At 65.8% G+C, this 115343-nt stretch carries 109 protein-coding genes, 2 tRNA genes and 1 pseudogene (2 of these 112 only partly in view); 60 read left to right on the forward strand and 52 right to left on the reverse strand.

The window, feature by feature from the left end; translation table 11 throughout:
- On the forward strand, positions 1 to 926 hold the 3' portion of the coding sequence (locus QME71_02490) for a malic enzyme-like NAD(P)-binding protein (protein MDI6857166.1). The gene continues 544 nt to the left of window position 1, outside the view; 926 of the gene's 1470 nt are visible here — the last part of the coding sequence; its start codon lies off the left edge, out of view; the stop codon is at positions 924 to 926.
- A 120-nt stretch (positions 927 to 1046) separates the two neighbouring features.
- On the opposite strand, the gene QME71_02495 is transcribed toward QME71_02490, so the two are convergent.
- Positions 1047 to 3881: a glycoside hydrolase family 38 C-terminal domain-containing protein gene (locus tag QME71_02495; GenBank protein ID MDI6857167.1), complete on the reverse strand. Its 2835-nt coding sequence runs from the start codon at positions 3879 to 3881 to the stop codon at positions 1047 to 1049.
- A 290-nt stretch (positions 3882 to 4171) separates the two neighbouring features.
- On the opposite strand from QME71_02495, the gene QME71_02500 reads away from it, so the two are divergent.
- The 18 genes from QME71_02500 to arsB all read left to right on the forward strand — a co-directional run bounded on the left by QME71_02500 (position 4172) and on the right by arsB (position 22733).
- Positions 4172 to 4247 (forward strand) — tRNA-His (locus tag QME71_02500).
- A gap of 72 nt (positions 4248 to 4319) precedes the next feature.
- Positions 4320 to 5252, forward strand: coding sequence for a hypothetical protein (locus tag QME71_02505; GenBank protein MDI6857168.1), 933 nt, complete (start codon positions 4320 to 4322; stop codon positions 5250 to 5252).
- Between the two features lie 58 nt (positions 5253 to 5310).
- Positions 5311 to 5386, forward strand: a tRNA-Arg gene (locus QME71_02510).
- A gap of 78 nt (positions 5387 to 5464) precedes the next feature.
- Positions 5465 to 6238 carry an ABC transporter ATP-binding protein gene (locus tag QME71_02515; protein ID MDI6857169.1) on the forward strand — a complete coding sequence of 258 codons (774 nt, stop codon included), beginning with the start codon at positions 5465 to 5467 and terminating at the stop codon, positions 6236 to 6238.
- Entirely contained in the window at positions 6231 to 6938 is a 708-nt protein-coding gene (locus tag QME71_02520; protein MDI6857170.1) for an ABC transporter ATP-binding protein, read from the forward strand. Before QME71_02515 ends, QME71_02520 begins: the two co-directional genes overlap by 8 nt.
- A 76-nt stretch (positions 6939 to 7014) precedes the next feature.
- Positions 7015 to 7599 (forward strand): biotin transporter BioY, encoded by a 585-nt coding sequence (locus QME71_02525; GenBank protein ID MDI6857171.1) that lies wholly within the window; start codon positions 7015 to 7017, stop codon positions 7597 to 7599.
- A gap of 220 nt (positions 7600 to 7819) precedes the next feature.
- Complete coding sequence (locus QME71_02530; GenBank protein ID MDI6857172.1) at positions 7820 to 9619, forward strand: ABC transporter substrate-binding protein; 1800 nt, start codon at positions 7820 to 7822, stop codon at positions 9617 to 9619.
- A 270-nt stretch (positions 9620 to 9889) separates the two neighbouring features.
- Positions 9890 to 11692, forward strand: coding sequence for an ABC transporter substrate-binding protein (locus QME71_02535; protein ID MDI6857173.1), 1803 nt, complete (start codon positions 9890 to 9892; stop codon positions 11690 to 11692).
- 53 nt (positions 11693 to 11745) lie between these two features.
- On the forward strand, positions 11746 to 13515 hold the full coding sequence (locus tag QME71_02540; GenBank protein ID MDI6857174.1) for an ABC transporter substrate-binding protein: 1770 nt from the start codon (positions 11746 to 11748) through the stop codon (positions 13513 to 13515).
- Positions 13516 to 13654: 139 nt separating this feature from the next.
- On the forward strand, positions 13655 to 14605 hold the full coding sequence (locus QME71_02545; GenBank protein MDI6857175.1) for an ABC transporter permease: 951 nt from the start codon (positions 13655 to 13657) through the stop codon (positions 14603 to 14605).
- 18 nt (positions 14606 to 14623) lie between these two features.
- Complete coding sequence (locus QME71_02550; GenBank protein ID MDI6857176.1) at positions 14624 to 15562, forward strand: ABC transporter permease; 939 nt, start codon at positions 14624 to 14626, stop codon at positions 15560 to 15562.
- Positions 15563 to 15650: 88 nt separating this feature from the next.
- A complete protein-coding gene (locus QME71_02555) occupies positions 15651 to 16688 on the forward strand; it encodes an AIR synthase family protein (GenBank protein ID MDI6857177.1) in 1038 nt (345 codons plus the stop codon).
- 15 nt (positions 16689 to 16703) lie between these two features.
- Entirely contained in the window at positions 16704 to 18131 is a 1428-nt protein-coding gene (locus QME71_02560; GenBank protein MDI6857178.1) for a sigma 54-interacting transcriptional regulator, read from the forward strand.
- Position 18132: 1 nt separating this feature from the next.
- Positions 18133 to 20232 carry a VWA domain-containing protein gene (locus QME71_02565; protein MDI6857179.1) on the forward strand — a complete coding sequence of 700 codons (2100 nt, stop codon included), beginning with the start codon at positions 18133 to 18135 and terminating at the stop codon, positions 20230 to 20232.
- 166 nt (positions 20233 to 20398) lie between these two features.
- Entirely contained in the window at positions 20399 to 20785 is a 387-nt protein-coding gene (locus tag QME71_02570; GenBank protein ID MDI6857180.1) for a metalloregulator ArsR/SmtB family transcription factor, read from the forward strand.
- A 95-nt stretch (positions 20786 to 20880) separates the two neighbouring features.
- Positions 20881 to 21093, forward strand: coding sequence for a hypothetical protein (locus tag QME71_02575; GenBank protein MDI6857181.1), 213 nt, complete (start codon positions 20881 to 20883; stop codon positions 21091 to 21093).
- 69 nt (positions 21094 to 21162) lie between these two features.
- The gene (locus tag QME71_02580) at positions 21163 to 21618 is read left to right on the forward strand and encodes an arsenate reductase ArsC (protein MDI6857182.1); all 456 of its coding nucleotides are present in this window, start codon (positions 21163 to 21165) and stop codon (positions 21616 to 21618) included.
- The gene (gene arsB / locus QME71_02585) at positions 21615 to 22733 is read left to right on the forward strand and encodes an ACR3 family arsenite efflux transporter (GenBank protein ID MDI6857183.1); all 1119 of its coding nucleotides are present in this window, start codon (positions 21615 to 21617) and stop codon (positions 22731 to 22733) included. The genes QME71_02580 and arsB overlap by 4 nt, the downstream gene beginning before the upstream one ends.
- A gap of 3 nt (positions 22734 to 22736) precedes the next feature.
- Here the strand turns inward: arsB and QME71_02590 are convergent, their stop codons facing one another.
- From QME71_02590 to QME71_02645, 12 genes are all read right to left on the reverse strand, one after another.
- Positions 22737 to 23096, reverse strand: coding sequence for a hypothetical protein (locus QME71_02590; GenBank protein ID MDI6857184.1), 360 nt, complete (start codon positions 23094 to 23096; stop codon positions 22737 to 22739).
- 522 nt (positions 23097 to 23618) lie between these two features.
- Positions 23619 to 25334: a recombinase family protein gene (locus QME71_02595; protein ID MDI6857185.1), complete on the reverse strand. Its 1716-nt coding sequence runs from the start codon at positions 25332 to 25334 to the stop codon at positions 23619 to 23621.
- Positions 25335 to 25826: 492 nt separating this feature from the next.
- Positions 25827 to 27647, reverse strand: coding sequence for a replication-relaxation family protein (locus QME71_02600; GenBank protein MDI6857186.1), 1821 nt, complete (start codon positions 27645 to 27647; stop codon positions 25827 to 25829).
- A gap of 5 nt (positions 27648 to 27652) precedes the next feature.
- The gene (locus QME71_02605; protein ID MDI6857187.1) at positions 27653 to 30181 is read right to left on the reverse strand and encodes a TraM recognition domain-containing protein; all 2529 of its coding nucleotides are present in this window, start codon (positions 30179 to 30181) and stop codon (positions 27653 to 27655) included.
- The gene (locus QME71_02610; protein ID MDI6857188.1) at positions 30162 to 31274 is read right to left on the reverse strand and encodes a CHC2 zinc finger domain-containing protein; all 1113 of its coding nucleotides are present in this window, start codon (positions 31272 to 31274) and stop codon (positions 30162 to 30164) included. Before QME71_02610 ends, QME71_02605 begins: the two co-directional genes overlap by 20 nt.
- A complete protein-coding gene (locus tag QME71_02615; protein MDI6857189.1) occupies positions 31274 to 32998 on the reverse strand; it encodes an ATP-binding protein in 1725 nt (574 codons plus the stop codon). Before QME71_02615 ends, QME71_02610 begins: the two co-directional genes overlap by 1 nt.
- An 82-nt stretch (positions 32999 to 33080) precedes the next feature.
- On the reverse strand, positions 33081 to 33767 hold the full coding sequence (locus QME71_02620) for a hypothetical protein (GenBank protein MDI6857190.1): 687 nt from the start codon (positions 33765 to 33767) through the stop codon (positions 33081 to 33083).
- Positions 33751 to 34155: a PrgI family protein gene (locus tag QME71_02625; protein ID MDI6857191.1), complete on the reverse strand. Its 405-nt coding sequence runs from the start codon at positions 34153 to 34155 to the stop codon at positions 33751 to 33753. The genes QME71_02620 and QME71_02625 overlap by 17 nt, the downstream gene beginning before the upstream one ends.
- 10 nt (positions 34156 to 34165) lie before the next feature.
- Entirely contained in the window at positions 34166 to 34399 is a 234-nt protein-coding gene (locus QME71_02630; protein MDI6857192.1) for a pilin, read from the reverse strand.
- A gap of 18 nt (positions 34400 to 34417) precedes the next feature.
- Positions 34418 to 34939 (reverse strand): hypothetical protein, encoded by a 522-nt coding sequence (locus tag QME71_02635; GenBank protein ID MDI6857193.1) that lies wholly within the window; start codon positions 34937 to 34939, stop codon positions 34418 to 34420.
- Positions 34936 to 35871: a bifunctional lytic transglycosylase/C40 family peptidase gene (locus QME71_02640; GenBank protein ID MDI6857194.1), complete on the reverse strand. Its 936-nt coding sequence runs from the start codon at positions 35869 to 35871 to the stop codon at positions 34936 to 34938. The genes QME71_02635 and QME71_02640 overlap by 4 nt, the downstream gene beginning before the upstream one ends.
- A 9-nt stretch (positions 35872 to 35880) precedes the next feature.
- Positions 35881 to 37173 (reverse strand): hypothetical protein, encoded by a 1293-nt coding sequence (locus tag QME71_02645; GenBank protein MDI6857195.1) that lies wholly within the window; start codon positions 37171 to 37173, stop codon positions 35881 to 35883.
- 772 nt (positions 37174 to 37945) lie between these two features.
- Between QME71_02645 and QME71_02650 the strand changes: the two genes are divergently transcribed.
- Both QME71_02650 and QME71_02655 read left to right on the forward strand, forming a co-directional pair.
- Positions 37946 to 38182, forward strand: a complete 237-nt coding sequence (locus QME71_02650; protein ID MDI6857196.1) for a hypothetical protein — start codon at positions 37946 to 37948, stop codon at positions 38180 to 38182.
- Between the two features lie 14 nt (positions 38183 to 38196).
- Entirely contained in the window at positions 38197 to 39021 is an 825-nt protein-coding gene (locus QME71_02655) for a DUF234 domain-containing protein (protein MDI6857197.1), read from the forward strand.
- A gap of 112 nt (positions 39022 to 39133) precedes the next feature.
- Here QME71_02655 and QME71_02660 read toward each other — a convergent pair whose 3' ends face one another.
- The 12 genes from QME71_02660 to QME71_02715 form a co-directional block, all read right to left on the reverse strand.
- A complete protein-coding gene (locus tag QME71_02660) occupies positions 39134 to 42208 on the reverse strand; it encodes a LysM peptidoglycan-binding domain-containing protein (protein MDI6857198.1) in 3075 nt (1024 codons plus the stop codon).
- Positions 42209 to 42473: 265 nt separating this feature from the next.
- Positions 42474 to 43346 (reverse strand): hypothetical protein, encoded by an 873-nt coding sequence (locus tag QME71_02665; protein MDI6857199.1) that lies wholly within the window; start codon positions 43344 to 43346, stop codon positions 42474 to 42476.
- Between the two features lie 11 nt (positions 43347 to 43357).
- A complete protein-coding gene (locus tag QME71_02670; protein MDI6857200.1) occupies positions 43358 to 43903 on the reverse strand; it encodes a hypothetical protein in 546 nt (181 codons plus the stop codon).
- A 10-nt stretch (positions 43904 to 43913) separates the two neighbouring features.
- The gene (locus tag QME71_02675; GenBank protein MDI6857201.1) at positions 43914 to 44351 is read right to left on the reverse strand and encodes a pilus assembly protein TadG-related protein; all 438 of its coding nucleotides are present in this window, start codon (positions 44349 to 44351) and stop codon (positions 43914 to 43916) included.
- Entirely contained in the window at positions 44348 to 44803 is a 456-nt protein-coding gene (locus QME71_02680) for a pilus assembly protein (GenBank protein ID MDI6857202.1), read from the reverse strand. Before QME71_02680 ends, QME71_02675 begins: the two co-directional genes overlap by 4 nt.
- The gene (locus QME71_02685) at positions 44793 to 45152 is read right to left on the reverse strand and encodes a TadE/TadG family type IV pilus assembly protein (protein MDI6857203.1); all 360 of its coding nucleotides are present in this window, start codon (positions 45150 to 45152) and stop codon (positions 44793 to 44795) included. Before QME71_02685 ends, QME71_02680 begins: the two co-directional genes overlap by 11 nt.
- A gap of 49 nt (positions 45153 to 45201) precedes the next feature.
- Positions 45202 to 45384: a Flp family type IVb pilin gene (locus tag QME71_02690; GenBank protein ID MDI6857204.1), complete on the reverse strand. Its 183-nt coding sequence runs from the start codon at positions 45382 to 45384 to the stop codon at positions 45202 to 45204.
- A gap of 41 nt (positions 45385 to 45425) precedes the next feature.
- Positions 45426 to 46370: a type II secretion system F family protein gene (locus QME71_02695; protein MDI6857205.1), complete on the reverse strand. Its 945-nt coding sequence runs from the start codon at positions 46368 to 46370 to the stop codon at positions 45426 to 45428.
- Positions 46361 to 47230: a type II secretion system F family protein gene (locus tag QME71_02700; protein MDI6857206.1), complete on the reverse strand. Its 870-nt coding sequence runs from the start codon at positions 47228 to 47230 to the stop codon at positions 46361 to 46363. The genes QME71_02695 and QME71_02700 overlap by 10 nt, the downstream gene beginning before the upstream one ends.
- A 113-nt stretch (positions 47231 to 47343) precedes the next feature.
- Positions 47344 to 48621: an ATPase, T2SS/T4P/T4SS family gene (locus QME71_02705; protein MDI6857207.1), complete on the reverse strand. Its 1278-nt coding sequence runs from the start codon at positions 48619 to 48621 to the stop codon at positions 47344 to 47346.
- Complete coding sequence (locus tag QME71_02710) at positions 48621 to 49871, reverse strand: P-loop NTPase (protein MDI6857208.1); 1251 nt, start codon at positions 49869 to 49871, stop codon at positions 48621 to 48623. The genes QME71_02705 and QME71_02710 overlap by 1 nt, the downstream gene beginning before the upstream one ends.
- A 22-nt stretch (positions 49872 to 49893) precedes the next feature.
- A complete protein-coding gene (locus QME71_02715; protein ID MDI6857209.1) occupies positions 49894 to 50595 on the reverse strand; it encodes an RcpC/CpaB family pilus assembly protein in 702 nt (233 codons plus the stop codon).
- A gap of 262 nt (positions 50596 to 50857) precedes the next feature.
- On the opposite strand from QME71_02715, the gene QME71_02720 reads away from it, so the two are divergent.
- A complete protein-coding gene (locus QME71_02720; GenBank protein MDI6857210.1) occupies positions 50858 to 51271 on the forward strand; it encodes an XRE family transcriptional regulator in 414 nt (137 codons plus the stop codon).
- Between the two features lie 184 nt (positions 51272 to 51455).
- Here the strand turns inward: QME71_02720 and QME71_02725 are convergent, their stop codons facing one another.
- A complete protein-coding gene (locus tag QME71_02725; protein ID MDI6857211.1) occupies positions 51456 to 52130 on the reverse strand; it encodes an ATP-binding protein in 675 nt (224 codons plus the stop codon).
- A 1019-nt stretch (positions 52131 to 53149) separates the two neighbouring features.
- Between QME71_02725 and QME71_02730 the strand changes: the two genes are divergently transcribed.
- Together QME71_02730 and QME71_02735 are read left to right on the forward strand one after the other, a co-directional pair.
- Positions 53150 to 53386 (forward strand): hypothetical protein, encoded by a 237-nt coding sequence (locus QME71_02730; protein MDI6857212.1) that lies wholly within the window; start codon positions 53150 to 53152, stop codon positions 53384 to 53386.
- Positions 53383 to 53748 carry a DUF6166 domain-containing protein gene (locus QME71_02735; GenBank protein ID MDI6857213.1) on the forward strand — a complete coding sequence of 122 codons (366 nt, stop codon included), beginning with the start codon at positions 53383 to 53385 and terminating at the stop codon, positions 53746 to 53748. Before QME71_02730 ends, QME71_02735 begins: the two co-directional genes overlap by 4 nt.
- On the opposite strand, the gene QME71_02740 is transcribed toward QME71_02735, so the two are convergent.
- Together QME71_02740 and QME71_02745 are read right to left on the reverse strand one after the other, a co-directional pair.
- The gene (locus QME71_02740) at positions 53740 to 56061 is read right to left on the reverse strand and encodes a DEAD/DEAH box helicase (protein MDI6857214.1); all 2322 of its coding nucleotides are present in this window, start codon (positions 56059 to 56061) and stop codon (positions 53740 to 53742) included. The two genes, QME71_02735 and QME71_02740, sit on opposite strands and share 9 nt — an antisense overlap.
- Positions 56062 to 56069: 8 nt before the next feature.
- Positions 56070 to 56639: a hypothetical protein gene (locus tag QME71_02745; protein MDI6857215.1), complete on the reverse strand. Its 570-nt coding sequence runs from the start codon at positions 56637 to 56639 to the stop codon at positions 56070 to 56072.
- A 154-nt stretch (positions 56640 to 56793) separates the two neighbouring features.
- Between QME71_02745 and QME71_02750 the strand changes: the two genes are divergently transcribed.
- The 16 genes from QME71_02750 to QME71_02825 all read left to right on the forward strand — a co-directional run bounded on the left by QME71_02750 (position 56794) and on the right by QME71_02825 (position 69963).
- Entirely contained in the window at positions 56794 to 56916 is a 123-nt protein-coding gene (locus QME71_02750) for a hypothetical protein (protein ID MDI6857216.1), read from the forward strand.
- A gap of 44 nt (positions 56917 to 56960) precedes the next feature.
- Positions 56961 to 57239 carry a hypothetical protein gene (locus QME71_02755; GenBank protein MDI6857217.1) on the forward strand — a complete coding sequence of 93 codons (279 nt, stop codon included), beginning with the start codon at positions 56961 to 56963 and terminating at the stop codon, positions 57237 to 57239.
- Positions 57236 to 57844 carry a hypothetical protein gene (locus QME71_02760; protein ID MDI6857218.1) on the forward strand — a complete coding sequence of 203 codons (609 nt, stop codon included), beginning with the start codon at positions 57236 to 57238 and terminating at the stop codon, positions 57842 to 57844. The genes QME71_02755 and QME71_02760 overlap by 4 nt, the downstream gene beginning before the upstream one ends.
- A gap of 22 nt (positions 57845 to 57866) precedes the next feature.
- On the forward strand, positions 57867 to 58889 hold the full coding sequence (locus QME71_02765; protein ID MDI6857219.1) for a hypothetical protein: 1023 nt from the start codon (positions 57867 to 57869) through the stop codon (positions 58887 to 58889).
- Between the two features lie 142 nt (positions 58890 to 59031).
- A complete protein-coding gene (locus QME71_02770) occupies positions 59032 to 59334 on the forward strand; it encodes a hypothetical protein (protein MDI6857220.1) in 303 nt (100 codons plus the stop codon).
- A 208-nt stretch (positions 59335 to 59542) separates the two neighbouring features.
- Positions 59543 to 61438 carry a UvrD-helicase domain-containing protein gene (locus tag QME71_02775; protein MDI6857221.1) on the forward strand — a complete coding sequence of 632 codons (1896 nt, stop codon included), beginning with the start codon at positions 59543 to 59545 and terminating at the stop codon, positions 61436 to 61438.
- A gap of 11 nt (positions 61439 to 61449) precedes the next feature.
- Positions 61450 to 62520 (forward strand): CHC2 zinc finger domain-containing protein, encoded by a 1071-nt coding sequence (locus QME71_02780; protein MDI6857222.1) that lies wholly within the window; start codon positions 61450 to 61452, stop codon positions 62518 to 62520.
- Positions 62478 to 63272, forward strand: coding sequence for an RAD52 family DNA repair protein (locus QME71_02785; GenBank protein MDI6857223.1), 795 nt, complete (start codon positions 62478 to 62480; stop codon positions 63270 to 63272). Before QME71_02780 ends, QME71_02785 begins: the two co-directional genes overlap by 43 nt.
- Position 63273: 1 nt before the next feature.
- On the forward strand, positions 63274 to 63489 hold the full coding sequence (locus QME71_02790) for a hypothetical protein (GenBank protein ID MDI6857224.1): 216 nt from the start codon (positions 63274 to 63276) through the stop codon (positions 63487 to 63489).
- Positions 63470 to 63997, forward strand: coding sequence for a JAB domain-containing protein (locus QME71_02795; GenBank protein MDI6857225.1), 528 nt, complete (start codon positions 63470 to 63472; stop codon positions 63995 to 63997). Before QME71_02790 ends, QME71_02795 begins: the two co-directional genes overlap by 20 nt.
- Positions 63998 to 64041: 44 nt before the next feature.
- The gene (locus QME71_02800; protein MDI6857226.1) at positions 64042 to 64632 is read left to right on the forward strand and encodes a hypothetical protein; all 591 of its coding nucleotides are present in this window, start codon (positions 64042 to 64044) and stop codon (positions 64630 to 64632) included.
- Positions 64633 to 64634: 2 nt separating this feature from the next.
- Complete coding sequence (locus tag QME71_02805; protein ID MDI6857227.1) at positions 64635 to 65693, forward strand: DUF6094 domain-containing protein; 1059 nt, start codon at positions 64635 to 64637, stop codon at positions 65691 to 65693.
- A complete protein-coding gene (locus tag QME71_02810) occupies positions 65690 to 67987 on the forward strand; it encodes a helicase-related protein (GenBank protein ID MDI6857228.1) in 2298 nt (765 codons plus the stop codon). The genes QME71_02805 and QME71_02810 overlap by 4 nt, the downstream gene beginning before the upstream one ends.
- 72 nt (positions 67988 to 68059) lie before the next feature.
- The gene (locus QME71_02815) at positions 68060 to 68656 is read left to right on the forward strand and encodes a hypothetical protein (protein ID MDI6857229.1); all 597 of its coding nucleotides are present in this window, start codon (positions 68060 to 68062) and stop codon (positions 68654 to 68656) included.
- Between the two features lie 32 nt (positions 68657 to 68688).
- A complete protein-coding gene (locus QME71_02820) occupies positions 68689 to 68907 on the forward strand; it encodes a hypothetical protein (protein ID MDI6857230.1) in 219 nt (72 codons plus the stop codon).
- A 411-nt stretch (positions 68908 to 69318) separates the two neighbouring features.
- Positions 69319 to 69963 (forward strand): hypothetical protein, encoded by a 645-nt coding sequence (locus QME71_02825; GenBank protein ID MDI6857231.1) that lies wholly within the window; start codon positions 69319 to 69321, stop codon positions 69961 to 69963.
- A 30-nt stretch (positions 69964 to 69993) separates the two neighbouring features.
- Here the strand turns inward: QME71_02825 and QME71_02830 are convergent, their stop codons facing one another.
- Positions 69994 to 70809: a hypothetical protein gene (locus tag QME71_02830; protein ID MDI6857232.1), complete on the reverse strand. Its 816-nt coding sequence runs from the start codon at positions 70807 to 70809 to the stop codon at positions 69994 to 69996.
- A 129-nt stretch (positions 70810 to 70938) separates the two neighbouring features.
- Here QME71_02830 and QME71_02835 point away from each other — a divergent pair, with 129 nt between their 5' ends.
- The 11 genes from QME71_02835 (at position 70939) to QME71_02885 (ending at position 85986) form a co-directional block, all read left to right on the forward strand.
- On the forward strand, positions 70939 to 71934 hold the full coding sequence (locus QME71_02835) for a hypothetical protein (protein ID MDI6857233.1): 996 nt from the start codon (positions 70939 to 70941) through the stop codon (positions 71932 to 71934).
- A complete protein-coding gene (locus tag QME71_02840; GenBank protein MDI6857234.1) occupies positions 71909 to 72121 on the forward strand; it encodes a hypothetical protein in 213 nt (70 codons plus the stop codon). Before QME71_02835 ends, QME71_02840 begins: the two co-directional genes overlap by 26 nt.
- A 38-nt stretch (positions 72122 to 72159) precedes the next feature.
- Positions 72160 to 72375 carry a hypothetical protein gene (locus tag QME71_02845; GenBank protein ID MDI6857235.1) on the forward strand — a complete coding sequence of 72 codons (216 nt, stop codon included), beginning with the start codon at positions 72160 to 72162 and terminating at the stop codon, positions 72373 to 72375.
- Between the two features lies 1 nt (position 72376).
- Positions 72377 to 73597 (forward strand): PHP domain-containing protein, encoded by a 1221-nt coding sequence (locus tag QME71_02850; protein MDI6857236.1) that lies wholly within the window; start codon positions 72377 to 72379, stop codon positions 73595 to 73597.
- Positions 73480 to 75531: a DNA polymerase III subunit alpha gene (gene dnaE, locus QME71_02855; GenBank protein ID MDI6857237.1), complete on the forward strand. Its 2052-nt coding sequence runs from the start codon at positions 73480 to 73482 to the stop codon at positions 75529 to 75531. The genes QME71_02850 and dnaE overlap by 118 nt, the downstream gene beginning before the upstream one ends.
- 115 nt (positions 75532 to 75646) lie before the next feature.
- Positions 75647 to 76798, forward strand: a complete 1152-nt coding sequence (locus tag QME71_02860) for a hypothetical protein (protein ID MDI6857238.1) — start codon at positions 75647 to 75649, stop codon at positions 76796 to 76798.
- 1 nt (position 76799) lies between these two features.
- Positions 76800 to 78503 (forward strand): ATP-binding protein, encoded by a 1704-nt coding sequence (locus tag QME71_02865; GenBank protein MDI6857239.1) that lies wholly within the window; start codon positions 76800 to 76802, stop codon positions 78501 to 78503.
- Between the two features lie 8 nt (positions 78504 to 78511).
- Positions 78512 to 81763 carry an N-6 DNA methylase gene (locus tag QME71_02870; GenBank protein ID MDI6857240.1) on the forward strand — a complete coding sequence of 1084 codons (3252 nt, stop codon included), beginning with the start codon at positions 78512 to 78514 and terminating at the stop codon, positions 81761 to 81763.
- Between the two features lie 2 nt (positions 81764 to 81765).
- The gene (locus QME71_02875) at positions 81766 to 83292 is read left to right on the forward strand and encodes a hypothetical protein (GenBank protein ID MDI6857241.1); all 1527 of its coding nucleotides are present in this window, start codon (positions 81766 to 81768) and stop codon (positions 83290 to 83292) included.
- Between the two features lie 85 nt (positions 83293 to 83377).
- Entirely contained in the window at positions 83378 to 84388 is a 1011-nt protein-coding gene (locus QME71_02880) for a hypothetical protein (GenBank protein ID MDI6857242.1), read from the forward strand.
- Between the two features lie 26 nt (positions 84389 to 84414).
- Positions 84415 to 85986 carry an ATP-binding protein gene (locus tag QME71_02885; GenBank protein ID MDI6857243.1) on the forward strand — a complete coding sequence of 524 codons (1572 nt, stop codon included), beginning with the start codon at positions 84415 to 84417 and terminating at the stop codon, positions 85984 to 85986.
- Positions 85987 to 85988: 2 nt separating this feature from the next.
- Here QME71_02885 and QME71_02890 read toward each other — a convergent pair whose 3' ends face one another.
- Both QME71_02890 and QME71_02895 read right to left on the reverse strand, forming a co-directional pair.
- Positions 85989 to 87356 (reverse strand): hypothetical protein, encoded by a 1368-nt coding sequence (locus QME71_02890; GenBank protein MDI6857244.1) that lies wholly within the window; start codon positions 87354 to 87356, stop codon positions 85989 to 85991.
- Positions 87357 to 88204: 848 nt separating this feature from the next.
- Positions 88205 to 88351: a hypothetical protein gene (locus QME71_02895; protein ID MDI6857245.1), complete on the reverse strand. Its 147-nt coding sequence runs from the start codon at positions 88349 to 88351 to the stop codon at positions 88205 to 88207.
- A gap of 72 nt (positions 88352 to 88423) precedes the next feature.
- Here QME71_02895 and QME71_02900 point away from each other — a divergent pair, with 72 nt between their 5' ends.
- Positions 88424 to 88654, forward strand: a complete 231-nt coding sequence (locus QME71_02900; protein MDI6857246.1) for a hypothetical protein — start codon at positions 88424 to 88426, stop codon at positions 88652 to 88654.
- Positions 88651 to 89262 (forward strand): nucleotidyl transferase AbiEii/AbiGii toxin family protein, encoded by a 612-nt coding sequence (locus QME71_02905; protein ID MDI6857247.1) that lies wholly within the window; start codon positions 88651 to 88653, stop codon positions 89260 to 89262. The genes QME71_02900 and QME71_02905 overlap by 4 nt, the downstream gene beginning before the upstream one ends.
- A gap of 469 nt (positions 89263 to 89731) precedes the next feature.
- Here the strand turns inward: QME71_02905 and dnaN are convergent, their stop codons facing one another.
- From dnaN to QME71_02955, 10 genes are all read right to left on the reverse strand, one after another.
- Positions 89732 to 90865, reverse strand: a complete 1134-nt coding sequence (dnaN, locus tag QME71_02910; GenBank protein ID MDI6857248.1) for a DNA polymerase III subunit beta — start codon at positions 90863 to 90865, stop codon at positions 89732 to 89734.
- Between the two features lie 310 nt (positions 90866 to 91175).
- The gene (hemL, locus tag QME71_02915; GenBank protein ID MDI6857249.1) at positions 91176 to 92474 is read right to left on the reverse strand and encodes a glutamate-1-semialdehyde 2,1-aminomutase; all 1299 of its coding nucleotides are present in this window, start codon (positions 92472 to 92474) and stop codon (positions 91176 to 91178) included.
- Entirely contained in the window at positions 92471 to 93256 is a 786-nt protein-coding gene (locus tag QME71_02920) for an HAD family hydrolase (GenBank protein MDI6857250.1), read from the reverse strand. The genes hemL and QME71_02920 overlap by 4 nt, the downstream gene beginning before the upstream one ends.
- Before the next feature lie 105 nt (positions 93257 to 93361).
- Positions 93362 to 94351 (reverse strand): porphobilinogen synthase, encoded by a 990-nt coding sequence (hemB, locus tag QME71_02925; protein ID MDI6857251.1) that lies wholly within the window; start codon positions 94349 to 94351, stop codon positions 93362 to 93364.
- A gap of 13 nt (positions 94352 to 94364) precedes the next feature.
- Entirely contained in the window at positions 94365 to 94979 is a 615-nt protein-coding gene (locus QME71_02930) for a hypothetical protein (GenBank protein ID MDI6857252.1), read from the reverse strand.
- A gap of 88 nt (positions 94980 to 95067) precedes the next feature.
- The gene (gene cobA, locus QME71_02935) at positions 95068 to 96630 is read right to left on the reverse strand and encodes a uroporphyrinogen-III C-methyltransferase (GenBank protein MDI6857253.1); all 1563 of its coding nucleotides are present in this window, start codon (positions 96628 to 96630) and stop codon (positions 95068 to 95070) included.
- Positions 96627 to 97553 (reverse strand): hydroxymethylbilane synthase, encoded by a 927-nt coding sequence (hemC, locus tag QME71_02940; GenBank protein MDI6857254.1) that lies wholly within the window; start codon positions 97551 to 97553, stop codon positions 96627 to 96629. Before hemC ends, cobA begins: the two co-directional genes overlap by 4 nt.
- Position 97554: 1 nt before the next feature.
- On the reverse strand, positions 97555 to 98826 hold the full coding sequence (gene hemA, locus QME71_02945; protein MDI6857255.1) for a glutamyl-tRNA reductase: 1272 nt from the start codon (positions 98824 to 98826) through the stop codon (positions 97555 to 97557).
- 24 nt (positions 98827 to 98850) lie between these two features.
- On the reverse strand, positions 98851 to 99492 hold the full coding sequence (locus QME71_02950; GenBank protein ID MDI6857256.1) for a bifunctional precorrin-2 dehydrogenase/sirohydrochlorin ferrochelatase: 642 nt from the start codon (positions 99490 to 99492) through the stop codon (positions 98851 to 98853).
- Between the two features lie 5 nt (positions 99493 to 99497).
- A complete protein-coding gene (locus QME71_02955) occupies positions 99498 to 100700 on the reverse strand; it encodes a radical SAM protein (GenBank protein ID MDI6857257.1) in 1203 nt (400 codons plus the stop codon).
- A 457-nt stretch (positions 100701 to 101157) separates the two neighbouring features.
- On the opposite strand from QME71_02955, the gene QME71_02960 reads away from it, so the two are divergent.
- A complete protein-coding gene (locus QME71_02960; GenBank protein ID MDI6857258.1) occupies positions 101158 to 101409 on the forward strand; it encodes a translation elongation factor-like protein in 252 nt (83 codons plus the stop codon).
- A gap of 3 nt (positions 101410 to 101412) precedes the next feature.
- On the opposite strand, the gene QME71_02965 is transcribed toward QME71_02960, so the two are convergent.
- The 7 genes from QME71_02965 to dcd are packed head-to-tail and all read right to left on the reverse strand — an operon-like array spanning position 101413 to position 106644.
- Positions 101413 to 101733, reverse strand: a complete 321-nt coding sequence (locus QME71_02965) for a hypothetical protein (protein ID MDI6857259.1) — start codon at positions 101731 to 101733, stop codon at positions 101413 to 101415.
- 3 nt (positions 101734 to 101736) lie between these two features.
- Positions 101737 to 102246, reverse strand: coding sequence for a 6,7-dimethyl-8-ribityllumazine synthase (ribH, locus tag QME71_02970; GenBank protein MDI6857260.1), 510 nt, complete (start codon positions 102244 to 102246; stop codon positions 101737 to 101739).
- Between the two features lie 8 nt (positions 102247 to 102254).
- Positions 102255 to 103490, reverse strand: coding sequence for a bifunctional 3,4-dihydroxy-2-butanone-4-phosphate synthase/GTP cyclohydrolase II (locus QME71_02975; protein ID MDI6857261.1), 1236 nt, complete (start codon positions 103488 to 103490; stop codon positions 102255 to 102257).
- A gap of 26 nt (positions 103491 to 103516) precedes the next feature.
- Positions 103517 to 104104 (reverse strand): riboflavin synthase, encoded by a 588-nt coding sequence (locus QME71_02980; GenBank protein ID MDI6857262.1) that lies wholly within the window; start codon positions 104102 to 104104, stop codon positions 103517 to 103519.
- Between the two features lie 12 nt (positions 104105 to 104116).
- The gene (ribD, locus tag QME71_02985) at positions 104117 to 105247 is read right to left on the reverse strand and encodes a bifunctional diaminohydroxyphosphoribosylaminopyrimidine deaminase/5-amino-6-(5-phosphoribosylamino)uracil reductase RibD (protein ID MDI6857263.1); all 1131 of its coding nucleotides are present in this window, start codon (positions 105245 to 105247) and stop codon (positions 104117 to 104119) included.
- Positions 105244 to 106038: a methyltransferase domain-containing protein gene (locus QME71_02990; GenBank protein MDI6857264.1), complete on the reverse strand. Its 795-nt coding sequence runs from the start codon at positions 106036 to 106038 to the stop codon at positions 105244 to 105246. Before QME71_02990 ends, ribD begins: the two co-directional genes overlap by 4 nt.
- A gap of 30 nt (positions 106039 to 106068) precedes the next feature.
- The gene (gene dcd, locus QME71_02995) at positions 106069 to 106644 is read right to left on the reverse strand and encodes a dCTP deaminase (protein ID MDI6857265.1); all 576 of its coding nucleotides are present in this window, start codon (positions 106642 to 106644) and stop codon (positions 106069 to 106071) included.
- 195 nt (positions 106645 to 106839) lie between these two features.
- On the opposite strand from dcd, the pseudogene QME71_03000 reads away from it, so the two are divergent.
- A pseudogene (locus QME71_03000) lies at positions 106840 to 107004 on the forward strand (ChaB family protein).
- Between the two features lie 15 nt (positions 107005 to 107019).
- Here QME71_03000 and QME71_03005 read toward each other — a convergent pair.
- Complete coding sequence (locus QME71_03005) at positions 107020 to 108291, reverse strand: hypothetical protein (protein ID MDI6857266.1); 1272 nt, start codon at positions 108289 to 108291, stop codon at positions 107020 to 107022.
- Positions 108292 to 108669: 378 nt separating this feature from the next.
- Here QME71_03005 and QME71_03010 point away from each other — a divergent pair, with 378 nt between their 5' ends.
- From QME71_03010 to msrB, 3 genes are all read left to right on the forward strand, one after another.
- Positions 108670 to 109527 carry a hypothetical protein gene (locus QME71_03010; GenBank protein MDI6857267.1) on the forward strand — a complete coding sequence of 286 codons (858 nt, stop codon included), beginning with the start codon at positions 108670 to 108672 and terminating at the stop codon, positions 109525 to 109527.
- Between the two features lie 97 nt (positions 109528 to 109624).
- Positions 109625 to 110197 (forward strand): peptide-methionine (S)-S-oxide reductase MsrA, encoded by a 573-nt coding sequence (gene msrA, locus QME71_03015; protein ID MDI6857268.1) that lies wholly within the window; start codon positions 109625 to 109627, stop codon positions 110195 to 110197.
- A 26-nt stretch (positions 110198 to 110223) separates the two neighbouring features.
- Positions 110224 to 110604: a peptide-methionine (R)-S-oxide reductase MsrB gene (gene msrB, locus QME71_03020; GenBank protein ID MDI6857269.1), complete on the forward strand. Its 381-nt coding sequence runs from the start codon at positions 110224 to 110226 to the stop codon at positions 110602 to 110604.
- 18 nt (positions 110605 to 110622) lie between these two features.
- On the opposite strand, the gene QME71_03025 is transcribed toward msrB, so the two are convergent.
- The gene (locus QME71_03025) at positions 110623 to 111456 is read right to left on the reverse strand and encodes an alpha/beta fold hydrolase (GenBank protein MDI6857270.1); all 834 of its coding nucleotides are present in this window, start codon (positions 111454 to 111456) and stop codon (positions 110623 to 110625) included.
- A gap of 157 nt (positions 111457 to 111613) precedes the next feature.
- On the opposite strand from QME71_03025, the gene QME71_03030 reads away from it, so the two are divergent.
- Complete coding sequence (locus QME71_03030) at positions 111614 to 111991, forward strand: hypothetical protein (protein ID MDI6857271.1); 378 nt, start codon at positions 111614 to 111616, stop codon at positions 111989 to 111991.
- Between the two features lie 53 nt (positions 111992 to 112044).
- Positions 112045 to 113013: a zinc-binding alcohol dehydrogenase family protein gene (locus QME71_03035; protein MDI6857272.1), complete on the forward strand. Its 969-nt coding sequence runs from the start codon at positions 112045 to 112047 to the stop codon at positions 113011 to 113013.
- A gap of 66 nt (positions 113014 to 113079) precedes the next feature.
- Here QME71_03035 and QME71_03040 read toward each other — a convergent pair whose 3' ends face one another.
- On the reverse strand, positions 113080 to 114468 hold the full coding sequence (locus tag QME71_03040) for a hypothetical protein (protein ID MDI6857273.1): 1389 nt from the start codon (positions 114466 to 114468) through the stop codon (positions 113080 to 113082).
- Positions 114469 to 114930: 462 nt separating this feature from the next.
- Positions 114931 to 115343, reverse strand: the final stretch of a protein-coding gene (locus QME71_03045) for a nitronate monooxygenase (protein ID MDI6857274.1). It continues 697 nt past the right edge of the window; the window shows 413 of its 1110 coding nt (coding positions 698-1110); its start codon lies off the right edge, out of view; it ends in the stop codon at positions 114931 to 114933.

Raw genomic sequence — 115343 nt, forward strand, 5'->3', positions numbered from 1 at the left:
AGGAGTTCGGCGGCGTCGACGCCTGGCCCATCTGTCTCGCCACTAACGATACCGACGAGATCGTGCGCGCCGTCAAGGCGATAGCGCCGGGCTTCGGCGGGATCAACCTCGAGGATATCGCCGCGCCGCGCTGCTTTGAAATCGAAGAGCGGCTTAGGGCGGAACTTGACATACCCGTCTTCCACGACGACCAGCACGGCACCGCCGTTGTCGTCCTCGCCGGACTCATTAACGCCCTGAAGATCGTGAAGAAGAAGTTCGAGGACTTGCGGGTAGTGCTCCTCGGCGTGGGAGCGGCGGGCGTCGCCTGCACGCGAATACTGCAATCGATGGGCGTGCGGGACATCGTCGGCGTCGACCGCGCGGGCACGCTCTACAAGGGGCGAAAGGAGCACATGAACGAGGCCAAGGTCTGGTACGCGGAAAACACAAACCCACGCCGCGTGAAAGGGAGCCTCAGCGATGCTATGGAGGGCGCCGACGTCTTTGTCGGGCTATCGGGGCCCGGCCTGCTGACGGTCGACGACATCAGGAAGATGAACCGCGACCCCATCGTTTTCGCGATGGCCAACCCCGACCCCGAGATACCGCCGGAGGAGGCGCTTCCTTACGTGCGCGTCTTTGCCACCGGCCGCTCCGACTACCCGAACCAGATAAACAACGTCCTCTGCTTCCCCGGCTTCTTCCGGGGGCTGCTGGACACGCACGCCAGCGCGGTCAACGAGGAGATGAAGATCGCAGCCGCGCAGGCGATAGCCTCAACGGTGTCGGACCGGGAGCTGCACGAGGAATACATCATTCCCAGCGTCTTCAACCGGTCGGTCGCGCGGGCGGTGGCGCGGGCCGTGGCCGACGCCGCGTATCGCACAGGTGCGGCGGTGCGGCACCGTCGGAGCCAGCAGGTGCACCTCTGGCCGGCGGTCTAGCCAGGCAGTCCTGCATTTGGGGGAGTCCAGAGGGGGGTATCCCTCTCTCGCAGGGGTCTGGGCCCGCCTGCCTGCCGGTAGGCAAATGGGAAGATAAGCGTTGATGCTACGGCGACAACGTCAGCGTCGCCTATGCGCACCCGCCGCTGTGGAACGACTTCGCCGGCGGCTGCTGGGCGCCTGGCGCCACAGCTTCACGCGGAAGAGCAGGCTAACGATCTCGCTCGGCTTCAGCCGCAGCTCGACCCGTCCGTTCCGCACCGGCGCCGCGCCCAACGGACGCTCGTCGAGGGTGACGCATTCGACCCTCTCGTAGGGCTCGTTGAAGCGCACGCGCGCCCTCACCGGCCGGTCGTCGACGTTGTACAGGCGCACAACGACGCCCGATCCGTCCTCCGCGAACTTCACCGCCGAGAGTCGGACTGTCGACGGGCTCACCTCCAGCAGGCTTCCCCGCGGCGGCAGCGTTCGCTGTCCGGCGGCGGGCCGCGCCTGCATCGGCAGCGCGAAGCCGCGCGCCTCTGCGAGCGCCTCCTGCCAGCCTCCGATGTGGGGAATGAGCGCATAGTCGAACGTGTGGCGCCCCGGACACTGGGCGTCCGGCGTCTGAAGGAACGGCGGCCCAGCGAGGCCGCGTCTCGTCGTCATGTCGGCGCGGCAGAGCCAGCCGACGCAACGCAGCAGCGTGAGGGCGATGGTCGCGCCGTCCGCCCCGGGCAGCACCTCATACTCCGGCAGGCCGCGGTTCGCCAGCATCACCCCGCGCTCGCCGTCGCTCACGTCCACGAACGATTTCTGCGGGTACGTGCCCACCGGCTGCTCCAGCCACGTCTCGTCCGCTTCCGGCAGCGCCAGTGGCCGGGCGATGACGCCGAAGTGCTGCTCCGCCGCCGCGACGTCGGCAGCCACGCCTGTCGGGAAGTGTACCCGCAGACGGTGGTCGCGCGCGGCGTTGTCGACCTCCGTCCGGAACTCGACGCGGCGGACGCCGGGGTATAGTCTTACCAGCGTCTTGATCCGGCACCCGACCGTCCGAACCGACCTCCGCTCGCGCCCGCGGGCAAGCGAGACGGGGAGGCTGTACACCTGGTCGATCTGAAGTGTGAAGCGAGCGGGCCCGGACTCCGCGACTCGTATCGTTGGCGCGCGGGAAGGCGCGTCCACTATCGTGTCGCGCGAGGGCGCCCAGTAAGCGTACTCGTCGCCGCGGTCGCCGCCGTCGACGAAGCGGTTAAGCCCCTCGAAGACGCGGCCGTTCTCCTTGTCGATAACAGTGACGAGGCCGTCGCGCGCCGCCTCTACCCTGAAGAACTCGTTCTCAATCGAACGCACATCCGCGGGCGGACGCTGTCTGCGCGACCGCTCGCCGCGCAGCAGACGGAACGTCTTGTACCCGAGGGGCGGGACATCGCGGGCCACGAAGCCCACCTCCAGCCGCGGCGGCGGCTCCGCGCTCGTCATCACGTACTGTCGCGGCGGCCGCTCGATGACCTGGCACGGCGTCTCGCTGCCGTCTTCGTCCGCGGTTGCATGGGGCTCGCGGCCGTCCCGCTGCCGCCAGCGGAAGCTCACGAAGTCGGTGCGCGCCTCTTCCGACGGGTTGAAGACGACGACGCTCTGACCGCCTTCCGAGGGCGTCTGCGCGGCAATGCTTTCCAGCGCATGGCGGGTGAGGTCCTCGCCGATCTGCTCGCAGGCGTCGAAGCGGGCCGCCGTCTCGCGGTGGACGGCGTCGACGCTGCAGCCGCAGATCGCGTCGTGGTCGTGGTTCTCCAGCAAGTACTTCCAGGCCTCCCTCAGGAGGCCGGCCGTGGCAGGCAGGTCGGAAGGGTAGTAGGTGTGAGGCCCGGGAGGAATGGCCGGCTCGACCCAATCGCTGCCCAGGCGGGCGCGGAGCAGGCTCGCCCATGTGGAGAAGGGCTCCGCCCAGCGCGTCAGTCGGTCCTCGCATTGTTGATTGCGCTGCTTGATCCACATCCGCGCGGAGAGGGTTCCGGGCAGAATGTGCGAGCGGCGGCTGCTGCGGAACTCGCCGCGATACCGCGGCCACTCTCCCTCGCGACCGCGCATGAACTCGCGCACCTTGCTGAGGATCAGCGGCAGGGTGCCTTGCCTCATCTCTGCGTCTTCGAGGAACGAGTTGGCTACGGCGACGACCCGAGGCAAGTTGGGCTGCGGCATGATGTGGTCGACCCCGTTCATGATGACGAGATAGGGCGTGGTCGCCCGCGGCTCGAGGCGCCGGCGAAAGTCCTTGAGCGTCGCCGCCAGCGAGACCTCGTTGTCGGGCAATAGAGGGGCGAAGCCGTAGCCCATCGGCAAGTGGAGCGTCAGCACCTCGCTGCCGTCCGGTGCCTGCCAGAAAAACTCCGTCTTCTCCAGGTCGTCGCCGGCGCCCCGCCAGATAGCGGCGTCCTCGATCCCGAAGCCGCGCAGGAGCGCCGGCAGGTAAGCGATGTGCCCGAAGGCGTCAGGCGAGTAGCCTACCATCATCGCGCCGCCGAACTCGCGCGCCAGGCGGATCCCCCGCAGGAGATTGCGGATGAGCGCTTCGCCGCCCGCCAGGTATTCGTCGGGTGGGACGTACCAGGGGCCGATAATTAGCCGGCCGTCGCGCACAAACCGGGCCACGTTGTCACGGCGGTCGGGCCGTATGGCGAGATAGTCTTCGAGGAGGATGGTCTGCCCGTCAAGCGTGAAGTGCTTGAAATCGGGATCGCGCTCAAGCAAGTCGAGCAGATGGTCCATCAGGCCGACGAGGCGGACGCGGAAGTTCTGGAACGGGAAATACCATTCGCGGTCCCAGTGGGTGTGCGAGACGACGACGAGCTGCCACTTCGCGCCCGGCGACAGCGGCCCGACGGGTGTTCCGGCGGCGGCGGGAGCGGCAATCGATGATTGTCGGCTGCTGCGGCGTCTCGTCTCCCAGCGCCCCGACCCGGCCTCTTTAGCCATGCTCGTCGCTTCCCCTTCCGACGTTTCGAAGCGCTGCCACCGCGCTGTCGATTTGCATGAGCAGCATATCGGCTCAGGCGGTTAGCATCCACAACGCGGGGCCAGGACAGACCTCGCCCCGACCCGCCCCGCCCGGCGGCTGCGGACCCGGCGATGGAAAGCCGGGTTGACGATGCTTTAGGCGAATGATAGACTCAGTAGCGAGCAACAGCGGACGTGCTCTGCGGCCGGCTAGGTGGAGAAGTGAAACGCGGGCTCCACGGCGGGGATTGCAGAGTTATTTTTCTGTGGTGGGCGTAGCCGAGCGGATAAGGCGCCAGGTTGTGGCCCTGGAGATCGAGGGTTCGAATCCCTCCGTCCACCCCAAAACAAGCGCTCGCCCGGGGCCGACTTTCCCGTTGGCCGCGTTGCGTTTAATATTCCGGAAAGGCGGCCCCCTTGTTCAGCAACAAGAACTTCTCACGCCCTCTTCGCCGGCTACCCGTCCTCGGGCTGGCTCTGGCCTTCACGATTGCGCTTGCCTTCGCTTTCGCCGGCTGCGGCGGCGACGGAGAAGGCGACGAGGACGCCGCCACGGTCGTCGAGCGCTTCCTCGGGCTCGGACAGGAGCCGGGAACGACGATCGACGTCACGCTGGGCAGCGAGCCGGCGGGACTTCCGTCGGGGCTGCCCGAGTACCCCGGCTCTTCCCTCCTCGGATCGACGGTGAGCGAGACGCAGGGACAGAAGGGCTACACGGTCCTGCGGGAGACCTCCGATTCGCCCGATACCGTGCTCCTCTACTTCGAGGAGGAGCTGGAGAAAGACCCCTGGCAGGTGGTGCTCTCCACGTCCGTGCAGGGCTTCGCGGCGCTCCAGTTCACGCGCATCGACGACGCCACCTTCCTGGGAGGAGTCATCGTGCAGGATGCGGGCAACGGCCGCTCCACCATCCTGCTCTCGGTGCAGACCCTCGGCGGTCAGACGCCGGAGACGAAACCCTTCGAGCCCGCCGCCAGCAAGCCGCTGCCGCGCGGTTTCCCGGCGGAAGTCCCACTGTACCCCGATATGACCGTCACGGAGACGGCGTGGGCGCGCTCGTCGAGCACAACCGAGTTCCAGGTCACCTTCATAACGAAGGACCTGATGATGGACGTGCTGGACTTCTACAGGATGGAGCTCACCACTCGCGGCTGGACGGTGACCGATCAGGCCGATCAGACCGGCGGGACGGCGCTCAGCTTCGAGAGTACGGCCCTCGGCGGCACCTGGAGCGGGAGGCTCACCGTCGCCCAGTTCGAGGAGGACCCTTCCTATACGCGGGCGCGGCTTGATTTGAGCATCGGCGCGCAGGGTGAGCAGCCTTCGCCGTCGCCGACACCTGCTCCCTAGCCGCCTGGAAACCATGTGGACTATGAGATATCGGCAGACGGCCCCGGGCAAGAGACGTGCGCCTGTAGCTCAGCGGAAAGAGCATCGGTCTTCGGAACCGAGGGTCGGGGGTTCGAATCCCTCCAGGCGCACCACCGTTCAGGCCACGCTTGTTGCCCTACCCGTTGGTATGATCTAGACTTCCTGCAAAGGGGTTTTTCCGAGATCCACGTATGGCGCAGCTCTCGATAAGGGACCTTTCGATCCACTTCGGCGGTATTGTAGCCCTCGACGGCATCTCCTTCGACGTAAACGAGGGCGAGATCATGGGTCTCATCGGGCCCAACGGCGCCGGCAAGACCACGCTGTTCAACTGCATCACCCGCATTTACCAGCCAAGCCGCGGCTCGATCAACTTCGAGGGGCACGACATCCTCAAGATGGAGCCGCACGAGGTTATCGGCTGCGGCATATCACGCACTTTCCAGAACCTGGCCCTCTTTCCCAGCATGAGCGTCCTCGAGAACCTGCTCGTCGGCCAGCACGTGCTCATGAAGAGCACCCTTCTCGACTGTCTTTTCCGGCTTCCCCAGGTAGGGAGGGAGGAGAAGTTCGCCCTCAAGCGGGCCGAGGACGTGCTGAAGGTGCTGGGTTTTGAGGGGCTGCGCGATGCTCCTGTCGCCTCCCTCCCGTTCGCCGTGCAGAAACGGGTGGAGATGGCGCGGGCCCTCGTCTCGCGGCCGCGTTTTGTCCTCCTCGACGAGCCCGCCAGCGGTCTCAGCCACGAAGAGATGCAGGCTTTGGGGCGGCTAATCCGCTCCATCCGCGGCGATCTCGGCGTGACCATTCTGCTGGTGGAGCACCACATGGCGCTGGTAATGGAGGTCTCGGACAGGGTCTGCGTTCTCGACTTCGGGCGGAAGATAGCCGAAGGGACGCCGGCGCAGGTCCAGCGAGACCCGGCTGTCATTCAAGCCTATCTCGGGGAAACCGTCAGCCATGCTTAAGGTCACCGATCTCTACACCGCCTACGGCCCGATTATGGCGCTGCGAGGGGTATCGCTGGAGGTGCCGGAGGGCCAGATCGTCGCCCTGCTCGGAGCCAACGGAGCGGGCAAGAGCACGGCGCTACGCACGATATCGGGGCTGGTGCACCCCGTCCGCGGCTCCATCCAGTTCATGGGGCGCTCCATCGAGAAGAGCTCGCCCGAGAAGATAGTGCAGCTCGGCATATCGCAGGTGCCGGAAGGCCGTCAGATCTTCTTTGAGTTGACGGTTCTGGAGAACCTCCTTCTCGGCGCCTATGTGCAACGCAGCGGCCGGGCTGTGAAACAGGACCTGGAGAAGGTGTTCACCTACTTCCCGGTGCTGGCGGAGAGACGGAAACAGGCGGCGGGCACCCTCAGCGGCGGTGAACAGCAGATGGTGGCCATAGGCCGGGCGCTCATGGCGCGGCCGCGTCTTATCCTCCTCGACGAGCCGTCGCTGGGGCTGGCGCCGATCGTCGTCCAGACCATCTTCGACATAATCAAGACCCTCAACCAGAATGACGGCATCACCGTCTTGCTGGTGGAACAGAATGCGCACCTGGCCCTGCAGATCGCTCAGCAGGGATACGTCCTGGAGACCGGCAGGGTCGTTCTTCAGGACACGGGCGAGAACCTCCGCATGAACGAGGCGGTGCGCCGCTCCTATCTCGGGTACTGACGCAACGCCGCCGGGCCTTTCCCCAGATTGCTCGCCAACGCGCCCGTAGGCCGCGCTCACAAATAGGGGTTCTGGAATGCAGGAAGCGGTCCGAAGACGCCCTCTAGCCCTGACCGCGCTGCCGAGCCGATCGGCGCTCGCGCAGGCGCTTCTTGTCGTGGGCGGCGCCGCCTTTGTCGCCGTGATGGCGCAGGCGCGCGTCGGTCTCCCTTTCACTCCGGTACCTCTGACCGGGCAGACTTTCGCCGTGCTCGTGACGGGAGCGCTCCTGGGGAGCCGGTTGGGCGCCGCCAGCATGCTCGCCTACCTCGGGGCCGGACTCTTCGGGTTGCCCGTGTTCAGCGGCTGGGTCGGTGGCTGGGCGGCCGTCAGCGGTCCTACGGGAGGCTATCTTCTGGGGTTTGTCGCCGCCGCTTTCGTCGTCGGCTGGTTCGCCGAGCGAGGGTGGGACTGTGACCTCCGGGCCGTCGTGCCCCTGCTCGTGGGCAACGTCGTCATCTACGCCGCCGGACTGCCTTGGCTTGCCCGCTTCGTCGGCCCCGATGACGTCATCCAGTCCGGCCTGCTGCCCTTCATTCCCGGCGACCTGCTGAAACTTGCCGCCGCTGCTTCCGCGTTGCCTGCCGGTTGGGCGCTGGTGCGCCGGTTCCGGATGCTTTGACGTAACCACGCGGGCAGTTTCTCTCCACTCTTTCCGTTTTTCCTCCTGTTTTTGGCCAACTCTTCTTGATCAGAGCTTGCGATTCGCGAATACAGGCACTAGAATTAGCGATCATAAAATAACTGTTCGTTTAAGAAGAGAAAGGGGGGTAAAGGAAGAACAGCGGCTGAGACGGTTTCTGCCCACGTGTAAGACCTTAAGTTGTTCCTGGAGGAGGGCCATGAACACAGAGGGTAACTACTGGCAGAGGGCTCTTTCCAAGAGAGTCTCGAGACGGAGGATGCTGGCGACCACTGCGCTTGGCGCGTCCGGGCTGGCAGGCGCCGCCGCCATCCGCTGCGGAGGCGACGAAGAAGCGGGACCGCCGGAAGGGGCGACGCCCTCGCCGTCAACGGAAGTGCCGACGCCCGGCGGCACGTACATCGGCACCATGTCCGACCTCTACAACCAGGACCCCCACAAAGCCACCGCTTTCCTTACTCACGTATTCGCGTCCTGGATATACAGCCGCCTGATGCGGTATGACTCGGTGCGCGGCGAGCTTCCTCCCGAGCGCTGGCACAAGGCGGTGCCGGAGCTGGGCGAAAAGGTCGAGAACCCGGACCCGCTCACCTACACCTTCAAGCTGAACCAGGCCGCGAAATGGCAGAACATCGACCCCACGTTCGGCCGCCCGGTCACTGCCGAAGACGTCGTGTTTTCCTACAATCGCTACCGCGATCTCTCCAAAGTCCAGGGCGGTCTCACCATCTTGGTCGACAGCGTCACCGCCCCCGACAGCCAGACGGTCACCTTCAAGCTGAAGCACCCCTTCGCGCTCTTTCTCACGCGCATCGCCTCCTATCAGGACCTCTGGATATTGCCGCCGGAGCTGATCGAGGCCGACGGCGACGCCGAGAAGCGTTCCGTCGGCTCGGGGCCCTTCATTCTTGACCACTACCGCCGGTCTGTCGACTTCGAGTTTGTGAAGAACCCCGACTACTGGGAGACAGACCCTGAGTTCGGAATGCAGTTGCCTTACATCGACCGGCTGCGACTGCTGATAATTCCCGATCCGAATGCGGCCTTGAGCCAGTTCGTTGCCGGCAAGCTGTTTGGCATAGCCGTCCAGCCCAAGCTGGTGCCGGAAGCGATGAGCGCCGTCCCCGAGGCGCGCCTCGGCCGGGGGCTCAGGAATCTCGCCAGCTTCTTCTACTTTGAGCCCGGCACCTACACCTCCGGCCAGGCGCCCTTCAACGACGTCCGTGTCCGCAGGGCCGTCTCGATGGGGATCGACCGCGACGGCCTGCTGGCGCTTGTACGGGCGCCCATGGACGCCGAGGGCGGTGAGTGGTGCACCATGGTGCCGGCCGGCCTGGGGAAGCAGTGGTGGGTCGATCCTAAGAGCGAGGAGATGGGCGACGCGGCGAAGTGGTACAAGCACGACATCGCCGAGGCGAAAAAGCTCCTTAGCGCCGCCGGCTTCCCTGACGGCTTCGACACCAAGCTGCACTACAGCAGTACGGTGTACACCACCCTTATTCCGTATTATCCGGTCGTCGCCGAGGCCTTCCCCACGCTTATGCGCGACATCGGCGTCAACATCACCGCCGTGCCGGAAGACTACATCGGGCAGTACTTCCCCCAGACCTACAGCCAGGGCAACTTCGACGGCATGGCCTGGGGGCTGCAATCGGTGTTCACCGACGTGGTGGCCTACCTCTCGGTGAGTTTCCTGCCTTTCGGTGAAGGCGGGTACCGGAACATGTCGCGCGTGGACGACCCGGAGCTCGTGGCGATGATCGAGGACATGTCGCGGCAGGAGGAGGTCGAGGCAGTGCGGGAGAAGTCCGCCGAGATCCAGCGTTACGTCTCAGATCAAATGTATTACATCCCGGGGATAAACCCCATCGAGTACACGGTTGCCCACCGGCGCGGCAGCGAACCCGTCAACATCACAGGCCCTTCCGGCGGCTACGGATGGGGGACTGAGATCTCAATGTGGGGGTGGATAAAGCCGGAGTTCCAGAACCTGGGATAGGGGAAAACGGGCCAACCAAAAGGTACTGAGGGGTGGTGCGATAGCGGACGGGATGATGTATACTGCGCTCCAATAGAACGCACCGAACTGCAGGCCTTCGATGGGAACATTTGCTGGCAATCTGACCGGATCGGGTTGTTGAACGATCGGCGCCTCAGGGATGACCCCTTGAGGCGCTAGTCTTCTCGTGCGTCGCCTGCCGCGGTCACAGCGTCCAGGCGGCGTCGGAATGGCGCCGGTTTAGAGGTAGTCCCTCAAAGGAGGAACGTCATGGCAAACAATAGGCAATTCTGGCAAGACCGGCTGGGAAGAAGAGTCTCCCGCCGTCAGGCCCTGCGGGGGGCCGCCCTCTCAGCGGCCAGCGTAGCGGGGGTGGCGGCAATCCGCTGTGGAGGAGACGAGGAGACGCCGGGCACGCCCGAGGGCGGGACGCCTCTGCCGGGGCGGGAGACCCCGACTCCCGGCGGCACCTACATCGGCACCATGGCAGACCTGTACAACAGGGATCCCCACAAAGCCACGGCCTTCCTCACGCACGTCTTCGCTTCCTGGATATACAGCCGCCTCATGCGCTACGACTCCACCCGCGGCGAGCTGCCGGAAGACCGCTGGTACAAGGCAGTGCCGGAGCTGGGCCAGGAGGTGGAGAACCCGGACGAACTCACCTACACCTTCACCCTCAATCCGGCCGCGAAGTGGCAGAACATCGACCCGACGTTCGGCCGCCAGGTCACCGCCGATGACATCGTCTTCTCCTTTAACCGCTACCGCGACCTCTCCAAGGGACAGGGCCAGCTCGCGCTCGTCGTCGACAGCGTCAGTGCGCCCGACAGCGGGACGGTGACCTTCAAGCTGAAGCACCCCTTCGCGCTCTTTCTCACCCGCGTCGCGTCCTACCAGGACCTCTGGATACTTCCGCCGGAGCTCATCGAGGCCGATGGTGACGCCGAGAAACGTTCCGTCGGCTCGGGGCCCTTCATCCTCGACCACTACCGGAGCTCCGTCGATTTCGAATTCTTGAAGAACCCCGACTATTGGGAGACGGACCCGGAATTCGGGCTACAGTTGCCCTACATCGACCGGCTCCGCCTTCTCGTCATACCCGACCCGAACGCGGTGCTGAGCCAGTTCATAGCCGGGAAGCTCTTCGGCATAACTACCCAGCCCCAACTGGTGCCTGAGGCGCTCAGCGCAGTCCCCGACCTGCGGATCAACCGCATGCTGAGGAACCTGGTCAGCTTCTTCTACTTCGAGCCCGCCACCTACACTTCGGACAAGGGGCCGTTCAACGACGTCCGCGTGCGGCGCGCCATCTCCATGGCCATCGACCGCGACGGCCTGCTGGCGCTGGTGCGGGCGCCCATCGACAAGGAAGGCGGCGAGTGGTGCAACATGATACCGGCCGGCCTGGGGAGACGGTGGTGGGTCGATCCTAAGAGCGAGGAGATGGGCGAAGCGGCGAAGTGGTATAAGCACGACATCGCCGAAGCGAAGAGCCTCCTCAGCGCCGCCGGATACGCAGACGGCTTCGACACCAAGCTGCACTACAGCAGCACCGTGTACACGAACATCATTCCGTACTACCCGGTGGTCGCGGAGGCCTTCCCCACGCTCATGCGCGATATCGGCGTCAACATTACCGCCGTGCCGGAAGACTACATCGGACAGTACTTCCCCCAGACCTTCAGCCAGGGGAACTTCGACGGCATGGCCTGGGGGTTGCAGTCGAACTTCACCGATGTCGTGGCCTACCTGTCGGTGAGCTTCTTGCCCTTCGGCGAAGGCGGGTACCGGAACATGTCGCGCGTAAACGACCCCGAGCTGATCGCGAAGATAGAAGACATGTCGCGCGACCCGGACGTTGAGTCGGTGCGGGAGAAATCGGCGGAAATCCAGCGCTACATATCGGACCAGATGTACTACGTGCCCGGGCTGAACGCCATAGACTACGGCATCGGCCATCCTTGGGGCAGCGAGGCGCTCAACAAGACCGGCCCCGCCGGCGGCTACGGCCTGGGCACGGAGACGTCGATGTGGGGGTGGATCTACCCCGAATACCAGAACATGGGCTGATCCGGGCAGGGAAAGCGCCCGCGCAAACGGAAACACGACGAGGGAGGGACATCATGGCCCGATTCTGGCAGGACGCAGCGAGGAAGAAGGTCTCGCGCCGCCGCGTGCTCAAGGGAGCGGCGCTATCGGCGGCAGGCATTGCCGGCGCGGCCGCGTTCGCCTGCGCCGGCGACGAGGAAGGGGGGACGCCCGGCGTCCCGCCCTCGCCCACGCCCTCGGAAGAGCAGGAGCCCGTAATCGGCGGTATGGGCAACGGCACCATGGCCGACCTCTACAACATGGACCCCCATAAGCCCATCGCCTTCCTCACCCACGTCTTCGGCTCCTGGACGTACAACCGGCTCATGCGCTTCGCGACTCAGCGCGGCATCCTTCCCGACGAGCTGTGGTACGAGCCCGTGCCGGAGCTGGCGCAGAAGATCGAGAACCCGGAGCCGCTCACTTTCATCTTCACGCTCCACCCCGAAGCCAGGTGGCACGATATCGACCCCGTCTTCGGACGCGAGGTCACGGCAGAAGACGTGATCTACAACTACGAGCGCTTCCGCAACCTCTCCCCGAACAAGGACGACTGGGCGATGGTCGACAGCGTTACCGCCTCGCCGGACACGAAGCAGATCACCATCAAGCTCAAGCACCCGTACGGCCTGTTCCTCAAGCGCGTCGCTTCCTTCAATGACCTCTGGCTCGTAGCTCCTGAGCTAATTGAAAAGGACGGCGATGCCGAGAAGAGGGCGGTGGGTTCCGGGCCGTTCATTTTCGAGCACTACAGGCGCTCTGTCGACTTCCTGTGGCGCAAGAACCCGGACTACTTCGAGAAGGACAAGTGGGGTAACCGGCTGCCCTACCTGGACGGGCTCCACCTCTACGTCATCCCCGATCCCAACACCGTAATGTCACAGTTCCTGGCCAAGAAGCTCGACGCTACATACGTCCAGGCAGCCCTGCTCAACGACATACGGGCGCAGGCGCCGGAAGCGCGCATCAACAAGAACCTGCGTAATCTCACGAGCTTCCTCTACTTCGAGCCGGCCAGTTACACCGAGAACAAGCCGCCCTTCAACGACATCCGCGTCCGTCGCGCGATATCGATGGCGATCGACCGCGACGGCCTGTTGAAGCTGATATCGCCCGAAGAGGGCGGCGAGTGGCCCAACATCATCAGCGCGGGCATGGGACGCAAGTGGTGGGTCGATCCCAAGAGCGAGGAGATGGGCGAGCCCGGCAAGTGGTACAGGTACGACCCGGCCGAGGCCAAGGCGCTGCTAAAGGCGGCGGGGTACGAGGACGGCTTCGAGTGCCGCTTCCACTACAGCTCCACCGTGTATACCAACATCATCACCTACTACCCGGTGGTCGCGGAGGCGCTGCCCGGCCTGATGAGAGAGGTAGACATAAGGCTCACCTCCGTCCCCGAAGACTACATAGGGCAGTACTTTCCCCAGACTTACAGCCAGGGCAACTTCGACGGCATGGCGTGGGGCCTGCTCACGGTGCTGCCCGACGCCGCCGGCTACATCGAAATGAGCTATCTTCCCTGGGGGAAGGGCGGCGCCCGCAACATGTCGCGCGTCGACGACCCTGAGCTGGTCCGGAACATAACCGATGCTGTGCAGACGTGGGACGTCGACGAAGTGTGCCAGAAGCTGCGCCAGATACAGAAGTACGTCTCCGACAAGATGTACTACGTTCCCGGCGTCAACCCTTATGAATACAGCGCAAGCTGGCCCGTAGGCGGCGGCGGCGTCAATACCTCCGGCCCGACGACCTATTCGTTCGGCACTGAGGGGACGATGTGGGCCTGGCGGTACAAAGGAATGTAGAAGTCTACTTCCCCTTAAGGACTTGTGGGAGTATCATGAATTCCCTTCTTGAAGGGAGATGAGGGAACAGAAGCGGTCCGGCTGGCTGTCAGGAACAGCGGGCACGTTTCTTCCTGACGTGTGGGGGGTATAGGTTACCTTGGGTAAGTACATCATCCGGCGTCTCCTGATGGTAGTCCCCACCCTTATCGGTGTCACCATCATCGTCTTTTGTCTCGTGCGCTTCCTCCCCGGCGACGTCGTGCAGCAGATATCAGGCGAGAGCGCGCAACTGACTGAGGAAGAGCGCGCCGACGTCAGAAAAGAGCTGGGTCTAGACAAGCCGATATACCAGCAGTACTTCATCTGGCTCTCCGAGGTCGTGAGGGGCGATCTGGGCGAGTCGCTGCAAACGAAGGTCAGCGTCGGCAGCGAGTTGAAGAACCGCCTGCCGGTGACGATTGAGCTGGGGCTGCTCGCCCTCATGATCTCCCTGTGCGTATCCCTTCCCATAGGCGTCTTCGCCGCAATACGCCAGGACACGATATTGGACTACGTCGCCCGTAGCGGCGCCATCGCCTTCCTCTCCATACCCTCCTTCTGGATGGGCACTCTGGTGATGGTCTTGCCCAGCAAATGGTGGGGGTGGGCGCCGCCCTTACAGTACTACGACCTCTGGGACAAGCCGGCCGAGAACCTCTACATGCTCATCATCCCCGCCGTGATCCTGGGGATGCTGCTCTCGGGGACGGTGATGCGCATGACGCGGGCGCAGATGCTGGAAGTGCTGCGGCAGGACTACGTCCGCACCGCCTGGTCGAAGGGGCTGCGGGAGCGGACGGTCGTAGCGCGCCACGCGATCAAGAACGCCTTTATCCCGGTCATTACCATCGTCGGCCTGCAGATTCCGGTGCTGGTCGGTGGCACGGTCATCCTGGAGAGTATCTTCAGCATCCCGGGCATCGGCCGTTATCTCATGTTCTCCATCGCCTCCCTTGACTACCCGGTGGTGCAGGCGATCAACCTGATCGTGGCATCCGTGATCATTCTGACGAATCTGGCGGTCGACATCACGTACGGCTACCTCGACCCACGCATTAGGTATACGTAGGAACAGGAAGGTCTGGCCATGGCAACGGTTGGCCAAGCACAGGCAGAAGCGGAAGCGTACTGGTATTTCCGGCCGGAGCGCAGCCTTCTCTCGCGTGTCCTGCGCGGTCTCTGGTGGTTCACGCGCCGGAAGCCGCTGGGGGCATTCGGCGGCTTCATTGTGGCCGTGATGATCCTCGTCGCCATCACCGCCCAGTGGATAGCTCCCTACTGGTACGACGACCAGTCATGGGCGGAGGCGATGCAAGATCCCTCGTTGCAGCACCCCTTCGGCACCGACGATCTGGGCCGCGATATGTTGAGCCGCGTCATCTACGGCGCAAGGGTGTCCGTAGTCATCGGCTTCTCCGCGGTCGCCATGTCGGCGCTCATCGCGACCATCGTCGGCACTGTCTCCGGCTATTACGGCGGCTGGTTCGATTCCGTTTTCCAGCGGTTGGTGGACATCTGGATGTCCTTCCCGGGCCTGGTGATCCTGGTGACGGTCATATCCGCTTTCTCGCGCAGCGGCGACCCCATACACCGTATCTTCGCCATTACCATCGTCTTAGGGACGATGATGGCCGCGGGATCATCGCGCGTCATAAGAGGGGCAACTATAGCGATGAAGAACAATCAGTACGTGGAGGCGGCGCGCTGCGTCGGCGCGAACGACGCCCGCATACTGATGCGGCACATCCTGCCCAACGTCTTCGCCGTCATCATAATCCTCGCCACCGTCCAGCTCGGTGGGGCTATCCTTGTCGAGTCCTCCATCAGCTTCTTGGGATGGGGCGTCCCGCCGCCGTTCCCCTCCTGGGGGCAGATGCTGAGCTTTAAGGGCATCCTCTTCATGCGGGCCCACCCCTGGCTGGCGCTGTGGCCTGGTCTCGCCATCGCCCTGGCGGTCTACGGCTTCAACATGCTGGGCGACGCCCTCCGCGACGTGCTGGACCCCCGCCTGCGGGGCAGCCGCTAGCGCTCCGCTTCTCGCCCGTCGCGGGCCGAGGGGCCGATATCCCTTTTTCTGTCCGCTCTGGTAGTCTAGTCTCAGCCAGAGCGCCGCGATGAAGACAGGGAAAACCCCCCACGACTTGCTCAAACGCCTGCTCTCCTCGATCTCCATCGAAAATGAGCGGGTCCTCGTCGGTCCGGCGCCGGGCGAGGACGCGGCAGCCGTCGCCGTGGGCGGGCGTCTCGTCGTCGCCTCCATCGACCCGATCACCTTCGCCTCCGACCTCATCGGCTGGTACGCGGTGCAAGTCAACGCGAACGACATCGCCGTCATGGGAGCGAAGCCGGCCTGGTTCCTGGCCGCCGTCCTGCTTCCCGAGGACGCGGCGCCAGCGCTCGCCGAAAGCATCTTCGGCCAGATGCTCGCCGCCTGCAACGAGCTGGACATCGCGCTCATCGGCGGACACACGGAAGTGACGCACGGGCTGGAGCGGCCGCTGGTCGTCGGGGCGATGCTAGGGGAGACCGAGCGCGTCATCGAGAGCAAGGGCGCGCGCGAGGGCGACTGTCTGATCCTGACGAAGGGCGTGGCCGTGGAAGGGACGGCGCTCCTGGCGCGAGAGGCAGACGAGAGGCTTCGCGCCGCGGGGGTCGGCGAAGAGACGGTCGCGAGGGCGAAAGAGTTGCTGTTCAAGCCCGGGATCAGCGTCGTGCGGGAGGCGCTGCTCGCCGCCGAGACAGGCCTCGTGCACGCCATGCATGACCCGACGGAGGGCGGCCTCGCCACCGCGGTCCATGAGCTGGCGGAGGCGGCGGGGCTGGGCGCCGAGGTCAGGATCGACACTGTACGAGTCCTCCCGGAGACGGCCGCCATCTGCGGCGCTCTCGGCCTCGACCCGATGGGACTCCTCGCGTCGGGCGCTCTTCTTATCGCCGTCGCCCCCGGGGATTGCGAAAGGGTTGCAGACGCGCTCAGAGCCTCAAAAACCGATGCCGCATGCATAGGTTCGCTGGTTTCTCGGGGGCAAGGGGTTATAATGAATAGAAACGGGCGGATGGGCCCTCTTCCCCGTTTTGACCGGGATGAGCTGGCCCGCTTTCTAACAGGGAGTCAGCCCGAACGCCGTTCGGCGGATCACAGTCAGGAGTGACCGCCGCCCGGAGAAATGAAAGCGCAATTGGGGGGAAATACCGTGAGTACCGAAAGGCCAAGGACACTGGGCGAATTGCGCGCAAGCGGGTACAAGGTCGCGCCGGTGAAGGAGGAAATGCGGCGAAACCTCATTCGGGCGATTCGCAATGGGGAAGACCTTTTTCCGGGGATCATCGGTTTCGAGGAGTCAGTCATACCTCAGATCGAAAACGCGATTCTGTCGGGGCAGGACATCATATTCCTCGGCGAGAGAGGGCAGGCGAAGTCGCGCCTTATCCGCTCGCTCGTCGCCCTGCTCGATGAGGCGGTGCCCGCCGTCGCCGGCTGCGAGATAAACGATAACCCTTACGAGCCCATCTGCAAGGCCTGTCGTGAACGGGCGGAGAAGGAGGGAGACGATCTGGAGATAACGTGGCTGAGCCGCGAGCAACGCTACGGCGAGAAGCTGGCCACCCCCGACATCACCATCGCCGACATCATCGGCGAGGTCGATCCCATAAAGGTGGCGGAGGGCCGCTACCTCTCTGACGAGCTTACCATCCACTACGGCCTCATACCGCGGAGCAACCGCGGCATCTTCTCGCTGAACGAGCTGCCGGACCTGGCAGAGCGCATCCAGGTGGGGCTGCTGAACATAATGGAGGAGCGCGACGTGCAGATACGCGGCTATCGCGTCCGCCTGCCGCTCGATATCTACATCGTCGCCAGCGCCAACCCCGAAGACTACACGAACCGCGGCCGGATCATCACGCCCCTGAAAGACCGTTACGGCGCCCAGATCCGCACCCACTACCCCCGCAAGGTGGAGCACGAGATCAGCATCATGGAGCAGGAGATGTACCCGTTCCGCGACGAGGAGTTCCGCGTGACGGTGCCCTACTATATGAAGGAGATCGTCGCCGAGATCACGCGCCTCGCCCGCCGCAGCCCCGACATCAACCAGCGCTCCGGCGTCTCCGTGCGCGCCTCCATCACCGACTACGAGAGCCTGCTCGCCAACGCCATGCGGCGCGCGATCCGGCTGCGCGAGAGGGAGATCGTCCCCCGCGTCACCGACCTGCCTTACGTCATGCCGGCCATAAGCGGCAAGGTGGAGCTGGAGACAGTCGAAGAGGGGAAGGAGGAGCAGATACTGGAGCGGCTCATCCAGGGGGCGCTCCTGACTATCTTCAACCGCTACCTTTCGCTCGCGGAGCTGGAAGACATTGTCAACTCCTTCAAGTCGGGCCTCTCCGTCGAAGTCTCCGACATGACGCCTTCCCAGGAGTACGTTCAGTTGCTGGAGGGCGTCGAGGGGTTGGAGCGCGCCGTCGCCAAGCTCAGGGTCGGCGAGGAGCCCTCGCAGATAGCCTCCGCGATCGAGTTCGTGCTCGAAGGGCTCCACCTCAACAAGCGCCTGAACAAGGAAAGGGTCCGCGGACGCGTCCTGTACCGAGGATAAGATGCAGAGCTACCGCTACTCCCGGTGGGACGGCTCTCAGGAGATCCCGGAGCTCGACCCCGATAACCTCCTTCAAAGCATCACCGACGACCTGATGAACTTCGGTGACCTTCAGCACGCCCTGCGCAATCTGCTGCAGCGCGGGTTGCGCATGCCGTCGGGCCACCGCTTCCAGGGGCTGCGCGACCTGCTTCAGAGGCTGCGGCAGCAACGGCGCCAGACGCTCGACCGCTATAACCTGAGCTCTGTGATGGAAGACATACGGCAGCGTCTGGACGAGGTGCTGCGCACCGAGAAGAGCACGCTGCGCCGCCGGCTGGAGGACGCGCTCGCCGGCCTCGGCGAGCAGGCGCCGGAGGAGACACCGTCTCCCTCTGGAGGCGGCGCTGAGGCGGGCGACGAGGGCGCTGCCGTCGCCCCTCCTGAAGGCGCGGAGGCAGAGCGCGAGTTCGCGCAGATGCTCAAGAGCGTCATCGAGCGCAAGCAGAACTTCCTCAACAACCTCCCGGACGATCTCGGTGGGCAGGTGCGGGCGCTCCAGGACTACGAGTTCATCGACCCGGAGGCGCAGCACAAGTTCCAGGAATTAATGGAGATGTTGAAGAAGGCGATGATGGAGTCCTTCTTCAAAGACCTCCACCGGCAGATATCGGAGATGACGCCGGAGCAGATGGACCGCCTGCGCCGGATGGCGAGAGACCTGAACCGGATGCTGTCCGACCGCATTGCGGGTAACGAGCCTGATTTCGAGCAGTTCATGGAGGAGTACGGCGATCTTTTCGGCGATAACCCGCCCCAGAGCCTCGACGAGCTGATCGCGCGCATGCAGCAGCAGATAAGCCAGATGCAGAGCCTCCTCGATAGCCTGCCGGCGGACATGCGCCATCAGCTCGAAGACCTATTGATGGACAAGATCGCCGACCCGGAGCTCCAGGCCGAGCTGAGCGAGCTGGCGGCCAACCTTGAGCTGCTCTACCCAATGCGCAGCCTGCGCAGTCACTACCCCTTCCGCGGCGAGGAGGAGCTCGACCTTAACGCGGCGATGGAGCTGATGGAGTACATGCAGCGCCTCGACGAGGTAGAGCGGCAGTTGGAGCGGGTACAGTACGGCGGCGATCTGAACGACGTCGACGCCGAGAGGCTGCGCGAGACGCTGGGCGACGACGCACACGCGATCTTCGAGCAGATGCGCCGCTTCCTCGAAATACTGGAAGAGGCGGGCTACATCCGGCGGCGCGGCCGCACCTGGGAGCTGACGCCGCGAGCCGTCCGCAAGATCGGCCAGAAGGCGCTGGCAGAGATATACGATCACCTCAAAGGAGGCAGGCCGGGCCGGCACCGCCTGCCCGACGTCGGCATCGGTGGAGAGCGCGCGGACGACACCAAGCGGTACGAGTTCGGCGATCCGTTCCAGCTACACCTTGAGCGGACGATCATGAACTCGCTGCGGCGGGAAGCGAGCCGCGCCCTGCCTGTCCGCCTTCAGGTCGACGACTTCGAGGTGCACCGCGTGGAGCAGCTCACGCAGACGGCGACGGTGATCATGGTCGATCTCTCGTGGTCGATGGCGCTGCGTGGGAGCTTCCAGGCAGCGAAGAAGGTGGCCCTTGCCCTCAACAACCTGATCACGACGCAGTACACGCGCGACTCGCTTTACATAATCGGCTTCTCGGCTTACGCCCGGGAACTGACCGCCGAGGAGCTGCCGTATGTGCGTTGGGACGAGTCGGTGCTGGGGACGAACATGCACCACGCGTTCATCCTCGCCCAGAAGCTGCTGTCGAAGCACAAGGTGGGGACGCGCCAGATCATCATGGTCTCCGATGGCGAGCCCACGGCGCACCTGGAAAAAGGACGCTCCTACTTCGCCTATCCGCCCAGCCCCGTCACCATCCGGGAGACGTTGAAGGAAGTGAAGCGCTGCACGGAGAAGGGGATCATCATCAACACGTTCATGCTCGACCGCAACTACTACCTGAAGGAGTTCGTGAACGAGATGGCGCGGATCAACAAGGGGCGCGTCTTCTACACGAGTCCCGAGGGGCTGGGCGAATACATCCTGGTCGACTACGTAGCCCACAAGCAGCGCCTCATCCGCTGACGCTAGGCGGCGTCGTAGCCTTATCCCCACCCAGCCTCAACACTTGCCGCCGTTTCGAGCGGGCGCCGCGAAAAGCGCGACCGCCGGTCTCGAACTGATGCTTGCCCCCGTTGTTGACCGAGAGTCCCCGGAGCGGCTAGAATGTATTAACGGAGGTTCATGTATCATGGTGACGGCAAAAGGAAGTGCGGTTGTCCAGAGAGGGGGCGAGCGGGAGTCCGGTCTCGCGCGGCAGCTCCGTCTTCTCGGCGACGACAACCGACTGCGCATCTTCTCGCTGCTGGCGAAGACGGAGCTGTGCGTCTGCGAGATCGAGGACCTGTTGGGGCTGTCGCAATCGCTCGTTTCCAGCCATTTGGCCGCGCTCAGGCGCGCCGGCCTGGTCGAGAGCCGCCGCGACGAGGAAGATGCCCGCTGGGTGTTCTACCGCGCCTCTCCTGCCGGGGTGGCCGCGCTGCGGGAGCGGCTGGCCGCGCTACTTGACGTGCGGCCGTCGGCGGGCGACAGGCGGCGGGCGGAGCAGGTATGCCGCCTGAGAGGGCGACGGGCCTGAGCCGGCGGCGCGCGACATATCAGTGCTCATTAATGCGAGTTCTCGAGGAAACAGGGGATCGCGTTCCTTTCAAGAGGAGATCGGAGGATGGCGAAATGCTGGAGGCAAAACGTGAAGGGCTGGCTTTCGAGCCCGAAGACGTCGTTGAGTTGAAACAAATAGTCGCGGACGCGGACGAAAAGGCGGCCTTCGCGTTTCTCAGGGACCGCATATACAAGCGCATTCTGTCGGCGCAGGGGGCGCGACTGAAGTCGCACCTGGACGGGACGAGCGATCCGGCGGGCTCGTTCAAACGCCGGAACCAGTGACGACGGGCCGGTCGCGCCGAGCGCGGCGGGCCTGCCTGGAGACTACGGATAGTGGAGAACACCGGGACTATGAACAAGGAGAGCAGTGGAAGGCGGAGGGTGCTCTTTGTATGCACGCACAACTCCGCGCGCAGCCAGATGGCCGAGGGCTCTCTGCGCCACCTGGCGGGCGAGGTGTTCGAGGCGGCGAGCGCCGGAACGGAGGCGGGCGAACCGCACCCCCTGACCGTCGCCGTCATGGCGGAGGAAGGGATCGATGTCAGCGGGCAGCACGCGAAGTCGGTCGACGAATTCGTGCAGCAGCGGTTCGACTACGTTGTCACGGTGTGCGACGACGCGCGCGAGGCGTGTCCATACTTCCCTCACGGGGGCAAGCGGCTGCACTGGAGCCTGCCCGACCCGGCGTCGGCGGAAGGAACCGAAGAGGAGCGCCGCGCGGTATTCCGAGCCGTGCGAGACGCGGTGCGGGAGCGGGTAGAACAATTCCTTAAAGACAGCGCGTCCGAAGGAGGCCGTCTGCCATGACAGCCGTTGCCGAGGCCGCGCGGCCCCGCGTCGCGGAACGGCTCTCGCTGCTCGACCGCTTCCTCGCCCTCTGGATCATAATCACGATGGCCTTCGGCGTGGCGCTGGGGAAGCTCTTTCCCGACGTCGCGGACGCCATCAATTCGGCCAGCATCGGCACAACTTCGATCCCCATTGCTATCGGCCTGCTCTGGATGATGTACCCCGTGCTAGCGAAGGTGCGCTACGAGGAGCTGGGCAAGGTGGCGACGGCGGGCAAGCTGTTCGGCGTGTCGCTGGCGCAGAACTGGATTGTGGGCCCTGTGATCATGTTCGCGCTCGCCTGGCTGCTCCTGCCCGACCAGCCGGAGTACCGGACGGGGCTGATCATCGTCGGGCTGGCGCGATGCATCGCCATGGTGCTCATCTGGAACATGCTGGCGGAGGGCGACAACGAGTATGCGGCCGTGCTGGTGGCGCTCAATTCCGTCTTCCAGGTGCTGTTCTATTCGTTGTATGCGTGGTTCTTCGTGAGCGTGGCCAGCTCCTGGTTTGGCGGCGGCGAGGAGATACACATCAGCTTCTGGGAAGTGGCACGGAGCGTGCTCATCTTCCTCGGCGTACCGCTGGTCGCGGGGATGGCAACGCGCTACGTGGGGATCAAGCGCAAGGGGCGCGAGTGGTACGAAGGCGTGCTGATGCCGCGCCTCGGCCCGACGGCGATCATCGGGCTGCTGTTCACGATAGTGGTGATGTTCGCGCTCAAGGGCGAGTACATCGTCGACGTGCCGCTGGACGTGCTGCGGATCGCGATACCGCTGCTGATGTACTTCGTCATCATGTTCACGGTGTCGTTCCTCATGTCGTGGCGGCTGCGGTTCCGCTACCCGGAGACGGCGACGCTATCGTTTACGGCGGCGAGCAACAACTTCGAGCTGGCGATAGCGGTGGCGATCGGCGTGTTCGGAATCGAGTCGGGGCAGGCGCTGGCGGCGGTAGTGGGGCCTTTAATCGAGGTGCCGGTTCTGATCGGGCTGGTATACGCGGCGTTGTGGGCCCGCCGCTTCTTCTTCGACGCGGACGGCTCGGCCCGAACAAAGGTGGGAGACCTCGCTGCCGCGGAGGCGGATCCCTGATCGTCATCTGGTGACGAGGTCGATGGAGCCGCCGGGAAACTCCTTACGAACGAGGCCGACCTCGGGACAGTAGAACTTGAAGTTGGTGACGGCACCGAGGGGGGAAGTCCTCTGTTTTGGTGCAGCCGAGGAATTCGCTAGCGGGTGTCGCGAAAGCCTGAGTCGGAGTGCAGCGGATGTGCCGTTACACTCCTGGATGAAGGTGACGCCCACCTTCTCCTGCTCGTCGAAGTACAGCGGCGGTAATATCTCGTCCCCTATATCCCACAGCACCTTGTGCGGCAGTACCTTACGAGTGAGCGGCCATCGGTGCAACTCGTGCCGCCAGCAATCGCGCCAGCGGAAACGAATTTCAAACCCCATCTGATCGACATCAACCCTGTCGTCTTCGCCGGGCGGCTGTGAGAGGTCGAACTGGAGAGAGATCGGTCCTGTCCAAGGCAAATCCGCTGGCGGTGCGCCACTCCATGGGGAAACGCGGCCCGCAAAAGCGCCACTCGATCTCCGACACCGTATCACCGGAAGCGAGTCGCACGGTCCTGTTGGTCGAAACTCCGTTTCGAGGCTCCTTACGCCTCGTGCGCGCACTTCGAAACGAGGCCGATCCCGTTCTTCTGACCAGTCAGGGCGGTCTCGAAGAATTCTGCTTGTCACGTTGTCCCAGGACATGTGTTGATTAGTGCGCCCCGAGCGGCAAAGAGGCCTGCCCTTGAAGATCACTGTATTCTTCGCTGCTTTCTCGACCCTCATGGCAATTACCGTCAAACCGTTGATGAGTACGGTATCGATTCGAGGAAGGATCCGCGGGAAAAGCGAATTCGCCTTGTTTGCCAGGTTTTCGTAGCTGTTGGTGCCGATGTGAACGCCGCAAATGCTGCCGTCGTTCTATACGCCAAAGAAGACCGTGCCCCCGTCCGCATTGGCGAAGGCACAGAGTGCTTCGATAGCTTGGTCCTGCTCAGCCAAGCTCTTCTTGAACTCGACGGTTTGGCCTTCGCCCTGCTCGATGAGGCGCAGGGCCTCTTCAGGGTCATGGCTCGTTACCACTGGACGAACATGGGCATCACTACCCGCCTGTGCGTAATCGTCCCCAGACGGAACTATGCCAGTGAGATCGCCGAAGCCGGTTTCCATTTCGATCTTCAGTTGAAGTGCACCGGCTATCAGGCGAAGGTCCTCGGGGCCTGTGCGACGCAGCCACTCACGTACCCGGGCGCAGGCCTTATCCACTTCTTCTCGGTCCAGTTCAAGACGCACCGTCCGCAGCCGAGCCAAGCGCCCTTCTATGAGCGCCCGACGCGCCCGTAGTCCTCGCGACTCGGCTTCAAGATACGCTTCATCAACCTCCCCAAGTTGGTAGAGCTTCAGGAGGCGGCTCCGTTGAGTCTCGAGGCTCTCCACTTGCCGCTCTAGGTCAGCGATGGCTGCGGCATCCAGAGAAGCCGCCTCCCGTCGCCGGTACTCTGCCTCGATCAATTGCGGGTCCGCGAGTACGCGAGCCACTTCTTCCCGCACGACCTGCTCCAGATCGTCTGCCCGGACATAGGTGCCATCACACCTGTCGTGTCGAGGTCCGGCGAAGGCGCGCCGGCAGCGGTAATAGCGGAACCTCTTCTGAAGCGTTTGACCTACCATCGCCCTGCCACACCGCCGGCAGCGCAGATGTCCGGACAAAGGATAGGGATTGTCCCTTCTGCCAAGGCGAAGCCGTTCCGGGTCATCGAGTATCTCTTGCACTCCCTGAAACGTGGCTTCATCTACGATGACTGGGGTCGCTCCCACCACCTCGATCCAGTCGGCCTCATCGCGGACCTCCACCTTCCGGCGACGCCGGCCGCTCAAGCGATCATGGAACTGCCGCACGACGGTCCTTCGATAGATCATGCGGCCGGTGTACGTCGGATTCCGCAACATATGGTGAATTGTCGCCGGGAACCAGAACCCGCCGGCGAATGTCGGAATACCGTCTTCGTTCAGGCGTTCAGCGACCGTCATGATGGGTACACCCTCGAGCACTTCTCTGAAGATGCGGCGGACCACCTCCGCCTGCTCGGGCACAATCTCTCGTTTCCCCGTCGACGGGTTGTACTTGTACCCGTAGCAGCCCTTTCCCGTGCCCTGCGGGATGCGCCCGCTACGCGCCCGCTCGGCCTTACCCCGCATGGTGCGCTCAGCGATCTTCTCGCGTTCGACTTCGGCGATGAATGCTCGCGCCGCCAGGATGAAGCGCCCAATCGCAGTGTCTTCGAACTTCTCTGTGACGAACTCAAGGCGAACATTGGACTTCTCGGCATCATCGAAGACGACGCCAATGTGGTTCTGGTTGCGGGAAAGCCGGTCAACCGCGTAAGCCACGACAGCGTCGACGAGGCCGTCGTGGATCAAACGCCGCACCTGATCGAGCCCTGCCCGCTCCAGGGTGTAACCGCTCGCGGTATCCCGGAATCTAGCTACGACGTCCCAGCCCAGGGCACGGGCGTGCTCGACGCAGGCACGCTCCTGAGTCTCGAGAGACGTGCCGTCACGTTCCTGGGCGTCGGTCGAGACTCGCGAATACACGACGGCACGCAAGGCCGTCACCCTGGCAGTCGTCCCCGTCATGACCAGATCGCATTCATCCGATATGAGGTACGCAAGTCACCCACATCGGACAGTTCGCGGGGGTGACTGCGCCGCAATTATACATAGACCTCGCTCGCGAATCGAGCCAGGACCTCGCCTCACATTCGCCTCCAATGCCCGTCACGCCCGCTTTGCCGAGATTGCGAAGCGCCTGATGGTGTCGCAGTTCGCCACGAGCAGCACGTCATTCCTCTTCCAACGAGAGGATCAGATACACCTCCATGCTCACCCCGCCTTGGCTGAACCACACAAGTCTGCCCGTCCGGAGGCCGACGATCTGTCAAACAGGCTTCCGCTCCCCCTTACCTTCTGGATCTCTTGCTCCATTGGGCGATGGAAGGGCCAATGGCGCTTCTGTTGTGGCTCTGTTCTCGCTAAGGATGCGATCCCAAAGCGTGTCCCAGGCAGGCGTGCGCGGTCCACGCGACCATTTTGCGTGGATGGCAATAGGTTTCCTCGTTACTCGCCGACTCAGGTCCACGCACCCCGCTCCGCGTCGCCGCCCCTCCGCCAAATTGGCGCTAATGGTCCTGTGCGGTCGATGATGGTGTCTATCGTGGTGAAGAAGTGGCAGGGGGACGACGCCACGTCATCGAAAGCTGCCAGCACGGTCCGCCAGAGAACGCCCTCGCGAACCGGCGAACTCGTGACCACAAGAGTGGTGGGCCTGTTCCGCTCCGGGACTCCCGTCCGGGCCAGTGACGCGTAATACGCGGCGTACAGTCGGCATTTCTCCACCAGGTCCGGCAGCTTCACTGTGCCCCGGTCCCACTCCAGGTAGAAGCGGTGTATTTCGCCTTGCCAGTAGATGTCTCCCGCCCCGTCGGGGCGCAGCCAGTGCGTGGCCTCGCCGTACGTGAACCTCTGAGCCGCCTCGGAGGCGCTCAGCCAGCGGATGAGCCGTGGGCCGTTCTTGGCCCCGTCGGCGATCAGCCTGACGAAGAAGCGGTTAACCCCTACCGTGTGGTCGAGCTGGCGCAGCAGGGTTCCCAGCCTGCCGCCGCCCTGCTTCTTCGGCGTCGAGGCGGCCACAATCCCGTAGCGGGCGTACCGACGGGGTGGCACCCCGTCCCGCGCGGCCAGCAGCTTCAGGCCGACGTCCGTCAGGTAGTAGCGATGAGGGGGTGCCGCCTCGTTCTCCAGAGCCTTGTCGGTCGACTGGACGAGGTCGTAGTGAGCCAGGCTGTCCAGCACGCGCGCAGCCAGTTGCCCCGAGACGCGTAGGATCACAGCCAGGTCGTCGGCCGATAGCAGGGGATGGTGGCCGAGCCACTCCAACGCCCGCTTCTCGGTCGGACTCGTCAGTAGCGAGTGAGCGGCAAGCCGTTCCAGACTGCTGCGCGTCCGCGCTGTCTCCCCGGCGTCGACGACCTGCGTGGCCCATTCTCGCAGCGTCGGCCCGCTCGCCGACACGGAGTCCAGTTGCTCAGTGGGGTTCTTTACCCTGACGGTTCCAGCCTCCGACGGGACGGCCGGCCGCCAGACCAGGCGCTCGCAGAGGTGGGCTCGCACGGTCCCGTCGGGGCGACGCCAGACGGATCCCAGGGGTCCCCCGACCAGGGCGCACAGGACCTCGGTGAGAAACACCGGTAGGCGGGGCGCCTGTCTGCGGTCCGAGGAGGCGAGCACGGCCCGGGCCCACTGCTCGGCCTCGACCTCCCGGGGGCAGACGACCAGGATGGGCGGGATGTCGTCGCGGCCCCAGCGATGGTCGCCTTCCCGAAAGGCGCACCATGCGCCCACGCGCTTGCGGCGGTGGAAGGGGGGCGCGCCGGCCCGATCCCAGGCGACGAAGAAGGGCGCGCGCCACGGCCCCCAGCGCAGGCAGCCGTAGCCTTCGACCTCCGGCGGCCACCAGGCCTGAGCGGGCCGCCGCCACGGCAGCGACCGCATATCCTCAAGCTCCACTTCCTCGTCGTCTCGCACGGCAGCGACCAGTTCCGCCGCGAACCGGTTGAAGCCAGCCGTTGTCTCCAGCCTGGTCAGGCGCTCCAGGATTTCCTTCCTCCCCACGGAGAACGTCAGTTGAAGTTCTTGCTCGCTCAGGCCGAAGTGTTCAGCCAATCTCGGCACGCATCCATCCGTCAGGACGTTCAGGCGCTCTTCGTCCAGCTCGGGCGACGAGGCTCGGATCCACTCCACCCAACCGAGCTTCTCCAACTCCGCGAGAACGCGGGCGACCTGAGGCTTCCTGATCCCCAGGAGGAGGAGCAGTTCCTCGGCCCCCAGGAAGGGGAGCCGGGCCAGCCAACCGATGGCTTCTGTCTGTAACTGCAAGTCCGTGGTCGGCATGTTCCTCACTTCCGGTCGCGGTTCTCGCTGCGCCGTCTCGCCTTGGGGTTGTGCTTCTCCGTCGGCCGCACCTCGTCGGGCAACTCCTCCTCCCCGTCCCGAGCACTGCCCACGCCCGGCACCGCCTGGCCGGACGGGCCGATGTTCACGCCGCGCCTGACGAGAGCGTCGTCGATCTCCTTCGCCACCTCTTCCCTGAGCCGCCCGAAGCGCTCGGCGGACCGCGTTGCGGTGACGAGCAGGCGCGCCCTGTCCAGGGGCGGCGGCGGGTCCAGGCGCAAGGAGAAGGTCGGCAGCCGCCGGCCGTCCGCCCACCAGCGGGCGTAGCACTCGAAGTCGTCCAGGCCCGTCAGGTCATCCACCTCCAGGCCTCCGCCCAGCTCCGGCGCCAGGTAGCGGGCGTCCTGGGCGCTGACCTGGAAGACGGTGAGGCCATCGATGTTGGAGAAGACCGTCGGCCGCAGCGACTCGTCGATGGCGTCCAGCTTGCTCAGGGACTGGGTGACCAGGACGAAGCTGGCGCCGTACTTGCCCAGCTCGCTGAGCATGCGGGGGTAGTCGGCGGCCCCCAGGGTGCTGGACTCGTCCACCAGGGCCACCAGGCGGCTCCGCTGCGCCGGAGGCAGGGCCACCTGCTCCTCCACCACCAACCCCAGCAGGTTGAGGACGGTCGCTCCGACCAGGGCCGCGCCGCCCTCGCCGAGGAGGCCGACAGCGGAGTTCACGACCAGCACGCCGCCCTCGCGCAGCATCGAGCGTGGGTCGAAGGTGGAGCACGATTGCCCCAGGACCAGGCGGGCGGCCTCGGTGACCAGGAAGCGCCCCACCTTGGTGGTCACCGGGTTGGCCGTCTGCTGCTGCATGGTGCGGCCCAGGCGGTCGTAGTTGTCGCGCCACCAGGCCCAGAGGGCCCGGTCGGGGACCTGCTTCAGCACCTCCTCCCGGAAGTCGGCGCTGCTGAGGGTGGGCACCACGTCCAGCAGGGTGTACTGCCCCTCGCGGGGGCGGGCCTGGTTGGCCTCGTGGAGGGACATCAGGGCCGCGCGCAGCGCGCCCTCCATGCGCGGCCCCCAGTTGTCGGGCCAGAGGCGGTGCAGCATGGTGACGACGTTCTCGGCCGTGCGGTCGCGGCTGGGAAAGAGGGCCACGTCCAGGAGGTTGAGGCCAACGGGCCGCTCGTGGCCCGCCAGGTTCAGGTAGGTGACGCGGTCTTTCAGGCCAGAGGGGACGATGCCCAGGACGGCTTCGGCCAGATCCTGGTGAGGGTCGACGACCACCAGCAGGAGACGTTCGCGGCCCGCCGCCATGCGCTCCATCAGGTAGGACGCCATGTGCACCAGCAACGTTGACTTGCCTCGGCGGGTCTTGGCCACCACCAGGTGGTTGCGGAAGAGCAAGCCGTGCGGCAGGTACGCCGGCACGCGCCGACCCTGGTGCATTGACACGCCGACCCGACAGCCGCGGGCGACCTCTTCGTTGGCCGGCACGATCCGGCGGGCTGCCGCCTGGCTGGCCATCGGCAGGCCGGACGGGTCGTCGGGCAGGTGCCAGAGGCCCGCCAGCTCGGCGGCATTGAAGATGTCCGGGCGATGGAGAAGACCTTTCGGCACCGCCGGTAGCGTCGGGTCACCCCGCCAGCGTCTCGCCCGAAGGCCGTTGCCAGCAGGGTGGTCGTATGCCTGGTATGCCTCGGCGACGCGGGCAGTTCGATCGAACAGACGCTCCCTGGAGACACCGGCCGATCCGAAGGCCAGGACCCGCAGGTAAGCGGCGAAGGCAGGATGGGCCAGCTTCTGTTCGATCAGGTCTTGATCCAGCAGTTGTCTTCCGGACAGGAACCGCGCGACCACGGCCATCGCCAGGGGCAGGCCCAGAAGACCAGCTGCCCCCGCGCCCACCAGCGGCAGGATGTCCCCCGCCTGGTACCACCGGTATCCCTGAAGCCCGATGGCGCCGACACCGAACAGGGCCAGGAAGGGGAGAATCTCCTGAGTCGGCGATGCGTCTCTCCCCTGCGAACCTTGAGCTGGCCGCCTTTGCGACCTGGACCGCAGGCCATCGGCCCAGCCGGGAGGCGCAGGTGCGAGGACGAGCTGGCAGACGATCCGCTCGCCGTCGCGGAGGGTCGAGGCGGCGGCCAGCGCCGCCCGCAGAGGGTCACCTCGATTCCGCCAGTCACAGGTCAGAGGAAGGTCGGCGCCACGGGACAGGCGTAGCTCCAGCGCCGCCATCTCCTCTCCATGTGCGCGCCACGCGGGATCCAAGTGTGGGCGGTCTTCGATGGCCACCTCGATCAGACTCGCCTGCGGATAAGCGGGCCGGAGCTGCGCGATGGCCTTCCGCATCGCATCGGCAGATGCGGCTCGCAGATAGAAGCGAAGGCCGTCGCCGCTGGCCGCGTACTCCAGAGACACGCCGCCTGTTCCGGCGAGGCCCGTGAGCAACGCCCGCGACCGCGAGATCGGGTCGTCGTCCCAGCGGGAGGGCGTCACTTCGACGAGAACGGCCGGTTCCCTACGTCCCCTCGACCCCATTCCTCTCCTCGTCGGCTGGTGCGCCCTGCTCCGCCTCCTTCAGCAGCCGGAAGAAGGTTGCTCGACCGTCGGGGCGGCGGCCTAGTTCGTTCAGGTCCTTGACTCCGTCGGGCAATACGACCACGCGCGCACGCTGTCCCAGGCACCGGGCCAAATCCGCCGCTGCCTCGCGCCCCGGCTCGTCGTTGTCGAAGACGATGAGCACCCGGCGCGCACGTTGGAGGAATGCCAGGCGCTCAGCCCGGACCTGGGTGCCCAGCAGAGCACAGATGGCGAGGCCCCAGCTCACGCCCGTCAGGTGGTCGAAGGCGCCCTCGGTGACGAAGACCCTGGAGCGGCCTCTGACCGCCTCGTAGCCAAGGACAGGCTTCGGAAGGGAGAGGCCGCGGTATTTCGGCTGGCGATCCTCGTCGAGCGCCCGACCGAGCATCCAGATGCACTGGCCGCCCCGCAGCTCGGGGATCACGATGCGGCCGGCCATCGTCTCGCCGCGAGCGCCTCGCGGCCAGAAGAGGCCCATCTCGGTCGCCCGTCTCAGGCTAAGCCGCCGGCGCTGCAGGTAGCGGCGCAGCGAACGACCGTCGCTGAAGCCCAGGCGGCAGCGGCGCGCCACCGGCAGGCCGATGCCCCGCTCCTCCAGGTACTGGAGTACCTTGGAGGTCCGGAGCAGCGTCTCGTGGTAGACGGCGCTGGCGGCCGTCAGGATCATGCGGTCGTCCAGGGATAGGCGTTCGCTGAAAGGAGCGGTTTGTGGGCGCTCAGGGCGGCTCAGGTTGGGCGAGTCAAAGGCCTGCCCAGCCTGCCCAGGCGGGGACATTCCCCCATCCCGATGGCCGCCCAGTCGCTCCAGCGCATCCCGGAAGCTGATGCCCTCGGCCCGGCGCACGAAGTCGATGACGTCGCCCGAGGCCCGGCAGCCGAAGCAGTAGAAGCTGCGGGTCTCCGGGTAGACCACCAGGCTGGGATGCTCGTCCTGGTGGAAGGGACAGCGGCCGGTCAGGTGCGTTCCGCTGAGCCGGAGGGCAACCCCGTGTCGGGCCACTACCTCCTCGATCGGGTTGCGCTGCTTGATGGCGTCGATGTCGTAGACCATCACGCCTCCTCCTGGTCTCGCTCCGCCAGCTCCGCCGGGTCTGTTGTGGCGAGGTTGTGCTCCATCGGGCTCGCCTCCACCCGAAGGGCGATGTGGTTGCCGCGGGCGAAGAAGAGCCCCTCTCCCTTCCGGCACGAGAGCAGGAACTCCCGCTCGCCGCTGCTCAGCCGGAAGGTCTGGGTAACCACATCGATGGTCGAGCTGTCCTGGCGCATCAAGAGCTGCACCGAGCTGTTGGCCAGCACCGTGTGGCCGTCCGGGGTCGCCAGGAAGTCCTCAACGTCCTGGGTGACGGTGGTCAGACCCAGGTAGTGCTTCCGGGCCTGGCGGGCCATGGACGAGAGGAACTTGGCCCCTTCCTCGTGCTGCATGAGCGCCCACGCCTCGTCGATGAGGAGCATGCGGGGGCGGCGGCTGCCTCTCACCTGTCGCCAGATGTAGTCGGCGATGAGGTACACGCCCAGGGGCCGCAGCTCCGGCTCCAGATCGCGCACGTTGAAGACGACGAAGGGCCGGTCCAGGTCCACGCTGGTCTGGGACGAGAACACGCGACCCAGGCTGCCGTCCACGTAGCGCTCCAGCCTGTCGGCCAGCCCGTGGGAGTCGCCCTCCTTGCGCAGGGTGGTATAGAGGTCTCGCAGGACCGGCGCCGGGCGCGAGTGGGTGCGCGGGTCGCGGCTGATCCCGGCTCGCCGGTAGGTCTCCAGAAGGGCGGCGTCCAGGGTGCCTTTCTCCCGCTGGCCCAGGGTCGAGCCCCGGTCGGCCAGCATCAGGCCCAGCAGCCCCTGCAGAGCGAGAAGCCGCTCGGCCAGCGGGTCTCGGGCCTCCCTATCGTCCCTCGGCGCGGCTGCCGGCAGGTCGAAGGGGTTGATGTGGTGGGACGAAGTCCCCGACAGGCGGATGTACTGGCCGCCGACGGCGTCGCAGACCCGCCGGTACTCGTCCTCGGGATCGATGACGTAGTACTCGATGCCCAGCATCAGCGCCCGCAGCGCTTCCACCTTGCAGGCGTAGGACTTGCCGGCGCCCGACTTGGCGAATACGACCTTGTTGGCGTTCTCCAGCTCCCGGCTGAAGGGGTCGAAGATGACCAGCGAGTTGTTGTGGACGCTGAGTCCGTAGAGAATGCCCCGCTCCATGGAGAGATGGCTGGAGGTGAAGGGGATCATGGTGGCGGCGCTCGTGGTGTCCAGGTTGCGACAGCGGCCCAGGTGGTCCTGGCCCGCCGGCAGGCAGGACAGGAGGCCAAGGAGCATCTCGTAGAGGGCCGGACGGGACGATGCCAGCATGCCGCCCAGGGCCGCCTCTACCCGGCGGGTAAGGTCGTCCAGCGCGGCCGCCGTCGATGACCGCAGGCACAGGTAGACGCTGGCGGAAAAGACCCGCTCCTCGCCCCGCTGGAGGGCGTCGCGCAGCCGCTCCACGTCCTCGTAGGCCACCTCTCGCTCGGCGCTGGCGATCTTGCCGCTGCGGGCGTCCAGCATGCGTGATGACTGGAGCTCCACCAGCTTGTGGGTGAGGCGGCGGATGGTGGTGGCCGACTCGAGCGGCTCCAGGTGGAGGCTGAGGTCAAGAGCCGCATCGAAGTCGATGAGGCGGCCTAGCCAGTTGGGGTGGACGTAGCGGGGGTACTCGGCCAGGGCGAGTACGCGCACGTACCGGCGGTCGAGCAGCAGGTGCGACCGGCTGGCCTCGATAGCGGCCGGCGCGACCAGATCCACCACCGACCGGGTGCCTCGCTGGAAGCGCTCATCTGAACGTGCCGGATGCGCGCCGTTCCTGCGCCCGGCGAGCCGTGACAGCAGATCAACCACGGGCACCCACCTCCTCTCGATTTCCCCCCGTGACCACGGGCCGCTGGCTCGCTGCCAGGGTCGGCGACGGTGCGACTTCGGAGCGAAGGAAGGCGCTCCAGAACTGCACCATCTCCTCGGTGTTCAGTCGTCGCGCCACGACGCCGAAGGAAGCCAGCGATTGGATGAGTTCCTGGCAGCGGAAGCCAAGCTGTCGGGCGGCTGCGTCCACGTTGTGGCGGATGCTGCTCGGTACCCTTTGCCACGGCCAGCGAACGCCCCGCCGCTCGAAGCTCCCCTCAAGTCCCGCCGGCACGACGACATAGAAATGCTGCTCCAGCAGCGTCCGCTCCCGGCCCAAGCGGCGCACGAAGGTCTCGTGGTCCAGCGCCAGCCGCCGCAGGACTTCGCCGCCGCGCCCGCCGAAGCGTTCGCGCAGCCCGGCCAAGTACGACTCCACGTCGGTTGGGAGGATCCGCACGACCACCTGGATGGGGTAGCTGAGCGAGTTCAGGAAGGCACGGTAGCCGGCCATGATCGCCTCCTGCTCCGCCTCCGACTTCAGGGCGAAGTTGACACTCTGGGCCTCCAGCACCGACCGATAGTCGCCGCCCCGCAGGCAGAGGACGTCGTCAACGACGTCTTCCAGTGGCAGGAGTTCCTGCACGCTGGCGAGCCGCCCGTTACTGTTGCTTCGCATAGGTCTCCTCTCGGTTCTGAGCTGACCTCTCCATCCAGGCGGGTTCAGGCACGAGCACCTCATAGGCGGGCCTAGGCTCTGCCTTCTCGTCGAGGTCCAGGCGCCGGGGTCGCCAGACGGCAACGCGGGGCACCGCCCAGTAGCGGAGCAACACGAAGGCCCAGTCTTCCATGGGCCGGTCGGCCGGACGCCAGAGGGCCAACAGCGCGACGGCGACGAGCACTACCCCGACCGCCGCCAGCCGAACCAGGATCGGCGCGGGCAGCTCGCTGGCGGCGCCGTAGGCCAGGCCCAGGCCGACGGCAGCGGTCATTAGCTGCCGCATGGTCAGCCCGGTGAAGGCCTTGTCTTCGACGTTCAGGTGGGTCGGTATCTCGTGTCGGTTCACCGCTCGACTCCTAGCTGCCGATGGCGCTTTGAATCATCCCCGCGATGACCCGCGCCATCAGCACGATGGCCAGCCCGGCCAGGGCGTTGACGATGGCTGCCTTGCCCCGCTCCATCTGATGGGGGCTGCCGGACGCCGACATGTAGAGGAAGGCGCCCCACATGACGAAGAAGGCCGACACCGCCACGCCCACGCCCATGCCGATGTTCAGCAGGTTGTTGAACAGCGTGTTGATTTGATCCAAGGGCGTGCGCCTCCTTTCTTAGTTCTGAGTTCCTGTACTCTGCGGCTCCTCCGACAGCAGGCGAAATTCGGCCACCAGCCAGCGGCCGCCGTCCAGCACGAGCCGGCAAGCCACCCGCTGGAGGACCCGTTCCTCTAGGAGCCGCTCCGACGCGGGATCTACTCCGCGGCGCAACTGCTCGGCCGTAACCAACACCGTGGCTTCATCGTTGGAGAGGGCGCTTATCTGCACGGCCACGACCCGGGCGGTCATGGTGCGCTGCTGGCCCAGGGCCACCGGGTCCACCTCCGAGGCCTGCACGGCCTCTCGCACGGGGCCGGTGGTCAAGACCAGCAGCCGCTGCCGGTAGCCATCAGGGTCGCGAAAGTCGAAGGTCCCGTAAGCCTCGACGAAGGCTCGCGCTGCCTCCTCGACCGCTTTCGTGTCGCCGCCGCGATCGGTCAGGCGGGTCGTGCCCTGCCAGCCGCTTACCACCGCCATCACCAGCAGCAGGCCGGCCAACCCGACCAGGGCCACCATCGCTCCGCGCCCGCCGATCACGCTGGCACCTCCCAGTAGGGCGGGCGGCCCGCGCCGACGAAGTGCGCGCTCCAGTACGGGTCGGAGAGCGGCACCTCCCGGACGTAGTCGCCGGTGTTGGTGGCCATCACTGCTATGCCGCCGCCGACGTAGATGCCGACGTGGGTGATGCGGTCAGGCGATGGGTAGGTGTTCTCGTAGAAGACCAGGTCGCCGGGCTGAAGCTGGGACGGCTCGATGGGGACCGCCCGCTCGAACTGCTGCCGGGCCGTGCGCGGCACCTGGAGGCCCAGTTGCCGGTACACCCAGAGCACCAAGCCGCTGCAGTCGAAGGCGTCGGGACCGGTCGCGCCCCACACGTAGGGCGCGCCGACGCGTGAGCGTGCCAGTTCCACCGCCCGCGCCGGGATGCTCGACGGGTCGACGTACCCGTAGGCCGCCGCGTAGGCCAGCACCTTCTCCACGTAGGCCCACGAGTGGTTGTAGGCGTAGAGGGCGCGCCGGAGGTCGGCGGGCGCGCCGTTCGCCACGAGATAACGACCCATGGCCGGGATGCAGTCCCGGAAATCGTAAGGGTCGGCTACGCCGTCGCCGTTGCCGCCGTACGCGTCCCAGGTCTCGGGCATGAACTGGCAGTAGCCGATGGCTCCGGCGGAGCTGACGGCCATGTTGCCGCCGAAGTCGCTCTCCACTTTGGCGATGGCGGCGAGGATCTGCCAGGGGATGCCGGTCTGGAGGCTCACCTGCTGCATGACCTCCAGCTGGTCGGGCGGGATCTCGGCGATCGCCGCGGATGCGGCGGTAGTGCGCGCCGCCTCCGGCAGGCCGCCGAACGCGGCCAGGAGGAGGATCAGAGGAGCGAACAGCAGGACCGCCAGCACACCGACGAGCTTCATTGCGTCGCGGCCCAGGCTGCCCAGGACGTCCGGAACTTCCAGCTCGTCTGCGTCCACCGTCGCCTCCTACGCCCTGCCTGCGGCCGGGGCTGGCCGAGGCCCTCCGCCTGCTGCAGCGCCTGCAGCGCCTGCGGCCCCTGAGCCGCCACCTCGACCGGCAGCGCCCAGGGCGCCCAGCGCCTTTGCCGCCACCACCAGCGTCACCACGTTCCCCAAGCCCGCCGCACTCCCACGGCTCCGGAGGATGGACGGCACCTTCAAGGTGAGCCAGCAGACGGCGATGCCGAGGAGCAGCGTGAGCAGGGCGTTCGAGAGGCTCCCCGGCGTCAGCTCCACCATCAGGGCCGAGCCCAGGCGCAGGACCATCATCTGGATCGCCTGCTGGAAGACCGTGATTGGAAAGATGTCCGCCCACCAGCGCGCCCAGCTCTGGGTCTGCGGCAGCACCCACAACAGGGTCATCACCGGCGCTAGCACGATGAGCATGTCGATGAGGGCCAGGCGCATCAGCATCTGGAACACCAGCAGGATGGCCACGATGCCGTACGCCAGGGCCGTGAAGATGAAGGCGATGCCCTCCTGGCTGGGAGTGGCCTGGTCGTAGCCGGGCAGGCCCACCTGCCCCACGGCGGCCGAGAAGGCGTTGTTGGCGTCGATGAGGAAGCGGGCGAACTCCAGCGTGAGGTTCGCGGCCAGTGCGCCCAGGATAACCCTAGGCAGCAGCTCCATCACCTCGTGGTAGGGGCTGCGGGTATGCTCCTTGACCATGACGTTGAAGCCGCCCCACATGACGATGACCGCCAGGGCGACGTTCACCAGCGCACGGGAGAAGTCCCACAGGCTGCGCACCGTGGGGCTGCCGTAGGTGCCCTCGGCCGGCGTGCGGGTCACGAAGTTCAAGGAGGAATCGCCGAACCCCAGCGCCCAGTCGATGCAGCCTCGCATCGCCTCCAGCAGCGCCTGGCCGATCATGGTGAGGATGGCGTTGAGGATGTCGCCGGCCCACTTGCGGGGGTCCAGGTTGCTGAACCAGTCCAGCGGGTTAGGGATGTCCGGGAACTCGATGGGGTCGACCTGAGGGCCGAGGTCGGGGGGCTGCGGGACCGACTCCGAGGCCGGTGCCGCATCTGGTCCCGCAGGAGGGGAGCTTATAGAAGAGGAAGCACTGGGAGAGGAGGTCTGCGTGGTAGCGGACGATGTCGAGGCCGTGCTGGACGGCACCGCCAGGGGCGCACCGGCGAAGACCAGCTCAGCGAACGCCCGGCTGGCACCCGGACCCTCTGCGTGGGCCGGATTGGCCGCCAGCACCCCGACGATGAGGGCGATGGCGACCGTCGTTCCGACAAGCAGGCCTCGCATGGCTTCTCCCTTCCGCCGCCTGCCGCCGGCTCCGCTGCGGGCGGTCTGTCAGGCGGTTTTGGGAGCCAGTGTGACGCCTGCGTCTCCAATGGATCTCCAAGAATCGTCTCCAAGTTCTCCAATTTGGGGCGCGTGGCTCCAATTTTCCTCCAAGTTCAGACAAAGGGTCTGTCCTCCTTTTCATGAGCCGGCTTCGAATGAAGGAGGGGAGAGCGAGAAACATGGGTAGGCTGCTGGGTCACAACCATCCATGTCCCTGTTGGAGCGGCGCGATTCCCGAAATTCTAATTGGGTTCTTCAAGCCTTTGGCCAAGAGGCAACGGCCGCCTCGTCGATGGGTCACGCGCCAGTAAACACTGATGTTGAGCGATTCTCCGCCGAAGCCTCGCTTGACTTTCGCGCGGCCCGCGGTACCATTGGGTTGGAACCTATTAGGTTCCGGCCCAATGGGTGCGTATCCAATGGACTTCCTCAATCGGGAACGCGAGTTAGACCAGCTGGAAGTCGCCTGGAACACCCCCGGCTCCGCCCTCGTCACCCTGTGGGGCCGGCGCCGGGTCGGTAAATCGACGCTCCTCTCCCGTTTCGCTGCCGGCAAGCGGGCGGTCTACCTCTATGGCACGCGGTTGGCTGAGCGAGACATCCTCGCCGACCTCGCCACTCAGGCGGCCGAAGTCTTGGAGGAGCCGTACCTCCGCGCGGCGCCCTTTCCTACCTGGGACGCGCGCTCGATTATCTCGCCGAACGCGCCCGCGACCAGCGCCTGCTCCTCGTGCTGGACGAATTCCCCTACCTCTGTGAGGCAACGCCGGGGCTGGACACGCTGGTGCAGCGCTGGTGGGACCGTGTTGGCGGCTCAGCGCAGCTCGTCGTCGTCCTGGCCGGCTCCGGCCTGTCGTTCATGGAGGGCCTCACCGGTGTGCGCGGCCCGCTGCACGGTCGGCGCACGGCCCAGGTCGAGGTCCATCCCTTCGATTACTTCGGCGCAGCGCGCTTCTTCCCCACCTGAAGGCTGTTGACCGGGTGCGCGCCTACGTCTGCTTCGGCGGCATCCCTGCCTACCTCCAGCACTGGACTCCCCGTGCTAGCCTCGCCGAGCAGGTGCAGCAGACGATGCTCTCGCCCGGCCACGCCCTGTTCAGGGAAGGAGAGGAGCTGCTGAGGACCGAGTTCCACCAGGAAGCGCTGTACGCTTCCATCCTCCGCGCCGTCGCCACCGGCGAAGAGCGGCCCAGCGACATCGCTCGGGCCGTAGGGCGACGCAGTGCCGACGAGATCTTCGACCATCTCCGCCGCCTGCAGGAGCTCCGCTTCCTGCGCCGCGAGGTGCCGGTGACCGAACTCGAGCGTCCCCGCACCCAACGGGTCCTCTACCGCCTCGCCGATCCGTACCTGCGATTCTGGTTCCGGTTTGTGTCGCCGTTCCGCTCGTTCCTTCAACTCGGGGGTGGCGCCAATCTCTGGGCAGAGGAGATCGGCCCGGCCCTCGACGAATTCGTGGCGCGCACGACCTGGGAGGAGGTGTGCGCGCAGCACCTCTGGCGGCGCCAGCAGGCGGGCCGGCTTGGCGTGCGCATCGCTCAGCTCGGCCGCTGGTGGAACGGACAGGACGAGATCGACCTGATGGGCATATGGGGGGGCCGAGTGACACTGGTCGGCGAGTGCAAGTGGACGGCCTCGCCGCTCCACGCTGACGAGCTCTTCGCGCTCCAGCGGAAGGCCGCGAAACTGCCGCTGGAACAGCCTCCCCTCTGGGTGCTGGCGAGCCGGTCGGGCTTCGACGCTGCCCTGCGCCAACGGGCTGAAGCCGGGGAAGTACTTCTCCTGACGCCCGACGACCTGTACTGAGGCGAATCCCCGCCGGGCTGCGGCGGAAGCAGAGGTCTCGCCCCCGATGATCAGGGGCTTGCCGCGAACAGAGGGTGAGGCGTCAGAAGCCCGCCCTCCGGGCCGAGCCGAATCAGCGCGCCTCGCTCAGTTCCCGAAACAGCCCTGTCGTCTCCGGCAGCGGCTCCGCCTTGTCGTCCTCGAGCTCGCGTCGCAGCGACTCACACAGCACCTTGTATACCTTGCGCACTCCGTTCACATCGCCCAGCTTGGCGTAGCAGCGCATCAGGCCGCGGGCCGCCTCCTCATCTATCGGGTCACGCGCTAGGATGCCCTTGTAGAACTCCGCGGCCTTCGCGATGTCGCGGGACTCCACTGCCAGCTTCGCTGCCCTATGCGCCGCATCGACAAACCTCCGCTGGTACTCCCGGCGGTAGGGCTCGGCCCACTCGTAGGGCTCGTCGCCCACGAAGTCCCCTTGGTAGAGGGCCAGCGCTCGCTCGTATTCGACCAGCGCCTCTGACGCGTCCAGGCTCTCGGCCCTCCTCAGGTGCGCGTCGAAGGCGTCGACGTCCACACGGAACAGCCCGGACCGCAGGTGATACCGCTGAGCCGAGACCACCAGGGGCTGGATGTCGCCCGTGCGCACGGCGCTCTTCAACGCGCGACGCAGGTAGTAGGCGGCGTTGTAGAGAAGTTGGTCGACCTGAGCCCGGTCGCAGTCGGGCCAGAGAGCTTCCGCCACCTGGTCCCGCAGGACCGGCGCGCCTCCGTGAGCAATCAGGTAGGCTAGCATCTCTCGGGCCTTCTGAACGGTCCAGCCGGTCACCTCCCCAGAGGTCGTCTCCACGCGGAAAGACCCGAAGCAGCGTACGCTGAACAGCGGTCCGCCCGCGTCCGCCGTCTCACTGTCCGGGGCCTCTTCTTCAGTCAGGGGAAGGGGAGACTGCCGGGTTGCCCCGCCTGCACCGCCGCTCCGGTTCACCATTTCGGCCTGTTGCGGCTCGGCTACCGCTTCCTCAGCTGGCTCCGGCGACATTGAGTTGGAAGCTTCGTCGCCGTCCTCCTCAACGCCGCCTGGCACGGTCTCCTCCCCGACTGTCGGGAGCACGTCTTCCCACTGCTCCTCGGTTGCGACCTCATCGCCATCATCTGCCGGATCTGCTATTCCCGGGTGCGCTTCCTCGTACTCGGCCAGCGCCTCCCGCTGCATGAAAGGCCGCAGGATCTCGGTCCGCACCTCAACCGGCTGGAGGATCAGCGGGGGTTCGCGGCCCACGGAGAGGGCAAGCTCGCCCGGTTCTAGCTCTAGCCCGCCGGCTTCGCCGCCTTCCAGGCGCTCGCCGTGCCCGCCGAAGACAACCGCCGCGCCGAGACCCCACAGCGTTTCCGGCTCCTCGACTCCCTCTGCAACGGCCACGACGTAGATCCGGCGCTCGGGCCCTCGCCGAAGCACCGTGTCCAGGCGCTCGATGTCCTCCTTGTAATCAACCCCAAGCCCGACCAGCGCCAGGATTGCCGCGCCCAACCCTCCCGTCGTGCCGTCAGCGCGCGCCACGATCGCCTCTTCCAGCTCGACCGCCAGGTCCTGGACCGATCGCTGTGCCAGGTGCTCCCCGCCGGCCGCGAAGTGAGGCAACGCGGCCAGCTCTCGCAACTGTGTCATGGCGCTGCCGGCTGGCAGGAGAGCCAGCTCCTCAGGGCCATGTACTACGGCCAGGGTTCCGAGCCACGCCGACAGGAGCTGCCGGGTCTCGTGCTCGGTGCCCGCGACTGCGACGGATCCGGCTGCTGCCAGATTCAGGTAGTACAACCCGCTGTCCGCTGCCCCGATAGGCACGAGCAGCAGGGGCTCTGCGGCTGTGCCGTCGTCTGCTAGGAGACCCGCCAGCCGCTGAAAGCGAGACAGCTTCAGCCGGACCCTCGTCGAGCCGACCAGTTCGCCGTCGATGGCGCAGGCCAGCCGACGCCCCAGGTCGTAGCGTGTCCGCAGCAGAGCCTCGCCGTCACCCGGCGGGCAGTCCAGGGTGAACTCCAGGAATCGCTCCGCCTCCCGTGCCAGGACGAGACGCAGGTCGTCGAACCCGAACTCGGCGAGCCCACGGAGCACGGCTCGGGCCGCCAGGATCACCTTACCCGCGTCTCCCGTAGCTCGCTTTCGGCCAGTGTCCGTGGGAAGCCGGCCGCTAATAGCTCGTCGCGCCAACCGCCGAACCACCAGCACCGCGGCTCCCGTCGCGGCGAGCCCGGCAGCCGCGGCGAGAACCTGTGACGGGCCAGGGAAAGGCCATTGCACACCCCGGCTCCCGTCTCGCTCCGGCTCCTGGGCCGGTACGGATGTCGGCTTCTCTTGAGCCGCCCTCTCCGCTTCTGATGGTGTAGGAGCCGGGGCCGTCGGCGAAGGGATCGACGGCGGGGCTGGCGTCGACGGCGTCGGCGGCGCCTCAGCCGGTGGAGGTGCTACCTCGACCCTGGCCTCAAGGGGAAGCTGCAGGATCCAGCCCGGATAGATCAAATCCGGGTCGGTGAACCGACGACCGTCTGTCATGACGCGCCCCTGGTTCAGCTCCCATACCTCCGTCCAGCGGAAGCCGTCACCGAGCAAACTCTCAGAAATGCGCCAGAGGGAGTCGTCGGGCCGCACCCTGTACATCACATGCTCGCCTGCTGTCCAGACGTTGTATCCCGACAACGGCACGTCCAGGACCCAGCCCGGTCGAATCAGGCGCGGGTTGGTGAACGGCTCGCCCGTGGTCATGACGCGCCCTTCGTTCGCCCGAAAGATCACCACATACTGCGTGCCGTCGCCGTAGAAGCGGCGCGAGATGTCCCACAGGTTGTCCCCCTCGACGACCGTGTAAGAGACGACGCAGTTAGGAGGCGGCGGTTCCGCCGTAGCCTGTGCCGCCGGAGGACAGGGCGCCATTGCCGCCACGCCTTGCGTCAGCGCAGCTTGTGGCGCAACGCTCACAGCGGCGACAGCTCCTGATGAGGCTCCCGCCTCCAGCGCGGCGCTCGTGCGGAACCAGACCGCCAGGAAGACGACTCCGGCGAGGGCGCCGTCCACGGTGCGCCTGACTACGGGAAGCGTTACGAGGTCGCTCACGGCGAGAGCGACCCGCGCCCAGGTCGCGCCGTCCGTCAGCCGGTCCGCGGCTCCGAGCAGCGCCCGAAGGGCGACCGTCAGACCCAGGTAGGCTAAAGCCACCCATCCCAAGCCACTCGCGATGTAGATCACGTCTTCGTAAGGAAGGTCTGAGCCCGTAAGAATCCGACTTATCCGATCCCAGTCCGGCGCAGACGTGGGGACCTGAGGCGGACCGTTGAGCCACCAGAGGAGGAACCCCAGGGCGACACCTCCACCTATCAGCGACATTAGAGGCAGGACGCCCTTGCCCGAGGACTCGGCTGGCACGCCTTCGGCCCTCTGATATCGCGCTAGTTCTGCCATCTGTCCAGAAGCGTCCTTCCTCCTACCGGCCCGTCAGGATCGACTGGAGTTGTTGCACCGGATACGCGCCCGTGAACGATCGGGTGATGGGGTCCAGGGGCTGCCAGGGGCCACCGTTGACGCGGTAGCGGGCCGAGAAGCTGACCTCCACCGTCACGGCGAACGAGCCCCCGACGCTGAGCGACGACTGCTCGTAGGTGTGGCGGATGTCGCTCTCCTGCGGATAAGGCTGGCCTCGAGAGGCCGTATCCAGGGTGGCCCCATCACCGAAGCTCCAGCGGTAGCCCGTGGGGGCGACCTCGACCTCCACCGTCACGCCGCCCAGGGTGTCGGAGGCCACAATGGGCGCGCCATCGTAGCCCTCGATCCAGAACCAGGAAGGCACGGCCACTAGGCCGGTCGCCGGGTTGACCCCGATGATGATGCCCGGCACCGGCACATGGTCGAGCAGCTCGACCGCCACTGTGGCGGGGTCCACCGAGTCCCCCTGGATCACGACGATCTCGATGTCTGCCGGCTGCGTATCGATGGAGAGCCAGACGATGCCGAAGAAGCCGTTGTCACATCGAACCACCCAGGGCGCCTCGCCGGGGTGAAAGGCGGACTCCCGCTCGAACCACTCCCGGCTGGCGTTGCCGATGTTCATAACGTCGGCGGTGCAGGACCAGCCGCCAGACGCGTCCGGGCCGGTGGAGGACGATGAATCGCTCGAACTGCCAGGCGAGGTCTCTGAGACGGCGATGTAGATGGTCACTCCGTCGGGGCCGGAGTCGACGCTGATATCCGCCTGCGGCAGGTCAGGGTTCGGCGTGTAACCGCCGTCCTCGTGATTATCTGCCCGAGCCGGCTCCGGTCGCGCGCCAGCCACCACGGCCATGACCACCAACAGTGCCACGGCCGCTGTGATTAGTCCTGTTGCCGAATGCCGTCGCGAACCTTCCATGCCCCACCTTCCTTCACAAGAAAGTAAGTGTCAGTGAGGACGGTGCCTGGTGCCGCCTGCCCGACCATCTCCTTCGTTTGCGCGTCCACCTCATAGCTTCTGTTGGCGTATGCGTCACGTACCGTCGCCGTCCCCGCCACGGGGTCGAGTTCAGCGATGAAGAAGTCATGCTCGACAACGATCTTGGCGGCTCGGCCCCGCTGGCGAAGGTTTTCGATTTCCTGCTGCGTTCTCTGGAGCTGCGGCCCCGTCATTACCTCCCCTAGCCTGGTCTCGTCCAGGTTGAACACCGCATCTGCGTAGACCTCCCAATACCGCAGGTACGCTTCCGACACCTCCTGCTCGACAGATGGGGTAGCGGTTGGGCTTGCTACGGGCGTAGCGGTCCGCGTCGCCGCCGGCGTGGGCGACTCGGTGCGGGTCTCGCCTCCGTCGCCGCCGTTGCACCCGACTGCGAAGAGCGCGAACGCCGCCACAATGCTGAATCCCCGAAACAATCCCTTGCTCACACTGCCCACCTCACGGTGCCGCCGAAGCCACGCCGTGGCGCGGCTCTGCCGATGCGTTCGCGCTAATCTCAACACCGTTGATCCCTACCACCCGTAGGAACCCCGTCGAGGCCTGACGGGACACGGACACCTCTACTCGCGTGGGCCGCACGACCACCGAGTAGGTCAGGCCGCCTTCGGCCTCCAGGTACCCCACGGCCGCCTGCCGGGCGGCCGCCTCGTCCAGCAGCACCGCGCCCGACGCCCGGTAGGTGTCCTCGTCGAGCTGCATGGCGCCGGCCAACGCTGCCGCGTCGGCGACGTTCTGCAGGTCGCGCCGCTGGCTGAAGACCAGCCCGCCGTCGGTCACCAGGCCGACCACTGCCACGAGTCCGGCCATCAGGACGGCCACGAAGACGATGGCCTGGCCTCTCTCCTCGCTGCCCAACCGCTGGAGAAACCGTGTCACCGGAGCACCGCCTCCCGGCTGCGGTAGAGATCGATGCGCTCCCAATGGCTGCTGGACACCGTCACCTCAACCCGATTCATAAGGGGCAGATCGCCCAGCGGCACCCGGTAAGTGACCTCGGCGGTGGCCGTGCCCCCGCGCTGGAAGCCGTTGGACTCCACAGTCACGGTGAGCCCGTCCCCGGACAGGCCGTAGCCCTCGGCCACGGAGCGGGCAGCGTCGAGGGCCGCTGCCATCCCTTCCTGCTCCGATGGGGCTGTCGCCAGCGCCCGACTGGCCTCCCGTGCCGCCGCCTGCACCGCGATCTTTGTGTGGCTCACCCGGCCCGCCATCACGACACCGAAGGCCAGAAGCAGCAGCACAGGGATGATGATCGCAGCCTCCACCAGCGCCTGCCCGTCCTCCCGTGACAGGAAGCGGCGCCAGGGCGCTTTGATCGGCTTAAGGTCCACTGCGGAAGCCCTCCTTGTGCACCTCAGCCTCGGCGCCGATGGGGATGCTCCTGCCGGTCACCCAGGGGATGATCAGCGGGTAATCGCCCTCGGCCCGGACCACGACGGTCTCGCCCGTGTCCTGCGCGGTCACGGTGAACTCCCTGCCAGTCCCACCCAGGCCCGACTCCAGCACCTCACGGGTCCGAGCCACACCTTCGGCCGGCGTCCGCCCTTCCTCGGCCGCCAGGCGGGCGCCCTCCTGGGCCGCCGTCGTAGCCACTTCCTTGGCGTGGTACACCAGCGCGAACTGGACGACGCCGATGAGGATGGCCAGGAGCACCGGCAGGACCAGGGCCAGCTCGACCATGCTCTGGCCGGTCTCGCCGCGCCTGAGGGAGCGCAGCCGCCCGGCCCGTCTAGATGCCGGTGATGGCATCGACGATGTTGTTGAACACCGTGGTCACGCCGCCGCCCAGGGCCTGCACCGCCGCCATCGCCACTACCGCGATGAGGGCGGCCACGATGGCGTACTCCACCATCGTCTGGCCCGCGTCGCCGGCACGCTGACGCAGCTGGCTCACTATCCTTATGACTCTCATGGGGCTTACCTCCTTCCGTTTTGCCTTTGCGCGTTAGCCTTCTAGCCGCCCAGGCCGAGCAGCTCGACCCCGGCGGGGTAAAGCAGCACAACCAGAAACACCGGGAAGATGAACAGCGCCACGGGGAAGAGCATCCGGACGGTGCTTTTCCCGCCCTCCTCCAAGAGCCGCGCCCGCTTCCGCTCCCGCACCGTCTCCGCCAGGGTGAGCATGGCCTGGCCCAGGGGCAGCCCCTGCTCCAGCGCCGACTGCCAGGCGTCCGCCATCGACAAAAGCTCCGGGACGCCTTCTCGCTCCGCCAGCGTCCGCAGCCCCTCGGCGTAGGTGGCGGCTCCCAGGCTAGCCTCTCGAACCACCCCGCCCAGCCCGTCACCCAGGACGCCGCCCACCTGGCGGCTCACGTCGAGCAGAGCCTGCTCCGGCGACATCCCTGCGCTGGCGCTGATGGCCAGCAGGTCCAGCACCGTAGGCACCTCCATCAGCACCGTAGTGCGCCGCCGCTCCAGGCGCCCCTCCAGCATCCAGTCGGGCAGGGCAAACCCCACGGCCAATCCGGCGAGCCACATCCACACCGGCCATGCCCCGAAGGGGTGGACGCCGACGACGTTCATCAGGGGGAACGCGGCCAGGAACACGAGGCCGCTGGCCAGCTTCTGGCCGTAGAACTGGGCCGTGGTCATTCCCGGCCAGCCCAGGGCGAGACGCCGCTCCAGGTCCGCCGTGCCGATACCCGCCCGGGCGAGAACCCCGCCCAGAGAGGCGCCGGCGTCCTCCAGCAATGGGCGAAGCAGCCGCTCCAGGGCCGAAGACTTGAACAGCGGGGCGGCTGTGCGTCCTCGCTCCGCTTCCAGCTCCAGCCGACCCTGAGCCGACAGGAGGCGCAGCCGCGTCGCCAGGTCGGGACGCGGGCGAGCCCAGGGCAGGGCAGTGACCATCAGCCACAGCCCGATCCCCAGCATCCCGCCCAGGAGCAGCCCTATCGCCATCGCAGCACCCTTTCGTCGCCGGGCAGCCGGGTCGCCCAGAGCATGGCGGCGTAGCCCACCGCCACGCTCAGCAGGGACAGGGCCAGCAGCCCCTGGCCCCTCGGCGACGAGAAGACGTCCAGGTAGGCCGGGTTGATGCCCCGCACGGCGAAGATCAGCACCAGGGGCAACGCGGCCACGATGCGCGCCGACAGCACGTTCTTCGCCTGCTGCGCCCGCACCTCCTGCTGCGCCTGGACGGCCTGCCGCACGGACCGCCCCAGCCCGTCGAGCACCGTGCTCAGGTTGCGGCCTCCCACCCGGTGCGACGTCACCAGGGCCGCCGCCACCGTGTCGAACACCGGGTCGGCCAGGCGCTCCTGGGCCCGGCGCACCGCCTCCTCGAAGCCGCTCAGTCGCAGGTCCCGCGAGAGGTCGCTCAGGGCGGGCCGCAGGACCTCCGGGCCGTTGCGGGCCAGGGAGAGGAGGCCCTCTTCGACGCTCATTCCCGTTCGCACCGCAGTCCGCAACACGTCCACGGCGTCCGCCAGCGCCGCCTGTACGGCGGCTCTTCGCCTCTCGGCCCGCTGGCGCAGGTACCATGCCGGCAGAGCCAGACCGACCACGAACGTCGCTGCGCTCACCACCGGCCAGCCCAAGGCCAGCTGAGCGGCGGCAGCAGAGGCGGCGCCGGCCCCCGCGCTGAGCAGCAGAAAGTCCCGCGTCCCCACGCCCTCCACCCCGGCCTGGCGCAGGAACTCTTCCAACCGCGCAGCCGCCGACTGGCGCTCGTGCTTCCCCGTCTCATCGGGCCGCGACGTCAGGGACAGGTAGATCAGCAGCACGCCCAGGCCCAGTGTCAGCGATAGCACCAGCGGCACGGCTCTCTCCTCAGACCTCCATGGTCGCTCCGGTAACTCCAACAGATCTCCAAGAAACGGCCTCTTTTTCTCCAACCCCTATTGGGCGTTCTCCAATTTCTCTCCAACTGGCTTCACCCTCGTGTTGGCGCCCGCTCCCACGGGTACGCTCCCGCCACCAGGCGCGCCGCGCACCGGGGCCGTATCCCTGTCCAGCGCAGCCCGCCCTCCGACAGGGCGAAAAGCTCGCTGCCTGCGACGGCGTCTTCCTCCATGCCCGTCACCTCGTAGATGCTCGCCACCAGGCGGCGCCCGCTCTGAGCCTCCAGGCGCAGGTGGACCACCAGGTCGATGGCCTCGGCGATCATCTCCGTCACCGACCGCGCCGGCAGGGCCTCCTCAGCCATCATGGCGTAGGTGCGCAGCTTGGAGAGGGCCTGGCGGGGGCCGTTGGCGTGGATGGTGCACATGGAGCCCTCGTGGCCGCTGTTCATCGCGGACAGCATGTCCAGCGCCTCGGCGCCCCGCACCTCGCCGACGATGATCCGCGTCGGCCGCATGCGCAGGGCGTTTTTCACCAGGCTGCGGATGGACACGGAGCCTACCCCTTCCACGTTGGGGAGGCGGGCCTGCAAGCCGACGCAGTCCGGCAGCATCGACTCCAGTTGAAGCTCGGCGGTCTCCTCGATGGTCACGACGCGCTCGTGGGCGCCGGCGATGGAGGCGCCCAGGGCGTTGAGGCAGGTGGTCTTGCCGCTGCCGGTGCCGCCCGAGATGAGCACGTTCAGCCCAGACTGAACCGCCGCCTCCAGGAAGGACGCAGCCTCGTTCGTCAGCGTGCCGAGACCCACCAGGTCGTCCAGGGTGCGGGCCCGCAGCAGGAACTTTCGGATGGTGACGTGCGTCCAGCGGGAGGTGAGGGGCGGGATGACGGCGTTGAGGCGAGACCCGTCGGGGAGGCGGGCGTCCACCATGGGGCTGGTCTCGTCCAGCCGCCGGCCCAGCCGCCCTACGGCCCGCCGTACCAGCCGCAGCAACTCCTCGTCGTCCTCGAAGAACACGTCGGTCAGCCGCTTCTGCCCGCCCTCGATGGCGAACACCCGGTGCGGGCCATTGGCGATGATCTCCTCGACGGACGGGTCGTCCAGCAAGGGCTGGAGGGGGCCGAGGCCCAGGATTTCGTCCAGGATGCGCCGGGCCAGCCCCTCGGGGTCGGAGAGGGGAGGCTCCCCCGCCGAAGCCGACCGCCTGTTCAGGGCGTCGATGCGTCCGGCGATGACGCGGCGCACCCGCTCCACCTCTCCCGGCCCGGGCTCGGCCAGCGCATCGATGTCCAGCACGTGGCGCAGCTCCTCGCGGACTTCCTCCCGGAGCAGCCGCTCGCGCTCGCCCACCGGCGCCGAAGCCGCCATCAGCTCCTCCGCACTCCCTTCAGGGCGAAGGGGAACCGGCGCGGGCTGCCAGTCACTGCCCGCTCCTCGGTTACGCTCTCGGCCAGGAGGAGCGCGCCCAGCCCCCTCACCTCCCGGGCGACCGGGCCGCCCGCCGCTGTGACGGGCAGCTGCTCCGCCACCGCTCGCCGCACGGCCCGACGGTCCTCCGGCAGCACCGCCAGGACGGGGAGGTCCAGCGCCCGCTCCACCTCCTCCGCCGCGTAATGCTCGCGACCCTCCCTGCGGTTCAGCACGACGCCCACAGCTTCCGGCGCCACGCCCAGGCCCTCGCGGACGTGCCGGATGACAACGCGGGCGTTCCACAGCGCCACCAGGTCGGCACCCACCACGACCAGCAACCGGTCTGCTCCACGGAGGACGGCGTCGGAGGCGGGGGACGAGGCGCCAGCAACGACTTCTCCCACGTCCACCAGCACGTCGTCGAACGTCTCTCGCAGGGTTGTGAAGGCCGCCGTGACCAGCTCCGCGGACATGCCGAGCCCGCTGTCCGGCCTCTCCAGGCCGGACAGCACCATGAACCCCGGCCCCTCCTGAAGCTCCTCCTCCACGGCGCCCGCGGCCGACGCTCCGTTGCGCCCGAAGGCCAGGCCCACCAACCCGCGGCGCGGGTCCAGGTCGAGGTAGGGGCCGACGTTGCCGCCCCGGAGGTCCGCGTCCACCAACACGACGCGGCGGCCCCGCTCCGACAGCGCGGCTGCCAGGCCGATGGCCACCGTGGTCACCCCCGGCGCACCCTTACCGCTCAGCAGGGCGATGACGCGCCCCCCGGCGGGGCCGCTCCCCCCACTCGTCTTCTCTTCCATCTGGCGTCCATCACCAGCAGGCGAGGCCCCGTAAACGGCGCCCCGCTCCACGGCCTGGCGCACTGCATCGGTCACTTCCTGGCCCGAACAGCCGCCGGGAAGGATGTGCGCTAGGGCCGCGTACTTCTCGATATCGGTGGGCTCGGCCAGCAACACCAGCGGCAATTGCGCCTCTCGAATAGCCAGCAGGGTGGCGGTCGTGAGGCGATGGAGGTCAGTCGAAGCCAGGGCTACATCTGTGTCGGACGCCTGCGCCCGCTCGGCGAGTGACGGCCCGTCCAGGCAGCGTTCCGCCACCACCAAGCCCTCGGCTGAGAGGGCGTCACGCAGCCGCCTCTCCCTCTCGGGGTTGCCAACAGCTAGGAGGACCCGTATCGGAGGTCGATGGTCACCGGCGTCTGCCACGGCACTTCCGCCTTCCCGACCTTCACGGCGCCGACGTTCCGGAGCCGCTTTCCGGCGCCAGGAGAGCAAGCGTCACGTCGCCATTCACCACGGCGTGGGCGAGGAGCTCCGCCTCGGACTTGGGCACGACGAGCGTCACGTTCGTCAACCCCCTGTCCGCCTCGGCGCCGTCGGCGCCCCTTCCGATGGCGATGCGTCCCGGCTCCAGGGACACGTGGTAGACGACAGCGCGCTCCAGCAGCGTCACGGTCCGGCTCTCCGGCTTCCCTTTGTTGGTCGTGGCCAGGACTGCCACGGTGTCCCCAGGCCGCAGGCCCGGATACACGGCGTCGGCCTCGACGGGTACGGTCACGGCCACGTCGTTGGGGCCGATGATCGGGCCGGAGGCTAGGTCCGGCCACACCACCATCTCGCCGGCGTGGACCGTCGTGCCGGCGGTATGGCCCACTACCTGGTCAAGCTCGCCCTCCCTGACCGCCAGGGAGGAGAGGCTCCCTTCCAGGCGCACCCGCGCCACCGACAGGTCGTCGGCCTGGATGGTGTGTCCCGCCGGAAAGTCTCGGGCGGCTACGAGAACCGGCACGGTCTCCGACGTGGACCCCCAGAAAAGAAGGCCGCCTACAACCGAGGCGGCCACCAGAGCGACGCCGAGCAGCATACGGCCATCCAGCCCTGCAGGGGCTGCCAAACCCATCCAGCGGCGCCGAGCGGTCGTCGTTGCCATGGCTCTCTCTGCCTGCCTGCGAGCCGGAACAGGTTGTCGTCGGGGCGGGGAAGCAGACGCCTCTCATCATAAAAGGGTGGCTGCGGCTATGTCAACCCTTGTGAACGAAACTTATTGTAACGTTTTCACTACGCCTCAGTTCCTATACACTGGAAGCGACGCAACGCGCGTCAGCGCCCCCACCATGGGGGCCACATTCGAGGCGCGCCCATCGCCCCGACTGGTCGGGGCACTGCCGGGCGCTGAAAGGGGGAGAAGAGCTGTGAGTGCCACCCTAGCGGAGAGGATCGACTGCCTCTTCCGCACCCACCTCAGCCCTCGCGGTCGCGAGTACAGCTACCGGGAGGTGGCGGCGGCGATCTCCAAGAGAGACGGCCGGGAGGGGGAGACCATCTCGGCCGCCTACATCTGGGGGCTGAGGACCGGCGCCAAGGACAACCCCACCATGAGGCACCTACAGGCGCTGGCCCGCTTCTTCCAGGTGTCGCCGGCCTATTTCTTCGAGGAGGAGCTCACCGAGTTCCCGGAGACGGAGGTGCGGCTGCTCGCCGCGTCGCGCCCGGAGACTCTGCGCCGCCTGGCAGTGACGCTGCTGGGGCTGAGCGACGAGAGCCTGAACGCTGTGCTCAGCCTGGCCTGCCGGATGCGGCGGCTGGAGGGCCTGCCGGTCGAGTAGGCGGCCGGCTCGGCTTACCTGGGGACGACCCAGTCTGTCGCTGCTTCATCCCTGTCTGCCGGATTCACCCTGTCAGCGGTGAGCAACCACATTCAGCGTGAGGGTGAGTCTACAGTGGAGAACCCCGCCAGTGCTTGGTCCAAACAACCCACCCAGGGCAGGAGAGTGTCGACACGCTCCCTGGCTAGTCGCCTCCTGGCAAGAGATCCGCAAAACAGAAGCCGTCGCGGACCACGCGGTCACCTACCGTGACGGCGATCGGCGAGCGGAAGTTCGGGCCGTCATGAACGAACGTGTGGAACTCTCCGTTCTCGCCGCAGGGGTCGACGCCTCTTGGCAGGTCATCGAGGAGAGCGTCGTCATACCTCCTTCCAGCGAAGTCCGAGGGCACCACCTTCGGGTCAACGCAGACAAGGGTCGCCCGGAAGCCACTGCGGATAAGCCACCTCGAGAGGCGCCGAGTATCCTCGCCCCAGATCGGGAAGACCGGATGTAGCCCGGTGCCAGCCAGCCTTTGCTCCCGGTAGGAACGAACCTCTTCCAGGAAGAGGTCGCCGAAGCCGATGGCTCCGACCCCATCGGTCACCAGCCCCTCGACGGCCTTCGCCATGGCCGTCTCGTACGTCTCCATCGAGCAGGCCGCCGGGATGGGGACGGTGTACAGCCGCAACTCCAGGGCCGCGGCTTGAGCCGCAAGCAGTTCTTCTCGCACTCCGGACATGCTGACCCGCCTGTAGTCTTCGGTAATGGTGGTGAACAGCCCGACCACCTCGTAGCCTGGGTTTGCTTGGAGCCGCCAGAGGGCGACGGCGCTGTCCTTGCCGCAACTCCACGCCATCACCGCTCGAATTGCCGTCACACCTAAGAGTCTAGGCTAGGCGGACCCCAGGATGTAGCGCCATCTCACCAGGTATAGGGGCTCCTGCGCCACGTACTTCCCCGAACCGAAGCTGGGCTGACGAACGCACAGAGGTCCAGAGCAAGTAAGTCCCAAGAACGTCAAGACAGGATCGGATGACGAAAAAGGAGGGTGTGCCGACAAACCACTACTCCAAGTCCCAGGTGTCCTTCGAGTCTTCAGTCGCTTGGCGTGGAACTACCACACTCGGTTCATCTTTCCTTGATGGGTGGAGTGCTTAGCACAAATCTAAAAAGCATATTAGCCCCCCTCAAATTTTTCTCCAATCCATCTCCAACCCCTACTACGGCGGCCCTTGGCCGGAGCGCCTCTAGGTTCAGATGCCGCGATCGCTGGCCTGCCCCGGCTCATTCACTCGCGGCGATCCTCACGTCTCGCCCCATCTTCCTCCTTCACGCCCCGACGGCGAAATTGGAGAAAAGAGGCCTCGATTGGAGAAAACGGGCCGGAATCTTGGAGATCCATTGGAGACACCTCAGCTAGGCTTGGCCCTGTGAAAAGCGCGTTTCGTCGGTATCGCCAGAAGACAAACTGACCGGACGGCCCGTCCGAGAACCTGGATGGATCAACCCGCAAGGGAAACGAGCTCGCTCTCCAGGCCAGGCGTCGAACAGGGCAGCAGAAGCCAGTAGGGAATCAGCGAAAGGAGGTGTCAACGAGGAGTCCAGGACACGCACGCGCAACACGCCGAACGAACGCACCCACCAGAAGGGAGGACATCGGAGACCTAGCCACGTAGCATACTCAAGCCCCGACGCTCGGGGCGACAAGCCAATCTCATAGAAGCCCCACCGACGCCGGACAGCCATCGTCGACCCGCCTCGGTCCGGCCCGCAGGCGACGGGCGCCGCGCCGTTGAAGTCTCGCCCGCTGCCTGCAACGCAGAAGCCCCACAGGGTTCGCCCTACGGGGCTTCCTGCATTCTCTCAGAACATCAGAACATTCAAAGGAGGAACGGAATGGACATTTACTGTCCGGTCTGCGGTGAGCCGTGGGACCTGTACGCGCTCCACGATGTGCCGGGCGTCCCGTTCGAGGCGGCTCGCCGACGCTTTGCCGCCGAGGGCTGCCGGGTGTTCGGCACGAGGCACAACAGCACCATCGACTCCGACAGGGCCGCCAAGTCGGCGGTTCTGCATCAGCTCCTCGGGGACGACATCGACGGGATCGCCGCCCTCATGGAGGATCTCGGATGAAGGTCTACAGCGGAAAGCGGGTCTTCGAACGCGAGAGCACCACGCGCGGCGAGCCATTCGTAGTCGTCGAGAACGTCGCCGACGACGGGCCCTCCGACCGCCGCCCGCTCACGCACGTCCCGTACCACTCGCCAGACGGCGTCGAGTGGGGATACGCCGGCAGCGGCCCGGCCGATCTCGCGCTGGCCATCCTGGCCGACTACTTCGAGGAGCCACCGGAGTTCGTGCTGGCGGCCCTGCGCTCGATGTGGACGCCGCGCTCGAAGGCGGCCGCTCTCCATCAGCGGTTCAAGGAGCGGTTCGTTGCCACGCAACAAACCTTGGGAGCACCGGGGCAACTAGCCCTAGCCCTTCTAAGGTAAGTCCTCTATGGGGGCTGCTTTCGCCCACCAGTCGTCGAAGGGCGGCCGATTAGGGGTCTCGAGTATCTCAGCGTAGCTCCCTCTTAGTAGGCTGTTCACAGGCGGGACGTTATAACAGGCGTTCTGGCTGATGATGAAGCGATCATGAGCGAAGGCTGGCAGCACGCGCCACTCAGCAGTGATCCCCTTGCGCTGTACCTCTTCGCGGAATCTGGCGAAGTCTCGCTTGGCCCGCTCATCAACGTTGGCCGGGCCCGATAGAATCCGCACCTGTCGGACCACCGCAGGATCAATAGTCTCTATGAGCTCTTCGAGGGCTCGGGCGTGGAAGTGTAGGTCGGCCCACCAGATGAACTCCTCACTCTCACGAAGAATACGCCGGAGCCTCACGACATTAGAGAACGGTTCCTCGGGCTTTATCACGATGGCCGGGCGCTTTTCCGCGGGAGCTTGAGGGACGGGTTCTCGCGCCGCTTCAGGGGGGCCCACATAGGCGCGTCTCGGCGGCGTTAGCCCGAACAAGCCGAATAGCTCTTCTTCCGACAGTACGCGCTCCAGGGTCACATCGGCCAGCTCATCCACGACTTCTTCGAACAGAATTTTCTTTCTTTCGAGAAGTTGCTCTATCCGTTCCTCAATGGTGTCCTGGCAGATGAGTCGCGTCACAAACACGGTCTTGAGCTGGCCAATACGATGCGTCCGGTCTTCTGCCTGACGTTCGGCCGCGGGGTTCCACCACCGGTCGAAGTGCAATACATAGTTGGCGCGAGTCAGGTTGAGGCCTAGCCCGCCAGCTCTCAAGGAGAGAAGAAGAACTTTGTGCTCGTCCTTCGACGAGAAGGCCTCTTCCACCCGGCTTCGCTGGGCGGTGGACAGCTTCCCGGTGTAGACAAGTGGCTTGTACTCCTGAACCCTCTTCTCGAGCTCTTCAAGCGCTTTCACGTACTGAGAAATCACTAGAGCCTTTCCGTCGTCCTGGCAGGCTTCTTCGAGGAACTCTTCCAAAAGGAAATCTGCCTTGGCGCTCTCTCCCGTGTCAGGATCGAAGTTGCACACCTGTTTGAGCTGCTGGATGAGGGCCAGAACGTGCTGAACGGTGACACCGGGTGTTTGTTGGAGTCGGGCCGTTCCCTCACGTTCCGCTCGATCGTAGGCCATCCTCTGGGATTCGGTTAGCTCCAGCCACTTAGTGTCGACAACCTTATCGGGAAGCTCGGGAAGTGCTTCCTCCTTGCGGCGACGAAGAACGTAAGGCCGGGCCCGCTCACGAACGGCTCGGGGCGATAGATAAGGAATCTCGCTGGCCTCAAAAAGCCCTGGCTTGATGAACCCAAAGACAGCAACCATGTCCTCCAACGTGTTTTCGAGCGGTGTGCCGGTCAACCCCCAGCGTCGCTTGGCACTCAAGCTTCGAACGGCTCGGGAGGCGGCGGTGTTCGGGTTCTTGATCCTCTGCACTTCGTCAGCGACTACCAGATCAAATACGCGTCCCCTGATGGCCTCCCGATCCTGCCGCACTGTCTCGTATGTGGTGACTAGCACGTGGCACTTTCCCACATATGCGCGCCAGGCCAGCCTCCGTCCTTGCTGACCACCATGAACTCGAATCCCGACAAGTTCAGGAGCCCACCGGTTGAGTTCACGCATCCAGTTCGTGAGGACGCTCTTCGGACAAACGACGAGCGCTTGCAGAGCGAGCGACCGGCGAATGAGCGCTCGGAAGGCCGTGATCGCCTGGACGGTCTTGCCGAGGCCCATATCGTCAGCGAGCAGCGCAGACTCATTGTCAAAGAGGAATTTCACACCCGCTCGCTGGAACGGGTACAGTTCCTCGGGGAAGAGCAGCTCATCCAGAAACTCAGTCGCTGCTGGCGGCATGAGTATCGGGAGAAGCAGCTCGAAGATGTCTAAGCCTTTCGGCCCCTTAGGATCAAGGCGCTGGCTAAGGCGGAACGGCTCCACTCTGGTCTTGGTCTGCGACTGGCCTCGCCGACGTACCTCTTCCTCTTTCTTGATGTAGATAGTCCCGTAGGCAACGGGCCTGGCGAGAGAGTCCAGTAGGTCGATGATCTCGAACGCCGGTAGCCAGGGGTGACCGTCAACTTGGACGACTTCCGGCTGGCCCAGAGCCGCCGTCTCTACTATCTCGGGCCGTGTTAGCACCAAATCGCGAGACAGGTCTGGAGGCTCGATCGTCGGGATTGACACCGACCGAGCCTTGATGCTGGGCCACGACATCTCCTCTTCAGCGAGCTCAACGACCTGCGGAGGAGCGATACGTGAGAAGCGGCGGAGGGTATCTAATAGGCCCATCTCCGTGTCTACGCGAAGCGGGGGTCTTCCTTTGCCAGGAGTTGCAGGGCTGCGCGCATGCGCTCGAAAGCTTCAACCAGGTCAAAGCGGCCAGCGCAGTCCTCAAGGCAGGCGATCGTGTCCCTCTCGGAATCGGCGTCCCTGAATCGCCCCTCGTATACAAGCGGCTGGAAGGGAGATCCCGACATCTTGATCGTTCCGCGCGCAGCGGCGGCGACGTCTTCCTCCTCAACCTTCAGTGCCTCGCCTGCGCGCCAGATCGCGGCCATGTTTAGGTCTACTTGATCGGCGATATTCAGTAGCTGGCGATCAGGCACCAGGACAGTACCCGGTTTCCGCGATGACTGTCGTAGGAGCGTCGGACCGCAGAGATCGACCCCCACATAGTGCTCCAATTGCCCGCCGTACAGGGTTCTCTGCACTAGTGAAGGCCGAACGGGCGTGGTGGCGCGGAACTCAAGAGGGTATCCCCGATTGTCCGTAACCATCAGCGCCGCGATAAACCCGTCTTCCTTGGCGGTCTTCTCCAGGACCAAGAATCCAAGCAGAGGGCCACTTGAGAGAAGCTGTTCAGCCATGCCAACCTCCGCGCGGTCAAGTCTTGGCGCCCCACTTTGGGATGAAATGAAAGTTAGGCGCCCCAGCGCGGCATCTAGCGTTGTGCAGCCTAGTTATCGACGCCAGCGCCTTGTAGTGGGCATTATACGCAAGGCTCAAAAAAGGGGGAACTTCATGTGGTCGAGAAGCACCCGAAGGCAGGGCGGACGGCGCTCGCCGGGTCCGGTCCGCATCGCCGCGCTGATGAGCAGCGTCGCCTTCGTGGTGGCGGTGCTGTCGAAGGTCTGGCCCCTGTAGCAAGCCTGCCTGCCGGCAGGCAGGCCGAAGGGAGGAAGAAAACAGTGCAACACGACATTGCATCCCGTCGAGAGATCTGCTGCCTGTCCGCCTGGGACAAGCTCAGGCTCGCGGCGGAACGCATCGACCCCTCGGAGTACCGGGAGGTCGTCCTGGCGCTGGTCGCGCTGGACGTGCCCGTTGGGCAGGTGAAGCGTCTGGCCCTCGCCCTCGCCGCCGTGAGGGGCGAGGAGTGCCACCGCCACTTCATGGGCGAGTACGCCGACCTGGTGTGGGACACCCTGCGCGAGCAAATCACCGAGGAAAGGAGGAATGCAGCGTGAGCAAGAGACGAAGGTCAAGGTCTAAGGCGGCCAGGCTGGTCAGCCGCTGGTTGGACACCGGCTGGCAGCTCTCCGCGCGGGCGGCTGGCCTCGCGCGCAGAGCAGCGGTGCGGCTGTACCGCTGGCTCCGGCCTCGCGGCCCGACTGTCATCATCGACGCCCGCCGGCGACAGGCCCGCAGGCTCCGCCGCGACATAGGGCGGGCTGCGCGAGCCTACGCCCGAGCCCTCGGCGCCGAGCTGCCGCCGGGGCTGCTGATCGTCGTCCAGCGGGTCGTCCACGAGGGCCGGCAGCTTAACGGGCTGCTTCAGGCCTTCGAGGTGACCGACGGCGACCGGCGCTACGTTGTCCATCTGGCGCTGTCAGTCAACGGGCGTCAGGTGAGCGAGGACGAGCTGCTGGCCGCGCTGCGACACCAACTGACGTGCACTCTGGAGGACGCCATCGGCAAGCCCGTTCTGAAGGTGCCGCTGGACCTGGAGGTTCCCCGCGCTCGGGCCGGTACGCCAGTCGTAGAGCTGCGGCCGGAAGCGCGCGCACAACACGATGGGCAGGAACGTAGTGCCATGCCCATCCAACGGATCGAAGACGAACAAGCTTCATAGCCTAACAAGGAGGTGAACAACGATGACCCAACGTATCGTGATCAAGAGCCTTGAGGAGCTCGGCCGGTTCAGCGATCTGTTCGTCCCCGCTGACGAAGCGCAGGAGGTACGGGCGCTGGTGCCGGTTGTGACCGAGCCGACCACGGAGGCGGACCTCGAAGGGCTGGCCGAGGCTGCGAGCCGGGCGGCTCTGGAGCTCCGCCAGCTAGCCGAAGCCGACGCCGCTGCCCGCCAGGAAGCCGAGGAGGCGCTGGCCCAGTACCGTCGGCTCCAGAGCAATGCCGCGCGACTGGAGCGAGTGGCCGTCGAAGCTGAGGCTCTGGCCGACCGGGCGGCGAATCTAGCGAAGCAGGCATTCAATCCGAACTGCCGCAAGAAGGCGGGGGAGATCGCGACGGCGGTCGCCGCCGTGGCTGGCACTGCCCGCCACCGGCTGGCTGCCCTGACCACCGAACTGGCGGCCCTCTCGGTTCGGGAGGACGTGGCTCGTCTCCTGACCGAGGAACGCGCGCGGGAGGAGGCGACGCGCCGGGAGGCCACGGAACGCGAGCGCGAGGCGCGGCTCCGCCAGGGAATCGCCGAGGCCGAAACGCTGGCGAGAGAGCAAAAGTTTGACGAGGCCCTGAGGCTGTTGGGCTCGCTCCGGAAGATCGATCCCAGCAGTCCGGTCGTGACCTCGTCCATCGAGACGATAAGGCGGCAGCACTGGGCCGTCAAGACCGGCCAGGTCGAGAAGGCCCTGCGAGAGGCCCGCCGGGTCTACCGGAAGGAGCCCCGCCAGGCTCTCGCCCTACTAGAGCCGCAGGACCTGAGCGAGATGCCTGAGCCCCTCGTGCGCCAGGTCTACGGCTGCTGGCTCCAGGCCTGTCGCCGCCTCAAGCTGGAAGGGGCCGTCCACTACTCTCCCACGTTCGGCAAGGGGGCGATCCTCGTGCCCGCCGACGACGGGCGGCTTGAGGTCGTGTCCGCTATCGGCCTGCAGCGCTGGAAGCCCGGCGGTCGGTTCTCGTCCACGGCCCTCAAGGGCGCGCGTCCGCTCAGCTAGCTCCTCGAAGTCTCTGACCACACCTTCCTGGGGCCGCCCCGACGGGGCGGCCCCAGGCTTTGTGCGTCCCTTGGGAGAGCTTTGCGCCCGCCGCCGGGCGGGCCAGCTGATTGACAGCCTTTCGAGGAAAGGAGGAGTCAACGTGTCCAAAGAGACTCGCTTTCGCGAATACACACGTTCCGTATGGCAGCGGGACTACGAGGCCTACGACCGACGCCCAGCGAGCTGGCGTGAGTCCATCGCGCCCGCTGTCGAAGTGCTGCTGGGTGAGCTTCGCCGCTGCGCTGACGAGGAGAGCTTGCACGCGGCCTACTGGGAGCCGGGCGACTGGCCTGCGCAGGTCCTGCAGCGCCACCTGCCGTCGGACCCGTGGCCGGAAGCGCTGCTGGAGCTGGAGCACATCGCCTTCTGGCTCCGCTGGCAGGAGTTGGCGGAGGCGGAGTGATGCTAGCCGCAGCCGTCTGCTATCGGTGCGGCGAGCCGCTCGCCTTCACTACACGCGGCTGGGTCCACCAGGGCGGCGGGGCATACGTCATGCGCTGCCCTGACTGCGGTTGGCGTGGCGCTCCCTATCCCAGTCCCGCCTGCTGTCCGCAGTGCGGCTCCCGCGAGGTGCGGGATGACCACTGCGCCCAGCCGCTACGCAGCTAGTCGTGCTCGACCTCTCCCGCCTCAATCCGGAGCAGCGGGAGGCGGTGACCGCTGGCGACGGCCCCGTCCTGGTGGTGGCCGGCCCCGGCTCCGGCAAGACGGCGGTCATAGCCGCCCGCGTCGCCTACCTCATCGACCAGGGCATCGCCGAGCCTTCGGAGGTGCTCGCCGTCACCTTCACCAACAAGGCCGGTCGCGAGTTGAAGCGCCGCCTGGCCTCGGTGCTGGGCGAGCAGGCCCAGGACGTCTCGGCCGGCACCTTCCACGCCTTCGCTCTGCGCGTCCTGCGCCAGTGGGGCGGCCACTTCGGCTTCGACCCCGACCACCTCTCGGTCTACGGCGACGAGGAGGACCGGAGGGCCGCCCTCAACCAGGCCCTGGCCGATCTCGGCCTCGACCCGAAAGGACAGCCCCGGCAGGCTCTGCTGGAGTCCATCAGCCGGGCCAAGGACCGGCTGCTCTGGCCCGACGACGTTCGGGCTAACGATCCGGAGCAGGCCGAGATATACGCCGCCTACCAGGAGGCGCTCCGTCGGCGCAACGCCCTGGACTTCGACGACTTCCTCCTCTTCGCCGTGCGGCTGCTGGAGGAGAACGAGGAGGCGGCCCAGTGGCTGCGGGAGACCCACCGCTACGTGCTGGTGGACGAGTACCAGGACGTGAACTACGCCCAGCACCGGCTGCTCGCCCTGCTGACAGCGGAGCACGGAAACCTGTTCGCGGTGGGCGACCCGCTGCAAAATCTCTTTTCGTGGCGGGGCAGCGACATCCGCTACCTCCTGGAGTTCCAGCGGGACTACCCGGAGGCACGGGTGCTCGCCTTGGAGCAGAACTACCGCAGCACCCAGGTCATCCTGGCCGCGGCCAACGCCCTCAGCGCCGCTCTCCACTACGGCCGGCGCAACCTCTGGACGGCCAACCCCACCGGCATCCCGGTCATCGTGCGACCGGCCGAAGACCCCCAAGCGGAGGCGGCCTTCGTCGTCGCCGAGGTGCGAAGGCTGCTGGCCGAGGGCTTCGTCGGCTCTCCGGCCGACTGCGCCGTCCTCTACCGCACCAACGCCCAGGCCCGCGAGCTGGAGCTGGCCTGCCTGGAGGCCGGGCTGCCCTACAGCGTGCGGGGCAACAACGACTTCCTGGCCCGCAAGGAGATCCGTGACCTCATGGCCTACCTGCGGCTGATCCACAACCCGTCGGACGTGGCAGCCCTGGGGCGAATCGTCAATACGCCTCCGCGCAGGCTTGCCTCCCTGGAGAAGCGCATCCGTGACGGCGAGGAGCTGACCCTGGCCCGCCTCGAGGCTGAGTTTCCCTGCGAGTTGAAGGGAGACCGCAGCCAGCAGTCCTTGCGCGGGTTTCTAGACACGATGGGGGTGCTCGTGGCTATGGCCTCCGACGGTCCCCCGGCGCTCCTTGTCGAGGCCGTCCTGGAGATGACCGGGTACCGCGCCTGGCTCGGCTCTCAGGAGAACGGCGAGAAGCGCCTGGAGAACCTGGACGCTTTCCACGCCCTGGCCGAACGGTCGGAGGCGGAGGCGCTAGCCGAGTTCCTGGACGAGCTCAGCCTGGCCACGGACATAGACACCGGCTCCAGCGCCGACGGCCTCGCTCTCTCCACCATCCACGCCGCCAAGGGGCTGGAGTGGCCGGTGGTGTTCGTGGCTGGACTGGAGGACGGGCTGCTCCCCCACGCCCGCGCTCTAGACGGGCTCGAGGGCGAGGGCGGCCCTCTGGAGGAGGAGCTGCGCCTCCTGTACGTCGCCGTGACCAGGGCGGTGGACCGGCTCTATCTGACCTACGCCCGGCGACGGACCAGCCGGGGGCACCCGCTCACTGCCGCGCCGTCGCGCTTTCTCCAGCACGTCCCCCGCGACCTGGTGGAGCACCGCGCCGCCTGAGGATGGCTCCCATGTACGACGTCATCTCCATTCGCCGGTCGAACCCCATCGAAGAGGTAGCGGCCCGGTCCGGCGTGGACCTGCGCTCCGCGGGTCGCCGCCTGGTCGGCAACTGCCCCTTCCACCGGGACGGCCGGCCCAGCCTGGTGGTCTACCCGGCCAACCAGAGCTACTTCTGCTTCGGCTGCGGCGCCGGCGGCGACGTCATCGACTTCGTGGCCCGCCTGCACGGCGTGGGCTTCAAGGAAGCGGCGGCGATGCTGGTCGGCCCCGGCGCGGAGCAGCGAATACACGACACCTCGAAGGTTGTCAGACTGCCGGCCGCGTCCCGGCTAACGGCCCTCAGCCCAACGGAGGCGGAGGTGATTGACGCCGCTGTCCAGTTCTACCACGACGCCCTCTGGCGAAGCGGCGACGCCCTCGCCTACCTGGCAGCACGGGGCGTCAGCCCGGCCACGGCCCGGCGGTGTCGCCTCGGTTTCGGGTGCCGCGGTCTCGCCGAATACCTGCGCAGCCGTGATCTCAGCCTGGCCGCTGCCCGCAGTGGCGGTCTCCTCAGCGGCGAATGGGACACGATGCTCGGTCGCGTCGTGATCCCAGACATCCGTGGCGGCAGGGCCGCTTGGCTCACCGGACGCAGCGTCGACGGGCGGAACCCCCGCTACCTCAACCTGCGAGTGGCGACGCCCTTGCTCGGCCTCGGCGTCACGCGGAGCGACCAGGTGGTCGTGACCGAAGGTCCTTTCGACTGGCTGACGGCCGCCCAGTGGGGCATGCCAGCTGTGGCGCTCCTCGGCACCCGCGTGTCGCGCTCCACGGTGGAGGCCCTCGCTCGTTTTCACCGCGTGTACCTGGCGCTGGACTGCGACGAAGCGGGCCAGCGGGCCGCTGCTCAACTGGCCACTGAACTCACGGGCCAAGCCCTCATCGTGGATCTGCCGCCGGGCGTCCACGACCTGAACGACCTGGGACGCCTGGCTGGCGGCCGGGAAGCGTTCCTGCGCTGCCTCGATGAAACAAACAGCAGAAAGGAAAGGCGATGGGATTCAAACGACGCCCCGCCCGCTCTGCGCGCCGCCTAAGGCTGCGCAGGCGTGTTGAACACGCCCAAAGCGAAGCGCTGCCCAGCCGGGTGCTCGCCCTGCTGGAGCAGCCCCTGGACCCGCTCCTCGTCTCGGAACGGGAGACCCGCGACGGACGGCTCGTCCAGTACATCGAGGGCTGGGCCATCATCAACCAGGCCAATCGCGTCTTCGGCTTCGACGGCTGGGGCTCGGAGGTGGTGGGCGAGGTCAACTACCGCCCGCTCAGCCTGGCCGACCCTGACACCGGCGAGTCGCTCGCCGTGGGGATGTACACGGCCACGGTACGGGTCGCCGTCCGGGGCTGCCCGCCGAAGGCCGACGTGGGCTGCTCGTTTGTGTCGCAGGACACGCCCGAGGCGCACGAAGCCGCCTACAAAGGGGCGGTGACCGACGCCATGAAGCGGGCGCTTCGCCACTTCGGCGACCAGTTCGGTAACAAACTGTACGTGCGTCGTAATGGCCTCGATGCTATGCCTGCCCTGAGCGAAAGCGATGGGGCGCCGCAACCGTCGCCGCCTCCTTCTCCGGCAAAGGTCGAGGAGATGCGCCGCAGGGTTCTGGAGCTGTCGGCGCGCCTGGGCGTAGACGAGGACAAGGCGCTGGCCTGGGTGGAGAAGCGCTACGGCCAGCCTCTCGACGCTCTCAGCGCAGAGCAGGTCGCGGACGCCGTCCGCTCCCTCGCCGACGAACTGAACCGCCGCAACGGTGTCCCTGCGGGCGGTCGGCCGAACCGCCGTCGGGCTGCTTGATATGGCACTCAACGGTCGACGCCCGGTACGTCTCATCCAGACCCCCGCCGGGCCGCGTTACGTGGTGCAGATACCGGAGCCTCAGTGCCCGCTCCACGGCTGGCGCGCCTACGCCGTGCTCGCTGTGGGACCGAACGGTGACGGGCCGCTCCGCCTCACCCTCTACGAACGAACGGACGGGTGCCCGGAGGAACCCGATGGCCCGGAAGCAGCGTGAGACGCCCCAGGGCCAGGTTACCTTCCTGGCACCCGACGACGCGGCGCTCCTCCATCTCGTGCGGGAGAACCTGCGACTGCTGTCGGGGCTGCGGTCGAGCTATCGCCCGACCGCTGGCAACGGCTCGAAGGCCTGGCAGGTGCGTCGCCCCCAGGACGTGTTCGACCTGCTGGCACCGGAGATGGAAGCGCTGCCCCAGGAACAGATGCGTGTGGTGCTCCTGGACAGCCGCAACCGCGTCCTAGACGTCGTGATGGTCTACCAGGGCAACGTGAACACGGCGGTGGTGCGCACTGCGGAGTTGTTCCGCGACGCCGTCGTCGCCAACGCGCCGAACGTGATCCTCGTGCACAACCACCCGTCCGGCGAACCCGACGCAAGCCCCGAGGACGTTCAGATGACCCGGGACGCCGCGCAGGCCGCGCGACTGCTCGGCATCGACCTGCTGGACCACGTCATCGTGGGCCAGGGGCGGTTCGTCAGCCTCAAGGATCAAGGCGTCCTGTAGGGGACGCTGACCCGCTCATCCCCCCTCTAGAAAGGAGACCCTCCATGCAACTGCTCACCATCCGAGCCGCAGGGTTCACCGCCGCCGTGGACGCCTGCGCCCAAGACGGGGGCCAGCTCTGGTTCATCTCCATGCTGGGGAGCCAGCAGGCCGTGCGCGCCCTCTGGGCCCGTCTCGTGAAGGGCGAGACCGCCTACCTGAGCGAAGACGAGCTGACCTCTGGCTACCCGTGCTGGCTGGTCCGCGAGGCCTGGGGCACGTGGCGCTTCTACGGCGGACGCCTGCCCTCCGGCGCGGCCTACCACGGCATGCTGGTGCCCGATATGGCCGCATACCTGTGTGACCGGCAGGAGTTCCTCCTCCTGGCCCGCAGCGAGGAGGAGGCGCCCGCGCTCCACTATCGCTTCCTGAACCGCCGGGTCGATCTGCCGCTGCACCCGTCCTGGGCGGTCTGGCTCTGGGAGCGGGGACTCAAGGCGAACGAGGTCGAAGCGTTGGAGTCGCTCGGCGTCCACGCCTACCGCTGCCGGCCCGACCCTTCAGCGCTTCAGGATGACGTCAGCCAGGCTGTACGGCGCCGCCGACTCCCGACGCCTGTAGACGACACTACGGTCATCGAGGCGGAGGCGGCCTAGCCGTGGCCCGCTTAGAGAGCGTGGCCGTCGCTGGCTACTTCCCTACGCCGTCATCGGTAGTCGAGCGGGTCGCGGCCTTGATCCGGCCCGCCCACCCGACGGCCCGACAGGCCGTGCGCCTGCTCGACCCGTGCTGCGGCACGGGCGCCGCCCTTCGCCAGCTCGCCGACGCCATCGGCGGCGAGACCTACGGCATCGAGATCGCCCGCGACCGCTGGCAGGAGGCGGAGGCCGTCCTCGACCACGCCGTCTGCGCGAGCGCCTTCGCCGTGCGGCTGGCCCACGACGCCTTCTCCTGCCTCTGGCTAAACCCGCCCTACGACTACGACGATGAGAGCAAGCGGCTGGAGCACGCCTTCCTGACGGCCCTCACCCGCGCCCTCTGCCCCGGCGGGTTGCTGGTCTTCATCGTGCCGCAGAGGCGGCTGGCCGTCTCCGCCCGCTACCTGAGCGGCCACTACACGCGGCTCGCGTGCTACCGCTTCCCCGACCCGGAGTACGCCGACTTCCGCCAGGTCGTGCTCCTCGCGGTGAAGCGAGACGGTCCCGTGGGCGGCGACGGCCAGAGACAGCAACTCGAGGCGTGGGCGGAGGAGCCCCTCCCGGAGCTTCCGCCAGCGGGCTCGGCTGAGCCCCTCTACGACCTTCCCGCCCTCCCGTCGGGGCCGGTCCTCTTCGCTTCCCGGTTCTTCGACCCTGAAGCGGCCGCCCAGCAGGCGCGGGAGTCCGGCCTCTGGGCCAGCCCGTCTCTCGGCGAGCGGCTCTGGCCGGCAGAGGAGCGGCCCGTTCGGCCCTTGATGCCTCTGCGACGGGGCCACCTGGCGGTGCTCATCGCCGCCGGCTTCCTCAACAACATCCTGCTGGAGGCCGACGGCCGCCGGCTGCTGGTCAAGGGCCGCACCTACAAGGAGCTGGTGCCGGTGGAGTCCGGCGACCCCGAGGTCGAGATCGAACGGGAGGTCCTGCGCACCTCGGTGGTCGCTCTGGACCTGCGCACGGGCCGGTTCGAGGTCATCCAGCAGGGAGGGTCCACAGAGAAAACAGAGGAGCGGGCGGCGTGAACTTGGCCCGCTTTATCGCCATCTTCCAGGACGCCATTACCAGAGCCGTCTTGCGAACATACCCGCCCCTGTACTCGGCCCGCAATCGGCATCAGTGGGGCTTCGACTTGCGTCGGCTCCGGCGTCGGCCGCTCGGCGCCCAGGGCGACGCCATTCGCGCCGTGGCCCTCTCCCTCCAGCGACACCGGGGCACCAACCTGGTGGGCGAGATGGGGACCGGCAAGACCACTATCGCGGCCGCGGCTGCCCACCTGGCCGGCTTCCGGCGGGTGCTTGTCCTCTGCCCGCCCCACCTGGTGCGCAAGTGGCAGCGCGAGATCCTGGCCACGGTGCCGGGCGCGGGCGCTGCTATCGTCCGCACCATCACGGACCTCCGGCGCCTGCCCTTTCTGGGGGGCCATCCCCTGTTCGTGGTCCTGTCGCGCGAGCAGGCGAAGCTCTCGTACCGCTGGTCGCCCGCCGTGGTGGAGCGTCTAGCCCTCGCCAACGGGCAACTTCTGCGCGATGAAGAGGGCGAGGCCGTCCGTCGACTCTGCTGCACGGCCTGCTTCGCTCCTGCCCTGGACAACGAGGGCCTGCCTCTGGAACGCGAGCAGCTCGAGCGCAAGAAACAGAATTGCCGCGAGTGCGGCGGCCCCCTCTGGCAGGCCGACCGGTCAGGGCCTCGTCGCTTCCCGCTGGCCGACTACATTGCCCGGCGCATGCCCGCCTTCTTCGACCTGCTCGTTGTCGACGAGCAGCACGAGTACAAGGCCAGGGGCTCGGCTCAGGGGCTGGCCGCTGGCACCCTGGCGGAGTCCTGTCGCCGCGTCCTCACCCTTACGGGCACGCTCATGGGCGGCTACAGCTCGACGCTCTTCTACCTCTTGTGGCGCTTCTCGCCCGCCGTGCGCGACGAGTTCGCCTACAGGGACGAGCAGCGCTGGGTGGCCCGCTACGGCATCGTAGAGCGGATCACCCGCAAGGGTGACGACGACGCCTACGAGGACGGTCGGGTGAGCCGGCGTCGAGGCTACCGCACGCGAGTGGTGGAGAAGCCCGGCGTCTCACCGGCCGTCCTCTTCCACCTCATCGGCAACACCGCCTTCCTCCGTCTGGCCGACGTGGCGTCGGGCCTGCCGGAGTACCGCGAGGAGGTACGGCTGATCGGACTGGAAGGCGGAGACGGCCCGCAGGAGGCATCGCAGGCCGCCTACTACCATCGTCTGGCGGGACAACTGGAGGCGGCGGTGAGGCAGGCGCTGGCCCAGGGTTCGAAGCGGCTCCTGGCCGCCTACCTCCAGAGCCTCCTCGCCTACCCCGACGCCTGCACCAAGGGCGAGACGGTTCTGGACACGCGCACCGACGAGGTGATCGCCTCCGTACCGCCGCTGCCGGAAGACCGCCTCTATCCGAAGGAGCAGGCCCTCCTCGAACTGGTCCGGCGGGAGCGACTCGAGGGCCGACGGGTGCTGGTCTACATCATCCACACCGCCACGCGGGACATATCGCCGCGACTGGAGTCGGTCCTGCGGGGGGCGGGCTTCCGCGTCGCCACCCTCAAGTCCGACACCGTCTCCGCCGACCGGCGCGAGGAGTGGGTGGAGCGCCGGGTGAAGGAAGGGCTGGACGTGCTCCTCGTCCACCCTCGCCTCGTGCAGACGGGGCTGGACCTGGTCGACTTCCCCACCATCGTCTGGTACGAGGTCGAGTACAGCGTCTACACCATGCGGCAGGCCAGCCGCCGCTCCTGGCGCATCGGCCAGCGCCTGCCCGTGCAGGTCGTCTACTTCGCCTACCGTGGCACTCTCCAGGCCCAGGCGCTGGCGCTGGTGGCGAAGAAGCTACAGAGCTCCTTGGCCGTCGAGGGCGAGCTGGTGGAGGAGGGCCTGGCGAGCTTTGGCGACGAAGGCGACGACCTGTTGATGGCCCTGGCCCGCAGCCTGACGGAGCGGGTCGAGGCCAGCGAGGACTCCCTGGAGGGCCTGTTCGCAGGCGTGCGACAGACGGAGCAGGAGGTGGAGGCCGCCCTCCGGCCGGAAGACATGACGCCAGAGGAGCCGGAGCCCGAACCGGAGCCTGCGCCGTTCGCACTGCCGGAGCGGGAGGACGGCGACCTCAGCGCTCTTATTGACCTGCCGTTGTTCCAGGCGACCGTGGGTCAGGCACCGTCGCGGAACGGCGACCGGCCGGAAGAGCCATCAAAGCCGGACGAACCCGTCACCAAGGAACGCGCTGCTGCCGCTGCTGTCCGCAGCGAAAGCGGCGCAGACAAGACGCCGCCGCCTGAAGGACAGCAACTGCGGCTGCTCTGAGGCCGGCTGGCCGCTGGACAGAGGGGGAGCCTCTCTGAGAGGCTCCCCCTCCCTTTCACAGGAGGACATAGCATGCCCGAAAAGAAGTGGTTCTGGACCGAAGCCATGGACGCTTGTCTGGTGCGCATGTACGACCCCACCGTCAAAGGCCGCTCTAAAGAGATCGCCGGTCGCCTGCGAATGCCTCGCTGGGCGGTCAACCGCCGGGCCGCCGCCCTGGGCCTGAGCCGGCCCAAGGATAGGCCGTGGACCGCCCAAGAAGAGGCGTACCTGGAGGGCAGCTTCCACCACGTCTCGGTCAAGGCCCTGGCCCGAAGGCTCGGCCGGTCGCCGACAGCCGTGCGGCTCAAGGCGAAGCGGCTGGGCCTGCGCAAGTACGACGAGGGCTACACCGCGTGCTCGCTGGCCGAGGCGCTGGGGGTCGATCCCCACTGGGTGCTGGCCCGCATCCGCTCAGGCAAGCTCCGGGCGTCGCATCGCTACACCGAGCGCACGGCCGAGCAGGGAGGCGACAGCTGGCTCATCACCGACGAGGCCGTGGTGGAGTTCCTACGGGAGCACGCGTACGACGTCGATCTGCGGAAGGTCGATAGCCTCTGGTTCATGGACCTGATCGCACCGTACCTCCAGCGCTCGGCGACGAGCGGTCGGCGCGCGGAGGCAGCCTGAGGACCGGCAACGAGAGAAGGAGGTAGAGAGACATGCCAGTTAAGACCCGAATCAAGAAGCGCCAGCGGCGAGGCGCCCCCTGGACAGAGGAAGAGGACGCCCATCTCATCGCCATAGCAGACCTGCCGCCGAGGGTGGTGGCCGACCTGATGCAGCGGAGCTGGCTCGCCTGTCGCCGCCGCCTCGTCTACCTGCGGGCCGACGGCAGCGGACCGGTCGGCACGTCCCCTGGGCGGACGTCGAAGCGATAGCCCTCGGGCGAGCCCGAGCCTGCCTGGGGCACAAAGAAAGCGGGAATCCCCGCTTTTTTTGTGCCCGCAGACCTCAGGGACTCCCTCCCAACCACGACGGGCCGCGGCTGCGACTTGGCAGGCGGTTCCTGTATCATCAGGACGGATGAGGTAGCGCCGCCCATGGTGAACACGGGTCGTTCACGATCCTCTTGGTTCGAAAGGGGTGCCGACGCCGCGCAGCGAATACTGTCAGCCGGGTCCCCCCGCTGCTACATCTGCCCACTGTGCCTGCGTGGCTTTCTCCCGAAGGCACTGGAGACTGACCTGCTCACGGTCGAGCACGTACCGCCGAAGCGCCTTGGAGGCCGGCGTCTTGTCTTGACCTGCCGACGATGCAATAGCCGTGCTGGCGCACGACTAGACCACGAGGTGATGAAGAGGGAACTCATCTACGACTTCCACTACGGGACGATGGGTCGACCTGCCCCGGCCCGCCTTACCATGGCTGATCACTCTATTAACGTCGAAGTCCACGCAATCGAAGAATCGATTCGAGTTGTCGGCGTGCCAGGCAGCAATGACCCACGGGTGCAGAACAAGCTCTCGGAGGAATTAGATCGACTCGTGGAGTCCGGCTCATGGCAAGGGTCACAGTTCAATCTCACGTTCTATCGAGGCTTTCGCCACCGGCCAGCGCTCGTCGGGTGGCTCCGGGCCGGCTACCTAGCTGCCTTCGCTGCCCTGGGTTATCGCTATATCCTGCGAACCAGCCTGGATATTGTCCGTCAGCAATTGGCGAACCCGGAGAATGAACTCCTCCGAGTGTTCAGCGTCACAACCCAAGGTCAGATATCAAGAGAGGAACGGCGGATTCTCTTGGTTCAGCGGCCCGCTTGGATGACATCGCTGGCCGTCCAGATGGGCCGCCACATAGTCTTTCTGCCGAGTCTTGAAAAGGCCCCAAGTCCTTATGAACGTTTGGCGCAGAAGGCTGGCGAGCGTGCGGATGAGCGAATCACCGGTAAACTGATCCCCTGGCCAGTCAAGCCAGAGCACGCGCTCGATTTCTTCTAGCGCGCGGCCTTGTTGTTGCCCTTGACCGAATCACTCACTCTTCGTGGTGGCTTGGCTGTTGGGCTTAAACCGGATGCCCCTTTTCCTCTCCTCTGCATAGAAGAGCGCAACATAGCGTCCGCCGGTATCTCTGTTTTGCCAAATTAGACGAAGACCGTAGCCAGGCCGATCTAGTCGATAGTGGTGGTCAGCATCCGTCAGGAACACAACTTCACTCTTACCCGCCCCAAGGAACGGAATTGTGCCTTTTCGTAACTGATCAGTGGCAGGAGCAATCCCTGGCTCATGGTTCTCCAGCAGGATGTCCCAAGCATCCTCTCTTCCTCGATTGAGAATCTCCACCTGATGACCACCATCATCGAGGAGCCGGACGGCAATCACCGACAGGTTTTCACGCAATCCTTCGGTCTGTCCCTCTCTCAACGGAGGGACTTCGACTGGCTGCCACCTCCTCCGAAAGCCCTTCCTCCCCACGGCGGCTATGCGCGCTACACAGGGCTCCTCATAGGAGATGTGAGCGCTAAATTTTGCGATGACGATTACGGGATCACTCAGCCCGTGGCCAGGAATATTAAGAGCCAACTGGCCGATGGTCACTGCTGGCTGAGACCGATACTCCGCGTCGTCGACCTCTCGGCGCAAGGGTCGGAGCATCTCGACCTCAAAGCGGTCCACGAAGGCGTTTTGACCTTGCGGGTTTTCCACGACGACGGCGACGTAAATCCCTGGATCATCCTCACCGCCAACTCGTCTGGCCTCGCGTATATGCGTAATTAGGCCCCTCGTGGATCGCCGTAGCGCCCAGTCTAGGATCGCCGTTATCGGCTTCAATACGTAATCGATCATCAGCCCGGATTATACCCCCAAGGCTGTCCGCGCTTGATAAAACGCTTCTAGGCGCTAGCGCTAGGTGCAGCCCTTCCCTTGACATAGTAGCACAGACGTTCTTATACTTATGGGCGCTGAGGCCGCCCCATGCCCATTGCTTGTATGCACATCCCTCGCTTCGCGGTGGAGGTCGAGCGGCAGCGTCGGCCTGACATCGCCGCCTGCCTCATCCTCATCGGCGAGAGTGCCGTCTTCGACTGTTCCTTGGGCGGCGACGCCCTGGGGGTCAAGCGCGGGATGCGGATGTCGGAGGCCATCGGGCTGTGCCCGCGAGCGGTGGTGCTGCCGCCGGACCTCCCGCACTACCGGCGCCGGTTCGACCAGATTCTGGACTTCCTTGACGACTACAGCCCGCAGGTCGAGCCACGGGATCTCGGCACCGCCTACCTCTCGCTGAACGGCCTGGCGGATGATTCCTCGACCTACGCGGGGGGACTCGTTTCCGACCTGCACCGGCGCTTCGGTTTCATGGCTGCTGTGGGCATCGCTGGCGGGAAGTTCCCCGCGCAGGTGGCGGCAACCACGACCCGCCCCGGCCTGGCGAAGGCGGTCCCGCCCGGCGAGGAGGCCGCCTTCCTGGCGGCGCTGCCCGTCGACCACCTGCCGGCGGGTGAGTCGATGCTGTGGCGGCTGCGACTACTGGGCATCGAGACCATCGGCGAGGTGGCCCGCCTGCCCCTGGACGCTTTTCAACAGCAGTTCGGCTCGGAGGTGAAGCGCTGCTGGGAGCTGGCCAACGGCATCGACAACGAGCCGCTGGTGCCGAGGGTGAAGGAGGAGACGCTAGCGCGGCGCCTTCAGTTGCCCGCGCCGGCGGTCACGCTGGAAGCGATCCTGGCGGGCCTGCAGCGGCTGGTCTTCGCCGCCTACGGGGACGACCGCCGCCGCAGCCGCGGGGTACGCAAGGCCGTCCTCCGGGCGGCTCTGGACGGCGGCGGGTCGTGGGAGCTGCCCGTTTCCTTCCGGGGAGGCGCTGGCCGACCCCCGCGACGCCTGGTTCGCCGTCAGGAGCGCGGTCGAGCGCCATCCGCCGCGGCTTCCAGTGGAGGAACTGGAGGTGGAGCTGGTGGGCCTGAGCGCTGAGTCCGGCAAGCAGGCGCCGATGTTCGACGGCGGCCGGGCGAAGCTGCGGCGGCAGGTGGAGGAGGCGGTGCGACAGCTTGAGGCGCAGCAGGGGCGCAGCCTCATTGGAAAGGTGGTGGAGGCAGAGCCGTGGTCGCGCATCCCGGAGCGACGGGCCGCGCTGGTCGAGTACGACCCTTCGACATAGCTCAGGGCAGGCCCTTAAACCGCCCGCGGCCGCTGCGAGTGGAGGCCGACGAGCGCGGTGGCCCTACCGCCGTCTGGCTCTCGGGTCGCCGCTACGCCGTGGAGGCGGTGCTGGAAACCTGGCGCATCGACGATGAGTGGTGGCGCGAGCGGCCTGTGAGCCGGGTGTACTACCGGCTGTTGCTGGAGGATGGGCGGACGGTGACGTTGTACCGAGACCTCCTGCGAGGCCGATGGTCGAAGCAAGCATACTAGCATGGTCTCCTACGCCGAACTCCACTGCCACTCCAACTTCTCCTTCCTTGAGGGCGCCTCACACATCGAGGATCTGGTGCTGCGGGCGCGGGAGCTGGGGTACGAGGCCCTCGCCCTCACTGACCACGACGGCCTCCACGGGGCGATGGAGTTCGCCCAGTGCGCCCGCGCCTGGGGGCTCAAGCCCATCACCGGTGCCGAAGTCACCCTGGCCAACGGTCACCACCTGACCGTCCTCTGTGAGACCCAGCGCGGCTACGCCAACCTCTGCCGCCTCCTCAGCCACGCCCACCTCGACCACGAAAGGGGCAAGCCCTGCGTCGAGCCGGAGGTGCTGGCGCAGCACACCGAGGGGCTCATCGCCCTCTCCGGCTGCCGCAAGGGCGAGCTGCCTTCGCTGGCCGCCCAGGGCCGCTATCGGGAAGCGGAGGAGGCGGCCCGCCGTTACCTCCAGTGGTTCGGCCCCGACAGCTTCTTCGTCGAGCTCCAGAACAACCTGGTCCACGGCGGCGCTCGCCGCAACCACGCTCTGGCCGACCTGGCGGAGCACCTGGGCGTGGGCGTCGTCGCTACCGGCAACGTCCACTACCACGTGCGGGAGCGCCACCGCCTCCAGGACGTACTGGTGGCCATCAAGCACCGCACGACCCTGGATGCCTCCCACCGGCTGCGCCGCGAGAACTCGGAATACTACCTGAAGCCGCCCGCCGAGGGGGCTGAACTCTTCCGCGACTACCCGAAGGCCGTCGCCAACACCCTGCGCGTCGCCGAGCGCTGCTACTTCGAGCTCACCCGCGACCTGGACTACCGCTTCCCCGACTGCCCGGTGCCCGACGGTGAGACGCCGGACTCCTACCTGCGCAAGCTGTGCTACCGGGAGGCGGAGGATCGCTACGGCCGCATCACGTCCAAGGTGCGCGAACGGCTGGAGGAGGAGCTCGCTCTGTTAGAGCGCCACGGCCTCGCCGGCTTCTTCCTCATCCACCGCGAGATCCTCCGGCTCGCCTACCAGGTAGCCGAGGAGGTTCGCGGGCGGCCGGCGCATGGCCCGCCGGGCCGGGGCCGGGCTCGTCCGTCGGGTCGCTCATCTGCTACCTCATCGGGCTGTCCCACATCGACCCCATCGCCAAAGACCTCTTCCTGGGCCGCTTCCTCAACGAGGAGATGGCCTCGGTGCCCGACATCGACCTGGACTTCCCCCGCGACATCCGCGAGAAGCTGATCCTTCGCGTCTACGAGCACTTCGGTCGCGAGCACGTGGGGCTGGTGGCCACCTTCCCCAACTATCGCATCCGCGGCGCCGTGCGGGAGGTGGGCAAGGCGCTGGGGCTGCCGCCCGCCGAGCTGGACCGGCTGGCCAAGGTCAGCCAGGGTGGCTCCGCGAAGACGATCCGCGAGGAGATGCACCGTCTGGCGCACTATCGAGATAAGGTGGGTGCCCCCCTCTGGCGTCACCTGGCCGACCTGGTCGAACAGATCGCCGGCTTCCCCCGCCACGTCAGTCAGCACGTCGGCGGCATGGTGATCTCGTCGAAGCCCCTATGCGAGCTCGTTCCCCTGGAGCAGTCGGCCATGCCGGGCCGCGTCCTCATCCAGTGGGACAAGGACTCCGTGGACGACGCCCGCATGATCAAGATCGACTTCCTCGCCCTCGGCATGCTCTCAGCGGTGGACGAGACGCTGGACCTTATCGAGGAGCACCACGGCAAGCGCATCGACCTCTCGCGGATCGACTTCCAGGACGAGCGGGTGTACGACGCCATCTGCCAGGCGGACACGATGGGCGTCTTCCAGATCGAGTCGCGGGCGCAGATGCAGACGTTACCGCGGGTGAAGCCACGGTCGCTTGAGGACCTGACGGTAGAGGTGGCGATCATCCGCCCGGGGCCGATCGTGGGCGGCGCCGTCAACCCTTATATCAAGCGCCGCATGGGCCAGGAGCCCGTCACGTACGACCACCCGTCGCTGGAGCCGGTGCTGAAGGAGACGCTGGGAGTCATCCTGTACCAGGAACAGGTGCTCCAGGCGGCGATGGCGGTCGCCGGGTTCAGCGCCGGCCAGGCCGAGAGCCTGCGCCGGGCCATGAGCCGCAAGCGGTCGCGGGAAGCCATCGACAAGCTCAAGCAGCAGTTCATCGAGGGCTGCCTCCGCAACGGTGTCTCAAAGAAGACGGCTGAGTCGGTGTTCGCTAGGATCGCCGGCTTCGCCGAGTTCGGCTTCCCCAAGGCCCACGCCGCCGCTTTTGGCCTGCTCGCCTACCAGACGGCCTGGCTGCGCACCTACTACCCGGCGGAGTCATTCTGTGCCCTGTTCAACGCCCAGCCTATGGGCTTCTACGGCCCCCACGTGCTGGTCAACGACGGCAAGCGCCACAGCGTGGACGTCCTGCCGCCGGACATCAGCCGCAGCGCGGCGAACTGCACGATCGGGGGCGAGGCGGTGCGGATCGGCCTGCGCTACGTGAAGGGCCTGAGCGAGACCACGGCGCGGGAGGTGGAGGAGGAACGAGACCGCGACGGCGAGTTCCGGTCGTTGTTCGACTTCCTGGAGCGGACGCGCCTCAAGCGGGAGGCGGTCGAGAACCTGATCGCCTGCGGCGCCTTCGACAGCTTCGGCCTGGAGCGGCGGGAGTTGCTTTGGCAGCTAGGGCTCCTCTACCGCTCAGACGGCCGCAACGGTCACGAGCGGCAGTTGACCCTCCCTCTGCCCACGGGGCAGGACATGGTCGAACTGAAGCCCATGACCGACTGGGACCGCATGGCGGCGGATTACGCCGTCCTCGGCATGTCGCCGAAGCACCACCCGATGTCGTTCCTGCGGCCGCAACTGCACGAGGGCGTGGTGCCCAGCCGCATGCTGGACTCACTGCCGGACGGCACGCCGGTGGAAGTGGCGGGGCTGGTCGTCTGCCGGCAGCGGCCGGGCACGGCCAAAGGCTTCGTCTTCCTGGTGTTGGAGGACGAGTTCGGGTTAGTCAACGTTATCGTTAAGCCCGACCTCTACGAACGGGAGCGCACGTTGGTGCGGGCACAGCCGTTTGTCATCGTGCGCGGTGAGCTACAGCGAAGGGACGGGACGGTGAACGTGATCGCGGAGCGGTTCGGGCCGCTGCGAGCCGACGTAGTACTGGCGCCGGAGGCGCATAACTTCGGGTAGCCCAGTCTCCCAATTGACAATCAGGTGCGTACAGGCGTTCGCCCTCGAACGTGAAAGGCCTTATAATTGGGTCAGCCTTTCCAGATTCCAGCGAATTCGGCTGAGGGGCTCGCTCGTGGCAAACCCGCTGTCCTTTCTTGCACCAGCACTTGAAGTTCTTGGCAAGGGCACCCAGATCCTGCCTGCCAGTGGCGGCGCTGTTGAGTACCTCCAGCGCCCCGATCAAGAGGAACTTGAGGACGCTCTCGTACACGCGGGAGAGCAGCACATCACCGCGTTCCTCGAGGACCCCGAGCCGTCAATCGACGACATATACAGGCTCACGCCTCCCATATCGCGCTCAACGCTCCATCAATTCCGGTTCTTCATTGACGGAAGCCTCCGCACGTACTTCTTAGGGTCTGCCGTTGAGGACAGACGTTCGTTCCCCATCGAACTCGCCCAGGTAGGGGCAACGGTAGTGGAACGTGCGGACGATGGGCGCCTACGAATTCGCGCAAGCCGTCACGAGGTGCTTCTGCTGGTGCCGCATGCCCAGGGGGGCGGGCTGTCGACCACACTTTGGAGCCAGCTGGAAAAGCTCTCGGTCGCAGATGCTGGCTTTCGTATCATCGACTTTGACGTGCCCGATCTCTTTACGAAGGACAGCCAGCGCGACCCACGAGACAAAGCCGGTGCCAAGGCTCGCTATCGTATGCATCAGCTCGAGATCGAACTCATCAAGGAGACAGATACCGCTCGCAGTGACGACGCGTGGCTCATTCTTGATGGCGCGGTGAAGTTGGATCAATTTATCGAGGCGCCCTATCTTCTGGGTGCCGCCAAGTCGTTCCGCAAGGACCCAGAGTTTCATTTTGGGCGCGGGCGAGGCAGTCGGCGCGGAGACATCACAACCATTCTCGCGGGACTCCCACATGGCCACCGGACAGTGGCTCTCAGCTCTCATGGCGGCAAAGTGGCATTCTGGTACGTCCGGCTACGCGAGCAGAAGGAAGTAGACTATCCTCTTATGGGCGTGATCAAGGTCGAGATGCCCCGACCAGACGGCACACCGGTGCCAGCCGAGGTTGCAGACAGGCTGTCAAGCTGCCTGGTAGCAGAGCGGAACGTCACCCCGTATGGGCGCGATGCCCGCTGGCATTGTCACCTGTACCCGATCTTCGTCGCCGAACAGGCGATCAAGACCCGCTTCTATTCGCAGGAGGTCCTCATGGGGGCCATTCGATGGCCACGCCAGACCCCTGCATTATCGAGGGGAGGGAGCTGAGATGACGACAGAACCCGAAGCTGCGGAGATCGTGAGGGCGGAAGCCGAGGTTGAGCAAACTCCCGTCGGCAGAACCTCGGCCACCGAGAGGGATCCGAACACCTCCGACAAGTTCCAGTTTTGGCTTGGCCCCGACATAATCGTCAACCCGTTCGACATCGTCGAGGTCGGCCAGGTGTCGCAAGAAGCCGATCACGCGAGCAAGACCTACGGCCTCGTCACAATCCTCGAGCATCGTACGGACGCGCCGAGCCACCTTGCCAACTTCATCTCCAGTAACTTCGGCGAGCTGAGCGAAGAGCCCAACACGCCCCGAACAGGCACTACCATCGCGAAGGCGAATGTAATGAGCAACAACGCGGGCATCTATATGCCCGTGCCCAACGAGCGCCCCGTGCTGTTCGCCGACTCGGCCGGAATCGAAGAAGCATTGGGGATCGACCAGATGGTGCCCAGGGACCGGATTCCGGCTGGCCTCATAAAGATGAGCAACGGTGTCGCCGCCGTGGCCTACATCGACCGGAGGTACGTTTTGGGGCCAGAGTCCGCCCATGTGAACATATCAGGAATCTCAGGACTGGCGACCAAGACCTCCTACGCGATGTTCCTAATCCAGAGTATCCTTCAACGGGCAGAGGACCCTTCGAAGATCGCGGTCATCATCATGAACGTCAAACAGGGTGACCTGCTCCACGTCGATGAGCGAGGGCCGGATCTGAGCGCCGACCAACATGAGCTCTGGGAGCGAATGCAGCTTGAGCCCAAGCCCTTCGACCAGGGAACGGTGACATACCTGCTCCCGCGAGGCCCTACCGGACAGCCCAACAGCTTCTTCCCGCCCGACATCTACAAGATTTACGCCTATGACCTGGACGCCACTGCCGACAAGCTCGACCTCCTGATGACGGATGTGTCCGACCCATCCGGGACAATGGAGTCCATCATCGGCGATATAATGATGGGCCTGCAGAGTGGACAAGGGGACCTCGCAAACGTTCACAGCTGGCAGAATCTCCTCTGGGGCCTGCCACTGTTCGACCCGCAAGATCGACAGACACGACGGTGGGGTGACCATCACAAGGCATCCGTCGGCAAGTTTCGGCGCCATCTCAGGCGCCTGGTGCAGACGCGGCAGTCCGGTATCTTCGTCGACTCCCGGGCCACAAACGAGCATCTCCTGTCAGACGAGATTGCCAAACTGCGGGGTGGCCGCGTGTACGTGGTTGACATCGCGAAGCTCACGGATGCCGAGCAGACACTCGTATTCGGCGACCTGCTGCGCACGGTTTACACCCTGAAGGCAGAAGAGGCGGAGGACGATCAAGACCGGGAAGTCCCGGAGAAGATCATTTTCTTCGTAGATGAGCTCAACAAGTACGCGCCCAGTGGAGCCCGCACGTCGCCAATTACTGAGCAGGTGTTGGATATCGCTGAGCGTGGCAGGTCCCTTGGGGTCACCCTTATCTCGGCGCAGCAGTTCATGAGTGCGGTTCACAGCCGGGTGACGGGCAACTCGGCAACCAAGGTCATTGGTCGCTCGGGCTCCGCTGAGGTCCTCCAGCCCGATTACCGGTTCCTGGACGACGAGGTGAAGCTCAACGTCAGTCGGCTTGCCAAGGGAGAGCTACTTCTGACACACGCTGTCTATCGCCAGCCCGTGAAGGTGATTTTCCCGATGCCGGCGTACAAGCAGCAGCAGATCTGAGGAATCAGGTGGCCGAGGCCTTACAGCTTGAGGAGCTTATTCGTCGGGAGTCGCCGCGCATCGCAAAGGCCATATCCCAGGCCGCTGCTAAGGCGGGCAATGAGGCGGAGTTTCGGCGGCCTGTTGCGAACCTCATCGAGGAATTCGCAGAGCCCCTTGATGTGTCCTTTCGAGTGCAGGAGGAACGGACACTAATCGCCGGCCGCGCCGACGCTGTCTACAACCGCTTCGTAATCGAGTACGAGCCTCCTCGGTCGCTCCATGGCAGCAACGGCTACCGGAACAACCAACACGCCATCGACCAGGTCAGGCAGTACATCGACGAGCTCCACCGGATTGAGCGCCACCGAGTCGAGCGCATGGCCGGCGTAGCCACGGATGGCTCGTGGTACATCTTCGCGCGCTACAAGGAGGGCGCCTGGACTGTCGATGAGCCGCTCCCGGTCACACCAGAGTCCACTGCCACCTTCCTCCGTTACCTTGCCTCGCTCTCTACCGAGGTGGCCTTGACAGCGGACCACCTCGTCCGCGATTTCGGCGAGAACACTACGGTGTCTCGCCTGTGCGTCAGTACGATCTATGGCGCTCTGGTGGCTACAGACCATCCGAAGGTGAAGGTCATCTACGATCAGTGGCGCGAGCAGTTCGCGGAGGTATGCGGGTATGACGAGGGGCGGAGCCGCGTCGATCTGCGAAGGCTAGCCCGCAACTACGGGATCAAGGACGCCAGCCCGAACGCCTTCCGCCTGTTCTTCTCCATCCATACTTACTACGCGACCTTCATCAAGCTGCTGGCCCTCCAGGTCGCACACTTCTACCTGGCTCCGAAGCTCGGCACCGGCCTTCGACAGGTTGCTAGCTATTCGACAGACCAGTTGCTCGACTACCTCCGAAAGATGGAACGGGGAGGCATATTCCGAGAACTCGGCATCAACAACTTTCTTGAGGGAGACTTCTTTGGCTGGTATCTCGACGTTTGGGACGAGGCGATAGACAAGGCCGTGCGTCGCATCGTTTCAGAACTCGCGCACTATTCCTTGGTGACTCTGGACGTGGACCCGGAGCAGACCCGGGACCTCCTCAAGAAGCTCTACCAGAACGTAATGCCGAAACAGGTTCGCCACAACCTTGGCCAGTACTACACGCCCGATTGGCTGGCCGAGCGGCTCCTCAACCAGCTTGGCTACCAAGGCGACCCCGATAAGCGCTTACTTGATCCTGCCTGCGGCTCAGGCACTTTTCTCGTGCTGGCGATACAGCGCGTCAAGAAGACGGCACTTGAGAAAATGCTTCCGGAGGCCGACGTTCTCCAAAAGATACTGGCGAATATCGTCGGTTTTGACCTAGACCCGCTCGCTGTGATGTCCGCCCGCACGAACTACCTCTTGGCCATCGGCGATCTACTGCAGCACCGGCAGAGCGAGGTGAACATCCCGGTCTACCTGGCCGACTCCATCCTTACACCAGCCCAGATGGAAGAGCTGGTAGGGCAGCAAATGAGAATGATGGGACCAGAAGAGCGGCAATATCGATTCAAGACCGTCGTAGGCCAGTTCGCCATACCGGGGTCCCTCGTAACCGCCCAGTACGTCGATCAGCTCGCGCGGCTCCTAGAAGAGTCTGTTGAGTTGAAGCGGACCCCAGAAGACTTTCGCAGGCGGTTCCTCGCCATCTTTCCCCTTGTCGAGGGACGGGACAAGCAGGATTTGGATGTGGTGCAGGATCTGTACCAGCGACTCCGCCAACTGGACGAGGCCGGCGTAAACGGCATCTGGGCACGGATCATTAAGAACGCCTTCGCGCCGCTGTTCGTTGGTCGCTTTCACTACGTTGCCGGCAATCCGCCGTGGGTCGTCTGGGCGAACCTTCCGAGCTCGTACCGGTCGGACACTGGCTGGCTCTGGGAAGGGTATGGTCTTACGGCAAAGGCGAGCCGGCCACAATTTGAACTAGGCAAACAAAGCCGAGACATATCAATGTTGTTCACCTACGTGTGCTTGGATGGCTATGTAGATACCGGCGGCAGGCTGGGGTTCGTCATAACACAATCAGTCTTCAAAACTCAAGGGGGAGAATGCTTTCGACGGTTCTCAATCGCCAACCGGCCCTTCAAGGTTCGCCACGTTGATGACATGGTCAGACTGCAGCCATTTGAGGGAGCCAGTAATCGAACCAGCGTCGTCATCATCGAGAAAGCCGCGGCAACGACTTACCCGGTACCCTACACACTGTGGCGCAAACGTCTGAAGGGCACTTCGATACCGCAGGAAGCTACTCTCGACGCCGTCTCCGAGATGACAATGCGAAGCAACTTTGTAGCCATGCCGGTTGCCAGCGATGAGGCTACGGCCCCATGGATTACGGGGCGGCCGCAAGCGCTTCGCGCTGCGACCCGCGTTATCGGGCGTGCCGCTTACGAAGGACACGTCGGTGTCCACACGGTCGGGGGAAACGGGGTATATTGGCTCAACATTGTGGCTAGGCGGCCAGACGGGCTATTGGTTGTTTCGAACGTTAATGAGGGCGCTAAGCGGAAGGCGGAAGCTGTTCAAGCTTCCGTGGAGCCTGACCTTGTCTATCCACTGCTACGAGGGCGCGACGTTAGGGCCTGGTATGGCGTGCCCAGCCTTCATATGCTGGTGCCCCATAGCACGGAGACAGGATGGCAAGCAATCAATGAGGCTGCTCTCGACTCTGAGTTTCCGCGGGCATACGGCTACTTGAAACGGTTTCAGAACCATCTGCTAGAGAGGGCCCCCTATAAGCTCTTGAGAAAAGGCCATCCTTTCTACATCTTGTTCGGTATCAGCGACTACACCTTTGCGCCCTATAAGGTGGTGTGGAGGGAGCAAGGCTCAAAACTCTCGGCGGCAGTCGTGGGCCTCTTCGACGGTAAGCCTGTCATCCCTGACCACAAGCTCATGCTAGTGCCTCTCGATTCCGAAGCTGAGGCGCATTACGTTTGCGCCATGCTAAATAGCAGCCCTTGCCAATTTGTGGTTGCGTCTTACGTCGTCGAGGTTCAGACGAGTACTCACATCCTAGAGCATGTCCGGATTCCCGCATTTGACCCTCACGATGATGTCCATCGCCGGCTTGCGGAGCTATCCAAGCAAGCTCACGAGGAGACGGCAGCAGGGACGAGAGACCAGTCAGGCTCCATCGAAGCGCAAATCGATGCAGTAGCCGCCCGCCTATGGGGGCTGTCGGACCCAGAGCTGCGGGAGATCCAGCAGTCGCTGGCGGAGCTGACGGGGTAGACGTGAAAGCTGAACGCTCAAGCAATCCCCAAAGGTCGAAGCTGGTAGTCCCGTCTCCAGACTCCTCCGGCCCTTCGCCGATCACCGATGAGTTTCACACTTACCTGATCACCGAGTACGAGAATATCGCCGAGGCACATTTCCGCACCATCGAAGCCATCTCGTCCTTCTTCCGGTACTACCTCCTCATCATGTCCGTTCCCATCGCGCTACTGTCTGGCTTCATCGGGCTCTCTTCCGATACGGAGGAGCGCCTTGCGGCCATTGATGACCTGGGAGTCGTGCTGGGCGCTGCACTGACGCTCATTTCCATAGTGGGCTTCACGGTCATGCTCTACGTCGTCAATCTGCGCATGGACGTCATTCTGTACGCCCGAACCGTAAACGCGATCAGGAAGCACTTTTACGATCAAGCCGAGATCGGCATAGAAGAGAAACTCCGGACCAGGGTACTCCCCCAGACGCCATCGCAGCCGGCGTATGAAGAACGGGTCTACTTCCTTCCCGTCATTCTCTCGTTTGCCCTGTTGGACACTTTCTACCTTTTATCGGGACTCGTGCTGCTAAGCGGCACGGCGCTGGTGGATTTCTCTCTCGGGGCACCGCCCGGCTGGGTGTGGGCCGGCGCGGTACTGTTTCCGGCACACTACGAAGCGTACCGACGGTATGCCAAACATCGGGAACACGCCTATCTGAGGTCATACTCGATAGGCGTGGATATTGACGGGGTCCTTAACAAGCACCGCCAGCACTTCTCTCGCCTCCTGCAGGACAAGGTTGGCAAACACCTTGATCCGGACAACATCACGACAATTCCGCTGCATGATGACCCAGGGCAAGGCGTCACCAGAGAGGATGAGAGGGTCGTCTTCAATAGCGCCGAATACTGGGCTGACATGCCGCCGTTGGAGGGCGCAGCCGAATATCTCGCGCGCCTCAAGAACGCGTTCCGGCTGAAGGTACACATCTTTAGTCACCGGGCGTGGCCTGACTTGACCGCGGTGGATTCAAGGCAGCGGGCGGAGACCACCACTAGGTGGCGGGAGGCTGCGCTGGCTCTTCAGGATGCGGACGGCGATCCTTCGTGGCTCTCAAGACTGCTGAATCGCGCCAGACTATGGCTGGGCCCTCTTGAATCGAATAACAGCCTCGGGAGCCGTTGGCGGCCCGGCGCGCTGGTCAGCTGGGCTCGGTCGAAACTGGGCACCAGCCCGATGAGCCTTATTACAAGAGCTTGGCTCTCCAAACACGGCTACCCCTACGACAGACTAACCGTCGAGCAGGGGAACGAAAACGTGTCCGACCCCGAGGGCCACTTTCGAAATCGCTTTTACATCGCTCGCGAGAGAAAGATTCGCTTCTTTGTCGAGGACGACGCGGAGAAGGCTGCCAAGCTTGCCTTCATCTGTGATGTCGTCTTCCTACTAGAACAGCCCTACAACCAGAAACCGGTGCTGACTCTTCCCAACAATGTGCTGCGCTGCCGCAACTGGGATGAGATCTATAAGCAGGTCCGAAGGCTACTGTGAGTCGGCCAGTTGCCTACACGTCTGCCTGCGCGGCTGGGATGAGAACCGCACGACATGATCAGTTGCCGGCGGGACTGAATTAGTCATGGCACGAAGCAAGGGGGTAGGGGCATCTCGGGTTTTTGTGCTTGGTGCCGGCGCGTCATACGGTGCGGGTTTTCCTCTTGCCTCGGACCTGTTTGTACGAGTCCACGAAAGACTCGATCCTGACGATCAGAGAGACGTCGACAAGGCAGTGCGGTACTTCTACCCGGCGGCTCGGACTCTTCCTCCGTCGCCTCGGTCCCTTGCCGACAAAAACATCGAGGAATTCATGAGCCTCTTGGATATGGCCGAAGAGTTCAACGAGATTCTGCCCACCACGATGCTCAGGGCAGACGCCATCAGGTCGCTGCGGTCGAAGCTTCTAAGAACCATCGCTGATCTGCTCATAGAAGCTCAACGGCAAGCGGAGGCCAGGCACACCAAAATCGGATACGTCGACCGTTTCATCTCGCGACTGTCCGTGCGGGATACGGTGATGACCTTCAATTGGGATCTCCTCTTCGAACGCCGCCTCCGCCAGCGGGGGCTGCCCTTCGACCACTGCCCAAACGACAGCGGCTCTCCCGCACTTGCCTTTCTCAAACTCCATGGCTCCCTCGACTGGTTCCGTGGTGCTGAGCTCGAATCGAGGACCGGATTTGACGTGGTCCACCGGCAGCTCTATCGAGCCCCTTGGCCCAAGATCAGTAAGCGCGATGCCAAGTTTCTGACCAACGCATTGCCTTTCATCGTACCTCCCACTTTCTTCAAGACGTTCCGGGGCTGTGCCGACGTCGAAGAGATATGGGCACATGCCTTCCGGCGGCTCCAACAGGCTGACGAGATATACGTCTGTGGGTATCGCTTTCCGCCGGAAGACCTCTTCGCGCGGTTCGTCTTCCGCCGCGCCATCAGGTCGAATCTCATGCGTCGAGAAAGGAAGAACGCGGCCCCACTAAAGCTCGTCGTGATTGGCCCCAACCCGGAGGTGGCTCGCTTCCTGAGGAGAAATATCTATGGCAAGGTACGGCACGAGAATTCCCGCTTTGAGACTTCGAGTCTGACAAAGTAATTTTCCAGGGGAACTCAGGAGGCAAAATGATGACTGCAAGGAAGAGACCAGACGGAACCTACGACCTGCCGGTGGGACGTGGCCATATCGGAGCGGAGGTTCTGGAAATCATTTCGGGAGCCCTGTACACGAATCCACTTGATGTGGTCCGCGAGTACATCCAGAATGCTGTTGACGGCAGGGCTACCGACGTCCGCATCGAAGTCCGCGACGACGAAGTTGTCATCTCAGACAACGGCAGGGGTATGGACTTGTCGGAGCTTGACGAAGCGCGCAAGATAGCGATTTCTCGCAAGCGTAAAGACACGCAAGTTGGCTTCAGAGGCATCGGAATCTACTCCTCCTTCTCCGTGTGCGATCGTCTCGAGATCGTTACCAGACCAGCAGCAGGTCACGACGCATATCGTCTTCAGTTCATGTACGGCGACATCCGTTCTCAAATCGAAAAGGCGAGAGAAGGTCTAATAGATCCTGTGTCACTGATGGACGTCTTGGATCAATACACTCACATTAGCGATGCGCCGGCCGGAGTCGCCCGCGGGAATCCTAGTGGATCGTTCACTAGGGTTCGCCTCTCCAACCCGACCCAAAGATTCAACTCGCGAGTTGGGCAGGTGGACGCACTGTCCGCCTATCTCGTGTCCACGGTCCCATTGGACTTCTCAGATGACTTCGAGCATGCTGCGACCGTCCGAGAAGCTATTGCTACAAATGTCCCGGAGTTCAATCTCATACGCGTCGTCGTGAAGGTCGGCGATGATCCCGACCAACTCATCGTGCAACCGGCTGTAGAGGATCTCATCCCACCGACGATACGGCTGCTGACTGATCCGAATACCGGATCGCCGGTTGCCCTCATTTGGGCGTGCCTGAATCGAGAGCGGAGAGGGATCAAGCCCGCACACGTCCAGGGATTCCTTGTACGAGTGAAGGGCTTCGCCATAGGCGATAGACAGTTCGCGCGCCAATTCTGGGGGCGAAGGGGGTACGGCGTTCTGTATCCCTGGTATACCGGCGAGGTTTACGTGCTCGACGGTTCGATTACACCGACTGCTGAACGAAATGACTTCGAAGAGAGTGCGGCAAAGGAGCGGCTGTACGAACTGCTGAGGCATGAATTCGGACGTCTGGAACGTGCCGCTGATAAAAGGAGGGAGGCCTTAGTTGACGTACAAAAGCTGTCGAGAGGGGCGAAGCCGTCGTCAGACCTTCCCGAGGTCCTCCGCCGCCTTGAGGAGGCAGGTCAAGAGCTAGATACTTCTGCTGCACTGAAGCCTGACGAACTCCTGGACGAGAAGGGCGCGCGTGTAACAAGTCTCGGTGCCCCTATGACACCGCCATCGAGCCAACGTGCGCCAGTTGGCGTCGGCCTCGCGCAGCCGGAGAAGGAGGCAACCGAGGCTACGGCGGTTGATGAAGAAAGTATCGCTCAGATGCTATATTCACTCCCTATTCAGTGGCCGCAAGACACGCGTGAGGTGGTGGACATCGTAGATGAGACTCTTCAGGAGGACCTAGAACCCGTGAAGTATCGTCAGTGTGCACGTGATGTTCGCAAGAAGTTGGAGACTTGGGAACAAGACGGCGATGCTGAGTAGACTTAGTGGACAGTCCTACTGATCACTTCCACCGGCAACTCGCGCCCACCGTGGCCATCCCGCGAGAATTCTTCACCCAGCACCGACCGCCACAGGCCATTGATCCACTTCCGATTCGGATGGCAGAGCGGGCAAACATATCCCACATATCTTCCGGCGTAATCTTGCAGGGCGAAGGCTCGCTCTCCTAACCCCATCTTTCTGTCGCACCCCGCGCAGGTGGCCGCACGTAACAGCGTACTAGGGTCGTTGAGAAGCTCGCGGAAGCTCGATCGGTCGCCGTTCAGACTTGGAGTAGGCTCCTCGATGAATCCGGCCACTCCTTCCGGGTCCGACCGTGGTCTCGGCCCCGGCCTCATCGAGAACGCTTCCTCGAATGATGCAGCCCCCGCGAACTTGTCTAGAAGGGCGCTGTAGGGCGGGAAGGCACCTCCGGCACCCATGACGCGCCGCGCTTTCGCCACCATCTCCAACTGCCTCGCTGTCCAGTGAGGTGAGACATATCGATTCTTGATGAGCGAGTTGAGCGGCTCGTAACGCATCGGGTAACAGACAACCCCCCACGATAGCAGATCGACCACCCGACTTAGGAAGTCCGCTGGCGTGTCAGTGAAGTTGTAGAGGGTATAGACGACCATACGCCTGCGCTTGAAGCCCGCGGCCTCCAACGCGGGTATCGCCCTCTCGAGCGCCTTCTTCTCATTGGGAATGTCATATGCCATCCTAATCGGTCGAATACGCAGTTTCGCAAGCTCACGCGCGACGTCCTCATCGATGAGCCGGGCGTCGAGGCCCTGGTTGAAATCGACCTCGACGTCGAGCTCTTGGAGTTCCTCGACGATGTCCCTCCAGTTGGGAACGCCAAGAATGTTGTTATCCCAGAGGACCACTTTCCTGTGTTCCGGATAAACCAGATCGCGTATTTCCTCGGCAGGTCCCCACGTCTTGCCTTCGAGGCGGGGCACTGCACAAAATGCGCACTTCCGGATGCAGCCCCGAGTCCCGAACATGATGCTGGAGTCCCAGCCGGGTGTCAGCGAATAGTCAGGGAGGAAGCGCTCCACCTCAAGCAGAAGGCCCTTGTGAATTTCGTCCGCGCCCGACAATTTGGCGTGCTCGGGCATCAGCGTGGCGTATATGCCGCCGAGCCTGATCTCGGCGCGCGGGTACAGGGTACGATAGTACTCGACAGCTTGGTGCACGGGTGCCCAGGAGTACGTGAACAGGCTTGTCACGAGGATGAGGCGAGGCGCGCGGCCAACAGGCCGCAGGCCCCTGTGGAACTCAACTTCGTCTCCCTTGGCGTTGTGGAACGATGCCAGCTTCAGGAGTCCCAGCGGCGGGTAGCGGGTGTAGTACTCTGGCTCCACCAGCAGTACTCTAATTTGGCCCTCCCTCACCCTTTACTGCGGTTTCCGCTGCGCAAAAGTATACCAGTGGATGGCGACTTTGGCGATCCCACCACCATGCGGGGGCACAAGAGGGACTTTCATGGGCAAGGCGCCGGCCCCTGTGATCGTTCGTCGCCATATCGGGCCGTTGGCAGGCGAACACCCGGTCGGTCACCTGCATGATGGCTATCGGCGGCCGCGGTGCCACGGCAGTCGCCGTGATCCACGGGTCGCACATTCGCAGACCGATCTGGGCTAGCTTCGCGCCAAACGAGAAGGGATCGGAGCGAAGAGCCTCGACTGGTTACGCCCCGCAGGCGCAGTAAATGTTAAGGTGCGCTCGGCAACTGGTCACAAACTGGTCACAAAGTTGGGGACCAACGTTGGGACGGCCGGCAGGGGAGGGCACGGTCGAGGTCGATCTCCAATACGAAATGGCCTTTATAATTGCCATAAAGGGAGGGCGTGGAACGGCCTCCGCCGAACTTCAAAACCGTCGCGCATTGGGGCGCCGCTCAGGTCTGCGCTGCTGAGGCATCGCCTGCCAGCGGGTCAGCCCGCTTGCGGCGGCTCCCGAGCGCGCCCTTCGACTTCTAAGATTCTTGCGTGTCTCCTGAACATCAAATAATATTTGAGGTATGAGTGACATCCAGGCGGCATCGCCAGTGCGCCCATCCGCCTCCAGGCCCGACCGTGCCCGGCTCTTCGAAATGGCCTCGGAGCATCGCGGTTATTTCACTGCTGAAGAGGCCCGAGCCTGTGGGTTCAGCTGGGCGCTGCTCTCACATCACGTCAAGAGCGGCCACTTCATCCGGGTCAGGCGCGGCCTATACCGCTTCCGAGAGTACCCGTCGTTCCCCCGTGAGGACGTGCTTGCCGCTTGGCTCGCCGTTGGGAGGGACGTTGCAGTGGTCTCGCACGAGAGCGCTCTCGACCTGCTGGGCCTCAGCGATGTGATTCCAGACGCCGTACACCTCACGGTTCCCCGATCCCGGCGTAACCTTCCGTCGGTCCCAGGCGTAAAGGTTCACACGACTGTTAGGCCGGTGCGGTCGGATGAGCGGGTCGTCCGCGAGGGCATTGTGCTGACCTCGGCCGCTCGCAGCATCCTGGATGCGGCCGAGGCGGGGATGGCCCCGGAACAGGTCGAAATGGCGGTCATCCAGGCCATCGAGCGGGGGCTGGCGACCACTGAGCAACTGCGACGCGGCGCCGACAAGCGCGGGCAGCGGGTGGCGACACTGGTAGCGAGCGCACTCGGCAGGGTGGGGGAGTGAAGTACGCAACCGCCGGCGCATTTCGGACGGCCCTTGAGCGGCGGCTCGTTACGATGGCGGGCCAGACGGGCGTCCCGCTCGTGCGGTTGCGCAAGCTCGTCGTCTTCGACCGCTTGATGGCGCGCCTGATGGTCGCGGCTCCGAACCGGTGGGTCGTAAAGGGTGCGGTGGCGCTGCACTTTCGTCTGGGACCCGAGTTCCGGACGACGAAGGACATGGATCTCGGCCGGCAGGACAGCGAGAAGGAGGCGACGGCCGATTTCGTTGCGGCGCAGTCGTTCGACCTTGGGGACTACTTCACCTTCGTTGTCGAACGCACTGGGAAGCTCGACGCAACGGGGGGCGCCGCCGTGAGGTACCACGTTACCGCAGAGCTCGCCGGCCGACTTTTCGAGGATGTCACGGTAGACGTTAGCTTCGGCGAGGCGCTCACCGCTGATCCAGAGCTCGTTCGGGGCCCGGAGTTGCTCAGTTTCGCTGGTATCCCGCCGGCGGAAGTCCCGGCGCTGCCCCTCGAACAACACGTCGCCGAGAAGGTTCACGCCTACACGAGAAGCTACGCTGGCGGTCGTGTCAGACGCGCGTCAAGGACCTCATTGACCTGGTGATGATCTTGTCGGTCTTCGGCTTCCAGGCCGGCCGCCTCAGTAGAGCACTAGAGGCCACTTTCGACGCCCGCCGCACCCACCCCTTACCAGCCTCGCTTTCTCCGCCGCCAGCCCAGTGGCGCTCCGCCTACCCGAAGGATCGCGGCCGAGGTGGGGCTAGACCCGGACATGTCGGTGGGGTACGAACGAGTCAAGGTCTTTCTGGATCCGATCCTCGCAGGCGCTCCAGACAAAGCGCGGTGGAAGCCAGCCCGCCAGAGTTGGTAGCCGGGGAGCGGCCTCCAAGCCCAGGCCGCTTCACTCGTCCAGAGAACCGGGGCGGGCAATAGACCCCCGAAACTCGCACCGCGCTAAGGGCTCGACGGAGCGCGCGCATCCGCCTCGCGCTGCGCTCGCGTGTCACCACTACGCATCGGTCTCCGCGGGGCGACTACCAGTTCGAGATGGAAGGGGAAGCCCTCCCCATTACTCACCACTGGACGAACATGGGCATGACGACGTGGACGTAGTTCTCGACGCCGACGGGGCGGATGACGCCCGGGCTTGAGGGACTCGTCGTCTCGAGGGCAACCTGTTCGCTCTCCAGCACTTGCAGGACGTCCTGCAAGTACTTGCCGTTGAAGGCGATCTTCGATTCTTCTCCCTCCACCAGGGCGTCGATCTCGCCCAGGTTGTCGCCTATCTCTTCGGCGCGGGCGGAGATGGTCATCTTGCCGGGGGCGACGTCCTCGCCGGGGGAGAACTGGAGTCGCACGATGCCGCTCCCGTCGCGGGCGAAGATGGAGGCGATGCGGGTTTCGCGGAGGAAGTCGCCGGCGCTGACGACGGCGCGGCTGGTGTAGCTCTGGGGTATGAGCTGGTGGTAGTTGGGGAAGGTGCCCTGGATGAGCTGTGCGACCATTTCGATGTTCTTGAGGCGGAAGAGCACCTGGGTCTTGCCTGGGTTCAGGGTCATCTGCACGGGCTCTTCCTCGTCGGGGAGGAGACGGTTGAGCTCGGAGAGGGCACGAGCGGGAATGATGAGTTCGGTGCGTTCGTCGGCGGCAGCAGACAGAACGAGGCGGTGGACGGAGAGTCGGAAGCCGTCGGCGGCGGCAAACGTGAGTTCGCTGCCTTCGATCAGTGTGTGGACGCCGGTAAGGACGGGGCGCGAATCGTCGGTGGCGGCGGCGAAGACGACCTGGGAGATGGCCTTGTGGAGGCTCTCGGGGTCGAGCGCGAGGCCCTGTCCGCCCTCGATGCGCGGAATAGGCGGGAAGTCGTCGGCGTTCATGCCGCCGATGGTGGCTTCGTTGCGGGCGCAGACGAGGCGGAGCTGTCGCGAGCGAGGGGCGAGGGTCATGTCGATGCGCTCGGGCGGGAGCGAGTTGACGAAGTCGGTAAGGAGGCGAGCAGGTATGGTGATGGCGCCTTCTTCTTCGATCTGGGCGCCGATCCAGGCGGTGAGCGCTATTTCGAGGTTGGTGGCGGAGAGCTTGAGCCGGCCGTCCTCGGTGGCGATGAGGACGTGTCCGGTGATGGGGAGGGTAGTGCGGGTGGCCACGGCGCGGCCGACGATGCCGAGTCCGCGGGCAAGGTTCTCCTGGAGGCACGAGAGCTTCATAGCGATCACCTATCTAATCAGTTTTGCGGTAGTATACCTTAGGCGGGCGAGGTCGGCAAGTGGTGTCGGGAAGGGGCGGGTCCGCGGTTGTGCGGCCTTTCCCGGCGTGCAGACTATGTGGGGCGTTCTTGCGTCGCTGCGCGGAAAGGGGTGTGGACGGTCCACGTAGGCGAGCGGGAAATGAGGAGCAGTCCTGCGGGTCGAAACCGCGGCGGTGCGCGAGCGGGCGGAAGTTTTTCCCACGTCCCGCCCCAGGGGCGTTTTGCGGGAAGCGAGGCGTGAGCGCTGCCGTCCCCGCCCCCTTCGACGATCAGGAAGAAGCCATCTCCTTGAGGACGGCGCTGGCCGAAGAGATAGTCTGCTCAATGTCTTCGCTACTGTGCGCGAGCGACACGAACAGCGCTTCGAATTGCGATGGCGGCAGGTAGACGCCGTGGTCGAGCATGGAGCGAAAGAATTGGGCGTAGCGTTCGGTGCCGGCGCGGCGGGCGCCCGCGTAGTCGACAACGGGCGCCTCGCTGAAGAAGAGCGTGATCATCGAGCCGACGCGATTGACTTGCAGCGGGACGCGGGCGCCCGCCGCGCCGGCCGCCACCCCGTCCCCCAGCCGCGACGACATCTCTTCCAATCGCTCGTATGTTCCCGGCTCGCGCAGGGCGCGCAACGTCGCCAGGCCGGCGGCCATCGCCAGCGGGTTGCCGGAGAGCGTCCCTGCCTGGTACACCGGCCCCATCGGCGCCATCATCTCCATGATCGCTCGCTTGCCGCCGTACGCTCCGACGGGGAGACCACCACCGATTACCTTGCCCAGACACGTCAGGTCCGGCGTCACGCCGAAAAGCGACTGCGCCCCGCCGTAGGCTACCCGAAAGCCCGTTATGACCTCGTCGAACACGAGCAGGCTGCCGTAGTCGGAACTGATCTTGCGCAGCGATTCCAGGAAGCCGGGCTGCGGCGGCACCACGCCCATGTTGCCGGCGACCGGCTCGACGATGACGGCGGCGATGTCGCTGGAGTAGTGGTCGAACAGCCTCTCGACGCTGCCGAAATCGTTGAAGCGGGCGACGAGCGTCTCTTCCGCGTAAGAGCGAGGCACGCCGGGGCTATCGGGCAGGCTGAGCGTCGCCACCCCCGAGCCCGCCTGGACCAGCAGGCCGTCGGCGTGGCCGTGATAGCACCCCTCGAACTTCACGATCTTGTCGCGGCCGGTGAACGCGCGGGCGAGGCGGAGCGCCGACATGGTCGCCTCCGTGCCCGAGCTTACGAAGCGGACCATCTCGATGGAGGGAACGGCTTCGACGACCATCTCCGCCAACTCAAGCTCGGCTTCGGTGGGCGCGCCGTAGCTTGTGCCGCGCTCCGCCGCCTGCTGCACCGCCTCGACTACCGCCGGATGCGCGTGCCCGAGGATAAGCGGTCCCCATGAGCAGGCGTAGTCGACATAACGATTCCCGTCGACATCGTCGAGGTAGGGGCCTTCGCCCCGCGCGATGACCAGCGGCTCGCCGCCGACGGCGCGAAAGGCGCGGACGGGGCTGTTCACGCCGCCCGGCATGTAGCGCTGCGACCGGTCGAAGATTTCGCGGGAGCGCTCGTGGGAGAGACTCATGGTGTCGGAAGCAAGAGATCGATGAGAGCTGAGAGCGACCCGACCTCGATATCGGGGGCCGGTGTGGTCTTATGCCGCGCTGCACCGTCGCGGTTCACCCAGGCGACACGCATGCCGGCGTTCTTCGCGCCTATCACGTCCGCAAACTGGCTGTCGCCCACGTACAGGACCTCTTCCACCGCCAGGCCCGCCTCCTCCACGTAGGCGCGGAATATGCGCTCGTGCGGCTTGTACACGCCCGCGCTCTCCGAGGTCACGATCAGCTCGAAGCCGTCCAGCCGGTTCTTCTGGAGGCAGGCGAAGAGGAAGTCGTCGTCGGCGTTCGAGAGGATGCCCGTGTGGTATCGAGAGCGGACCGCTTCCAGCACCCGCACGGTGTCCTCGTACGGCGAGGCATCTGCCAGGCAGTTGCGCACGTGCTCGTACGCCGCGAACGCGTCCCCCGCAACGCCCAGCTCACGGAAGCACGCGTCGAAGTGCTCCGGCCACTCCTCACAATAGGGACGGAAAGTGAGAACGGGGCCGGAGAGGCTGCGGTTGCGCATCGACCAGTTGCGCGGGTTCTCGCGCGCCTTGCCCTGTGAGGCCATCCGCCGCCAGATCTCCATCCACTTGTCGAACAGGACCTTCCCCTCGAACGGCAGACCCTGCAAGCGGCAGATCTCGTGGTAAGTGCGCTGGAACGCCTTATCCGTGAAATCGATCAGCGTGCCGTAGCAGTCAAACGCCACCGCTCGAATGCCGTCAACGGGAAGAAGCTGCTGGGATTCTGATTGTGTCAAAGTTGCATCGTTCCCTGGCGGGGGAGGGGATCTGTCCCACGCGCGTTCCCCCGGCAGGAGCGGGACTCTGTGCCCGTCCAGCCGTTATCGAGAAACAGCCCGACCCTACCCCGATTGGCGGAGCCAGCGCGCCGCTTCCTTCGCGTGATACGTGATGACGATGTCGGCGCCCGCGCGCTTGATCGCCGTCAGCACCTCGAGGGTTACCCGCTGCTCATCGAGCCAGCCGTTGGCGGCCGCCGCCTTTATCATAGCGTACTCGCCGCTCACGTTGTAGGCCGCCAGGGGGACGTCGAAGCGGGCGCGGGCCCGCCCCAGCACGTCGAGATAGGCGAGCGCCGGCTTCACCATCACGATGTCCGCTCCCTCGGCGATGTCGCTTTCGATCTCGCGCAGCGCCTCGCGGGCGTTCGGCGGGTCCATCTGGTAGCCGCGCCGATCGCCGAACTGGGGCGCCGATTCCGCCGCCTCGCGGAACGGCCCGTAGAACGCCGACGCGTACTTCGCGGAGTACGACATTATCGGGGTCTGAACGAAGCCCGCCTCGTCGAGCGCGGCCCGGATCGCCGCCACCTGGCCGTCCATCATCGCCGACGGGGCGACCATGTCGGCGCCCGCCCGCGCGTGAGAGACGGCGGTGCGGGCGAGCAGCGGTAGGGTGGCGTCGTTATCGACCTCGCCCTCGCGGACAATGCCGCAATGTCCGTGGCTCGTGTACTCGCAGAGGCAGACGTCGGTGATGACGGGCAGGTCGGGGTCCGCCTGCTTGAGAGCGCGCACCGCCTGCTGCACGATGCCGTCGTCGGCGTACGCCTCCGACCCCTCGTCGTCCTTCGACGCCGGTATGCCGAAGAGGAGGACGGCCGGTATGCCGAGCGACCGCAGCTCCTGCGCCTCGGCGGGAAGCTGGTCGAGCGATAGCTGGTGCTGGCCGGGCATCGACGGTATCTCGTTGCGGACGCCCGTGCCGTGGACGACGAACAGCGGGTAGACGAGCTCCTCCGGCGACAGCCTCGTCTCCCTCACCAGCCGCCGCAGGCCTTCCGCGCTCCGAAGCCTGCGAAAACGAGGGAAGGCTCGGTCTCGCTCTCCCACTCACGCCTCGCTTTCAGTCTCGAGCAGGATGTCTGCCTCTTATGATAGCGCCAAGACCGGCGGAAAGCACCAGCAGCGAGCCGCCCGCAGCCAGCAAGGGCAACGCCCAACCGCTGCCGCCGTCATCGCCTGAGAGCGGTGCGCCCGTCTTTGGCGCGACGACCGTGGGCGCGGGCGTCGGCGTCGGCGGCTCACCCTTCCTGACGGGCATCCACCAGAGTTGGGGGAAGCTGCGACCGGCGGCGTTGAAGGCGACGACCGTGAGGTAATAGGCGCCGAAGCAGTCGTCGGGAAAGGCTGAGAGCCGGGCCTCGGGGGGCAGGTCGATGCAGGTCACGTCGGGGCCGACGGTGAATGTGAATGACCGGTCGCAGAACTCGACGCCTATTTCGAAGCCGTCCTCGTTGTCGGAAGAGTCGGTCCAGCAGAAGCGGGAGTCGCTCTCGGATGTGATGCCTGCGGGCATGGCGGGTGGAACCGAGAGATCGGGCGTCGGCGTCGGCGTGGCCGCGGTCGCCGTCGGTTCTGGCGTGGGCGTCGCGTCTTCCTGCGCTGCGACACCGGAAACCGTCGCAAGCAGAGCGGCCGCGCATATGACAAAAGCTGAAAGCAGGCTAAGTATTCTCACCTTCGTTCCTCCTCCTCACACGTCTCCGCGCTGATTCACACTTCACTACATAAGAACGCACGCCCTCATTAAAGGTGGCCGCGAAGACTCAAGCTTCTGCGGCACTTGCCGCAGATTTGACGAGAGAACGGAGCAGCCCCTCGATGGTGTGCTCGCGAGCTTCGACGTCGACCCGCAGCCCCAGCCGCCGGACGGCCCGCGACGTGACGGGCCCGATGGTGGCGATCCGCGCCGCTTGCAGCGCCGACACGTCGCCGCCCTGCCTACCGGCAGGCAGGCCCAGCAGCTTCGCGAGATTGCGCACCGCCGACGGGCTGGCAAACGTCACGATATCGATCTCGCGGTCGCGCACGCGGCGCAGCGTCTCCGCGTCCACCTCGCGCGGCGCCTCCGCGCGGTAGAGCGGCAGATCGTCGACGCTTGCGCCCAGCCGCGAGAGCCCCAGTGCCAGGGCACGCCGCGCGCCGCGGGCCCGCACCCAGAGCGCGCGCTTCCCCGCGACGTCGCGCTGCGCCAGCGCCTCCACGATGCCTTCGGCGATGAAGCGCTCCGGTATCACGTCGGCTACGATGCCGCGGCGCAGCAGCGCCTCCGCCGTCGCCGGGCCGATGGCGCAGACGAGGGCGCGGCCCAGCGCGCGCGCGTCGCGCCGCTCCCGTCGCAGAGCGTCGAAGAAAACGTCGACCCCGTTCGCGCTCGTGAAGATGAGCCACTCGTACTCGCCGCGCTCCAGCCGTTCCAGCGCCTCCCGCAGCCGCCTGCGCGGCACCCGCGGCACGATCTCAATGGCGGGCAGCTCAACGGCCTCCGCGCCCGCTTCGGCGAGCGCTTGCGAGAGGACATCTGCCTGCTCGCGGCCTCGCGTCACCAGCACCCGCTTGCCGAAGAGAGGCCGGTTGTCGAACCAGCGGAGCGTCTCGCGCAGGCCGACCACGCGTCCCACCACGATGATGACGGGGGGCGTCAGTCCGGCCTCAGCGACGCGCGCCGCGATGTCGGCGAGGGTGCCGGTCACCACCTGCTGCTGCGGCGTCGTCCCCCAGCGCACGACCGCGGCCGGCTCGTCGGGAGGGCGTCCGCCCTCGATGATCTGCCGCGCGATCTCGCCCAGGTTCGCGCCGCCCATCAGGACCACCAGCGTGTCGGCGCCCTTCGCAACGCGCCCCCAATCGACCGCGCCCTCCGCCTTCGTCGGGTCTTCGTGACCGGTCACGACTACGAAGGACGACGCGGCCCGCCGGTGCGTGACGGGGATGCCCGCATACGCCGGCGCCGCGACCGCCGAGGTGACGCCGGGAATGACCTCGAACGGGATGCCAGCGGCGACCAGCGTCTCTGCCTCTTCGCCGCCGCGCCCGAACACGAAGGGGTCGCCGCCCTTGAGCCGCACCACCCGCTTTCCCTCGCGCGCCTTCGCGACGAGGAGGGTGTTTATCTCCTCCTGCGACATCGTGTGGCCGCCGGGCGCCTTGCCTACCGATATGCGCTCGGCCTCAGGCGGGGCTAGCTTCAACAGGCGCTGGTCGGCGAGGCGATCGTAGACGACGACCTCGGCGCGGGCCAGCCGCTCGACGCCGGCGACGGTGATGAGGCCCGGATCGCCGGGGCCGGCTCCGACAAGTGACACCTTGCCTGCGCGGGCTTCGCTCACGCGTCCTCCTTCAGCAGCTCCTGGGCCCCCTCCGAAAGCAGCCGTTCCGCCAGGCGCGCGCCCAGCGATTCCGCCCCGTCCGCCGGGCCCGCGATTTCGCCGCGCACGATGCGCTCGCCCGTGGCGTCGCCGACGAGGCCGACAAGATGCATCTCGCCGTTCTCGATGCGCCCGAGCGCCGCGATTGGGACGCGACAGCCCCCGCCGAGACGGCGGAGGAACGCTCTCTCTGCGGTGGTCGCGCGCTCCGAATCGGTGTCGTTGGCAGCGGACGCCGTTTCGCGCGCGGCTGCGTCGTCCGCCCGAGTCTCGAGTGCGATCGCCCCCTGACCGGGCGCGGGGAGCATCGACCGTTCGTCCATTATATCCGCCGCGCGCCCCATCCACCCCATCCGCGCCAGCGCCGCCGCCGCCATGACCACGCCCTCCGCCTCGCCCGCCTCCACCTTGCGGATGCGCGTGTCCACGTTGCCGCGGATACTCACGATGCGCAGGTCGGGGCGCAGGGCGCGGAGCTGGCAGGCGCGGCGCAGACTATCGGTGGCGATGCGCGCCCCGGGCGGGAGATCGCGCAGCTTTAGGCCGTCGCGCGTCACCAGGGCGTCGCGGGGGTCTTCCCGCTTCGCCACGGCGGCGATGACCAGGCCGGCCGTGGTGTCGACAGGCATGTCCTTCAGGCTGTGCACCGCCAGGTCGATCTGTCCCGCCAGCAGGGCCGACTCCAGCTCCTTGACGAAGACGCCCTCCTCGCGCATCTGGTGCAGCGGCTCGTCGGCGCGACGGTCGCCCGTCGTCCGTATGACCTCTACCCCGAAGCGCGTTTCGGGGTGACGTTTACTGAGAATCTCGAGGATGATGTCCGTCTGGCGGCGGGCGAGGAGGCTGCCGCGAGTACCGACCACGAAGGCGCGTGCGGCTGTCACGTCAGGAGTCGCGCCCCCCTTCGTCGTCGATCCCGAACAGTTCGCGGGCGGCCTGGACGTACAGATGTCCGTACTCCTTCGCCTTGAGGCGGGCGATGGGCCGGTGGAGCAGCTTCTTGACGATCGCCGCCGAAAGCGCCTCGATGCGCGCTCGCTCCTCGTCCGACAGGCCGGGCAGGCGGGCGAAAGTGCGCGCTAGCTCCGCCTGTCGCACCGCCTCGGCCTGCTTGCGGATGGCGGCAACCGTAGGCAGGGCGCGTAGTGAGCGCGCCCAGTCGCCGAAGCGGTTCGCCTCCTCCTCGACCATCGCTTCCACCTTCGCGACCTCCTTCAGGCGCGAGCGGAGGTTGGCCTCGGCCGCCGCCTGGAGGTCGTCGATGTCGTACAGGTGAACGCCCTCGATCTCGCGCACCGAAGGGTGGACGTCGCGGGGGACGGCGATATCGATGAAGAGCAGGCTTCGCCCGTCACGGCGCACCATCGCCTCCTTCACCGTCTCGGGCTGGATAAGGAAAGAGGGCGCGCCCGTGGAGGAGATGACGATATCGCTTTCGGCGAGGGCGCTGGGAAGCCGCGAAAAGGGCAGCGCCTGCCCGCCGAGGTCGGCTGCGAGACGGCGCGCGCGCTCAAGGGTGCGGCTCGTCACAAAGATGCGGGAGGCGCCGTTCTCGCGGAGGGCGGAAGCGGCCAGCTTTCCCGCTTCGCCGGCGCTGATCACGAGCACGGAGAGCGACGCCAGGTCGCCCAGCGTCTTCTTCGCCAGGCGCACCGCCAGCGAGCTCACCGATACGACGTTGCGGCCGATCGAGGTCTCGGCGCGGGCGCGGCGTCCTACCCGAATCGCCGAGTGGAAGAGCCGCGAGAGGTAGGGGTCGTTGCAGCCGGCCTCGACCGCCGCCACGAACGCCGAGCGCACCTGCCCCAGGATCTCCGCCTCGCCCACGACCATCGAATCGACACCGGCGGCGACGCGGAACAGGTGGCGCACCGCTTCCTGTCGTTGGAGGAAGTAGAACCTTTCCTCCGGCGGCGGCTCCGGCAGCCCTTTCGCGCGGGCGAGGAACGCCAGCGCTTCCGTCCGCATGTCGCAGCCGCCTGGGGCGTCCAGGTAGAGCTCCGTGCGGTTGCAGGTCGAGAGAATAACGCCCTTCCCCAGCTCGCAGTGGAGGCGGGATAGGGCCTCCGGCAGCTCATCGCCGCTGAACGCGAGCCGCTCGCGCGCGCCCACCGGCGCCGTCTTGTGGCTGATGCCCGCCAAGAAAAGCCCGTTCATCGAGTATCTCTCAGTCCTGTCCGTCTAGGCCTGCAACTTAGGGCCCGCCTTCAGTATCGATAGCAGGCGCGCCTTCGCCTCCGCGTAGCGGCCGGCGCTTAGCAGTTCGCGCAGCCGGCCGTCGATGGCGCGCTGCCACGCTTCCGCGTCCGGCGAGACGCCGCTTTCGCGCAGTTCGCGGCGCGTTTCCGCCAGCAGCCGCGCCAGGCGGTCGAAGTCCTCCGAGAGGTAGCCCTCCAGCTCCTCCCGCAGCCAGCGCGCGAGGGCGGGACTGAGGCCGCCGGTCGAAATCGCCAGGACGACGTCGCCGCGCCGGATGACGGACGGCAAGATGAAGTCGCACTGCTCCGGCTCATCGACCACGTTCACCCACGTCCCCTTCTGCCTCGCCTCCCGCGCGACACGCGTGTTGACGGCAGCGTCGTCCGTCGCCGCAACGACGATAGAGAAGCCTTCGAGGTCACCCCGCCGGTACTCCCGCGCTCGGTGCTCGATGCGCTGTCCGTCCCTGAGTGACGCCATCTCCGGCGTGAGCTCGGGGCTGACCACCGTCACCGTCGCTTCCGCCGCCAGCAGCCCTTCGACCTTGCGCTGCGCCACCAGCCCGCCGCCGACGACCAGGCAGCGACGCCCCTTCATCTCCAGGAACAGCGGGTAGTAGCTCATGGGTTTCAGGCTCGCGCCTCCTGCCGCGTGATGCCCAGCTCGGCGTCCGTCAGGTAGCAGGCGGGGTCCTCCGCCCACATGTCGTTGAAGCGCGAAAGCGCCCGCGCCCGCAGGTTGCCGTTGCATATCTCGAAGTAAGGGCACATCCCGCACTTCCCGCCGATACGGCCCGCGCGGTCCTTCAGCGCCGCCATCACGGGGTCGCCGGTGTCGGTCCATATCTCGCTGAAGGGACGCTCGCGCACGTTGCCGAAGCTGTAGCCCCAGCTAAACTGGTCGGCATGCACGTTGCCCAGGTAGTCGATGTTGCCGACGGCGATCCCCGACTGGTTGCCGCCCTGCCAGCGCAGCATCTCGTAGACCTCGGCCGCCCGCTGCGGCTCGCGCTCCTTCACCCGCAGGTACAGGTAGACGCCGTCGGTGTGGTTGTCAACGGTCAAGATGTCCTTAGTGTTACCGCGCCGGTGGAAGTCGAGGGTGCGGTCGAAGATAGTATCTACGGCAGAGCGTGTCTCCTCGTGCGTGAGGTCATACTTCACGATGCGGTCGCCGCGGCCGGCGTAGGCGAGGTGGTAGAAGCAGATGCGCGGTATGCCCTCCTCTTCCACGAGGTCGAGGATCTCATCGATGTACGGGTAGCTGAAGCTGGTGAGGGTGACGCGCAGCCCCACGCGCAGGCCCACGTCGCGGCAGTTGCGGATTCCCTGCAAGGCCTCCTCGAAGGCGCCCAGGCTGCCCCGGAAGCGGTCGTGGACGGGGGCCGGCCCGTCGATGCTCACGCCCACGTAGGACACGCCGATCTCCTTCAGCTCGCGCGCCGCGGCGTGGACGAGGAGCGTGCCGTTGGTGGAGATAACGGCGCGTATTCCGTAGTGGACGGCGTGGGCCACCAGCTCCGGCAGGTCCGGCCGGAGCAGCGGCTCGCCGCCGGTGAACAGGATTACCGGCGAGCCGAACCATGCGAGGTCGTCGATCACGCGCTTCGCCTCCGCCGTCGTCAGCTCACCCTCGTACTCCTTGTCGAACGAGTCGGTGTAGCAGTGGGCGCAGTGGAGGTTGCAGCGTCGGGTGACGTTCCAGGCGATAACGGGTTTCTTGTCGCGCGAGTAGTGCAGGAGGTGCGGCGGCAACTCTCCGGAGAGGCGCCCGAAGCGGAGGGCGTCGCCCGGTGTGACGGTGCCGCACAGCAGTCTGGTGACTCCCAGCATTGGTCTCTTCCCGATTCAGCGGGACGCGGAACTCTACTTAAGAGTTTAATACATTTCGCAAGAGCAGGCATTTTGCCCGGACTCGAGCCGGCAAACCGGCCATGAGGAATCTCTGGCAGGGCAAGAGACGTGGAGCGCCGGAGCTCTTTCCGGCCGTCTGGGGTCTTCTACACCGCGCCCTGAAGGATGCGGCATCACGGGGGATTTCGAGGGCGTCGGTGGGTCAGAGCGGGGGTGCAGGGGGCGGCGTCCCCTGTCGGGGGTGAGAATCGCTTATGCACAACGTGTGAGAGCGGACGGGTGGGAAGAAACGCAGCGGAACGCGGATAGCGCCGGCGCCCGGCGGCGGACCGGACGCCCGCTGGGGCGTTTTGTGCGGTTGAAAGTTCGCTCGCAGTCCGCTACTATCGCTTCATCAGAAGTCAGCAGGAAGCTGACAGGAGAAGGGAGGGAAGCCATGGCCGAGGAAAAGGTCGGCGTGGTGAGCGACTTCTTCGCTCGCATCAGCGTGGCCGGCATTAACCTATCGGCGCCTCTGTGCGTAGGCGACACCATCCGCATTAAGGGTCACACGACCGACTTTGAGCAGAGAGTGGACTCCATGCAGATCGAGCACGAGCAGGTCGAGGAGGCGAAGGCCGGCCAGTCGGTGGGGATCAAGGTACAGGACCGCTGCCGCCACGGCGATGAGGTCTTCAAGATAACCTGATCGCTAATCTTCGTCCTCGTCGAGCCGGACAGCGTTCTCGATCTCTTCTGAGGTGACCTCGTCGAGAATCTCCTCCGGCGACTCGCCCCGTCGCAGGCGCCGCGTCACTGCGATTCCGGCGAGGAGCACAAGCCCTGTCGAGAGCACGGCCACCGGCCCCGCGAACCTGCGGTGCCGCCGCCGCAACTCGGGAAACTTTCTTATCGCATTGTGGGCGAGGCGAAGGGCGTCCTTTGTCCACCCATCGGGCTGCTCCCCAATTACGGGGTCATCCCACGCCTCTTCTTCCCCGCGCTCTTCTTCTGAGATTCCCTTCTCCGACAACGATTACCTTCCCTTTCTCTGACTCCCCCTCTGCTTCCCCTGTGCGCCGCTGTCGATTTTCTTCAACAAATTGGCCATCTCGATTGCCGCAAGCACCGCATCGTACCCTTTGTTTCCCAGCCGGCCGCCGCTGCGCTCAAGCGCCTGCTCCAGCGTTTCCGCCGTCACAACGCCGAAGATGACCGGCAGCCCTGTATCGAGGCTGACCCGCGCTATTCCCGCCGCCGCCTGACCGGCGACGTACTCGAAGTGCGCCGTCTCGCCGCGCAGAACGGCGCCCAAACACACCACCGCGTCGTATCTGCCCGTCCGCGCCAGCCGGAGAGCGGCAAGCGGCAGCTCGAAGGAGCCGGGCACGTAGGCGATATCGGCGCGCTCCGCCATCCCCTGTCGCGAGAGGGCGTCGCGGGCGCCCTCGAGCAGGCGGTCGGTTATCTCTTTGTTGAAGCGGGAGACGACGACGGCGATAGTGAGGTCTTTGCCGTCCGCTTCACCCTCGAAGGTCCTCGCCAACGGCCCTCCTAATACTGCGCGTCTCCCTCCGCCTTCAGGAGGTGGCCCAGCTTCTTGCGTTTGGTTTCCAGGTAGCGCATGTTGAAGGAGTTGGGCTTGACAACGATCGGGATGCGCTCCACCACCTTGAGCCCGTAGCCTTCCAGGCCGGCGCGCTTCGACGGATTGTTCGTCAGCAGGCGCATCTCGCGCACCCCCAGGTCGACCAGAATCTGCATGCCGATGCCGTAGTCGCGGCGGTCTGCGGGAAAGCCGAGGGCGTGGTTCGCCTCCACCGTGTCCATCCCCTTGTCCTGCAGCGCGTAGGCCCGCAGCTTGTTGTGCAGGCCGATGCCCCTGCCCTCCTGGCGCATGTAAAGCAGTACGCCCCGCCCCTCCTCACTGATGCGGCGCAGCGCCTGGTCGATCTGCTCGCCGCAGTCGCACCGCAGGCTGCCGAAGACGTCGCCGGTCACGCACTGGCTATGGACGCGCACGAGCACCGGCTCCGGCGATTCGATGTCCCCCAGCACCAGCGCCAGGTGCTCGTCGGGGTCGATCAGGCTGCGGTAGGCGATGGCGCGGAACTGGCCGTGGGCGGTGGGAAGCACCGTTTCCGCCACCCGCTGCACCAGCCTGTCTTTCCGCATCCGGTAGCTGATGAGCTGGTTGACGCTGACGATGGCGAGCTTGTGTCGCGCCGCGAAACGTTTGAGGTTGGGGAGGCGCGCCATCGTGCCATCCGCGTTCATGATCTCGCACAGGACGGCGGCGGGATAGAGCCCCGCGATCTTGCAGAGGTCCACCGACGCCTCCGTCTGGCCCGCCCGCACAAGGACGCCGCCGTCGCGCGCGCGCAGAGGGAACATGTGCCCCGGCATCACCAGGTCGTCGGGGCAAGTGTGCGGGTCCACCAGCACGCGGACGGTGTGCGCCCTGTCGGCGGCCGAGATGCCCGTCGTGACCCCGTGCCGCGCCTCAACGGAAACGGTGAAGCCGGTGCCGAAGCGTGAATCGTTGCGGCCCACCATCATCGGGATGCGCAACTCGTCGAGCCGCTCGCCCGTCATCGCTATGCATATGAGGCCACGGCCGTAGCGCGCCATGAAGTTGATGGCGTCGGCGTCGACGAACTGCGCGGGAAGGGTGAGATCGCCCTCGTTCTCGCGCTCCTGGTCATCAATGATGATGACGAAGCGGCCCTTCTGGTACTGCTCGATGGCCTCTTCTACCGACGCCAGATCGCTGGATGCCGCTGGTCTCACCGTCTCACTCCCTGTCCGCACGCCCGCTAAGCTCTGCCGCGCTGTTCGAGGAGCTGCCCCACGTAGCGGGCGATGATGTCCGTTTCCAAGTTTACCGCATCGCCTTCTTTACGGCGAGTGAGGTTTGTGTTCTGCTGCGTGTACGCGACAAGCGAGACGAGGAAAGACGACTCGTCGCGCTCGACTACCGTCAGGCTCACGCCATCGACGGCTATCGGACCCTTCTTCACGACGTAGCGCATCAGCTCCGGCGGCGCGGAGTAGCGCGCGAGGACGGCGTCGGCTTCGGGCGTGAACGACAGCACGCGCCCCGTCCCTTCGACGACGCCGCGCACGAGATGGCCGCTGAGCCGGCTGGCGAGGGTGAGCGACCGCTCCAGGTTCACGGGGTCGCCGCGCGAAAGCTCGCCCAGGTTGCTCTTGCGGTAGGTCTCGGGCATGACGTTGAAGGTGAAGCTTTCCTCGTCCATATGCGCGACAGTGAGATCGACGCCGTTGACGGCGATGCTGTCGCCGAGGTTGGTGCCCCAGAGAGTGCGCCGCGCCTCGATGACGAGCGTGCCGTCCTTCGCCTCTCTCACGATGCCTACTTCCTCAATGATTCCCGTGAACATGGCTGCCCTCCTCTACATCCCTTGCGGGCGCGTCTGCTCGCTGACGTAGCCGGTGACCAGCAAGTCGCTGCCCAGGCGCTCGACGGCCACTTCGCGCAGGCGCAGCGCCTCGTCCATGCGCCGGGCGCCCCTGCCGGCAACGGCGGTCGGTGAGCGCTCCCCGCCGATGATCATGGGGGCGATTATCGCCTGCACCTTGTCCACGAGCCCCCTGTCGAAGAACCCGCCGAGCAGCCCGCCGCCGCCTTCGACGAGCAGGCTCAGCACCGGGCGCCGTCCCAGCTCGCGCAGCAACTCCAGCAGGTCGGTCTTGCCCCGGTAGGAGGGCGCTACGAGCACTTCGGCCCCTTTCGCCGTCATCGCCCGCCGCCAGGAGGCCCGCGAGCGGCGCGTAGTAACGATAAGCGTCTTTGCCGGCCCCGATAGCACCCTCGCCCTCTCCGGCGTCCGGCCGCGGCTGTCGGCGACGATGCGCAGCGGCTGCCGCGCGCCCTCTGCGCTGCCGCCGGGCCGCGCCGTCAGCTCCGGGTCGTCGACCAGCACCGTGCGCACGCCGACGATGATGGCGTCGATCTGCGTCCGCTGCCGGTGCGCCCACTCCCGCGACTCCGGGCTGCTCACCCAGCGGGAGTCGCCGCTCGTCGCCGCGATCTTGCCGTCGAGGCTGACCGCGAACTTAGCGATGACGAAGGGCAGGCCGGTGGCGCGGTGCTTGATGTACGCCTCGTTGATTCGCCGCGCCTCCGCTTCGCCCTCGCCGACGCGCACGGCAATCCCCGCTTCCTCCAGCGCCTGCTTGCCGCGCCCCGACACGTTGGGGTCGGGATCGATGTGGGAGAAGCGGACTTCGCGGACGCCCGCGTCGATGATCGCCTTCGTGCAGGCGCCGGTGCGCCCTTCGTGGCAGCAGGGCTCGAGCGTGACGTAGAGGACGGAGCCGCGCGCGGCGTTGCCCGCCTCCCGCAGCGCGACGATCTCCGCGTGCGGTCCGCCCGGCGGCTGTGTATAGCCCTGGCCGACAACGCGTCCCCCTTTTACGACGACCGCGCCCACGGCCGGGTTGGGGCTTGTGCTGCCCAGCGCCTGTCGGGCAAGCTCCAGGGCGCGCCGCATAGGCTCCATTCGACTGGCCTTCGCCGTCATGGCGGTTTTTCCGCCTTGAAATGCAGGAACAGCGCGCCGTGCTCCCGCCATCCGCGCAGCGAGGGGTGCTCGCGGCACGCTTCCTCGGAGGGACGCGGCTCCCTCAGCTCGCGCAGCGTGAAGCCCGCGTCGATGAGCCCGTTCACGTAGTCGGACAGGGTGCGCGGGAAGGACGGCACGGCGAAGGGGGCCACGTCGTCGGGCGCGTGTTCGAACTTCCAGCGCTCCACCCACGGCTCGTGGTTGAAGTAGCCGGAGATCAGCAGCCGCGTCGCGCTGCCGTTGTCGTCGCGCTCCCAGCCGAAGCCCCTGGTCATGAAGCAGGGATGGGTGACGCTGAAGGTAAGCCGGCCGCCGGGCCGCAGCACGCGATAGATCTCGTGGAAGGCGCCTGCGAGGTCGGGGCCGTCCATAACCGCCATCGTCGAAACGACGAGGTCGAACGAGGCGTCGGCGAAGAGGGGCATGTCGGAGAAAGAGGCCACCTCGTAGCGGATGCTGAGCGGCTCGCGCGCCTCCTCGGCCCGCGCCAGCTCGATCATGCGCGGCGAGATGTCGATGGCGGTCACGCGGGCGCCCATCCGCGCGAGCAGCCGCGTGTTGTGTCCTTCGCCGCAGCCGGCGTCGAGCACGTCTTTGCCACGCACGTCGCCGAGGAGGTCGAAGAACGCCGGGTTGTTGAACGTCTCGCGGCAGACGTCCCAGCCGCGGCGGACCTGCTCGGCCCAGCGGGCGGCGTTGTCGTCCCAGTGGCGGGCGACCTCTTCCTCGGGCGTCGAAGGGTGTGTCATCGGCGTTCGTTTCTCGTTCGGTTTTCGGCGCTAGCGGCTCTCTTGCTCGAAGTCCTCGTGGATGCGGCTGGGCGCCGGCTCCTGCTGCCCCTGGTACTTGCTCCCCAGCCCCGGCGACCCATACGGCCGCTCGACGGGCGTCGTCAGGCGCAGGAACGATATCTGGCAGATCTTCATCCCGCTGTAGACGGCGATGGGCAGGACGGCGGCGTTCGACAGCTCCAGCGTCAGCTTGCCGCGCCATCCGGGGTCGACGTAGCCGGCGGTCGCGTGCACCAGCAGGCCGAGACGCCCCAGCGAGCTCCGGCCGTCGAGGCGGGCGACGATATCAGTGGGCAGGGCGATGGTCTCCAGCGTGTTCGCCAGCACGAGCTCGCCCGGGCGGATGACGAACGGCGTCCCCTCTTCGACCTCGACGCGCTCAGTGAAGCCCTCCGACGGCTCTCGCACGTCGATCTGCGACCGCTTGTCCTTGCGGAAGACGCGGAACACTCGGTCGAGGCGGAGATCGACGCTGGAGGGCTGGATGGCGTCGTCGTTCAGGGGGTCGATGACGATGCGCCCCGCTTTCAGCTCTTCTCGAATCGATCTATCGCTGAGGACCATGCGCCCCCCTGCCGTGTCCATCATTCTAGCACCGCTCCCGATGGCTGAGAAGGCGATGCCGCCCACGCGCACGCACATAACAAATACGTGAATCGCCTCGCCCTTCACGCAATCGATGGCGGCCGCTGGACATACTGGAATCGAAAGCGGAGGAGAGGAGGAGGACGATGCCGAGAGGCAGAGGAAGAGACGGAGATACCGAGCACCATCGAGCGCTCCGACAAGCACGCGCAGCACATCTGGAAGAAGGCGCACGATAGCGCCGTGGAGACGCACGGCGAGGGCGGACGCGCCCACCGCGTCGCCTACGCGGCCCTCAAGCACAAGTGCGAGAAGAAGGGCGATCGCTGGGTGAGGAAGGGCTGAGGCGAGCGGCTATCGTGCCCTCAACCGTCGCGCCGCCAGGGCCAGTCCGGTCAGCGCGACGACGCCCGCCGCCAGCCCAGCGAGCGCGGCGCTTTCCCGCGGCTTCGACTCCCCTGACGCCACCGGCCCAGCGGCGAGAGCCGCCGGCGGCAGCCTCACCGTCCCACCGACTCCCGGAGGTGGAGTAGGCGGTGTCGGCGTCGAGGTAGGCGGCAGCGGCGTGGGCGTGCTGGTGGCCGTGGGCGGTACCGGCGTCGACGTGTGAGTACTCGTGGGCGGCACGGGAGTGTCCGTGCTTGTCGGCGTCGGCGGGAGCGGCGTATCTGTGCTCGTCGGTGTGGGCGATGCCGTGCTCGTTTCGGTCGGTGTCGCAGTGCTGGTCGGCGGGATTGGTGTCGGCGTGTGAGTGCTGGTCGGCGGCAGCGGCGTCGCAGTGTCGGTGGCCGTTGGCGGAACGGGCGTCGCCGTATCCGTCGGCGTAGATGTCGCGGTCGGCGTCGGCGTCACGGTTGGAGTGGCGGTAGGCGTTCGCGTGGGCGTCGAGGTGCTCGTGGGCGTTGGCGTTCCGCCGTAGTTCGCGTAGTACTGTCGCGAGCCGCCCCCCGTGAAGCCCTGTACGCAGATCACGCCGCCCCCGAGGTCAGTGAACGGATAACTGCTCGTCCAGCTTATGAATGCTCCTCCCTGGTCTGAGGTGGCGGCTGCTTCTAGCCTCACCGACTCCGTGCTGCCGACGCCAAAGGTCTTGCCGCTCACGGAATCGACCCCATAGTAGGTGCCGGTCTCCCCGCTTCCGCTGCAATCTGTTGTGTCGTATTTAGTCCCCACGAGCGTAAAGGTTACGCCCGCCGGCGCCGCAAACACCTTCACGTTGCCGTCGGCGAAGAACGTGACGGCGGTGGGCGTCTGCGAGAGGTCGCCGTCCCAGGGCGAAGGGTAGGCCCTCACTTCATACGTCCCGGGCATGCCGTCGAGCGTGTAAGAGTAAGTGAACTCGCCGTCGCCGTCGGACTCCACCGTATCCCAACCGGGCGTTTGGGAGCCGTCTCCGACGACGATACTGCCGTCGGGCCTGATGACGGGGATGTCGTAGAGGGTGTAGGGAGCGAAGCCGCCGCCCGTGATGGTGACCGTTTCGCTCGGGTCGTAGTCGTCCTTGTGAGCGCTAAGGGTGGGCGCCGCCTCTGCCAGCCGGAGAAGCCCCCAGCCTGCGGCGGCCACGCCCAGCACGATGGCAAGCGCTGTCAGCGAAAGCAGGATGCCGCGTCTCGAACCACGCATGCTGTTACCGGATGCCGGCGCCGGGCCCGAACTTTGCCCGGGTGATGGCGGGTATCACCTTAACGCCGGCGGGGACCAGAAGGCGCGTGCCTTGCTGACTAGGCGGGGATAACCTGCAAGATAACCTGTAAGGCCACCAGTCGTTGGCAGAATTATGGTAGTAGCATAACAATTTGTCAAGCCCTGACGATAACTTTCTTCGCCGTAATTACCTTTCCATCAGAATCATATACGCCCCATGCGGCGAAATGTTACAGCTCGGAAGCCGTCGCGAAGAGGGAAAGCGGCGCCTGCCCATCGCTCGTGGCGGCGCCGGATGGTATGCTAGCAGCCGCCAGCTCGACGGTCTTATCAGAGGATGACCGCCCGGGTAACGAGATGAGTGACGGAAGTCAGGAGAGGGGCCGCGTGGGCCAGGAGGCGTCCCCTGGTGTACGGAGGGTTCGGCGTTTCCGGCTGCTCAGTGTCGCGGCCGCGGTCATCGCCATCGCCGCCATCGCTGGCCTCGTCGCATTCGTGATGCTCGGGGGCGGCTGTGGCAACGGGTCACTGAAAGCGGCCATCGTCGACCAGCTCAGCATCAGGAACCCCAACCAGTCATTCGTCGAGAGGGCGATGGCCATCCTCGAAGACGCTGGATACACCGTCGACTATTACGCAGGCGACGAGGTGACTGTCGAAGCCTATCGCAACCTGGCAGGACACGGCTACGACCTCGTTCTCCTGCGCGCCCACTCCGCCGTCCCCCGTACAGACCTCTCCCTGCCCGCGGAGATCGACCCCGACATTCTCCAACGCATCATGGACAGGATAGGCGACGACGTCCTCCTGTTCACCTCCGAGCCCTACGACGAGAATGCGTACGTCGACGGACAGAAGGCGCTGCGCCTCTTCCCCGTCGTGTACGCCGGCGACCCCGCGAGCGATTCCTATTTCGCCGTCTCGTCCGGGTTCGTAAGGTCGATGAGCGGGCGCTTCGACGGCGCAACGGTCGTCCTCATGGGCTGCAGCGGTCTGGCGACGGAGAAGACGGCCGCCGCGTTCGTCGAGAAAGGCGCCGACGCCGTCATCGGCTGGAGCGACACGGTGTCGCCCGAGCATACCGACGCCGCCACCGAGCGCCTGCTGCGGCTGATGCTCGAAGAGGGCCTGTCGCCGGGCGAAGCGGTCGAGAAGACTGCTGCCGAGCTCGGCCCCGACCCGACGTTCGGCGCCGTCCTGCGCTCCTACCCCTGAACCGCCCCCTGCTGCGCCCTTCGATTCTGCTAGAATGGAATTGAGGGCACACGTCGGAACCACGTGACTCGAAGCGCAGGGAGGAACCCGTTTCGACATGTCGAATGAAGAAAGACCGGAGTCGGCCGGACTGGAGCTTGCCACGTTTGCCGGCGGATGCTTCTGGTGCACGGAGGCGGTCTTCAAACGCGTGCGGGGCGTCAGCGAGGTGACCTCGGGCTATACGGGCGGACGGGTCGAGAACCCTAGCTATGCGCAGGTCTCGACCGGGCGCACAGGCCACGCGGAAGCGGTCCACGTCAAGTTCGATCCGCAGGTCGTCTCCTACGAGCGGCTGCTCGACGTGTTTTGGGCCACGCATGATCCGACGACCCTCGACCGGCAGGGCGCCGACGTGGGGCCGCAGTACCGCTCCGCCATCTTCTATCACACCGATGAGCAGAAGCGGGAAGCGGAAGCCTCGCGCGACCGGCTGCAGGCATCGGGCAAGCTCGACGGGAAGATCGTGACCAGCATTGAGCCGTTCGAGAAGTTCTATCCCGCCGAAAGCTATCACCAGGAGTACTACGAGGCCCATCCGCATGCGGCGTACTGCACGATAGTCATCGAGCCGAAGATCAGGAAGCTGCTGCGCGATTTCGGCGACGAGGTGAAGGAGGAATACAGGTGAAGCGAAGCGAAGCTGAAATCGAGGAGATGAAGAAGAAGCTCACGCCCGAACAATACGACGTCTGCTTCCTGAAGGGGACGGAGCCTCCGTTCTCCGGCAAGTACACCTACAACAAGGAGCCGGGCACGTACGTATGCGCGGTCTGCGGCAGCAAGCTCTTCTCGTCAGATAGCAAGTTCGAGTCGGGGACGGGCTGGCCCTCGTTCGACCAGCCGATGGAAGGCGACGCCATCGAGTACACGGACGACTACTCTTACGGGATGCGCCGCATCGAGGTGACGTGCAAGAACTGCGGGTCGCACCTGGGGCACGTGTTCGACGACGGCCCCACGGAGACGGGGAAGCGCTACTGCATCAACTCCCTCTCGCTGGGCTTCATCCCGAAGGCGAAGGCGGGCGGCGAGTAGGGCGTCGGCCGGAGCGGCCTAAAGCGTCATCTCCCCTTCGACGGGGCGGCCGGCTTCCACGTCGTCCAGGAACTCCAGCACCGCCCTGTTGAACGCCTCCGGCTGGTAGCCCGCGGTCCCGTGGCCGGAGTCCTTTATCAGGACGAAGCGGCACTCGGGGATGAGCCGCTGCATGACGCGGCTTGGCGATTGCAGCGGGTCGCGGTCGCCGACGATGATGAGCGTGGGCGCGGTGATCTCCCCCAGGCGTCCCTCGAGGTCTTCCTGCTCCATCAGGGCGCGCCACCCGCCCCGGAGCCCGTGCGCCGTCTGCTGGCGCACACTCTGGAGGTACGACTTGACGACAGGGTGCGTCCGCGGAAGACGTTCGAACGGGACGTGACGGGCGAGCACGAAGACCTCAGGCGCCACGTTGCGGAACAGGAAGCGCCGCAAGGACGACGGCTGCGCGCCCGCCGGCCGGTCGCCGTGGAGCGCGTAGTTCCGCGCGCTCGTATCGCAGAGCAGGAGCGCTTTCACCCGCTGCGGGTGCGTGAGCGCAAACCGCAGCGCGACGCCGCCGCCCATCGACAGGCCGCCCACGTAGGCGGTATCGATCCCCAGATGGTCCATCAACTGGCGCTGGTCTTCTGCGTACTCGTCGAGAGTGTACGACGAGAGGTCGCGGGGCGCCTCCGTGCGGCCGTGCCCGCGCATGTCGTACACCACAAGCCGGTACTTCTGTGAAAAGGGCCTGATCTGCTCCGCCCACATCTCGAGGCTCGCCCCGAAGCCGTGCGCCAGCACCAGCGGGTCGCCCTCTCCGTGCACCTCGTAGTGAAGCCTTATGCCGTTGACAAGCGCATCTGACATGTCTTCCGCTCCGTTCAAGTCGGTCCAGCGGAATAGTAACCCCGCCGCGCTGCCCAGTCCAGCCGTCGGCCTGTTCTTTCGTTCCGTGTTAGAATTCGCCTGATGAGGCCCGCCTGCCGCTGTCTCTTGAAGGCGGGCGATCGAGCGGGAGGGCGCGGTGACCGAAAGCGAAGCCCAGGCGATGAAGTTGCTCGACGAGTTCATGGCGACCTTCAACGCCCGCGACCCGAAGGCGCACGCCGCCACCTTCAACTACCCGTCGGTCCGCCTCGCGAGCGGCAGGGTCATCGTCATGAACGGCCCCGAAGGCATCCGGCCCGAGATGTTCGATTGGCTCGTCTCGCAGGGCTGGCACCACAGCGCCTGGGACCACCGCAGGGTCATCCACAGCTCCAGCGACAAGGTGCACTTCGACACGCGCTTCACCCGCTATCGAGAGGATGGGAGCAAGCTCGGCACCTACGACTCTCTTTACGTCGTCACCAATCAGGACGGACACTGGGGAGTCCAGGCGCGCTCTAGCTTCGCGCCCTGACGCGTCCCCCCTGACATCGTTGTCGACCAGCGGCAGAAGGAGGTAAGAACACGATGAAGGCGGCAGTCTACTACGAGACGGGTCCCCCCAGCGTCTTCCGCTACGAGGAACTGCCCGATCCCCAGTGCCATCCCAGCGGCGTCCTCATCGACGTGAAGGCGGTGAGCATCGAGGGCGGCGACACGCTCAATCGCGCCGGCGGCCCGATGGCGTCGCGCCCCCACATCGTCGGCTATCAGTGCGCGGGCGTGATCCGCGAGGTGGGCTCCAACGTCAGAGACCGCTCCGTCGGCCAGCGCGTGGTCGCGACCATGGCATACGGCTCGCACGCATCGATCGTGTCGGCGCCGGCGGCCGCGACGTGGCTTGTCCCTGACGGGCTCGACCTGGAGCGCGCCGCGTGCGTGCCTATTCCCTTCGGCACCGCCGACGATTGCCTGTTTGAGTTCGGCCATTTGAAAGCGGGCGAAACGGTGCTCATCCAGGCCGGCGCAGGCGGCGTCGGGCTGGCGGCGATCCAGCTCGCGAAGCGGGCGGGCGCAACGGTGTTCGCCACCGCGTCCAGCGACGAGAAGCTGCAACGGCTCAAGGAGTTCGGCCTCGATCATGCGATCAACTACGTCAGCGAGGACTTTGCGGCGGCGGTCGAGCGGATCACCGACGGCCGCGGCATCGACCTGGCCATCGATTCGGTGGGCGGCAGGGTGCTGACCGGCACTCTCAAGAGCCTCGCCTATCGGGGAAGGGCGATAAGCGTTGGCCGCGCAGGGCGCAGCGCTGAGGCGCCGGAGCTCGGCTTCCTGGCGCAAGGCAACCGATCGCTGACCGGCGTCTCCTTCGGCCTGGAGAGGGCGAGGAACCCCGAGCGCGTCGTCCCGATGGTAGCGCGGCACCTGGAAGACGTCGCCGCGGGCTCACTTCGCGTCGTCATCGACCGCGCGTTCCCGCTATCGGAGGCGGCGGCAGCCCACGCCTACATCGAGAGCAGAAAGGCGTTCGGCCGGGTGCTGCTGATCCCGTAGACATTCCCTGACGCGGCGGCTGCGAAGCGTCGGGAGCGCGCGAATGTCCCGCGTTACGTCTCGCTGCTAGCGGCCGCGCAAAGAGCGTCCCCTCACGATAAGCCCGGCCCCTGTCAGCAGCAGCACGGAAGCCACGCCGATCGTCACCCAGATGATCTGGCCGGCGTCGCCGTCACCCAGGCCGGGGAACCTCTTCACCTCTCTGACCGGCGTCCTGACCGGCGTGACCACGTGCACGGGAGGCGCGCTCGTGGGGGTCCGGCTGGGCGCGAGGGTGGGAGTCGGCGTGCGCGCGGCGGGCGTGACCCTGCGCACGAACGGCGTGGGGGTGCGTGTCGGCGTCTCCGCCTGCGGTGTGTTTGTCGCCGTGGCCGTCGGTGTGTGGGTCGGTGTTGTCGGCGTGTGAGTCGCCGCCGGCGGGACGGGCGTGTTGGTGGCGGTTGGCTTGGGAGTGGCGGTGGCTGTCGGCGGGATGGGGGTGTGGGTCGCGGTAGGCGGGACGGGGGTGCTGGTGGCCGTCGGCGGGATGGGGGTGTGGGTTGCGGTAGGCGGGATGGGCGTGCTGGTCGCGGTAGGCTTGGGGGTGTGGGTCGCGGTAGGCGGTACTGGCGTGTTGGTAACGGTCGCCGCGGGAGTGCTCGTCGCCGTCGGCGATACCGGCGTGCTGGTAGCGGTCGCCGTGGGGGCGCCGGTGGGGGTGGGGGCAATCGTTTCGGTGGGTTCCGGCGGGACGATCCCGCCTTTCACCTTGAAGTTGTCGGTCTTGATCTGATCGCGCGGTGGGCCGAACCCCGGGTCGGGAACGTACCCGATCTGCTGGCCATTGTCTTCGAGCGGCGAGGGCGTGGCGTCGGGGTCGCCGCCGCGACTAACGTAGGCGAGCGTGGGAACCAGCCACGCCTTGTAGGCGCCGCCGCTGTTCGGCGTGTCGAGGAACGGCATCAGTTGCACGACGATTGCCGGCGGCCCGTGGTCGATGTCGGTGTTTGTGTCGTGCCGGCCGCTCGCTCCGGCGATGCCCTGCACGGCACGGGGGTCATACAGAGGTGTCGGCGGGTCCTGTCTCGAACAGGGCGTATCGTGAGGCCCGTAGGTGCGCCCGATCGATACCAGCTCAACGAAGACGCCGTCCTCGACTCTGACCTCGCGGCAGGCGGCGGGGTCCTCCGAGAGCAGCACCGCTCCGGAAGGGTCGGTCACCTGGAAGTAGTAGTTGCCGTCCGGGAGTCCCGCAGCGCCTTTGGGAGCGTGAGGCCCGGGGCCGCCGTCCAAGTACACGTCCAGCTTGCTGTCATAGCGGACGTTCTCATCGACAACTGAGCCGTGAGCGGTGGTGGTGAAGATGGCGCCTGAGAGGGGAGCGGCGCCGCCTCCTCCTCCCGTGAGGTTGACGACGACGGCGACGGCAATGATGGGGAGCGCGAGGATCGTAACGATGCCGGCAGCGAACCTCATGTGTACCTCCTTGCACGTGCGGGACGCCTGCTCTCAGAGGGAGGGAGCGGGCCCGTTTCCCAACGGCATCTTGCGAAGGACAGGCGCGAGCGCTCCGCGTCCTGCGGCCGGGGGCGGACGATACGCCTTCCCGGCCTTCAAGGGCCGCTCTCGGAATGCTTCGCTGCCTGCACCACAACGGCGGGGGTGACACCGGCCCGGATGCCGTACATCGGCCGGATAGGCGGGGGCTACCGGATTGCTTCGGGAAACCGGTCGGTACTCAGAGCGCGAACCAGCAGATGGCGCAGCGTCGCGCGGGCCTTCCGTCGCCCGGATGGACGCGCGGCGGGGAATCTTGAGGATGAGCCACCAATCCCTCAGTATAACCTCGCATAACCGATTGTCAAGCGGCGGCCTCGTCGGAAAAGCCGGTGATGCGGTCACCGGCTCTTCCGTATCAAGTCAGTGTGATCCGACAGGCTAGGCCAGCATTTTGGGAACGTTCCTCAGGATGGTCTCGGCCTCTGCGACGATCTGCTGCACCATATCGTTCACTTTGGGCATGTCGTTGATGCGCTGTGCCACTTCGCCGGCGGCCATCATCGCCTTCTCCTTGTTGCCCTCGAAGGTGGCCTTGATCGATTCGATCTCGTACATGATCAGCGACATGTCTATCGTCGTGTAGTCGTCCGGGGTACCGAGGAAGACGCCCGGCGACTTCTCGAGGGTGTTCTTCGCGTGTTCGACGCTGCGGGGCGTCTTCAGCCAGCGGGCAGGGCCGACAAAGCCGCGGGCGATGAGCGTTCCCCTGTCTTCGGCCTCCACGACGCCTTCCTTCCAGATCTGATGGAAGTCGCTCTCCTGGGTGGCCAGGAAGCGCGTGCCCATCTGCA

The organism is Dehalococcoidia bacterium, assembly GCA_030018455.1.
Taxonomy (GTDB): domain Bacteria; phylum Chloroflexota; class Dehalococcoidia; order DSTF01; family JALHUB01; genus JASEFU01.

What these genes read in the sequence shown, in the direction of transcription:
- QME71_02555 (MDI6857177.1), top strand. Translation starts at nt 15,651, where the DNA reads ATGAAGACAGGGAAAACCCCCCACGACTTGCTCAAACGCCTGCTCTCC.
- QME71_02690 (MDI6857204.1), bottom strand. Translation starts at nt 45,384, where the DNA reads ATGAGAGTCATAAGGATAGTGAGCCAGCTGCGTCAGCGTGCCGGCGAC.
- arsB (MDI6857183.1), top strand. Translation starts at nt 21,615, where the DNA reads ATGACAGCCGTTGCCGAGGCCGCGCGGCCCCGCGTCGCGGAACGGCTC.
- QME71_02595 (MDI6857185.1), bottom strand. Translation starts at nt 25,334, where the DNA reads ATGACGGGGACGACTGCCAGGGTGACGGCCTTGCGTGCCGTCGTGTAT.
- QME71_02785 (MDI6857223.1), top strand. Translation starts at nt 62,478, where the DNA reads ATGGGATTCAAACGACGCCCCGCCCGCTCTGCGCGCCGCCTAAGGCTG.
- QME71_02620 (MDI6857190.1), bottom strand. Translation starts at nt 33,767, where the DNA reads ATGCGAAGCAACAGTAACGGGCGGCTCGCCAGCGTGCAGGAACTCCTG.
- QME71_02735 (MDI6857213.1), top strand. Translation starts at nt 53,383, where the DNA reads ATGAAGGTCTACAGCGGAAAGCGGGTCTTCGAACGCGAGAGCACCACG.
- msrB (MDI6857269.1), top strand. Translation starts at nt 110,224, where the DNA reads ATGAAGAAGAAGCTCACGCCCGAACAATACGACGTCTGCTTCCTGAAG.
- QME71_02685 (MDI6857203.1), bottom strand. Translation starts at nt 45,152, where the DNA reads ATGGTCGAGCTGGCCCTGGTCCTGCCGGTGCTCCTGGCCATCCTCATC.
- QME71_02815 (MDI6857229.1), top strand. Translation starts at nt 68,060, where the DNA reads ATGCCCGAAAAGAAGTGGTTCTGGACCGAAGCCATGGACGCTTGTCTG.
- QME71_02525 (MDI6857171.1), top strand. Translation starts at nt 7,015, where the DNA reads ATGCAGGAAGCGGTCCGAAGACGCCCTCTAGCCCTGACCGCGCTGCCG.
- QME71_03025 (MDI6857270.1), bottom strand. Translation starts at nt 111,456, where the DNA reads ATGTCAGATGCGCTTGTCAACGGCATAAGGCTTCACTACGAGGTGCAC.
- QME71_02960 (MDI6857258.1), top strand. Translation starts at nt 101,158, where the DNA reads ATGGCCGAGGAAAAGGTCGGCGTGGTGAGCGACTTCTTCGCTCGCATC.
- QME71_02730 (MDI6857212.1), top strand. Translation starts at nt 53,150, where the DNA reads ATGGACATTTACTGTCCGGTCTGCGGTGAGCCGTGGGACCTGTACGCG.
- QME71_02955 (MDI6857257.1), bottom strand. Translation starts at nt 100,700, where the DNA reads ATGCTGGGAGTCACCAGACTGCTGTGCGGCACCGTCACACCGGGCGAC.
- msrA (MDI6857268.1), top strand. Translation starts at nt 109,625, where the DNA reads ATGTCGAATGAAGAAAGACCGGAGTCGGCCGGACTGGAGCTTGCCACG.
- QME71_02515 (MDI6857169.1), top strand. Translation starts at nt 5,465, where the DNA reads ATGGCGCAGCTCTCGATAAGGGACCTTTCGATCCACTTCGGCGGTATT.
- QME71_02530 (MDI6857172.1), top strand. Translation starts at nt 7,820, where the DNA reads ATGAACACAGAGGGTAACTACTGGCAGAGGGCTCTTTCCAAGAGAGTC.
- hemL (MDI6857249.1), bottom strand. Translation starts at nt 92,474, where the DNA reads ATGAGTCTCTCCCACGAGCGCTCCCGCGAAATCTTCGACCGGTCGCAG.
- QME71_03035 (MDI6857272.1), top strand. Translation starts at nt 112,045, where the DNA reads ATGAAGGCGGCAGTCTACTACGAGACGGGTCCCCCCAGCGTCTTCCGC.
- QME71_02740 (MDI6857214.1), bottom strand. Translation starts at nt 56,061, where the DNA reads ATGGGCCTATTAGATACCCTCCGCCGCTTCTCACGTATCGCTCCTCCG.
- QME71_02520 (MDI6857170.1), top strand. Translation starts at nt 6,231, where the DNA reads ATGCTTAAGGTCACCGATCTCTACACCGCCTACGGCCCGATTATGGCG.
- QME71_02780 (MDI6857222.1), top strand. Translation starts at nt 61,450, where the DNA reads ATGTACGACGTCATCTCCATTCGCCGGTCGAACCCCATCGAAGAGGTA.
- QME71_02600 (MDI6857186.1), bottom strand. Translation starts at nt 27,647, where the DNA reads ATGCCGACCACGGACTTGCAGTTACAGACAGAAGCCATCGGTTGGCTG.
- QME71_02795 (MDI6857225.1), top strand. Translation starts at nt 63,470, where the DNA reads ATGGCCCGGAAGCAGCGTGAGACGCCCCAGGGCCAGGTTACCTTCCTG.
- QME71_02800 (MDI6857226.1), top strand. Translation starts at nt 64,042, where the DNA reads ATGCAACTGCTCACCATCCGAGCCGCAGGGTTCACCGCCGCCGTGGAC.
- QME71_02885 (MDI6857243.1), top strand. Translation starts at nt 84,415, where the DNA reads ATGATGACTGCAAGGAAGAGACCAGACGGAACCTACGACCTGCCGGTG.
- QME71_02605 (MDI6857187.1), bottom strand. Translation starts at nt 30,181, where the DNA reads ATGGGGTCGAGGGGACGTAGGGAACCGGCCGTTCTCGTCGAAGTGACG.
- QME71_02560 (MDI6857178.1), top strand. Translation starts at nt 16,704, where the DNA reads ATGAAAGCGCAATTGGGGGGAAATACCGTGAGTACCGAAAGGCCAAGG.
- QME71_02765 (MDI6857219.1), top strand. Translation starts at nt 57,867, where the DNA reads ATGACCCAACGTATCGTGATCAAGAGCCTTGAGGAGCTCGGCCGGTTC.
- QME71_02565 (MDI6857179.1), top strand. Translation starts at nt 18,133, where the DNA reads ATGCAGAGCTACCGCTACTCCCGGTGGGACGGCTCTCAGGAGATCCCG.
- dnaN (MDI6857248.1), bottom strand. Translation starts at nt 90,865, where the DNA reads ATGAAGCTCTCGTGCCTCCAGGAGAACCTTGCCCGCGGACTCGGCATC.
- hemA (MDI6857255.1), bottom strand. Translation starts at nt 98,826, where the DNA reads ATGAACGGGCTTTTCTTGGCGGGCATCAGCCACAAGACGGCGCCGGTG.
- QME71_02880 (MDI6857242.1), top strand. Translation starts at nt 83,378, where the DNA reads ATGGCACGAAGCAAGGGGGTAGGGGCATCTCGGGTTTTTGTGCTTGGT.
- dcd (MDI6857265.1), bottom strand. Translation starts at nt 106,644, where the DNA reads ATGGTCCTCAGCGATAGATCGATTCGAGAAGAGCTGAAAGCGGGGCGC.
- QME71_02835 (MDI6857233.1), top strand. Translation starts at nt 70,939, where the DNA reads ATGCCCATTGCTTGTATGCACATCCCTCGCTTCGCGGTGGAGGTCGAG.
- QME71_02570 (MDI6857180.1), top strand. Translation starts at nt 20,399, where the DNA reads ATGGTGACGGCAAAAGGAAGTGCGGTTGTCCAGAGAGGGGGCGAGCGG.
- QME71_02820 (MDI6857230.1), top strand. Translation starts at nt 68,689, where the DNA reads ATGCCAGTTAAGACCCGAATCAAGAAGCGCCAGCGGCGAGGCGCCCCC.
- QME71_02715 (MDI6857209.1), bottom strand. Translation starts at nt 50,595, where the DNA reads ATGGCAACGACGACCGCTCGGCGCCGCTGGATGGGTTTGGCAGCCCCT.
- QME71_02850 (MDI6857236.1), top strand. Translation starts at nt 72,377, where the DNA reads ATGGTCTCCTACGCCGAACTCCACTGCCACTCCAACTTCTCCTTCCTT.
- QME71_02750 (MDI6857216.1), top strand. Translation starts at nt 56,794, where the DNA reads ATGTGGTCGAGAAGCACCCGAAGGCAGGGCGGACGGCGCTCGCCGGGT.
- QME71_02580 (MDI6857182.1), top strand. Translation starts at nt 21,163, where the DNA reads ATGAACAAGGAGAGCAGTGGAAGGCGGAGGGTGCTCTTTGTATGCACG.
- QME71_02990 (MDI6857264.1), bottom strand. Translation starts at nt 106,038, where the DNA reads ATGACACACCCTTCGACGCCCGAGGAAGAGGTCGCCCGCCACTGGGAC.
- QME71_02645 (MDI6857195.1), bottom strand. Translation starts at nt 37,173, where the DNA reads ATGCGAGGCCTGCTTGTCGGAACGACGGTCGCCATCGCCCTCATCGTC.
- QME71_02535 (MDI6857173.1), top strand. Translation starts at nt 9,890, where the DNA reads ATGGCAAACAATAGGCAATTCTGGCAAGACCGGCTGGGAAGAAGAGTC.
- QME71_02550 (MDI6857176.1), top strand. Translation starts at nt 14,624, where the DNA reads ATGGCAACGGTTGGCCAAGCACAGGCAGAAGCGGAAGCGTACTGGTAT.
- QME71_02830 (MDI6857232.1), bottom strand. Translation starts at nt 70,809, where the DNA reads ATGATCGATTACGTATTGAAGCCGATAACGGCGATCCTAGACTGGGCG.
- QME71_02745 (MDI6857215.1), bottom strand. Translation starts at nt 56,639, where the DNA reads ATGGCTGAACAGCTTCTCTCAAGTGGCCCTCTGCTTGGATTCTTGGTC.
- QME71_02695 (MDI6857205.1), bottom strand. Translation starts at nt 46,370, where the DNA reads ATGGCGATAGGGCTGCTCCTGGGCGGGATGCTGGGGATCGGGCTGTGG.
- QME71_02950 (MDI6857256.1), bottom strand. Translation starts at nt 99,492, where the DNA reads ATGAGCTACTACCCGCTGTTCCTGGAGATGAAGGGGCGTCGCTGCCTG.
- QME71_03005 (MDI6857266.1), bottom strand. Translation starts at nt 108,291, where the DNA reads ATGCGTGGTTCGAGACGCGGCATCCTGCTTTCGCTGACAGCGCTTGCC.
- QME71_02540 (MDI6857174.1), top strand. Translation starts at nt 11,746, where the DNA reads ATGGCCCGATTCTGGCAGGACGCAGCGAGGAAGAAGGTCTCGCGCCGC.
- QME71_02705 (MDI6857207.1), bottom strand. Translation starts at nt 48,621, where the DNA reads ATGGCGGCTTCGGCGCCGGTGGGCGAGCGCGAGCGGCTGCTCCGGGAG.
- QME71_02790 (MDI6857224.1), top strand. Translation starts at nt 63,274, where the DNA reads ATGGCACTCAACGGTCGACGCCCGGTACGTCTCATCCAGACCCCCGCC.
- QME71_02590 (MDI6857184.1), bottom strand. Translation starts at nt 23,096, where the DNA reads ATGGGGTTTGAAATTCGTTTCCGCTGGCGCGATTGCTGGCGGCACGAG.
- QME71_02495 (MDI6857167.1), bottom strand. Translation starts at nt 3,881, where the DNA reads ATGGCTAAAGAGGCCGGGTCGGGGCGCTGGGAGACGAGACGCCGCAGC.
- QME71_02575 (MDI6857181.1), top strand. Translation starts at nt 20,881, where the DNA reads ATGCTGGAGGCAAAACGTGAAGGGCTGGCTTTCGAGCCCGAAGACGTC.
- QME71_03040 (MDI6857273.1), bottom strand. Translation starts at nt 114,468, where the DNA reads ATGAGGTTCGCTGCCGGCATCGTTACGATCCTCGCGCTCCCCATCATT.
- QME71_02865 (MDI6857239.1), top strand. Translation starts at nt 76,800, where the DNA reads ATGACGACAGAACCCGAAGCTGCGGAGATCGTGAGGGCGGAAGCCGAG.
- QME71_02980 (MDI6857262.1), bottom strand. Translation starts at nt 104,104, where the DNA reads ATGTTCACGGGAATCATTGAGGAAGTAGGCATCGTGAGAGAGGCGAAG.
- QME71_03010 (MDI6857267.1), top strand. Translation starts at nt 108,670, where the DNA reads ATGAGTGACGGAAGTCAGGAGAGGGGCCGCGTGGGCCAGGAGGCGTCC.
- QME71_02610 (MDI6857188.1), bottom strand. Translation starts at nt 31,274, where the DNA reads ATGGTCTACGACATCGACGCCATCAAGCAGCGCAACCCGATCGAGGAG.
- ribD (MDI6857263.1), bottom strand. Translation starts at nt 105,247, where the DNA reads ATGACGGCGAAGGCCAGTCGAATGGAGCCTATGCGGCGCGCCCTGGAG.